Consider the following 115,343-nt stretch of genomic DNA (forward strand, 5'->3'; position numbering starts at 1 on the left):
ATTTTTTCATCAGACATCAGTGGTATTTTGACCTCTGCTATCCCATTTGCATTCACCAGAGCTTTGTAGCTTCGGGTGTGTCGGTTGTTTTTATTGATGACCGGATCATGACCTTTGCCTGGAGCATCATCTTCCCAAAGGTGAAATTCTATTTCCTTATTGAACATGGCAATGCAGTGAGCCTGCGCAATAAGGGTATCGCGATAGCTGGCTTTATTGACATCCTTTGCTCCTCTGTTGAAAAGGATGACTTTATCTATTTTTGGAACCTTGTTACTGGTAGGAATCAGTATAAAAGTACCAACCAGTTCTTTGGTTTCAGGAAGTCCGGGTAAGATCCCCTTTTTAGTTTCATAGACTTTCATTTGAAATTCTATTCCCAGCGCTATTTCTCCAAAGTTGTAGGTTACTTTTTCACCGGTTTTGGGTTGGTTGGTGATATCTTTCCAGGCTCCGTTTTTTTGTTTTTTATAAAGATGCCATTCATATTCTCCTTTCAACCCGAATGAGAGGCCGGAAGGTTGTATTTCGTAGGGATAGGTTTTTCCTACCATAGGATTTTGATTCCCGATAATAATTCCTGTCATGGCTTAGCTGTAATAAAGTTCGTCTGTACCTTTTGTATCTTCCTTGAATTCATTAAAATCTACAACAGGATTGTAGATTTGCTGTTCCTGCGTATTCGCTTTTCCAACCTGACTTTTGCTGGTTTCACTTTTCTGGCCATGTTTGAGAATGGTGATTTTCCCTCCTGTGCTGCACATCAGTTCTGAGATCTCTGTAAGACAGCTTTTTTCCATGACTTTTACTTTCTCATAGGTTTTCTGCCATTTTCCTGCAGGAGCATAGGCACAGGGAAGATATCCGCTGGAAGTAGGCTTTAGTTTGCATTGTCCAAACGGTTGTGCTGCTGGATCCAGCTGAAGATCATCCTCCGTTACTGCCAGATAATCGGCATTTCCTTCTTCATCATTCCAGTAATGCTTTTGGTGGCTGGTTACTTTAAATTTTGGAAATTTAAAACCCTGATTACACTGCACTATTCCTTTCTGTACAATAAAATATTTTCCTTCATGAGGACTGGAACCACTGTCTTCTTTTGTATCTTTCTTTTCCTCTTTATTGGATGGTTGCTCAGTTTTTTCAGATGTTTGTTCACTGTTTTGTTGAAGCTCTTCCGTTGAATTTTCTTCACCAGAAGCTATATCCTCTGAAGGTGTTTCCTGAGAGAAGGCAGTGATATTTTGAGGTTCTGTTTCATCAGTCATGAGTTGTGGATCTTCCGGAATAAAAATGGTTTTTCCGGGAACGGGTTCCTGCGTAACATCTTCCGGCGGGCAGTGAAGATTATGATAGGTTTTTAAAATGCCTTCATTTTTCAGCTTAAACTGCCGGGCTAACGAACTGAATGTATCGCCTTTTTGTGTGACATAATTTTTCATATTATCCTTGTGTTATATTGATGTGATGTTGGTGAATAAATTCTTCTTCATGATTCAGTAAAACCGAAGCTTTCGCCTGAAGTAGATTCTTATTTTTGGTATGAGTGGTGTATTCTAATACGATGTTTCCTGATGCTGGTTCAGGTGCAGATTCTTTAAGTTGAATACCGCGCATGATCTCTTGCGAAGTGCACAATTCAATGATTTTACCATTTAAAATGGTCGAAACAGAGTCTTCCTCTATATTTTCCTGTTCAATAGTAATTTCGCATTGTACCGGAAAGGAATTCTGTACTAAATAGAAAGATTCTTTCCATTTTGTTTTCTTTTGAAACCAGTCAATTTTGGGAAATAGGGTCTGAAATAGGAGTGTACTTTGAAACTGCCTTAATAAAAACATTTCGTCGTTGATGCTCTTTTCAAACGTATCCATATAATGTTGAGAAACCTCTCCTACGTAGAATTCTTCAAGTTCTTTACGTTGTTTGGAAAAAGTATCCGTAATTCTCTTATGGTTTTCAAATCCGATTATTTTACCTTGTTCATTAACAATAAACTCAAGAGGCATAATGCTTTGCATACATGCCATAGAAAGGCTGCTTACCTTATCATCAGGTGGATTTCCGTTGGATTTGAAATCTTTCTGAAGATAATTCAGGATATATTGACCTGTATTTTTGTCTTTGCGAAGATTGAGTTCCACGGCATATTTGATGTTGACATTAGATTCGAACGGACTTTCAAAAGTTTCATCAACAGTATATATTTTAGCAAAAAAAGAATCGGATAGTTGATTGGGTAGACTATTCTTTCTTTCCTGCTCTTTTTGTTCTTTAGTTTTAAAATCTGTCGGGACAAAGATCTTTTTGACCTGATTAAGATTTTCAAACCAGACCTTATCCATTTTTTGACAATGGAAATTATGAAACAGCTTTAGCTCCTCGCCAGTCATGTCCAGCCGGGAAGCGATAGAGGTCAGCGTGTCTCCATTTCGTACCTGATATTGTAAGAAATCAATTTCCATCTAATGTGAATTATCCGATAAAGCTATTAAAAAACTCTATTTGAAATTAATTTTTGGGATTAAATTTTAAAAATTGTAGTAGAATTACGATATGAGAAAACCACCCCGTCAAAAATTCTTTGAATTTTCACCACCCCTCCAAGGGAGGGGAATATTACGTCTTCAGTTGGGATGTCTGCCAGAAGTGTAATTTTCCAATATTTTTTTAATGTAATAACAATTGTGTGGGTAAGATTATCATTCCAATGGTGTTACCCTGTAGGAATATGGGCCATCTTTATGCTGGCTCAAAATATGATGTACAATACAATAAAAATTATTGATTTATTATTACTTTTAGAGCTATAAAAAACAGCCATGAAAAATATTTTATCCGGAGTTTTCATTGTATTGATGGGTTTATGTTTCGGAAATGCTCACGGATTTACGGAACAGTCTTCTGTTTTTTTCACCACTCAAGCGAAAGATGCGGTAAAGATTAAAGAAGCATTCAATGAAAAGGATACTACCAAAGTGGAAAATTTAAAAGACCGTTTGAAACCTATTCAGGCTAATTTTAAAAGAATCAATTCAATCACGAAATGGACTTCCGTTGAAAAAAGAAGTATTGAAGGTGAATCGGCAGAAGGAGGTGAAGCTGTATTTTATTACACCAATAAAAATCTGGAAAAAGTGATCGCCAGACATTATGGAGAAATGGGACAGGTATTGATAGAGTATTATCTCCTGAATGGACAATTATCTTTTGTTCTCGAGAAAGAATACAAGTATAACCGACCACTTTTCTACGATAATAAAGCAATGAAAGAGAATAATGATACGGAAGCCTTTGATTTCAATAAGTCAGAGATTATCACAACCAGGAATTACTTTGAAAATGGAAATATCATTATGATCAATAATACTACAGGACGTGGATTTAATATCAGTGCTGATTATCTGTCTGAACAGGAGAAAAATTTAACAGAGAGTTTCAAAAAGCTTCTGAAACTGGCAGAATGACATCTATTATTTCTTATCAGCTTTTATAATATTCAGTCTTTCTTCCACTTCATTAATCCTTTTTAGCCAATAATTAATTCCTTCCTGATTGGTTACTGTTTCTTTAAATGCATTGCGGTTTACTGCCCATAAGTGTGAGCTGTTTTTTTGATAATCCAGTTCGCGTTCTTTTTTATTTTCAGGTTCTGTGCGGTATCTCCAGAATACCAGTGCATGCATGTATTCTGAACGGATTTTTTCAAGATAGTTGATAATAGCCTTGCGATCCTGAGGAATATATCCGGGGCCGGAGCAGCCACACGAATGAAAAGTAATTCCAACCGTATACAAATCACGGATATGAGCCCATTGTTTATCGTCATTTTTAGGTGGCGATTTAAAGTCAAGTCCCATATTGGCCATCAGATTTCCACATTCCGGGCATTTGGCTTCCACAGAGACCCCGGTGTCCCGGTCCACATCTTTCAAATGGCGGCGTTTGAATGTTTTCTGGCAGTTGAAACAGGCATAATGACCTTTGTAAACCATCATGGAGTATCGGCACATATTAAAATCTTAATCTTTGGTTAAAAGTTATTTTTTATTTGTTTTTTTCCTCTTCATTAAAATTGATTCCCATCAGGCTGCTGGCACTTCTCGGATCGTATACCGACCATATATTTCCCCAGGGAAATTTGAAGGTGCAGCTTGGGTAAGGAATTTTCTTTTTTTGGGTGGGCGGCATTTCCAGAATCCTGGTGAGAAATGTATTATTCCGGTGGAAAACTCTCATTTCTTTTTCTTCTGTCCAATCATTCCAGTCTTTTGCATCAGTCTTTTCCCAGGTGCTCATATGGATGATATCCAGATGATCTCCGAAAAAACACAAACTGAAAGATACCTGATAGCCTGCTATTTCTATACTCTTAAAATAATACCAAAAATACCCGGTTTTTACATCCCACATATTATGGTACATTTTTTTATAAAAATCAGTCTGTTTCAGCTGATCAAATTTCATTCCCTTGTACAGTCTGGTAGTAAAGGTTTCCAGGTCTATAACTCCATTTTCACTGTTAATCAGCATGTCCCAAAAAATTGAAGCTATAAATATACCCGTTTTTTCTTTACAGACGACGAATAATATTTATAGCTTTCAGTAGAAATAGAAATATCGGTGTGTTATTTTGGGCTATGGGTTTGAAATTATTAATGTAGATGGGATATCAGAAAGCCAGAGACTTTTGGTATCGATCAGATTTTTCCAGCTTTTGCTGCTGATCAGCATCAGATCCTGAGAGTTCAGGAATTCTTTCTCAATCTTTTTCTCATTATACAGCGTAATATGATTAGGAGCAACCTGTTCTATACTTCTGATCAATTCTTTCACCTCAATATTATTTCGGATCTGTCCGGCAGCATCCAGAATAATAATCTGAGAATTATTGTTATTGATCAGCCTTTTAGCATATTCAAGAAGGTAAAAATCACTCAGATTAAAGATGGGAACAAATACTTTATCTGCCGCTTTAAAATCTTTTTCTACCAAAATTCCCACAGGAATATTGGTTTTGTCCAGAATCTGAAGGGTGAAATCGTCAAAAGGAGAATTGTTGAATATATTTCCTTTGCCTTTTACCGTATTGAGAAGCTTTTCAGGATTGATAATTTTGGTTGTAAAACCCAGTAATCGTCCTAATAAACTTCCCTCATACATGGATTTTCCAAGCATGATCAGGAGTAGGTCATAATGTCCTTTATTGGTAATGCTGGCAAGATCACTTTCAATATCGGTAGAGGCTTTGAATAGGGTAGTCACCTCTAGATTAAGGTCATGAGAAGTTTCAATCACGTTCTGAAACTGGGAGTCTTCATATTCATTGATATCATAGGCATGCATTTCATCTACCGGAGCAATGTTCATCGCAGTGATGCTTTTATTGCCGTTCATTTTATGAGTAAAATTGTGGGCCAGTTTTAAGAGAGTACTTCCGGATTCCGGTTTATCAAAAGAGAGAAGAACTCTGTATTTGGAATCATTTTCGTGAGTGGGTTCGTCCTGATTTTTTTTAGATTTAAATATAAAATTAATGAAGTCTAGGGCAGGACCTGTCATGAAGGTGGTGAAAAGTGCCATGATCACAAGCATTGCAAAGATTTCAGGACTTAAAACCCCAAGGTCATATCCGATGTTCAGAACAATAAGTTCCATAAGCCCTCTGGTATTCATCAGAGCTCCGATCGTTAAGCTTTCTTTCCAGTTAATGCCTACAAATCTGGCTGTGAGTGCACTTCCCGCAAACTTTCCGAGAACAGCGGTCAGAATAATAAATCCGGCTGTCATCCATAAATGGCTGTCATTCAGAAGCCCGATTTGTGTACGAAGTCCTGTAAATACAAAGAACAACGGAAGTAAAAGTACCAAAGCCACATCTTCTACTTTATCAATAAAAAGCGTACGGAATTTTGTATTCTCAGGCATAATAGCTCCCGCCATAAAGGCACCGAATAACGCGTGAATACCAATTACCTCAGTAGCATATGCCGATAAAATCAGAGTCAGAAAGAAAATAGCAACCATTGGTTTGCTGATTGTATTTTTCCCTGCCTGAAGGTCTCCGATTCTTTTCAGGAATGGTCTGACAATTTTTATCATTAAAAATACATAGGCAATAGCCATAATGATCACATAGATAGAGCTTGTGAAAGAGCCTGCTTTTACAATAGCAATTACAGCAGCAAGAATACACCATGCCGTAATATCATCGGCTGCAGCACAGGTGATAACAATGGTTCCAAGCTTGGTTTTCTGAAGGTTTCTCTCCTGTACAATTCTCGCCAATACCGGAAAGGCTGTAATACTCATAGAAATCGCTATGAATAAAGCGAAGGAAGTAAACTGAATGCCTTCCGGTGCAAATTCCTGATAAACAAAATAAGAGAGTCCTATTCCCAAAGCGAAAGGAATAATAATACTAGCATGGCTGATCACCACGGCATCATGAGCTTTTTTTCTTAATACACTCAGGTCCAGCTCCATTCCTACGATGTACATAAACAAGATAAGACCTATCTGACTCAGAAACTGAAGGTTGCCTAATGATTCTTTTGGGAAAAGAAAAGCGGAAAACTCAGGGAAGTACATTCCCACTAATGATGGTCCCAACACAATACCTGCAATCATTTCTCCAATGACCGTAGGCTGTTTTATTTTCATACAAATCCATCCGAAAAGTCTTGCCGTCATAATAATGGTGACAATTTGTGCCAATAGTAAGGCAAGGGGATGGTGAAGATTGGTTTTGAATGATTCCAGGAAATTTTCCCAGGTAGAGCCGCTGCTGGTATTAGCAACAATATTTTCTTTTACTTCCAATGTCTGTCCTTCGATAATGAAATAATACATCAGACACGAAAAAACAGCGATGGTAGTAATGTAGAAAATTAAATTTTTGTATTTCCCCAAATTCATGATTCCAATATTTTATGCAAAGTTGATAAGAATATAGTTATGTTAAATACTCTTTTTTTTAAAATGTAATGAATGTTCTAAAAAATGTAATAAAATCTATTTGAATGAATAGCCGAGTCCAAATCCTATTTTCCAGCTGCCGTTCTGATCTGCTGTTTTGGTATTATAGTAAGCCGGAATCTGGAAGGCTATTTTTTTATATACTACTGTGAGACCAGCTCCCAGTGTTGGCATAATTGGGCTGTTTTTAGTTCCGGAAGAGTGATCTTCTTTAATTCTCAGGGAAGGAAGCATTCCCAATATAAATTTTACATTTTTGTGAGTAAGGTTTATGTTAGGTCCTGTAAAGTTGAGGTAAGCACCATGATCTACATATCCGGCTACTGCAATTCCGTCAAAAATGAAACCTTCAATTTGGAAGAGGTTTCCTGGGAGAAACACAAGCCGGATATGAGAAGTCCTACAGCATAGAAACAATTTTTCATTATAAAATCAATTAATTCTATGCAAAAATAAAGGGATTGAATACTGAAAAAGGGGGAGTTGTAATGAAGAGCTTATATTCTGTAACGAAACCGGAAAGATTTGAAAAAGACTTATTTTCCGAATAACTCCATCAGAGAGTTTTTATAGGCATCACCAATCTGAAGCTTTAGAAAAGTATTGTCTTCCGAAGGAATGGTGGTAATAATTTCGTTGGTTGAAAATACTTTAATGCAAGAAAGCGCAATGATCTCTTTTTTGTTGACCTGGGCAAAATCTTTTGCAGGAAGCATTTCCAGAAGGTTTTTAAAATTCAGGTTTTTTAAAACGATCGTAGTTCCGTCGCTGAGAATGATATCTTTATCCCTGCTGTCGATCTCAGAGGTTTTGATATAAGAAATCTGTTCTGTGAATATAACCGTTTTCCCAATATTGGTATTCCACTCGATAAAAGTCTTTTTAGGGTTATTTTCTACCAGTTCTTTAGCTTTTTCGAAGGCCTGGATCAGTCTTTCTTTTTTGATGGGTTTCCTTACATAATCCACCACATTCAAATCGAAAGCTTCTGCAGCATATTCTTTATAAGCCGTTGTAAAGATGATTTTTTTGGAACCTGAAATAATCTCAGCCACCTGCAGGCCTGTCATTCCGGGCATTTCAATATCCAGAATACATAAATTGCAGTCGAGACTGTCTATTTCGTTCAGAAAAACTTTAGGATCATTGAAGGCTTTTACCACTTCTACATTGTCAATCTGCTCACATAGAAGTTTTAGATAACTGATGGCCAGTAATTCATCATCCAGAATAACGCATTTTATCATAGAATTCTCCTAAATTGATTTTTAATTCTGCCGTAAAGATTCCGTTTTTTGAACTTCTTTCCAGCTGGTAATACGTACTATAGATCATTTTAAGCCTTTGGTCAAAAGACTGGCTTCCGAATCCGCTTTTCTCCTTTTCCAGAATGTTTTTCAGTGAAGCTTTATTGCTCACTTTCATGGTGAAAATCCCATTTTCAAGCTCCATATAAATAGAAATAAAAGAATCCTGAGCCAGGAAATCCGTATGCTTGAATGCATTTTCTATAAGATCCACAGAAATCAGCGGAGCAAATACTTTTTCCTCATACAATGCATCAGATTTATTAATCTTTGATTTGATTCTGAAGTCAAAAAGTGGATTGATCTTGATTTTATTGATCTCAATAAGGCTTAAAGCAAAATTGAGCTCTTCTTTCGGGCTTACATATTTGTTGTTGCTTTCGTACAAAATATAATCAAGTACATTCGCCAGTTTATCCAGAGACATATACGTCTGATAGGCATGAGATTGCACTGAATTAAGAATATTTTTAAACAAATGCGGATTCAGCTTTGTTCCGATATGTTCCAGACGAACCTCATTCAGGCGCTGTTCAATAAGCTTGTTAGTCTCTGATAATTTGGTGTTTCTCTGTTTCAGCTTCTGATTCTGGCTGAAGAGATAAATGCTGGTGGTGAGAAACAGGAAAATGGCAAAAACTCCGATGAATATCAGATAATCATGAATCATGTAGTAATTGCCTTCCATAGCTTTTTTTTGAAAACTATTTAAGTTTCTTAAGACCGTTTACCGTTACGATTTCTTCACATTTTTCAAAAGTGATCTCGTAAGACGGATTTTTTTCAGGGTAGGTGATAACATAATCCGGGCAAGGTTTCTTTTGTGCATGGCTGCGGTCAAAATCTACTTTTCCGTTGGTAATGATGCTGTCTTTTATAAATTTCTCATCAATCTTGTAGGCTGTCATTGTATTTTTAGCCTCTTCAGAATATTTGAATTCTTTGGAAAGACTTTCAGCAATCACGCGGCTGTTCGGTAAATAACCGCTGCAGCTTGCTCCTTTTTTGTTTAAAATAAAAAATACGATTAAAAGCCCCGGAACGAAGCCTATTGCATAAAATTTCAGTTTCTTCATTAGAAAATTAAAAGATTGATATCGTGGTACGTAAGTCCGAAACGGTCGCAGATGATCTTCTTGGTATGTCTTCCTTTGTACATATATAAGCTCTGTTTCATTTCGTTTTTGCGGATCAGCATATTTTCAAAGCCGCCCTCTTCATCATAATTTAAAATATAGGAAAGGAAGAAATTAGAGATTGCCTTGGTTGTCGTTCTTGGCATTCTTGAAGTAAGGTTCGGAAGTCCGCAGTGGATGACACCGTGTTTGATGACATAAGGATCTTCCATGGTAGTGAGTTCTGAGGTTTCAATCACTTTGCCATTATCTATGGTGATATCAATAATCACACTGCCTTTTTTCATTTTCATGACCATATCTTCTGTAACGATAGGCGTCATATTCAGTCTTGGAAGTGCTCCGATCACTACATCAGCACGTCTTAAACTTTTGCTGAGTTCTTTAGGATCAATAATGGAAGTCGGTACACGGCTGTCCACAATGGTATGAAGTCTTCTCAGCTTGGATAAAGAATTATCAAAAACCTTTACGCTGGCTCCTAAACCTATTGCTGCCTTTGTAGCAAATTCACCTACAATACCGGCACCCAGGACAACTACTTCTGCAGGTCTTACTCCTGTAATCCCTCCAAGCATGAGCCCATTTGATAAGGCTAATAATTCCGAAGCGTATAAAATAGAAACGGTTCCTGCAATTTCCCCAATTAGTCTTACCAAAGCCAGCTGTTTGTATTCATCAACGATAAATTCAAAAGCGATGGCATTTATTTTTTTCTCTGCAAGCTTTAAGAAATATTCCTTGTCTCTAAGATTGATCTGAAGTGCTGAAACCAGATACGTATTAGGTTTCATATACTCTATTTCATCTTCTGTAGGAGGATTTACCTTCAGAATAAGATCCTGCCCGAAAGCTTCTTTAGGATCATTTGTGATCTTTGCTCCAGATTCGGAATATTGTAAATCTGTAAAGAATGAACCTTCTCCGGCTCCTGCTTCAATAATGATCTCATGGCCATGCTCTACCAATACCTGCACGGCATCGGGAGTAATGCAGGTTCTTCTCTCGTTGAGACAGGTTTCTTTAGGAATTCCAATACTGAACTGTTTTCCTTTCTTTATAACCTCCAATTTTTCCTCTTTCGGCATTAATTCTTCTTCTGTGAAAGGAGTAAAAATATTTGTACTCATCCTTAAATTAAATTATGTCTTACAGATTGTTTTTTACACTCAATTAATGAGCAAAGATACATAATATTTAATCGAATGAAATTTCTCTGTTTTCACCCGTATTCACAATACTCATTGTGTGGTAGTTAAGCCCATAAAGCTCTTCTTCATACACTTCCGGCCATTCAATAATGCATAAAAAAGAATTGTCCAGGTATTCTTCAATCCCGATATCATAGACTTCTTCAATGTTTTTTAAGCGGTAAAGATCAAAATGATAGACTTTCCCTTTTTCTGTATTGTATTCATTCACAATGGAGTAAGTAGGAGAGTTCACTTCATCTTTGCTGCCCATATTTTTAAGCAAAAATTGAGTAAATGTCGTTTTCCCTGCTCCCAGATTTCCTTTTAATAAAAGAATATTATGTTGTAATTGAGGAATGATGCTGTCAACAACTTCCTGCCAGTCTTCGATTGTATGTATAGTGTAATTCATTATCTCTTTAAATTTTTAGAATATAAATTATAAAAATGTTCAGTCCTGTTTTTTGCTCTTTCAGAACTTCTATAACGATTGTTTTTAACTGGATTTTCGTATAAAGCTAATATTTCAGCTATCTCCATTGGCTGTAAATCTTTAACTTCTTTATTAAATAATGATTTGGAAACATTTTCAATCCCTTTTCTATTTTCTAAAAAGTCAAAATTACGGAAATTAAAATTCAGGCAATCTTTCTGGCTGTAAGAATGTTCAATATATCTGGCTATAAGAAATTGATCGAAAGAAGATTTATTTTGATACCCTAATCTAGGAAAAATGTTGGAAGCCATCTGATTACAGGGACATTCTTTTTTTTGAGAATTTTGATTTATGATAGCATTTCCTAGAAAAATCCAGGAATTTTGGAGTAACGAGTTTGGATAAACGATATTATAAAAGGTATTGAAATTTTCTGGTAGTTTATTACTGCTTCTAACAGACCATGTAATTAATCTTTTATCAATTGTATTTAAAATATATCTGCCACCTAATTCTACATATAAGACAAATGAAAAGATAACAATAATTATAAATAACAAGATTTTTTTTAGATACTTCATAAGATAAATCATTGTTCAAAAATAATCAATGAATATGATTTATAAATAAAATCTTAGCATAATCAAAAATTTAACCTCTACCTTCTAGTGTCTAAAATTTCTATAAAATTACTTAATTTTACAGCATGATTTCCAAACAGACCATTGATAAGATATTCTCCACGATTCGCGTTGAAGAGATTGTGGGTGAATACGTGCAGTTGAAAAGAGCAGGGTCTAACTATAAAGGACTCAGTCCGTTTCATGAAGAAAAGTCTCCAAGTTTTGTTGTTTCACCAAGCAAACAGATATGGAAGGACTTTTCAACAGGAAAAGGTGGTACAGCCATTTCTTTCCTGATGGAAATTGAGAACTTTACTTATCCTGAGGCACTTCGCCACGCCGCAAAAAAGTACGGGATTGAAATTGAAGAGGATCTCCGTGAAATTTCTGAAGAAGCGAAAAATGCTCAGACAGAAAAAGATCTTTTATATAAGATTCATGAGGTTGCGAATACCTATTTTCAGGAGATTCTGTGGGATGATCATGAGGGTAGAAGTATAGGGCTTTCTTATTTCAAAGAAAGAGAGCTTAAGGATGATATTATTAAGAAATTCCAACTGGGATATTCTCCGGAAAAGAAAAACGCATTTACAGCTTATGCACTTGAAAAAGGATACACCAAAGAAATTCTTGAAAAATCCGGACTTTCCATTTTCCCAGAAAATACTCCGGCTGGTGTTGACCGTTTCAGAGAAAGGGTAATTTTCCCGATTCACAGTTTTTCCGGCAGGGTTTTAGGTTTTGGAGCAAGGATTCTGAAGAATAATGTCAAAACAGCGAAATATCTCAATTCGCCTGAAACAGAGATCTATCATAAATCCAATGTTCTTTATGGATTAAACCAAAGTAAACAGGCTATTTCAAGAAAGAATGGCTGTCTTTTAGTGGAAGGATATATGGACGTAATTTCACTTCATATGTCTGGGATTGAAAATGTTGTCGCAAGTTCCGGAACGTCTCTGACTACAGAGCAGATTAAACTGATTAAGAGGCTTACGGAAAACGTAACCATTCTTTTTGATGGTGATAATGCCGGTATCAAAGCTAGTTTCCGAAGTATCGATATGCTTTTAACGGAAGGAATGAACATTCGTGTTCTGCTTTTCCCTGATGGAGATGACCCGGATTCCTTTGCCAGAAAACATCCGCAGGAATATGTTGAAAAATATATCGAAAATGAAGCGATGGATTTCATCGACTTTAAAGCGGAAATTCTGCTAAAAGATATCGGAAACGATCCTATTAAAAAGGCGGAAGCCATAAGGGATATTGTAAAATCGGTTTCCTTTGTACAGAATGCCCTGAAAAGAGAGGTTTATCTTAAAGAAGTTTCCAATAAATTCGGGCTTTCCGAGCAGAGTCTTTTCAATGAACTGGATGTTCAGAAGCAGATTACGCAGAATCAGACGCATCATGTTCAGCAGCAGCAGCAGAAGGAAAAAGCAGCAGCTCCAAAGATGGAAGTTGTTCCTTTGGATAAGGAGAAAGAAGATCCTTTCCTGTATGATGTGTTGTTTATGGAGAGCAAGCTTGTAGATCATATGCTGATGTTCGGGGATATTGTTCTGAAAAGAAAAAATGAACAGGGAGAAGAATATCATATCACTGTTATTGAAGAAATTCTTCATCATTTTGAAGAAGAACAGTATATATTTTTAGTGAAAGAAAATGAGATCATTATCAGCCAGGTGAGGGAAGGTATTCAAAAGGATGAACTTAGAAGTGGAAACTTTTTTGTATCTTTTATGGACGAAGAAATTACGACAAAGGTTGTAGATGCTTTAATTCCGTTGGATGATCTTGAAAACTGGGCTTCCAGAAATATTTATCCTCCCAATTACGGTGATAAAGTGGCTGATCAGATCAAAGGAGATGTTCTTTTACACAAATACAGATATATTGATTACTTAATCAAAGAAACCGCCAAAGAGCTTGATCAGTACAGCAGTACGGATGAAATGAAATATTATGAGCTGATCAAAAAGATTACGCTGTTAAAGCAGGCTTCTATGCGATTGAGCAATATTATCGAATATTCGCCTATCAAAGGAATCTATGTAGATCGTAAGAGATAATTTAAAGTCAGATTTTTTGGTATTCTGTGACAAAAAGTCCTATAAAATTTTAGGAATAAATATTGTAATTTAAACTTCGAGAATATTGTAAAAATAATACATAATAGAAATATGGACATTAAAAAAGAATTCAGAGATTTCTCTGTAAAGCACTTAGGAAACAACGGTTTGGTTACCGATCAGTATATGGGAATGTATGGCCCAACGAATCTTACTCCGTACATCATGGAAGAAAGAAGATTAAACGTTGCTCAAATGGACGTTTTCTCCCGTCTGATGATGGACAGAATTATCTTTCTTGGAACAGGTATTGATGATCAGGTAGCAAATATCGTTACGGCTCAGCTTTTATTCTTAGAAAGTGCAGATCCGTCAAAAGATATTCAGATTTATATCAACTCTCCTGGTGGTAGTGTATATGCCGGATTAGGTATTTATGACACCATGCAGATTATCAAACCGGATGTAGCAACAATCTGTACAGGTATGGCTGCTTCAATGGGAGCTGTATTATTGGTTGCCGGAGAAAAAGGAAAACGTTCTGCACTTAAGCATTCAAGAGTGATGATTCACCAGCCTTCAGGAGGTGCTCAAGGGGTTGCTTCTGATATGGAGATCAACTTGAGAGAGATGTTAAAATTGAAGCAGGAGCTTTATGAAATCATCGGTCATCACTCAGGACAAACATATGAGTGGGTAGAAAAATCTTCTGACAGAGATTACTGGATGACTTCTGAAGAAGCTAAAGGCTACGGAATGGTAGACGAGGTTTTACAAAGATCTACAGAGAAGAAATAATTTATTCTTTAGGAATATTTAGAAAAGAACATATCATAAGATGTGTTCTTTTTTTATTTTTGAGGATTAAAAAAACAAAATATGAAAGAATTTATGTTTTATATCCGCAATGCAGGGGATGCGAAAATGGCTCTTTCTGCAGATGAACATCTGGCATTTATAAAAAAATGCGAGTCCTATATTGAACGGCTCAAAAATGAAAACCTGCTTGTTGCAGCACAGCCCATCATTCGTGAAGGCTTTATACTTTCCAAAAACACTGGTGGCTGGATCAAAGTTCCTGTAGATCCCCATAATGAAGTTCAGGTGGGATATTATCATATTCGTGCTAACAATATTGATGAGGCGATTGAAATTGCAAAAGAGAATCCAGAGTTTGAATATGTTCCTTCTGCAACCATCGAAATCCGGCCGATTAAAATGAAAGAAGAAAAAACCAATTTTATTTATCCTTCAAATAATGGGTGATGATTATTTTGGCTTAAGATCAATAGAATTACATCATTCTATCAATTTTTTATACAATAAAATTTGCTTAGATTCCTTCGGAATGACACAATTACAATGATGGCTTTCCCATACAGTTTTTCATTCCGTAGGAATCCAGCCATATTTATCTATAGAATATACACTTCTTGCAGCTTCCTTTCCGGATTTTCATTGGTACTCTGGTTTTATTGTTAAGAAACAATTATTATTACATTCAAGATCAGTTTACAATCAATTGATACATTCGCAGCCATAAAATAGCATATGAAAAAATTACTATGGTCTGTTGGAGTACTGGCAGTATTGGCTTCATGTAAAAGTGATGATGATACCACAATGATAAACCAGGATATTAATTATTCCAAACTCCCTCAGGAATTTCCGTTTACAAAATTAGCTACGATAAATGGAGTGGATGTTATCAACGGAGGTTTTGGATCTGGAGCTGCTGCTCATCCTACAAGAAAAGGTGAGTTTTATGTCATTACAGACAGGGGGCCTAATACTGACTTTCAGAATGGAAAAAAATTCCTTGCTCCTAACTTTACTCCAACCATTATGCATTTTAAAATCAATGCTGAAGGGAATGTAGAAGTAATCAAATATATTAAGCTTAAAAATCCATCCGGGCAGCCTATTACAGGACTTCCAAACCCTATCGGAATGGGTAGTACCGGAGAAATTGCTTATGATGCTTCCGGAAATGTTTTAGGCACTGATAACTATGGTCTAGACAGCGAAAGTATTGTTGCCGCTGCTGACGGTACATTCTGGGTTTCTGATGAATATGGTCCGCACATTGTGCATTACAGTGCAGATGGAGTAGAAATGGAGAGAATAAGCCCGATTGGCGTAAATACAGGACCAAGAAAATTACCTGCTGTTTTGGCGAAAAGAAGAGCCAACAGAGGAATGGAAGGACTTTGCATTACTCCTGATGGAAGAACGCTGGTGGGAACAATCCAGTCGATGATGCTTGTTCCAAGCAAAGCTTTGGCAACCAATACTACTTTAACGAGAATTGTGACATTTGATATTATTACAGGGCAGACCAAACAATTTTTGTACAAACAGGATGGTGGAGCTTCTGACTCAGTTTGTGATATTACTGCACTAAGTAATAATGAATTCTTAGTAATCGAAAGAGACGGAAATTTTGGTTCTCAGGGTGGTATCAAGAAAGTGTACAGAATCAATCTGAGCAATGCTACAGATGTAAATGGAGCTGATATCACAGCTGTTGACGGAATGAAAATTAATGGAAAAGCATTAGAACAGTGTTCATGGGATGAAATTACCAATGCAGGAATAAAGGCTGTTACCAAAACATTAGCCGTAGATCTGGTTGCAAAACTGGGTTATGAACACGATAAATTTGAAGGAATTGTTTATTTAGGAAATAATAAACTGGCTGTTTTCAATGATGATGACTTTGGCATAGTGGATGATGGAAACGGAAACCCGAAAGCGAAGATTTTACCTAAAACAGGTAAAGTAGACAAAGGAACAATGTATGTAGTCGATATTCAATAATTAGATTTTTTTACAATTTTAAACGATAAATCTTCGTTTGAAAATTATTCTGGAAACCTTGAAATGAACTTCGTGTCAAGCGATTTCTTTCAAGGTTTTTTTGCTTTATATCACAATTTTCATCGACAAACTTCTAATTTATTGGATGAATTTTGGAATGAATTTTGGCTTAAATGCTATGTATGTTAATGGATTGTTGTTTTTTATGTATTTGATAATCAATTTATTTAAAAATAGGCAAGTAGATGTTTGGTTATTATAATCTGATGGTTTATGATTAATTTTATTTAATTTTTTAGTTTAAAACAGTATGTATAGCAGTGAGTGCATACATATGAAAAATAATTCAATATATGGTGAGATTTTTTATTTTCTTTTTCCCTTTATTTCTTCTTTCCCAGCAAAAAATAACTCAACAGGGTATTGACCTTAAATTGAAAAAGGCGGAAACCCTTATTTGTAAGGGAGAAACAGATGCCTATATCAGGTTGAGCCTTTCTATTTTGGAAGATTCCAAATCTGTTGATTATCCAAGAGGTAAAGCTGTCGCCTATTATAACTTAGCTACCGGTTATAATTTGAAGGATAGTTATAACAAAAGTAATCAGTACTTAAAATTAATGGAATCTGAGCTTAAAAATACACACGAAGATGACCAGGAGATTGCAATGAATATATTGTACAGCAACAACTATTATGGCATCAAAATGTATGATGAAGCATTGAAAAAGCTCAGGAAAAATTTAATACTGGTTAAAAATGTAAAAATAGATTCCAACAGAAGTTATATCAAGAGCCTGACACTCATTAGTATGGGCAAAAATTATTATAAAAAGGGTAGGCATGACTCTGCTACTTATTACGATAAAAAGGCCATAGAGGAATTGAAAACCCAGAAAAAGCTGAATTCAATTTTTGGAACCAATTTAAAAATAACACTATTAAATCTGGCGGAAGTAAAGTTTTCAGAAAATAAAATAGATTCTACAGAATTGTATTTAAAGTCTGCACAGGCTATGCCAGTAAGATTAGGCAATCGTGAATATCAGACATTTAAAATCTCAGGGCAAATTCATGATGTAAGAAAAGAATATGATTCGGCAATTGCAGATTATCAAAAAGCTATAGAACTTGCAGGGAAGTCAAAGGCTGTCAAAAACATGTCAGAATTATACAATTTGATCTCTCAAACCTATGAAAAAGCTGGGAGAATGGATGCCCGTGATGAGTATTTGTCCAAATATAACATCCTTAACGATAGTTTAAAGATCGTAGAATCAGAGAATTTAGAGACTACAGTAGGACTTCTTATTGAAGAAAAGCAAAAAATTTTAAAGAGTAGAAATAACTTTTTATGGTTCGGTATTCTTATAGGAATTGTATTTGTGATAGGTTCTTTTTTGTTCATTCTCTTCAGAATACGTAAAAAAAATGAAATTTTGGAAATAAAAGAAAAGGAATCTAAAGTATTAAATCAAAGGTTGAATCTTGCTTTTGAAGAAATCATACAATTAGCTAAAAATAATGATTCTGAATTTTATACCCGCTTCGAAGAAGTTTATCCCACATTTTTTCCAAAATTACTGAGAATAGAACCAGAGTTACAGAGAAGTGAATTGAAGTTCTGTGCCTTATTATTTCTGAATTTTTCTACTAAAGATATTGCTGCTTATACTTTTGTACAACCACAATCTGTACAAACCCGAAAAAACAGGATGAGAAAAAGACTGAATATTCCTTCTGATCAGGATATCTATACCTGGATGAAAAGTATTGCTGAGAAATAATTCTTCAAGGATATTTCATAATACACCAGAGGCGGCATCGAAGATACTGGTGCGCTTGAAATCAAATGAAAACCCTTGAAACGAGTTTCGTGTAATAACGGCTTGTTTCAGGGGTTTTCTATTTTGTTACATTTCGTATTTACGGTTCAAAATTGCAAATTCCCTCATTGAATTTCTTAAATGTCGGAAAGATGTCGGAACAAATCTGGCTGTAATTTTTTTAGAATTGGCTCGTAATATATGAAACACAATTTATTTAACCAAATTTTAACATGTGACAATTTGTCCGATTGTGGAAATTTTCGTATCTTTGCACTCCTCAAAAAGCTTGGGGTAATACTAACATTTAATCCAAATAATTTATGTTAAAGACAAAATTTTTTGTCAGACACAAGTCTGGCGAAGTAATTACGCCTATTTATGTGCGTGTAAGCAATGGTCGAGCGTTCGACCTAAAAGTAGCAACCAAAGAAACCTGTATTGCTTCCCGTTGGGATGATGAAAACGGAATGATGAAAGAGAGATTTTTCGTTGAGCAAAAAGGTAAATTGGTTGAGAAAAGAGACGGTAAAACAAGGGCTTTATTTCTTGAAAGTAAAGAAGTGAATGAAAGGCTTCAAGACTTGGCTAAAAAGATTGATAAAGCCTTTAAGGAAGCTGAAGAAGTAGAATTTAATACAGAATGGTTGAAAACCGTAATTAATCCTCCTGTTGTAGTAGAAAATACCGTTCCAGATGATTTTGTGTCATTCTGTCCTGTATTTATTGAGCAAAAGAAGCATGAAATCTCCAAAGGTTACACTATTAAAGTTAACTGTTTGAAAAGGATTATTAAGGAATTTTTGAAGCATAGCAAAAAGAAGACTTTAAAATTCAGCGAAATTAATTTGAAATTCAAACTTGAATTTGATAAGTACTGCTATGAAGTAATGGGGTATTCTGTTAATTATACTTCAACTAATCTAAGGCTACTACGTATCATTGCTTATCAAGCCGAAAGAAACGGAATTAAACTACATTCCCAAATTAAGCTAGTTAAATCAAAAGAAGAAAAAACAATCTTTCAAATTTTAACTCCGGCGGAATTAAAAGCAATTGAAAATCATGTTTTTGAAGATGTGGACTTAGACAATGTCCGCGATTGGTTGCTAATCTCAGTTTTCAGTGGTCAACGCATATCGGATTTCATGAGATTTAACGTAGAAATGCTTACTAAAGAAGAGCTTGAAAATGAGCAAGAGGGTTATTTCTTGAACTTTATTCAAGATAAAACTGGGCATATCTTACATTTACCTGTTCACCCAAAGATATTGGAGATACTCAATAAAAGAGGTTTTAGATTTCCTCCGAAATATGATGAAGACAAGTACAATAAATTGGTGAAAACAGTTTGTAAAGATGCTGGGATTACTGAAATGTGCTACGGTGGCATTGAAAAAAATAGACGAAAAGTCTTTGCAAACTATCCCAAACATGAGCTTATTACAAGCCATATTGGAAGAAGAAGTTTTGCAAGTAATAATTATGGTAAAATTCCAACCCCTTTATTAATGGTGGCGACTGCACACAAATCTGAAAGTATGTTTTTAAGATACATTGGAAAGGTGGATAATCAGCAATCACACGCATTAGCCAGTTATTTTTTTAATTAATATAATTTAACAATATGAATAAACTATTAGAAAACCCGCTTTTAAAGCACGATTTACTCTCAATTGACAGGTTTGTGTGCAGGTTCGGAAATATTGGATTTTTACACCCCAAAACGAGCTTAAAAATGACATTTTTTGACTGTAAAGAAGAAATGGAAATCTCGGAAGAAGAATATGACGGGAATAATCCCTTTCATATGTACTTTGTCAATTATGATAAGATACTTCCAATTTTTGACTTCGGGATGTTTTATAATGCGATCATGCCTATATTTTCGGATTTGTCACATGGCTTCAGACAAGAATTGAGAGATTATTTACTAACTATTAACGATTTAACCACAAAACGACAAGTTGCCTATGAAATAAAACTACATTTTATTAGTATCGGTGAGATTTTATCATCACTTGAAAACCTTAACCCAATCCAAAAAGAGGTTGTTGATCATTTTATATCTCAATACAAACAAGAAATTGAGAATCTGGATAAACTATGCGTATTATATTTTGAATCATTTTCAGGCGATTCTGGCGTGTCAAATGATAAAATACTACAATCTATCATTGAAAGGATTTTAGCTGAAAAAACGGCTGATTTGACGGCTAAAATTAAGGCTATGGAGGAAAGAATGCTACCTGAACTTTTATCAATCAAAGAAGCGCAAGAGTTCTTAGGGGTGAGTGATACAACATTTTGGAGAATGAGAAAGTCGGCTGGTATTCCAGAATATATGCTCGGAGCGCAAACCTACTTTAAAATGTCTGAAATTGTAGACTGTCTTGTACGTACGAATTAATTTACCTCTAAAGTAGGATTCTTCTGTCTTACTGAAAATAAACACCTAAAAATTTTATTGGAAGATTTTAAGCATTGGCAACGCCTGTGCCGGTTGTTGCTTTTGCTTGAAGTCAATTATTAACCTTTCCTCATTTCATTAGACTTGGGGAGTAAATTATTTTTATGAAAAAGAAAACTAAAACAAAGAAATCAAAAAAAGCTCTACAAGTTAGAGCTAGACTAAAAAATATAGGCTTGATACCCTCGTCTATCAAAAATTATGTTGATGCAATGGTCAAGGCTTATCCTCCAAAATTCAAATATAAATGCAGAGTAGAGTTTTTCTACTATATTATTATAACCATTATCAAAGGGCAAAATACTTTTAAAAACAAACCGTCAGCTAACGCTCCCGTACCCTTAAATGCTGCGATTTTAAAAGGTATTATCTCCAATTATGAAGAGTATTTAAGATGGCTTGTTGAAATGGATGTTATTTTCTTGGCTGTAAATCATTCTGCTGGACATCATTCAAACAAATATTGCTTCACAGATTTTATTTTAATGTCCTTTGAAAAAGTACCTGAACTTGAAAAAGTTGAAATGAAAAGATTAGAATCCGATAGCGTAATTGTTGAGAAGTCGATTGAGGATTCTGATATTTATAAAGAAAATAATCACCTTTTAAAATGGTTTAATGATAAATTGGAGATAGATTTTGACGGTGCGTTGAGTTTTATTGATGATTATATCAATGAAAACTACACTTATGTAAGTGGAGATTATAGAATTTATGGTATTGAACCTGAAAAAGTTGCCTGTAAACGAATGCATTGGATTAATCACATTTCAAAACTTCATCATAAAGTTTTCACTGCAAGTAGAAATGAGAAAAGTGATTTTAGATTGCACACAGTCTTAACGAACTTCAAGAAAATATTTAAGCCTTTCGTAACGTATGACAGCAAAAAATTGGTTGCATTTGATTTGAAAAATTCACAACCGTATTTTCTAGTCTATCTCATATCTAATCTGATTAGTTCTAGGAGTAGGTATGTAGATAGATTATGTAGAAAGGTATATGGAATTAGACTATGTACCTTTATGTTGCCGATTTTGAAAGAAACCCACTCTAGTAAGGAGTTTACAGAGGAATTTTTTCAAATTGAAAAATGGGTGCTTGAGGGTACATTATATGAGAATTTAGCATTGGCTTTAGAACCTCAAAAATCATTTACAGGTAAGTTTTACATTCCTAATGTATTCATAAAAGAATTGAAAAGAAAAGAGTGGACTGTATTTGATACGGAAAGAGAACTTATGAAATCCGTTTTCATAAAAACCCTTTTCTGTAAGAATGTAAAGGAAGATTCTGAACACGAATATTATTACCAAAAGTTAAGAGCGAAATTTCCTCAATTTATAAGAGTCCTTGAGATATTAAAAGAAGATAATCATAAGAACTTATCGAGACTTCTTCAAAATATAGAATCTCACTGTATCATTGATTATGTGACTAAAAAGATTGCAAAATATTATCCAGAAATGCCACTTTTTACGATTCACGACAGCATTTGTACAACTATTGATTTTGAAGCGGTTTTAGGTGAGCTTATGGTGCGATATGTTGAAGAATTTACAGGATTTGTGCCAAAAGTAGCTAAAGAAAGTTGGGGTGTCTAACTCTTGCGCCGGAGCAGAAACATTACTAAATACTAAATAAAAGATATGAGACAAAAATATATTGTAGATAAAAAAGCCGTACAAGACTTTGAAAATGAGATAGGGTTTACCATAGAATCAGATTATACAATTGTGTTGTTTGACAAGAAAGACGGTTCTGTGATGGGGGAGGTGTATAATGTGTTTGGAAACTGCTTGGAGTTAGACTTTAATCCAGAGTATGATATACAGCCCCAACATATTGAAACATTTTTACAAAAATTCTTAGAAAATGAAAATGATGTTGTGTGGAATAATCATATAACACATTTGTCGAATCTTAATATAATTGACGACAGTCACTCTAAATGGAAAGAGAGAACGGCATATATTTATTTGAATTAGTTACAATTTTTCGAAATTAACACACATAGCCAAATTTTTGAATTGGCTATAAAATAAAAATGATTGGCTTTACCTGCCTGTGGTAGAACCAATCATTTTATTTATCCTCAAGTACCAGTAAGAATTGTTTGTCAAATATTTGATAATCATATCTAATTAGAAGGATATTCAATATATAATCTCTATTATTGAATTTGCTTTTGTAGCTTTACAGCTATACTAAAAATAAAAGTGGTAGTAATAAGATTATTTTTTTTCATTTATTGAGCTTTATCTATTGACGTCGCATCACTAGTAATTAAAGGGAAATTAGGATGTTGAATATAAATCTTACCTTTCCCGTCAGAAAAATTGAATTCTATTTCGGATATTCTTTGTTCGTAAGAATTAGTTTCTTCATCGTATGTTAAAACTTTATATTTTAATTTACAATTACTAACATCAATAAAATCACAACTCAAAGTTTTAATGATTTTAAATCTAATAAATAATTCATCTTTATCTTTTTTCCTGATTTTTAAATCTATAAAGTCTCCTATAATCTCATATTTAATAGGAACATACCAATCATCAAGACTATATGCAAAATAAGATACTTCATTAGGGCAGTCTTTTTTTTCAGTTTGACAAAAGTATAATTGACACAAAAAGAATGTTATAATAATTAAATTTTTATTCATAATAAAAGCCCTATTTAATCAACTTTTTAAAAAGCCACCAATTTATGAAACCTAAAAGTATAGTGACCAAAATAAATAAAATATTTGGACTGAAATTATCAAAAACTAAAATCGTAATTAAGTACACTATTATTGCATAAGTAATATGAAGCCATATTTTATTGCCTACAGTTTTAACAAAAATATATAAAAGTAGGAAAATCCATATGTAAGCAATAAGCATAAATATCATAAAATCATAAATCAACATCACCTTTATTAGATCCAACTTCGTATAGAAAGTAGACCTCATATCTAAGTTAATTAATTTGTAGGCTTTTGCATCATGCTCAGCATTAAATATAGTTCCTAGTGAAAATTGTAAAATATTCTTCAGTCCTATAGATATATATGTAATTCCTATAAGTTTTAAAATATTAATAATGAAAAATTTAAATTGCTTTAACATATAATATTAATTACAACCCAATGAACTAATGGGTAATTTACCTTTAACATAATCTTTAATCTTGCTATATTTCGGTCTGTATTTTACAGGAGTTACTATGCTTGCTTGTCCGCCATTATCTTCTACATGTTTTTTTAATTTTTCTTGCATGTCTTCCCACAAATTATCTGCACCACTAAAGGCAGCATATTCTATTAAGTGATTTAAAATTGCTTCTTTATCAGAATAGTTACGAGAAACTCTATCAACACCTCTAGTATAAATTGTAATAGAACCATCATTTGGATTGGTATAATAACTAAAAGCTCTATTTCCAGCTACAGGATGTATGCCATCATGATACCAATCAAGCGGAGCTTTCACTGTTGAAAAAATCCACGTATTTGAAGAAAAGCCCGAACAAACAACTGTTCCATCATCTGCTGGAATTTTTATATGAATTAAGGCACCTAAAGGATTTGATGAGTTCCATAAAGCTTTATCATTAATTCCATAATAATTATCAACGATTGGTGTGAACTTTTCTGCAAATAGATTAATATTCTTTCTGAAAAATTGGAAAAACTCTTCGGGAGTATATTTTTGAGTCGTTCCCGGTTTATTTGGCATGCTAGAAATTTTCACAGGAAACAAATCCATATTCAGTCTTGCCCCAAGAGCATCATCTAAATCTGTAATTTTCCAGTTATCATAATAGCTTGTTTGGTTTTTAATATTTTGTATTTTATCTTTTACTGACTGCGGAGCAGAATGATTAGCAACTGATGACCAATCATCTAATTGGCTTAATTGTGCACAATTTATATCTAACAATAAATTGGGATTCTGTTTCACAGCATTATCTAAGTCTATTATTCTATTAAAAATTTGCTCAGGATTTACAGTATCTGGATTCTGTTCCAAAAAATTATATGCATAAGTTAGCATTGGTTGAAAGTCTCCCCAAGTAATTGCATTATTTTGTTTGAATTGTAAAGCCCATTTGATTAAATCTTGAGATAACTGGCTGCTATTAAAATCATAAAACTTTTTTAAGCCATCATAAAATTCAGTATTGGCTGTATCATAAAGAACAGATTTCAAATCTACTGGAAGTCTTTTAACGTAAAAAAAGAATGTACTAAGAGTTGGAATTGTCGGAGTATCCGTACCACCTCCTAAGCCTGTAGTAGGCCCCATATCACCACCTCCTGGTGAGCCATCAATTCCTAGGCTTGTATCTGCTGTACAAACTAATGCTACCATTGTGATGTGTTGAGCTGCATAACCTCCTTTATTTTGCCAATTGCACTCTCCCCAACTACTTTCATTACCTTGGTGATGCTCTCCTGTATAGCAAGAGAAATACATATCTACAGTTTTATAAGAACATGATTCTGCTCCTCCCATACTTCTATTAGAAACTATCCCACCATATGTTCCTTTTGCAAGTTCAATAGCAGTGGCTTTTCCTGCCGTTTTCACTCCTTTTCCTGAAAGCAGATCTTGTTTTTCCTGCGGTGTAAAATTATACGTTACCAAAAGTTCTTTATAACTACCATCTGGCAAGTTAGATAACACCAGATTTTCTAAAGGTGCACTTTCAGGTGAGTTTTCTCTTACCAGATTAAATGTGTAAGTATGAAAATTAGTCCCATATTCAATATACGTCACATTGTCTGTGTCAATAGAGATCCCATTAGCATAATCAACTGCTTTGCCTGATACATTGGTTTTAATTTCTGTTAGATTGTTTTGAGCCTTTTGTAATTCAGTTTTAAGAACTAGTTTGTGTTTACTTTGTTCTAAACGAATTGTTTTGGATGTTGGTCTAAATTGACCACTGTTATTGTAAGTTTCTTGCTCTGTCGACAGTTCATTCCTACAGGAATATAACAAGACCATAATAGTTACCAAAGAGAGTAACCTCGCAATAAATTTGTTTTTCATTATATGTGTTAAATTTAAAAGTTATTTAGTTTTCTAGGCGACAAAGATATAAAAATCATCAAATCACTTAATACGGGAAGCCATATTTTGTTTAATAATGCAAATATATATTGTCAAAGCGACAAAACGTGTCGCATTATTTTTAGTTTTTACTATTTAGCTTTTTCTTTGTTAAAATATTTTTCAGTCTTTTGGTAATAAATTTTAAACCTAGCAAAGTGTAATAAGTAAAGCCTATGTACAAGATAATTAACAGGAATAGAGTCAGGGATGAAAACATATCATCCCAGATACTATATATCTTGTATTCAAATGGAGGAATGCAACCTCTTTGAAACTCCGATATCATTTTGCAACATCAAAAGGGTTTTCGTTTGCCTTCATGAACACGCTCCCCATGCGCTTATACTTGAGATTTTTACCTTTTACACACAAATCATAAAGTCCGTTTCCTTTCTGTTCTGAAATGCGCAAGAAAACAATGTCACTTTCGTTGCAGTCATTATCTATTGCAACGTGTTTTCTAAGGTCAGAAATAGTTGCGTCTACTTTTTTCAAAAAAGATTGGATTTTCTTATCCGGTGCAGGTTCTTGATAGTTTGCGGGTAAATCACACTTTTTGTCTTTTTGTGTTTCCTGTGCGAAATAAATTGTTGGCAACGCCAATACAACTGTAAATAGTAATTTTTTCATTGTAATTATTTTTGATTGTTAATAGTTGTTGAATTGTTGCTCTTAGAAAATAATCTTTTATAGATGTAAATAAGTAAGAGAATAATGAGTGGGAGAATTACATATATGATATATTCCTGATGATCGTAATAGCCCCAAAGTCCAATAAATCCGTCATAAACATAACTTCCCTTGTAAGTTTTATAGCTGAAGCTATGGAAAGGGTAAAAATGAGATGCAGGTGAATAATTGGTATCACATAAAGGGCAGGAAATGTAATCAGGAGTGAATAGATAATATTCTTCATAGATTACAATTCCTTCACCTCTCAAAGTATTTGTGTACATTGGATGCCAATTTGTGAGATAGCTTACATATCCGATAGTATTGAATATAATCCAGAAGAATAAGAATTTTTGTTGTTTGATGCTTAGTATCATTGTTTCTATTTTGTTTGATTTTGGGCAACAAAAAAAGCAGATGGACTATTCCAAATGCTTATCTTGAAAGGTCGGCAAAAACCCAGAACAATAAAACAAATAGATAGCCACACCTGCCATATAGCAAGTGTGCCAACTTTGTTTTTGCTTATTGTTCTTATATAAGTTTGCCGTTTATCAAGAAAGCAATTAAAAGTTTACACTTTTTTCGTTATGTCATCTAAATAGCTGATAGCTTTTTAGATAAATTTTTCTATATCAATAATTAAACCGTTTTTAAATTCATTATTTGCAAAAATGATGAAAAAATCTGAGATTCATAAATGATTTTGATAAATTCTTTATACATTACTTTTTAATTTAAGGTAGACTTATTTAGGTGAGTTTTTCTATAAATCTATTGCTTATGGTATAGTCTTAATTATTGTATCAATATCAGTAATCATGAATCTGAGCATATCCCAATCTTTTAATTTTGTGTTTTTATTATATACATCCTTTCTTATGCTTAATAAGAAATTAGCAAATTTTTTCATAGTTTGGTTTGGGTTGTCAGATGATTCTCCGCTATAAAACCCTTGCATCATTTCATTATATGCATTTACCATTTCGTCTGAGCCAAAAGTAATAAGATTAAATCCTGCCTTTCTATAATCAACTGAGGTAATCTCATCAAGAGCCTTGTCTTTCATCTTTTGATTTTCTTTTGCTGCAAAAAGAGTTATAAATGGATTTAAGATTTTGTTATATGTTTCAATTCTTTTTTCTAAAGCTCTATCTTCAATAGCTTTTAATTCTTCTTTTTGAGTTTTAAGGAACCAGCTAATTAAACCTCCTATAAAAACTAGTACAGGCGCTCCAAGAGCAGTGATTAGAGTAAGAGTATTTTGATCGTTCATACAAATAAATGTTAAAGTTATATATTTTGTAGTAAGTTTTAACTGCGTAAGTATAATGAAAAAGCTCAATTCATCCTATGGGGTTTTCCACATATTTTATAATTTTTTGAAAATTATTCAAATTCTTTTTATATGTCTCGATAGAGTACCCATAGTAGTCTTAGGGGGAGGGGGTAAGGCGAGTTTTTGATAGTACCCCCACCTGTTGAAAGCCGGGCAAAAGTTTTTGGGAGGTGTAAAAATCTCAACACTTTTTTTGAACATTTTTAGACTGTAATCTAAAGTTATAACAGATGTTAAGAGATCTTTTACGGATTCAAAATATTGTTGCTATTTCATTGAATATCACCCTATTTTTGTAACATTTGGCACAGTTTTCGACTACTATAAACCAACAAAAAACCCCGTCAATACTATCAATATTGAACGGGGAAGTGTAAAAAATTCTAACGCTAATTAAAACTTATCTACAATGGCAAAGTTACAAAATTGTTTGGAGGACTTCCAAATCTATGTTGGTACTTACAGTAAGTACAATTCAGGGAGCATTTATGGCTCATGGCTTAAATTATCAGATTATTCAAATTATGACGAGCTTTTACAGGCTATGCAGGATCTTCACCAAGACGAAGACGAACCAGAGATCATGTTTCAGGATTATGAATGTTCGGAGTTCTTTATCAAACAAAAGCTAATTAGCGAATGTCATCTTTCAGTAAACATTTATGAGATAGCCGAAGAGATTAATAATTCAGATTATGATTTTGAGGTTATAGAAGCCTATGCAGATTGCATGAGTTATTATCATGAGGACATAAGCAACCTACTAGACAGCCTTTCAGATTCTTATTATGGTGAGTATGATTCAGACGAAGATTTTGCCCAGACTACTTTAGAACAGGAGGGTTCAATTCCTGAAAACTTGCCCTCTTACATATACATTGATTGAGAAGCAACAGCCAGACATTTGATGTATGATTATATGAGTTCTAACGGGTATTACTTCCGAAACTAGCTACAATAACAATCTTTGCACCTTGTTTAAATGCAGGGTGCTTTATAACATTTTACAATTATGAAAGCGAGATATATAAGAGTTTCAACAGGGGCACAGAACACGGCAAGACAGGAAGAGAGACAAGCGCAGGGCGAAAGAGTATTTATTGATGTTGTTAGCGGTTCTACTCCTTTTAAGGATAGAGAACAGGGAAAGGAACTGATAAGAGCTATTGAGAATAACGAAATTAATTATGTTTCGGTGAGTTCTATTGACAGGTTAGGACGTAATCTCTATGACATACTAACAACTCTGGAATTTTTCAAAGAAAAGGGCGTTATTCTCAAAGTAGATAATCTCGGAATAGAAAGCCTGATTAAGGGTAAAGAGAATCAAGCATTCAAACTTATTATTTCTGTCATGGCTAACATCGCAGAATTAGAGCGAGAAACCATTTTAGAGCGTCAAAGAGAGGGGATTGCGCTCGCAAAGGCGAAAGGTATTTACAAAGGACGAGAGAAAGGTTCTACGGAGAGCATGGAAGATTTCCTTTTTAAGTATAAAGAAGTAATTAAGAGCCTAAAGAAAGGAAATTCTATCAGAGATACGGCTAAAATTTGTTCGGTCAGTATTGGAACTGTTCAGAAAGTCAAAAATAATATATGATGTAACGAGGGTAGATCACTCCAAGAAAATAAAACTATCACTATCTACAAATCAGAAAGCAGGTAAAAAGATCTGTTTTTACTATGGGGGTGCTAGGTAGTTGCTTTTATTATTCTATATAGTTAATATGGTCCTCTATTTAGCTATCTGTTGATCTTTCAAAATAATAACATTTCGCATTTTTTAAGGTTTTGAACAACCACAAAAAGAGTATCGTTTTTGTCTTTCGGGCATGGTATTTGTATCCCTGCAACAGAGATCATTGAAAGGGGTTTGAGTTTTGATTGTCGGAAATATGTCGGAAAGTTTTCACAAAATAAAATCGCAATGCACGATGAACAAGCACATTACGATTTTAAAAGACGGCATCGAAGATGCCGCCTCTGGTGTATTTATTTGTTTTGATCTTAGTTGAAACCCTCAATAATCTTAGAGAAATCCTCCAATTTCAAAGCAGCTCCTCCAATAAGACCTCCATCAATATCTGGCTGAGAGAAGATTTCCTTAGCATTGTCCGGCTTCACAGAACCTCCGTAAAGAATAGAAATTTCATCCGCTACTTCCTGACCGTATTTAGCAGCAATGATGCTTCTAATATGCGCATGGATTTCCTGAGCCTGCTCAGGTGTTGCTGTTTCTCCCGTTCCAATAGCCCAAACAGGTTCGTAAGCAATCACTACTTTTTTGATCTCTTCAGCAGAAAGCGTGAAAAGAGCTACTTCAGTCTGATTTTTTACCACTTCAAAATGTTGTCCTGCTTTTCTCTGTTCAAGAGTTTCTCCGTTACAATAAACAGGGATAAGACCTTTGTCAAGCGCTAATTTAATTTTTCTGTTACAGTGAGAATCTGTTTCACCGTGGTATTGTCTTCTTTCAGAGTGCCCGATTAAAGATCCGGTAGCATCAATAGATTCCAGCATATCTGCAGAAATCTCACCAGTATATGCACCACTTTCATGCTCACTCATATCCTGAGAAAATACTCCAATTTCATCCTTTTCAAAGATGTCTTTTGCCATCATTAAATACAATGAAGGCGGAGCAATCCAAACCTCACAATTGGTAGCATTGTTATTTTTATAGCTTAGTAACTGAATCATCAATTGTTGTGCATCAATTACATTTTTGTTCATTTTCCAGTTTCCTGCAACTATTTTTCTTCTCATAAGATTTATATATAGATTTATTTAAATTTAAATTCGGTTAGTGCTTATAATCCCCAAAGATTTTTCAGCAGAACGTAGAATGTATGTTCCTCTTCAGTTACTTTATTATCAGCTTTGATCAGTGATTTTGCAAACTGAACAAACTTTACACGCTCATCCTCTGTAGAGTCTTCGTGGAAACATCTTGCATGGAATTCAAAATGATCTTTCCATTCTTCAGGCTGCAGAAGAGCCAGTGTTTCAAGCTCATTATCAAGATTCATTCTGAAGGGAAATTCATCCGCCATGTATTGCTGTACCAGCATTCCTTCCTCGGGAGCAAACTCTCCGTCCACTGAAGAAAGAATCATTAATAAGTGATAACCGGCGATTGATTTATTTGATTTTTGCATGAGTTGTTGTATGTTTAAGTTTAGTGTTTAAATTTTATAATTGATAATTGGATACAAATATTTCTCGTAACCACATCATTTATAATTCATCATTCATCATTTATAATTAATTAACGTAGTCTTTTGCAGGCTGTTTGTCTATAATTTTTCCTTTTTCAAGAATCAGTACAAATGGGTTGCTTCTCGCTATGGTTTTGATAGCCGTTGCATCCATCATTGCATTTTTAATCGTTTTAAAAGTATTTGGATACGTAGAAATTCCATAGATAAGTGCTCCTTTCTGAGTATTTACTTTCGCTTCCACTTTCTGAAGAAGATCAGCGGGAACATCTTTTGGGTGATAAGAGAATACCAAAACAGCTTTTGGAGCATTGATAATCTCATTCGTAATCTCCATTCCGGTTGTGTCCTCAATCTTAAATTTCACAATTTCAGATTTGTATCCTTCTTTAGTAAGCACAGATTCATTTTTCCCCTCTTCAATTTTCCATGGAGAACCCTCTGCCCAGTATTCTGTTTTTTTGATATAATCATCTTGATTTACTTTTACAACAGCTCCTGTTTTCTGATTTTTCAGAGCATAGAAAGTCTTATATTCAGAAGGATTTTTCTCAATTTTTCCTTTTTCAGCTTTAATATCTGTTCCTATTTTATAATCACGGAAATCAATGATGGGTTCATGCATAATTCCCTGTGCCATCACGTAGATCATTCCCAAAGAAAATACAGCTAAAAGAATGTATTTAAATGTGTTGGAAGACTCTTTCTGAGTAATTCCATACGCATCTTTTTTACGGAAATCTTTTCTGTATAAGACAAAAAGAATAATCAATCCTATCAGAAGCACAACATCTTTAAGGAAGCTTTGCCAAGGCGTAAATTTGATGGCATCTCCAAAACATCCACAATCTGTTACCACATTGAAATAAGCAGAGTAGAACGTAAGGAATCCAAAGAAAACACAAAGCGCAATTAATATGGATAAGGTAAATTTAAGCTTTAATTTAAGCAGCAGCATAAATCCTAAGAAAAGCTCCAGCACGACTACGATAATCGAAAACAGCAGAGCAAACTTTTCTAAAAATGGCATATTGAAAACCGGAGGAGCAAAATATTCTTCCATTTTGAAAGAAAAACCTACCAGATCCACGGCTTTCACAAAGCCTGAAAGGATAAAAATAACAGCAATAATAAAGCGTAATAAACCTTTGAGCATATTAAATAGTTTTAGGTTGGAATTGATTTTCTTTTTCCGAGAACTTGATCAGACAGAAGACCGCATAATTCAGCATATCGAAATAGTTGGCATCAAGCCCTTCCGAAACGATAGTTTGTCCCTGATTATCTTCAATCTGCTTAGTTCTTAATACTTTCTGATAAATAAGATCCGTAATCGAAGAGATTCTCATGTCTCTCCATGCCTCACCATAATCATGATTTTTTCTTTCCATCAAAGCCTTTGCTTCATTAGCATATTTGTCATACAGACCTAAAATTTCTTCTTTATTTTCGTTGAAATCATTGGAAAGCCCTTTCTCCAACTGAATAAGTCCAATGATCGAGTAGTTCACAATGGCGATAAATTCATCTTCTTCACTTTCATCCACCATCTTTTTATCAGTCATCTGCAGCGTACGGATTCTGTTCACTTTAATATAAATCTGATCTGTAATGGAGCTTGGTCGTAAAACCCTCCATGCTGCACCATAATCCTGCAATTTTTTACCGAAAAGATCACGGCACTGACTGATAATTTTCTCGAACTGTACTGATGTTTTTAGCATAAATTTTCTTAATCTTCCAAATATACGAATTCGGTTTTAGATTTTTGAATTTGTGAAGCTGAGTTTGTGTGTCTGAAGGTAGTGGAGTGTGAGAGTAAGAGGGTTTTAGGGTTAGAGAGTTAGTGAGTGGGAATTTTTCGGGTTTGTGAGGACGAGATTTGAAATTATTTGGGGTAGGAGTGTTTAAAAGTGCAGGAGTTTAATTCATAATTCATAATTTCCAGACTTTACTTCTCATTAAAAACACATAAATCACTAATTTTGCACTATAGAAATCAGTTATCAATCATCATCCAACTCATGCTCTCCAATCCTCCAACTTTCCAACCCTCAGACTCTCCAACCTATTCAATCAATTGCAATGGTCGTTTAATACAACTAGACACTCCAAAGATCATGGGAATCCTCAATATGACGCCGGATTCTTTCTCTGACGGTGGGAAATTTAATAATGAAAAATCAGCATTGAAACACGCTGAAAAACTATTGAAGGATGGGGCTGAAATATTGGATATTGGTCCCCAGTCTACACGTCCCAATGCCGAATTCTTAAGAGCTGATGAAGAAGTAAACAGAATCGGAAATCTCATTTCTCTGATCAAAAAAGAATTCCCGGAAGCGTTGGTTTCTCTTGATACTTTTTATGCAGAAACAGTGAAATTCGGATTTAGCGAAGGAATTGATCTGATCAATGATATCTCAGGAGGTCAATATGATCCTGAAATGTTTGCTGCTGCAGCTGAGACTAAGCTTCCTTACATCCTTATGCATGTAAATCCTTCCTACCAAACCATGCACGATAAAATAAAATTCGATGATATTACGCTGGAAGTGAATCAATATTTTGCTAAAAAAACAAAAGAACTTTTAGAAAAAGGGGTGAATGATATCATTCTTGATCCCGGATTTGGTTTCGGAAAAACTGTCGAAGATCAGATGAAAATGATCCATGAAGTTGAGTACCTCGGATTCGAAAAATTTCCCCTTTTGATAGGGATTTCCAGGAAGTCATTTATCTATAAACCACTTGGGAAATCACCCTTGGATATCAATGAAGAAACACAAAAACTTCACACGAAAGTACTGGAACAGGGAGCGAAGATTTTGAGGGTGCATGATGTGGCTTCAGCAAAGGAAACGTTGACTCATTTTTTACGAAAAAAATAAAAAGTGTAAAAAAAACTTGTGAGTAATTAAAAAGTTTATACATTTGCAATATGAATTTTACGAATCAGAAAAATATTATTGTCATTTCTATTATCGCTGTTGTCATTAGCAACAGTAAAGAAACGGCATTTTAAATAGATTTAAATTTAAATTATATATAAAACCGTTTCAAATTATGAAACGGTTTTTTTGTTTTAATTTTATAGTACAAGAATATGTATCAGTTAGTATCAGTAATTATTATCGTCATTATTATTCCCTTGCGTCTGTGAGAAGGAAAGTGTATGACTGTACATATATTGAGCCCTCTCACACTGTGAGAGGGCTTTTTTTATTCCCAATTTTAATTTTTTTTAAACCAATATAAAATGTATTACAACGACGAGACGACGATCTACTTTGACGGAAAATTTATGAAAGCGAAAGATGCAGGAACAGATCTGTATGGACAATCACTTCATTATGGCTATTCTGTTTTTGAAGGAATTAAATCCTACAGCACAGATCAGGGAACCAAAATCTTCAAAGCAAAGGAACATTATGAAAGATTGAAAAGATCAGCAGAACTGATGCATATTCCTTTCGATTATTCTGTTGAACAGCTTACAGATCTTACTTATGAACTTCTGGAACGCAACGGTTTTACAGATGCTTATATCCGTCCGTTGGTCACGTGTTCGCCTAATATGTCACTTTCAAAAGGACAAAAATCTTATCTGTCACTTCTTGCCTGGGAATGGAATAACGGGTATCTGGCAGACAAAATGAAAATTATGACTTCCCCTTTTCAACGTCCTAATCCTAAAGCATTCAAGGTGGAAGCTAAAGTAGGAGGGCATTATGTAAACTCAATACTGGCGTGTCAGGATGCTAAAGACAAAGGGTATGATGAAGCGCTGGTTCTGGATGAAAACGGAAACGTTGCTGAAAGTTCAGGTGCCAATGTTTTCTATGAAAAAGATGGGGTTTTATATACTCCGGGCAAAGGAAGTATCCTTCCGGGAATTACAAGACAAACCGTTTTTGAGATCTGCGAAAAGCTTGATATCCCGGTAAAAGAAACCTTTTTCAAGCCTGAAGAAATGAGAGGGGCAGATGCAGGCTTTTTCTGTGGTACAGCAGCTGAAATTGTTGCACTGAATTCACTTGATGATGTTCCTTTTGCCAAAGACTGGGAAGGTACAGCAAGTGAAAGAATACAACAGGCGTATTTGAAATTAGTAAGAGTTCTGTCATTGTAAATTTTTAATATTTAAATGGTTGACTATCAGTTAAATGATTCTATTTTCTTAATCGTTGAATATTGTAGATTTAGGAAAATCGAAAATGAAAAGAATATTACAAAATGTAGTTTTGGGTCAAAATTTAGTAAAGAACTCCATTTTAAGAAGAGGAAAAGAATAGAAAATGCAGGAAAAATATGTTAAATAAATATTCAAAAACATTCACGCAGAACAGTGAGCAACCCGCAGCCAAGGCAATGTTGTACGGGATAGGATTTACAGAAGAAGATATGCACAAGGCTCAGGTCGGAATTGCCAGTATGGGTTATGACGGAAATACCTGTAATATGCATTTGAATGATCTGGCTCAGGTAGTAAAAAAGGGAACATGGAATCATGGATTAGCCGGATTGATTTTTAACACTATCGGAGTAAGTGACGGAATGAGCAACGGAACAGATGGAATGCGCTATTCCTTGGTAAGCCGTGATGTAATTGCAGACAGTATCGAAGCCATCTGCGGAGCGCAATACTACGATGGATTGATCGCATTGCCAGGATGTGACAAAAATATGCCGGGAACTATTATTGCGATGGGAAGACTGGACAGACCATCCATCATGGTGTATGGAGGGACAATTGCTCCAGGCTGCTACAAAGGAGAACAGCTTAATATCGTTTCTGCCTTCGAAGCGTTGGGTAAAAAAATTGCAGGCGAAATCACTGAAGAAGACTTTGATGGAGTTGTAAAGAATTCATGCCCGGGAGCAGGCGCATGCGGTGGAATGTATACTGCCAATACAATGGCTTCTGCTATCGAAGCACTAGGAATGAGTCTTCCATATTCTTCTTCCAATCCGGCTTTAAGCAAAGAAAAGCAGGAAGAATGTCTTGAGGCAGGAAAATACCTGAAAATATTATTGGAAAAAGATATTAAGCCTTCGGATATCATGACCCGCAAAGCTTTTGAAAATGCTCTTCGAATGATTGTTATTCTTGGAGGAAGTACCAATGCAGTTTTGCATTTTATAGCCATGGCAAAAAGTGTCGGAGTACCGCTTACTCAGGATGATTTCCAGAAGATGAGTGATAAAACTCCGGTGCTGGCAGACCTGAAACCAAGCGGAAAATATCTGATGCAGGATCTGTATGAACATGGAGGAATACCATCTGTAATGAAATACCTTTTAAACCAGGGATTATTACATGGTGATTGCTTAACAGTAACCGGAAAGACATTAGCTGAGAATTTAGAAAATGTTCCTGATCTGGATTTTAATACTCAAAAAATTATAAAACCATTGTCAGAACCTGTAAAAGCTACCGGACACCTGAGAATATTATACGGAAATCTTGCTGAAAAAGGAAGTGTAGCCAAGATCACAGGGAAGGAAGGAGAACGTTTTGTAGGAAAAGCCCGGGTATTTGATGGCGAAAAAAATCTGATCAGAGGAATTCAGGATGGAACTGTTCAGCATGGTGATGTCATTGTCATCCGTCACGAAGGCCCGAAAGGAGCTCCCGGAATGCCGGAAATGCTGAAACCTACCAGTGCATTGATAGGAGCAGGTTTGGGAAGCAGTGTTGCTTTAATTACAGATGGAAGATTTAGCGGAGGAACCCATGGTTTTGTAGTAGGACATATCACTCCGGAAGCGCACGAAGGAGGTCTGATAGCTTTTGTAAACGATAATGACCTGATTGAAATTGATGCCGTAAATAACACCATACAGCTCAAAGTCTCAGAAGAAGAAATAGAAAGAAGAAAGAAAGGATGGCAAAAACCACCTCTTAAAGTACAGAAAGGATTGCTTTATAAATATGCATTAACAGTATCATCAGCGGCAGAAGGCTGTGTAACAGACGAAATCACTCAATAAAAAATATGGAAAACCTGAATATATCAACAGAAATACAACTGAGCGGAAGCCGGATCATTCTTGAAGCCTTTCTTCAGGAAGGGGTGAAAACCGTTTTCGGATATCCGGGAGGTGCTATTATCCCTATTTATGATGCCCTTTACGACTATAAGGAGAACCTGAAACATATATTGGTACGCCACGAGCAGGCGGCAGTACATGCAGCACAGGGCTTAGCAAGAGTCTCAGGAGAAGTCGGGGTTGTATTGGCAACCAGTGGTCCCGGAGCTACCAATCTTGTAACCGGTTTGGCAGATGCGCTATTGGATAATACTCCTTTGGTATGTATTACAGGGCAGGTTTTTGAACACCTTCTGGGAACAGATGCCTTTCAGGAAATAGATGTAATGAATGTCACAAGTCCTGTTACCAAATGGAATTATCAGGTGACCGATGCCAATGAACTTCCCGAAGTATTAGCGAAAGCATTTTACATTGCAAAATCCGGCCGCCCTGGCCCTGTATTGATTGATGTGACCAAAAATGCCCAGCTGCAGTCTGTTGCTTATAAAGGATATTCACCATGTAATTCATTGAGGAGCTATAAACCGGATCCAGATCCATGTCTGGAAAATATTGAAAAAGCTGCAGAGCTGATCAATAATGCAGAAAGACCATTCATCATTGCAGGGCAGGGGATTATGCTGGGGAAAGCCGAAAAAGAATTTTTACAGCTTGCAGAAAAATCAGGAATTCCGGTAGCTTGGACGGTTTTAGGAATGAGTGCTATTCCCACAAACCATCCTCAAGCTGTAGGAATGGTAGGAATGCACGGAAATTATGGCCCGAATATATTAACCAACGAATGCGATGTTTTAGTAGCTGTCGGGATGAGGTTCGATGACCGTGTGACCGGAAGACTGGATCAATATGCAAAACAGGCCAGAATTATTCACCTGGATATTGATAACGCTGAGATCAATAAAAATGTAAAAGTAGACGTTCCGGTTCTTGGGAACTGCAAACATACTCTTCCTCTTCTTACGGAAAGGATTGCAAAAAGAGAACATCATGACTGGCATGAAAGATTCAAAAAATGTCATGAAGTTGAAACTATCAAGCTGATCAATACAGAGCTTTATCCTGAAGAAGGTGAGATTACCATGGGAGAAGTTATCCGTTACCTGAATGAAATGACAAAAGGTGAGGCGGTAATTGTAACAGATGTGGGACAACACCAGATGGCAACATGCCGTTACTCTCATTTCAAACATTCCCGAACCAATGTCACAAGTGGAGGTTTAGGTACAATGGGATTCTGTCTTCCCGCAGCAATAGGTGCATATTATGCAGAAACCAATTACCCTGTTATTGCGGTGATGGGGGATGGCGGTGCTCAGATGAATATTCAGGAACTGGGAACCATTATGCAGTACCATCCGGAAGTGAAGATTTTAATTCTGAATAATTGCTATCTGGGAATGGTAAGGCAATGGCAGGAGCTGTTTCACGAAGAAAGATATTCCTCAGTAGATATCCAGAGTCCGGATTTTGTTCAGGTGGCAAAGGGATACAATATTTCAGGAAAGAAAGTCTCCGAGAGAGAAGACCTGAAATGGGCTCTTCGTGAAATGCTGGATCACAAAGGATCTTTTCTCCTTGAAGTAATGACTGGAAAAGAGCACAATGTATTTCCGATGATCCCTCAGGGAAAAAGTGTTTCGGAGATTGTATTAAATAATAAAGCTTAAAAATAAAAAAGATGAAAACAGATCATAAAGAATACACCATAACGGCGTATACAGAAGATTATTTAGGATTGATCAGCCGCATCAATGCTATATTTTCAAGAAGAAGAATTTCTATGGTAACCTTCAATGTAGGGCCTTCAGAAATAGAAAAAGTAAAAAAGTTTGTTATCGTAATCAGAGAAACAGAAGATTCTGTTCAAAAGATCAGCAGACAAATGGAAAAGCAGGTAGACGTTCTGGAAGTACATTATCACAGAACTCCATACCTGACGGCAGTAGAATATGCTAGCTAAGCACAAAAATTAAACATCATAATCAAATCAATAATAAATAAAATCAAAAAAAATGGCAAAATTGAATTTTGGAGGAGTAGAAGAGAACGTAGTAACTAGAGAAGAATTTCCGTTGGAAAAAGCTCAGGAAGCATTAAAAAATGAAGTCGTAGCTGTAATTGGATATGGGGTACAGGGACCGGGACAGGCTTTAAACCAGAAAGATAACGGAATCAATGTTATTGTAGGGCAGAGAAAAAACTCCAAATCATGGGATAAAGCAGTAGCAGACGGATTTGTACCGGGAGAAACCTTATTCGAAATCGAAGAAGCATTAGAAAAAGGAACCATTATCTGCTATCTTTTGAGTGATGCCGCACAGATAGAATACTGGCCAAAAGTAAAACAGCATCTTACTCCAGGAAAAGCATTGTACTTTTCTCATGGTTTTGGAATCACATTCAGCGAACGTACAGGAATTGTCCCTCCAGCTGATGTAGACGTATTTTTGGTTGCCCCAAAAGGTTCAGGAACATCATTGAGAAGAATGTTTTTGCAGGACAGAGGTTTGAACAGCAGTTTTGCCGTTTATCAGGATGCAACAGGAAAAGCCAGAGAAAGGGTAACTGCATTAGGAATCGCGATCGGAAGTGGATATCTTTTTGAAACCGATTTTAAAAAAGAAGTATACAGCGATCTTGCTGGCGAGCGTGGAACATTGATGGGAGCTGTACAAGGAATATTTGCTGCTCAGTATGATGTATTGAGGAAAAATGGCCACAGCCCTTCCGAAGCTTTTAACGAAACCGTAGAAGAGCTGACCCAGTCATTAATGCCTTTAGTAGCAGAAAACGGAATGGACTGGATGTATGCCAACTGTAGCACCACTGCTCAAAGAGGAGCTTTAGACTGGTGGAAGCGTTTCAGAGATGCTACTTCGCCTTTGTTTGAAGAATTGTATGACAATGTAGCGAAAGGAAATGAAGCACAACGTTCGATCGACAGCAACAGCAAACCGGATTATCGTGAAAAATTGGAAGCCGAACTTACTGAGCTGAGAGAAAGCGAAATGTGGAAAGCTGGTAAGACGGTGCGAAGCCTGAGACCAGAAAACAATTAATGACTAAACAGATGATGAGAGAGGGAGTAAGTTCTTCCGTTTTAGAGAATGTCTATAAAGCAGAGGAACGATTAAGAAATGTAGTGGTAAAAACACCTTTGGCTGTCAATAATAATCTGTCAGCTATTTATGAGTCGAATATTTATTTTAAAAGAGAAGACCTTCAAAGGGTGAGATCCTATAAAATACGAGGAGCCTATAATAAGATGGCCACCATGTCTGAGGAAGAACTTTCAAAAGGGGTTGTTTGTGCCAGTGCCGGAAATCATGCGCAAGGCGTTGCTTTTGCGTGTCAGACAATGAAGGTCAAAGGAACTATTTTCATGCCTTTGCCTACACCCGGACAAAAGCTTGAACAAGTAAAGATGTTCGGAGGAGAATACATAGATGTTATCCTTTTCGGAGATACTTTTGATGCGGCGAAAGATGCAGCGATGAGGTTTTTGGAAGATCATAACAGTGTATTTATCCATCCATTTGATGATCCTGCTATTATTGAAGGGCAGGCGACAACGGCACTCGAAATTCTGGAACAGTCAGAAGGCATGGTAGATTATCTTTTTGTTCCGATAGGTGGTGGTGGGCTGGCAGCAGGAGTCTGTACGGTATTTCAGTATTTGTCCCCACAAACAAAAATTATTGGTGTAGAGCCCTCCGCAGCAGCAAGCATGAAAAAAGCCCTTGAAAAAGGAAAACCAGTTCTTCTTGAAAAGATAAGCCGTTTTGTAGATGGAGCAGCGGTACAGCAAGTAGGAGACCTCACTTTCGAACGCTGTAAAAATATCCTGTACGATATGGCTACAGTAGATGAAGGACTTGTCTGTGAAACCATATTATCACTGTATAATAAAGATGCTATCGTGGTAGAACCCGCGGGAGCGCTTTCAGTGGCAGCTTTGGACCGATACAGAGAGGAAATAAAAGGTAAAAATGTAGTGTGTATTATCAGTGGTAGTAACAATGATATTACCCGTATGGAAGAGATCAAGGAAAAAGCGTTGCTTTATGCAGGGTTAAAACATTATTTCCTGGTCAGATTTCCACAGCGTCCCGGAGCATTGAAAACCTTTGTGATAGATGTACTGGGTCCTGATGATGATATTACTTATTTTGAGTACACCCAAAAAAATTCAAAAGAAAAGGGAATTGCAGTCGTAGGAATTGCTTTGAAGCAAAACAAAGATTTCACTCCTTTGATCGATAAGATGAAACAATATGATTTCTTTGTCAACTATTTGAACAATGATCCTTCTCTGATGAATTTGCTTATTTAAAATTTTTTAAACCATTAAGGATGATTAAGTTTTTAAGAATAATTAAGCAGAAAGCTTCATTCAACAGGGTTGAATCTTAACTTTCCTTAAATCCTGAATTTATCTTAATGGCTCCAAATCATATAATCATATCCAATATTAAATTATTTCGTTTTAAAAACAGATTCTAAAAACACAATGATGAAAAGAGCTTCACAATCTGTGAAGCTCTTTATTTTTCGACAATAATGATTAATTAAAAATATTTTTTTGAACGATTAAGGATGATTAAGCTTTTAAGAATAGTGAAGGGAAATATCTTTCGATATTTATTAAGCAAAATGCTTCATTCAAATTTATTTGAATCTTAACTTTCCTTAAATTCTAAACTCTTCTTAATGGTTCAATTCTTTTTCCTTACAAGTTATCTTTCAAGCGAAAAATTTGAAATTACTTTCGGACGCTCAGTTTCATTAGCAACTTTCCAGGATGTTCTGTACATCCATTCCGTCATTTTATACAGCTTTTTGTAATTGATATTTTCAGATTCATCCTGTGGTGTATGATATTGGTCGTGCAGTACACTGGTGAAGAATATCGAAGGAATTCCAATTTTCGCATATGGAAGATGGTCACTTCTGAAATAGAAATACTCAGTATGGCTTGGAGAATCCCAATCTTTCAGATATTTGAATTTTGTACTTTCATTATTGGCATCTTCAGCCATTTTTACAAGCTCTTCAGAATTTTTGTGAGGAGCATTTCCTCCTAATAAAGCCGCTTCATTATTATCATTTCTACCGATCATATCACCGTTCAGAACGGCTACAATTTTCTCTTTCGGAACTACAGGATGGGCTGCATGCCATCTTGAACCCAGCAAACCTCTTTCTTCAGCCCCATGGAAAACAAACAGAATACTTCTTTTTCCCGGCTGTTTTTTATATGCTCTGGCCATAGCCAACATGGCAACACAGGTACTTGCATTATCATCAGCACCGTTGTAGATGGTGTCGTTTTTTACAGGATGTCTGATCCCGTCATGATCCTGATGCCCGCTCAGCAAAACATATTCGTTTTTAAGCACAGGATCTGTACCTTCTATTTTTCCGATAATATTAACGGATGGATATTTGTAGGTTTCAGTGATCAGGTTCAGAGAAGCTTTGGGATTGTTTTTTACCCAGCCTGCATTTTCTCTTTTGATCCACAAAACAGGAATATTATTCGTGATTTTTTCTCTTAATCCTTCTACACCATAGCTTCCTCTTGTCATTTGAGGCAGTACTTCTACCCAGCTTTTTTCAGAGGTATCATCGGTAATGAAAATAATGGCTTTCGCTCCCAACTGAAAAGCTTTATCGTAATATTTATTTCTTACAAAACCAGGATATCTTCTTATAAAAAGGGTCATATCCTTAGAAATATTTTTGTCAGAAGCGTTTACGGCAAGTACTTTTCCTTTGATATTCAGTTTGGCAAGATCTTCTGGCTCTGCGTTTCCGGCATACACTATTTCTGCATCTACAGAAGCATTGACAGGTTCAGCAACTAAAAAATCTTTCCATAGTTTCAGATTTGTATCTCCAACTTTTAGGCTGCTTTGCGGGATTACCTGATGTCTGTACATGTCAAAAAACTGGAAAAAAGTTCCGTTATCTCCGGCGGGTTTCATTCCTGCTTCTTTGGCTTTGTCAGCCAGCCACATAGAAACTTTCAATTCACCCAGCGTTCCGGCTTCACGTCCCCAGAACTGGTCTGCAGCAAGCTGGTACATATCGGTACGAAGATCTGCTTCTTTGATGGCGGAAACCAATGGTTTTTTATAATTCTGTGCACCTGCAATAGCAAATAAGAAGAGCCCAAGCAGAGAAAAAACATAATTTTTATTCATAAGAACACTTAATTGAAGTTAGCCAATTTCTCCGAAAATTGTTTTGAAAATTCCTTTCTGTCTTCTTCCAGTTTGTCCTGTTTAGAAGGTAAAATATAAGTGAAAAGTATTTTGTCTTCATTGTCTAAAAAGATAATTTCCTTTTCATTTCCATCAATCATCTGTGAGAAAATTTCCCACATCGGAGTGTCTTTTAATTTTAATAATTCAAAAAACTGTTCTGCTTTGATTTCGATTTTCTGCATGTTCTTTTTATATATTATCGGTGAATATTTCTGAATTTTGATTCAAAAATAAAGATTTTGTATTTTTCAGGGTATTAAAACTCAAGAAACTTAAGCTTAAACTGGATGGCAAAATTTTCTCTGAAATGCGGAGTCGCATAATAACCCACTCTGTAGAATAAGCCCAGATTAAAATAACTGGAAAGGAAATTGTTCCATTCCAAACCTACTTCCTGATACAGGTGATCCAGTTTTCTGAACTTAAACTGATGATATTCCGGATGTTTCATATCTCCGATAGTCCCTCTTAAGACGAAATCAAAGCTGGAAACATTATGCCCGAAACTCTTGAAATACCATGGCAGTTTGTGTGTAAAGTAATACGCTACGAATCTGTCATTATAGTATTTTCCACCCTCCAGAGTAGCAAACCCAAGGTAAGAAGTAAGGTTAAAATTAAAGTCTTTACCAGGAGAGGCCAATCCGTTCATCGTAAAGTTTTTCCAGATAGGAGCTCCGCCCAGAACAGCACCTCCATACAATCTGAAACCGGTAGTCCCGATCGGTGTTTTGAAATTATGAACAAACAGTGCATCAAAACGGGAGTAATTAAAATCTCCCTGCAGCATTTTGTAACTTTGTTCATAATTAAAATAGAGCTCAGGATATCTCTGGTCAATCAGAGATTTTCCCTGTGGAGTCATAATATTGGTGGAATTCGGAGAATATTTTAAGGTGAAAAGCGTATTGAAATTTCGATAGGAAGTTCCTCTGTCTCTGAACTGATAATCAAACTCTGCTTGTTCTGTATTTCTTCTTACAGCAAGGGCAAGGGTAAGACCGTTTGTGACATCGTTCAGATAAGATAATGACATTCCTTTAAAGTGAAAATATTTGTCATTGTTTAGATTATTCCCAAAGTTCATCGTTCTCATTTTGAAATTCCAAAACTTGCGGTTGAATTCCCCAGAGGCGGTTACATCATCATACACCTCAAATCTGAAAATTGAGTTTTTTTCCAGTGTGGTTTTCATGTCAAGCCCCATTCCGTATTTCCATTTTCTGTCCTTCACTCCATAGGCAAAGTAGTAATCAGGTGAAAAATAAGGGTTAAAATTTTCATTCAGTTTGGCTTTTAAACCTAATCTGAAACCTTCATAGGAGTTATAATTGACAACTTCATCTACGGCAAAGTCTACAGATCCTACTCTGATCTGTCCGTTCAGTAATCCCGATAAAATCTGTGCTTTGGTATCAATTTTATATTTTTTACCTAAACTGTCGATCGTTTTATAGGTATTTTTTTCCCTGTCGGTAAGAGGTTCTGTTCTGTATTGATCCAGAGAATGCCCATCAATATTTTTTACAGAAAAAGTGTAGCCTTTGAAATCTTTGGGGTTCTCTTCAATAGGGGCTTCGAAATCAAAATATTTTGAAGTGAGGAAAGCATAGGTGCCAAAGCTTTTTTTGTCTTTCTTATCGTCAGGATGTACTTTGTCATCCATGGCCATTTTACCCATTTTAAGCTTGGTTTTCTCATGGGCGAGGAACCATTTGTTATTGTAAAAGACCCAGGTACTGGTGATAATTCCTTCGTTTTTATTTTTACTGAAATTTTCAATTTTTTTGACTCCGTAAGTCTCGGTATCTACATAAATAGCACCATTATACTTACGTTTTCTGTCCAGTTTTTTGTAATTCACTTCTCGGAAACGGATCACAAAGTTTTTTCTTCCGTCCAGAGTAACGGTGTCTGAAAGGAAAAATCTGTACAATCCTCTGTTTTCTGGCTTCAACTGCTCCGGAACAACATCCCTGTTACTCTGTTGAAGTGCGATCATTTCATAGATGGGCTGCTTCAGGCCGGAAATTCTGTTATCCAGAATATTGATCTTTTCCCCATATTTTTTGGAATATAAAAACTCTTGGGCTCTTTCCCAAAGAAAGAGTTTGCTTTTTGAAAATATTTTTCTTGCAGTGATGTTGTTCAGGGAGTCTTTTTCTCTTTTTTTCTTGAAAATATTGAGATCATTGAAATACTGATTAAACTGAGAAAGACTGTCTTCATCAATATCCAAAGATATTTTTTCATAGGATTTGTAGGAATAGGAGCCTAAGCTTTTTGGAGAATTTTCGTTAAATAATTTATTTACTTTTCTAAGAATTTCTAACGCTCTCGGATCACTTTTATCTTCAATGACTACCGCTTCAATATTAGTAGTAGCTGATGTTTTTTTGAGCAAAGAAACCTCCATACTGCTTTCTACGGTAATGTTTTCTTTCTGGTAAGAATCAGCATCAATATCAATATTCTTGCATCCTGTTTTGAATTCAAGAACCCCCTGTTCATTGGTATACCCGATGATTGCATTGTCACACGACACTTTAGCATTAAAAACAGGCTTTTGACTGGCGTCATCCACAACCTTAATTTTTGATTGCGAATACCCCAAAAAGCTAATCAGAAAAAATAATAACAGTAATTCCCTTTTCATGTAAAAAAACTAGGTCAAAATTAATGATATTTATTCTTGTAAAAAAGTTTTTAACAGAGTATAACATTGATTTAATCTAATGTTTTCATGGACTTCCCTCTGATCAAATTAAATAACAAAGCCCCTCAGATAGTCTTTTTGACTTTTCATTACATTTCGAATAAAAAAACTCCTGAACAGATGATTTTCAGGAGTTTTAATTATTTGTATAAGAATTGCTTATCGATCGTCCAGAGCTTTCATAAACTCAATGATATCATCTATTTCTTTGTCTGTAAGCTGTAACGGTGCATCAGAAAGGGTCTGGTTTTCTACTTTAAATCCAAAAGCCTTTCCTCCGCCTTTGTTATAGAAATTCATCACTTCTTTCAGTGTTTTGTACCCTCCGTTGTGCATATAAGGAGCTGTTTTATTACTATTTCTAAGGGTTGGTGTTTTGAAGGAATGCTGTAATGAAGGAACTGTTTCATGAAACTTTCCTCTTCCCAGATCATTGTCAAATACTCTGTTTTCTGCATTCACAGCCACTCCCAATATTTCCTGTTCGGTTTTCTTGAAATTCGGCGGAACAGTACCATTGAATAAAGGAACGAAATGGCAAATTGCACATTGGGCTTTTCCAACAAAAAGATTAAAACCACGTTTTTGATTTTCTGTCATTGCCGATTTATTTCCTCTCATGTATTCATCAAAATCAGAATTAAATTTTGCGAGAGAACGGATATAGGTTGCCAGTACATTCTGCAGCTGCCAAACCTCAGTTTTTTGAGAATGGTAGATCTTTTTGAATGCTGCCTGATAGTTTTTATCCTGATTGATTTTGGCCAAAATCACATTCAGATCACCATGCATTTCTTCTTTATTAGAGATTACATCAGAGCTTTGTCCTTCCAGATCGTCTTTTCTCATATCCCAAAACTGACCATGCTGATATCCTGCGTAGTTGAGAGAAGGTGTATTTCTTGCCAGTTCAGAATTTTCAAGGGACATCGCTTTAGCAAGCCCATCTGTAAATGCTTTCTCCGGAATATGACAGGTTGCACAGCTTCTGTTATTGCTGTTGGATAGGATTTTGTCATTAAAAAGCTGATGTCCAAGAGCCGCCTTTTCTTCCGAATATGCATATTCTTTTCCGGGAGTGAAAGCGTTAGGATTAAAAGCATTTTTAGTGAAAAAAGTAGCTGCATTTTTGTTTAAAGCAGTCGTTACTTCAACATCCGGAATGTTCTCCTGATCTTTAAAATCAAGCATCAAAGCTGTTAACTTATTCAGGTGATTCGGTATAAAATTGACGTAATCAAATGTATTTTTGTCTGTGTTTTTCTTGAGAACTTCAATGGCTGAATTGATTTCTGTTACAATACTTTTTAAGGCTTTGTCTTTCGAACGATCAGTGGAAATCTGTTCCAGAGTTTCTTTTATTCCTTCCAGAGAAGATGGCATTTCCTGTAAAAACATTCCAGAAACAGGGGTGTCAAAACCAGAAATCCCCAAGCTGGAAATTCTGAATGCTTCCTGTCTCAACGCATCAAAAACCTGATCTTTACTGATGGTAATAACCTGAAAGTTGGTTTCTATAGTATTGCTTTTATTGATGAGTTTATTGAGCATTCTCGTGACTTCCTCTTTATTCCCTTTATCATATGGGTAGAACATTTCTTCCAAAACCTGAAGTCCTTCGGGTTCTATTTCTGTATGTTCATCCATTTCAATTTCAGGAAGAGCAGGCCCGTTGATAAATCTTGCGGAGTTGGGAAGGAAGTATTCTACCGCCCATTCAATTTTTTTATAGGTTTTTCTGATGTCCTGAAATTTTTCCTGAAGAAGTTTTTCATCAGAATTATTAGAAACCAGGGTTTTAAGTTCGTTAATTTGTTTTTCAAAATCAGCATTGGTTTTGAAAATCCTGTTTTTTACAGAACCAAGATCTTCATATACGGGCGGCTGCTTATCATTTTTACAGTAATAAAGGGTGAAAAGTGCCGCTGCAGCGTATAAGATAAGAAGTGTCGGGTATTTTGAAAGTTTATGCATAGGTATGAAAAAGTATCAACAGAGATTCTCTATTGATACTTTAATTTGATATGAAGGAATTAAAACTATTTTTCTACGTTTCTGATAATTACAATCTGCCCACCTTCTTTATTGGTGTTGATTCCGGAACCGTCAGGGTTTTTGAATTTATCCAGCTGCCATGTGTGAGAGTGGATATTCACAGAGAAGGTATTTGGAATTCCGATGATGTCTGAAATATCAACCATTGCTCCGAATTCCCATGAACCGAATTTCTGGAGATCTCCGGATTGGTTGTAAGCGGTCTGCCATGCAGAATCACTTCTGTTGTGCTTCATGTTCAGCCATGGCTTGTATTGTTTTGTAGCGATATTCAGCTGCCAGATATAAGAATCGTGGTTGGCATTTTTGTAATAAGAATCTCCGTCTTCCTGGATGTATACAAAATTTTCAGTTACACATAGGTTATCAGGATTGATAAGATTGTTTCCTGGATTAGAATCTCCTTCAGCTACAACTTCTAATTTTCCTGTCAGCATATTATTAGTATTCAAGACAAGCTTGTATACTCTTCCCCACATTGTTAATCCAGCCTTTGGATTCACACCGTCAGAAGATTCTCCGGTAGCGGTAAAGTAAATTTCTCTTCCTTTTCCTGCTCCTTTTCTGTAATCTACATCTTCCACTCTTGAAAAACGGATAGCGTTGTTGTCAATGTTTTTCTGATTGATCTGAGCTCCTGTAAGGTTCTTAGCATTCGGAATTTCTACGAATTCTACATCGTAGCTGCTTCCTTTTGTCATATCCGTTTCAGTATAATTGTTGTTCGTTCTTTTTAAAGAATATAATTTACCGTTATCCAGATCTCCCTGTGTATCGGCTACATACATGATCAGCTGTCCTGCAGACTGATGAGAAGAAGAGTAAGACTGGTCTTCACCAATGATAATATAAGATTTTCCGTTAGAAACATCTTTAGGAAGCGGAACTGCATTTTCCATGGAAGCCTTTCCTAAAGCTGGCTTTACTCTTGTTTTGTCTGATGCCTGAGAAGCTGGTGCCAAAGGATTCAAAGCGTGAACCATACTTTCTTCACCAGATTCACCTGCTGTAAGGAATGCACTGAAACCATGAGTTTCAGGTGTTGCCAGTGTAGCAGAGCATAATCTTGTCATCCCTCCGGTTCCGTTTAAGATATATTCTCCTTTTACAGGCTTAAATGTTTTGTCTAAATACACTCTGGATACCGATTGTTTGATCTCATGGTTGGTGATCATCAGATAACCATCAGAGTTGGGATCTTTCATTATTCCCATTCCGTCCGGCTGGCCTCCGAAAACGAAATCTGGAGAACCAGAAAGAACATCAGAACTGGAGATAAGGGTGGTAATATTTAAATTTTCAAAACCAGGCATTCCAAAAACGAAAGCAGGCTCTTTAGAAAAATTTTCAATCTTTATTTTGTCATTGACAGGGGTATTGGAATCCCCGTTATTGTCATCGTTACAACCTTGAAAAACAATGGCTGCAATGAATAGAGCTCCAATAGTTTGGTTAATTTTCATAATTATATTTTTTGAATTTCGATTAAGGCAAAACTAATGGTCTGGTGTTAACTATGTTTTACGAGGACAAAACAATTAGTTTAATATTAGGTAATGATTTGTTAAGATAAGGTCAATAATTAGAATGGATATAAATAGAGAGACTTTGATGAAAATGTTCGTAATAAGAATAATATATTATAACGCAGTGTACGCAAAGTTTTTATTTTCTGCTTTTTTCGTTTGCAAAGGCGTTACACTCAGCTATGAAATAATTGCTTTTTTTTGCTAAATGAAATGCCTTTACGAACGAAAATATTTATGATAACATGAGTTTTTTGCGATCCTTAGCGGTTAAATAAAACATATATCTTTTTAATCCCCACGGATTTCACGAATTACACAGAGGTTTGAGGGGAAGTATGATTATTACGTACGCTTAGTCCGATCAATGAAGTTGATTCCATTCTTTGCCTCCCGAAATTATAAAGTATTATAGAAAAGACTTTGCGTTAAAGAACATAATATATGGCAAAAATAACCCCGGCTGTCTCGATTCCGAGACAGCCGGGGCTAAAATTTATAATAGAAGTTTCTATTTTAGATATTCAACGCTTTTTGGTAAGCATTTTCTAAACCTTCAAGGTTTTTACCTCCAGCCGTTGCAAAGCCAGGGTTTCCACCACCACCACCTTGAATTTCTTTAGCAAGGTCTTTTACGATAGCTCCAGCCTGGTAATCTGCTGCAAGATCATCAGAAACTCCAACAGTAATCATTGGTTTTCCGTCTGCATCAGAAAGAATAATCGTTACTGAAGTCGGAATTTCTCTCTTCAACTGGAATACGATATCTTTTACAGAACCTGCATCCAGAGAGGTTTTCTTTACAAGAAGCTGCTTGTTGCCTTTCTGCTCATAAGCATTCTTCCATTCTCCGATTTCTCCTTTTGCTTTTTCCTTTTTAAGGGCGTCTACTTCAGCCTTCAATGAAGTATTTTCTTCGATCAGTTTTTCGATAGATCTTACCACATCTTTAGACTTTAATAATTGAGAAAGTTCAATGATCTGTTTTTCAAGATTGTTGAAATATTCTTCAGATTTGTCTCCTGAAATAGCCTCAATCCTTCTGATTCCCGCAGCAGCAGAACCTTCAGAAGTGATTTTGAAATGACCAATTTCGCTGGTGTTTTTTACGTGAGTTCCCCCGCAAAGTTCTTTTGAACTTCCGAACTGGATCATTCTCACACTGTCACCATATTTTTCACCAAACAAAGCCATTGCTCCTTTTTCCAGAGCTTCCTGAATCGGAATATTTCTGAATTCCTGTAAAGCAATACTTTCTTTGATCTTTTTATTTACTTTTTCCTCAATTAATGCCAATTCTTCCTCAGTCATTTTGTTGAAATGAGAGAAGTCGAAACGTAGATAATCCGGACCTACATAAGAACCTTTCTGCTCTACGTGAGTTCCTAAAACATCTCTTAGAGCTTCATGCAGAAGGTGAGTTACAGAGTGATTTGCCTGAGAATTTTTTCTCTCAGAAGCGTTTACTTTAGCATAGAAAATAGCTCCTGCATCTTTCGGAAGACCATTGATCAACGAAATAATCAATCCGTTTTCTTTTTTAGTTTCCAACACTTCGAAGCTTTCAACAGCATTTTCAAGAACACCTTTGTCTCCAACCTGTCCACCTCCTTCAGGATAGAAAGGAGAGCTGCTTAATACTACCTGATAAAATTCTCCGTCTTTGTTTTCTACTTTTCTATATCTTGTAATGTATGTTTCAGACTCAGTCTGGTCGTAACCTACAAATGTTTCAGGCTTAGATTCAAGATTTACCCAGTCATATACTTTCTGAGCAGAATCTGCTTTTGAACGAAGTTTCTGTTTCTCCATTTCAGCTTTGAAACCTTCTTCATCAATCGTTAACCCTTTTTCTTCAGCAATAATTCTTGTTAAATCATCAGGGAAACCATACGTATCATACAACTCAAAAACTTCTTCGCTAGGTAATACTTTCTGATTATCTGCAATAGTCTGCTGGATCAGCTTTTCTACTCTGATCAGACCGTTTTCAATTGTTTTTAAGAATGAATCTTCTTCACTTTTGATGACTTCAGAAACCAGTTTTCCTTGTTTTTCAAGTTCCGGGAAGAAAGCTCCCATTTGTTCCTGTAGCACAGCAACCAACTTGTAAAGGAAAGGTTCTTTCATATCCAGGAATCGGTAAGAATAAGAAATTCCTCTTCTTAAAATTCTTCTGATAACATAACCGGCTCCTCCGTTGGATGGCAATTGTCCGTCTGCAATGGCAAAGGAAACCGCTCTGATGTGGTCTACCACAACACGGATCGCAATATCTTTTTCGTTTTCTAAAATTCCGGCATATTTTTTACCTGAAAGTTCCTCAACTTTAGCAATAAGCGGAGTGAAAACATCAGTATCATAGTTGGAAGACTTCCCTTGAAGTGCCATACAAAGACGTTCAAAGCCCATTCCCGTATCTACGTGCTGAGCAGGAAGTTTTTCTAAAGATTTATCTGCCTTTCTGTTGAATTCCATGAAAACCAGGTTCCATACTTCCACTACTTGTGGGTGATCATTATTCACCAATTCAAGTCCAGAAACCTTAGCTTTCTCTTCCGGTGTTCTCAAGTCAACATGGATTTCTGAACACGGTCCGCATGGTCCGCTTTCACCCATTTCCCAGAAGTTATCTTTTTTATTTCCGTTGATAATTCTATCCTCTGAAATGTGTGACTTCCAGAAGTCATAAGCATCCTGGTCTCTGTCCAGATTTTCTGAAGCATCACCTTCAAAAATAGTTACGTATAAATTTTCTTTCGGAATTCCGTATACTTCAGTCAGTAATTCCCAGGCAAAAGCAATAGCCTCTTTTTTGAAGTAATCCCCGAAAGACCAGTTTCCTAACATCTCGAACATGGTATGGTGGTAAGTATCTCTACCTACATCATCCAAATCATTGTGCTTCCCTGAAACTCTCAGACACTTTTGGGTATCGGCAATTCTAGGGGCGGTAGGCGTTTTGTAGCCAAGGAAGAAATCCTTGAACTGCGTCATTCCGGAGTTGGAAAACATAAGGGTAGGGTCGTCTTTCAGCACAATAGGAGCTGAAGGAACGATCAAGTGCTCCTTACTTTTAAAATAATCTAAAAATTTTTGACGTATCTCTTGTGATGTCATAGTATTGCTTTTGCTTTTTTAATATCAAATTTTTGATAAGATGCAAATTTAAGATTTTTAAGCGATTTGTAATAATTTTATGCTATGTTTTGAATGGTGAAGGATTTGCTTAATGGATGTGTGGTAAACCTATAAGGTTTGAAGTGGCTGTAATCAATAATAATCTTCCTAATTTTGCAATTTCCGTTTAACTTACTACCTTCGTTGTGATCTGAAATAAGACAAAAAATCCTTCCAATGACAAAAGATGAAGAACTGAAAAGCTGGATAGAACGATATTCAGGACCGCTTTTGAAACGGGCACTGTATGTACTTTCAAATAAAGAAGACGCGCAGGATGTTGTTCAGGAAGTTTTTCTCTCTGCTTATTCCGCTTATGATTCTTTTGAAGGGAAAAGTCAGGCGCTTACGTGGCTGATGGCTATTCTGAATAGAAAAGTCGCAGATTTTTACCGGAAAAAATATAAATCAGAACCCAATATCAGATTGGATCATTTTTTTGATGAAACCGGATCATGGAAAAATAATGATGTTTTAAACGACTGGAATGTATCGGGTGAAGGTGATGAACTTTTAGACAGTGCAGAATTTAATAAAACCTTAGAGGAATGTATTGAGGAATTACCCTCCAAATGGAAGATCCTGCTTAAGATGTATTATATTGAAGAAAAAAAAGCACCGGAAATAAGTCAGGAATTAGATGTTTCTACGACTAATCTTTGGAAGATTTTGCAAAGAAGCCGTATGCAGCTCAGAGAATGTCTGGAGTTTAACTGGTTTTCAAAATCATAAGTGAAATGATAAGAAGAATACTACATATATTATTTTTACCATGCAGTGAAGCTACTTTACTGATGGAAAAGAGAAATGCCAAATCCATTTCTTCCAAAGAAAACAGGATGCTAAGCATGCATCTAATGATCTGTAAATGGTGCAGAATGTACAATGAAAAGCTGGCACTTCTGGATAAAGTGTTTAAAAAGACATTTTCTGAACAAAAAACTGAAATAAATGAATCTGAAATTCAGGACTTTAAAGATAAAATGATCGATAAATTGAATTTCTGAGAAAAATTCTGTCAGGATTTTAAAAAGCTTCCGACTATACTTTTGAAAACAATAAAGTATTAATTAAAATTTAAAAAAAATGGTCGGAACAGTACAGGAATCTAAAAATCTATTATCCCGAATCGGATATTACATTTCGCTTTTTGGAGCAGCGCTTATTTTGCTGTGGATCGGTATCTTCAAGTTTACCCCTACAGAAGCAGCAGCAATAAAACCTTTGGTAGAAAACCATTTCTTAACTTTTTTCGTATATAAAATTATAAGCGTCCAGGCAGTGTCAAATCTTATCGGAACGATAGAAATTATCATTGCATTACTCCTGATATTTAGTGCGAAATTTGCTGTATTGAAAAAGTATGCAGGCATAGGAATGATAGTAACTTTTCTGGTGACATTAAGCTATTTATTTACAACACCAGGGATATGGAAAATAGTAGATGGAGTGCCTGTGACAAATTTCTTTATTTTAAAAGATATTCTGCTTTTAGGATTTGGATTCATGATCGTTCAAAATAATAAGTAATGAATAAAAAGGTAAAAATGAAAAATATATTTATTGTACTCGGAATCATTCTGGGTATAGCAGTCTTTGCTGCGGGATCCGGGCTTTTCAAAAAAAATAAGCCTAATGTAGTGGAAATAAAAAAAGAAAATGAGAAAATTATGGATAACAAAAACGTTAGAGAGATTTATTTTGCAGGTGGATGTTTCTGGGGGACAGAACATTTTTTTCAACAAATTCGTGGTGTGGTAGGAACAGAAGTGGGCTATGCCAACGGAAATACCCAAAATCCTACTTATGAGGAGGTAGTAAGCCATACAACAGGTTTTGCAGAAACCGTAAAAGTGAAATATGATCCGGAACAGGTGGATCTGAAACTGTTGATTGATCTGTATTTTAAAACAATCGATCCTACCAGTAAAGATCAGCAGGGGAATGACAGAGGAAACCAGTACAGAACAGGAATCTATTTTACCAATAAAACAGATGAGGCTTTGGTTAAAGATGAAGTCCAGAAACTGGCAAAAAATTATAGCAAACCATTACTCGTAGAAACTATTCCATTGAAAAATTTCTACAAGGCAGAGGATTATCATCAGGATTATTTGGATAAAAACCCAGGCGGATACTGCCATATTGAACCGGGACTTTTTGAAATGGCCAAAAAAGCAAATCCGCTTCCAAAGCCAACGTATCAAAAACAGGATAAAAAGGTTTTAAAAGAAAAACTTTCTGCAGAACAATATAATGTAACTCAGGAAAACGGTACAGAAAGACCTTTCCAAAATGAATACTGGAACGAAACCCGTGAAGGAATCTATGTAGATATTACAACAGGAGAACCTTTGTTTATCTCTACAGATAAATTTGAATCCGGCTGTGGATGGCCAAGTTTCTCAAAACCTATTACAAAAGGGTTAATTGATGAGAAAATGGACCGTACCCACGGGATGACCAGAGTAGAAGTAAGAAGTAAAACCGGTGATGCCCACTTAGGACATGTCTTCACAGACGGGCCGGAAGATAAAGGAGGACTCCGTTACTGTATCAACAGTGCTTCTCTGAAATTTATTCCAAAAGCAGAAATGGAAAGTAAAGGATACGGAAAATATCTTCCGTTGTTAGATAAAAAGTAATATGGCAGCCTTTTTATTTTGAATTAATGGTGTAATTGAAATTTCATTTCAACCTTACCAATCTCTTTTTCTCAGAATCCAGTACGATCCAAATATGAAAATAGCACACCACACCAGGCAAGCGATAAGACTTTCTGTAGGGTAGTGGAATTCATATTTTATGCCCATACTTTTAGCCATATTTAATCTCATCATCGGATTAGGAATAAGATTAGACATACTTTCCAATGGTAAAAGATGGGTGATGAAAAAGTCATTCTGAAGAACTTCATTTCTTTGCGGCCCCTGCATTCCTTTTACTTTTGAGAACACTTCAATAGTTGTTAAAATTGCCTCACCAATCCATAAAACAAAAAGAGCAAGAAATACAAATACAGATTTTCTCAGCAAAATGGAAAGGAACATCAAGAAACAGAAGAATGTAAATAATTTTACCAGATAATTTCCAATAAAGAAGATTTCAGCAAAAACCTTTGTAGATTCTGTTGTATTGGAGTATTGATATCCCAGAAACAAAGTAATTCCCAATACAATGGCCGTTGAAACAATGGTGAAAATACTTATTGTCAGTAGTTTTGAAGTGATGAATTCTTTTCTGCTCAATCCATCAATCGTATTCTGCTTGAACATTCGGTTGCTGAATTCCTGCGAAATGGAGAAAACAATAATCAGTCCCAGGAAAATCTTCAACAAAGCCACAATCCATGTGGTAAAATTCCAGATTTCCGGGAAATTATAAATCCCCTGTTCTTTTAAGTTAATCGTTCCTCCAAAAACATCAAAATCAACCAACCCGACGAAAAGCAAAGCAATAAGAATGGCGAAATAGAGTATCGTAAAAACCTTAAACGGCTTGTAGTTCAGGTTTTTGTAGTATTCCAGTTTTAATAATTTTATCATGACTAATTGGTGTTTTTTACAAGTTCAAGGAATTGAGATTCAAGAGATAATTTTTTCTTGGTCAAGTGGGACAAATAAATCCCTTTCTCTGCCAGTTTCTGATTCATTGCCGAAGCCGAAATAGAAGCATCATCACGGATCTGAGCTTTGATAAGATCTCCTTCCTGATTGATAGAAGTGAACCATTGAAGCTCATTCAGAGCATTTAAAAGTAATGTGTTATTATCAGCTTTCAGTTCAAAATATCCATTGTTGGAAGTCATTTCATCCACTCGTCCGCAATAAATAGAATTTCCTTCTTTCAGTACAATCACATGGCTGCATATTTTTTCAATTTCATCCAAAAGGTGGCTTGCAATGATAATCGTGATTCCCTGCTTGGCAATATCGCTGATGATTTCTCGGATCTGAATAATTCCTTCAGGGTCCAATCCGTTGGTTGGCTCATCTAATATCATCACTTCAGGATTATTCAACATCGCTGAAGCTATGGCAAGACGCTGTTTCATTCCCAAAGAAAAGGTTTTGAAAGTATCTTTTCTCCTTTCATAAAGATTTACGGTTTTCAAAACTTCGTCAATCCTTGAATACGGAGTTTTTTTAATTTCTGCAACAATCTTAAGATTGGTTTCTGCACTTAAATAAGGATAAAAGTTGGGCTGTTCGATAATGGCTCCAATCTTTTTTAAAGTTTCCGGATCTGTTCCTTTTTTACCAAACCAAAACCAATCTCCGCTGGTAGGGTTGATTGTTGAAAGCAGCATCCCGAAAGTCGTGGATTTTCCGCTTCCATTGGGACCCAAAAGCCCATAAACATTTCCTCTTTCGACATCAAAAGAAATATTGTTGACCACAACTCTTTTGAATTTCTTCGTCAAATTTTTTACTGATAAAATCTTTTCCATGTAATTTGTTTTACATAGTAGTAGTCTATATAAATTAGATAATGTTACAGAATTATCATAAATCAATATTAATTTATTGGTAAATACATTAAATTTGATAGAATTAATCATCACTTATGAAGCTAATTGAACTGGCAGAAGAATTGAATGTATCTGCAGAAGCCATAAAACAGTTTATACAGGATTTTGATCTTGAATTGGTAGACTGTGTCAGTACGAATTTTGAAGTAAAAGAAGATTTTGAAAAATTTGCCCGAGAAAATGTAGACTTTTTAAGGTTATATGAAAAAGATCTGGACAAAAATAAAACATTGGAGCAGATTGCCAAAGTCATCAACCAGCCTAAAGACAAGGTAGAAAAGGTGATTAAAGATAATAATCTCAATATTTTTGATAACGGTTTTTTCAAATCCTCCATATCAAGTTATGGAATTGATAATAAACTCGGAGGAAACTATAAGTTTGTCTATGATTATTTCGGGAGCAAAACCAGCCTCCAGCAAAGAGATTTTATAGGATATAGAGACCTTTTCTTCTATACATCTACAGTTCTGGAACCCTTCCTTAATCCGCAGCAGATCAAAGATTGGGGGATCAACAAGCCTGCAGGAATTATTCTCTATGGTCCTCCGGGAAGCGGTAAGATATTTTGGGCCAATAAAATTGCTGAAATCATTGGCTATCAGTTTAAAGAAGTTAAAAAACATTATTTAGGAACTTCATTGATTGACGGAAATGAAATCAATTTCAGTGATTTTCTGTTGAACATGATGAAGGAAAATAAAATGCTGCTCTTCATGGACGATTTTGATGAAATTATGATGCAGAGAAAAGCAGAAACAGATGTTGCTTCCTGTAATCTTGAAGCCCAGGAGCTTATTCTCCATTATATCGGAAAATTTGAAAAAGAAGGAGTTTTAATGGTTGGCTCTGCCAACTCCGTTTCAGAAATCGACGAAGAAATTCTTGCTCCGGGAAGGTTTGATGTGATGATCCCTATCTTTCCGCCCAATGCTTCGGAGCGTTCAGAAATTATTCTATATGCCATGACCAGAGGATTGGAAGAAGATTCTTTACTCTACAAAATACTTAAAAACAATAAAGCAGATAAAGTTCCTTTCTGGCATGAAATAGCTTCAAAGATGAAAGCATTCAGCAATACCATGCTGATCGATTTTACGCAAAGCTTAAAGAAAAGAATTAAAAATCTATATCAGAGAACCAGAAATGAAAAGCTGAAGATAGATCAGACTCTTTTGAGCGGAGCTTTAAGAGATGCTGGTTCCAAACTTACTGAAGAATATCTTGATCAGATAGCGAGATTTCTTGCCGATGCCATTATCAATAATTTTGATGATTTTAAGTTCAGGATTCAGGCATTGAAAAGCGAACTGGAAACCTACAGAGTTGTTGAAGAACCGCAGAGAGCCATCGGATTTCAGCATAATGATGAAGGAGATAAAGGGTAGACCGTTTAAAGTTCAAGGTTTAATGTCTAAGGTTTAAGGTTTTACAAAAATTATTCATCACTCATCACTTATTATTCATGAACAGCATCTGGGAACTGGACACTTTCTACAGAAAAAGAGATATTATCATTATTGGTGCCGGATTTTCCGGGCTGTGGACGGCAATATCTATTAAAGAGAAATATCCTGAAAAATCTGTTCTGATTATTGAGCGGAATGCTATTCCATTAGGCGCTTCAACGAGAAATGCTGGTTTTGCCTGTTTCGGAAGCCTTACCGAAGTTATTGCCGATTCGCAGAAAATGGGCTGGGAAAAAACACTGGAACTCGTTAAAATGAGATTTGATGGTCTTCAGAAAATCCAGCATTATTTTAAAAATGATGACATTGATTTTGAACTCAGCGGAGGTTATGAAATTATAAATAATAAAGAATCTTTAGCCCAAATTGATACAGTTAATGAAAAACTGAGAGTAATAACCGGGCTTGATCAAACCTACACGTTGAGACAAGAAAAAATACAGGAATTCGGGTTAGGAAAATCTAAATTCCTGATTGAAAATCCCTATGAAGGAAGTCTGCATTCAGGAAAGCTTCTGCAAAAATTGCTGGAAAAATGCCACGAACTAAAAGTTGAGTTTTTATTCGGAACAGAGGTTGAAAAAATTGATGAGACAGAAGAAAACACTGAGGTTTACCTTTCTGCAGATCTTTCTGTAAAAGCAGATCAACTCATCTATTGTACTAATGCATTCACGTCAAAGTTTCTGGAAAAAGAGATGATTATTCCCGCCCGCGGACAGGTTCTATTGACAGAACCCATTGTTGGATTACAACTTAAAGGAACCTTTCATTATGATGAAGGCTACTATTATTTTAGAAACTTAGGGAACAGAGTACTGCTGGGTGGCGGAAGAAATCAGGATTTTAAAACAGAAGAAACAACAACCTTTGAAACAACAGAATTCCTGCAGAATCATTTGGAAAACTTTTTAAAAGAAGTTATACTTCCCAACAATGAATTTAAAATTGCCCTCCGCTGGTCAGGAATTATGGCTATGGGTGAAGAAAAGTCTCCTATTGTAAAACAACTTTCGGAAAGGCAGTTTTGTGCGGTAAGACTTTCAGGAATGGGAGTTGCTTTAGCTCCGAAGATTGGTGAAATGGTAGCAGAAATGATTTGATAAATTATAAAACTAAATTGATATCTTAATCTAAGGTTTTACGAATAAACTGGAATAAAACAGTATGAGTAGTTATAAATATACAGTATGGTTTTCTATATTAACAATTCCTCTTGGTTTTCTTGCGATCCTTGCAGGAGGTGGAGGCCACGGGACTTATTTTCCTTTATTAGCTATCTTTCCGTTTAGTTTACTGGGAACTTTTTTTAATGAAGAAATACCTCTGTTTGTAGGAATCATACAATTACCTGTTTATGGTTTTTTAATGGATAAATTTGGAACAAAAAAAGCTCTTCCTGTTATTATTGCAATACATGTTATAGGTATGTGTACTGTTTTTACGCTGAAAAGAGACTATTTTTTTAGTTAATTATTTTTCCACGAGTTAGAACCTGTACTCAAATCCTGTAACTCGTAACCCGAACCCCTGAAAACTCAGAACTCAAAACGCTCCACTCTAAAAGAATTCCTTATTTTTGCAAAAAAGAAACATTCGTGATAAACAACGACCAGATAAAAGACGTTCAATCCAGAATTGAAGACTTACACAGATACCTTCAGATTGAAAAAAAGAAGATTGAAATTGCCAATGATGATGAAAAAACTGCAGCCCCTGAATTTTGGGATAATCCCAAAACCGCCGAGGCATTTTTAAAACAGCTTCGATCCAAGAAAAAATGGGTGGAAAGCTATGATGAAATTCAGACACAGTTTGAAGATCTGCAGGTTTTAGCTGATTTTGCCAAAGAAGATCCGGATTCTGAAAAAGAACTCGATGAAACATTCCCGCAACTGGTAGAAAAAATTGAAGACCTGGAATTCAAAAATATGCTTTCCAACGAAGGAGATGAGCTTTCTGCAGTGCTGCAGATTACAGCAGGAGCAGGAGGAACAGAAAGTTGCGACTGGGCAGCTATGCTGATGAGAATGTATACGATGTGGGCAGATAAACAAGGCTATAAAATCCGTGAACTGAACTTTCAGGAAGGCGATGTAGCCGGTGTGAAGACCGTAACTCTTGAAATTGAAGGAGAATTTGCTTTTGGATATTTAAGAGGAGAAAACGGAGTGCACAGGCTGGTAAGAATTTCCCCTTTTGACAGTAATGCAAAACGTCATACAAGCTTTGTTTCAGTATATGTCTATCCTTTGGTAGATGATACCATTGAGATCAATATCAATCCTGCCGATATCAGTTTCGAAACCATGAGATCTTCCGGAGCAGGAGGGCAGAACGTAAACAAGGTAGAAACTGCTGTACGTCTTCGCCACGCACCAACGGGAATTATTATTGAAAACTCAGAATCCCGTTCTCAGCTTCAGAATAAAGAAAAAGCAATGCAGCTCCTTCGCTCAAGACTATACGAAATGGAATTGGAAGAGCGTATGAAAGCAAGAAACGAGATAGAAGCCAACAAAATGAAGATCGAGTGGGGAAGCCAGATCAGAAACTATGTAATGCACCCGTACAAACTGGTAAAAGATGTACGTTCCGGTCATGAAACTTCAGATGTAGATGCATTAATGAACGGAAATCTTACCCCTTTCTTAAAAGCATTCTTAATGGCCGATGGGACGGCAGTTTCCGATGATGATCTTGAATTATAAAAATCATGTTTGAATTTTAGTTAAAATCTTATAATTAATTTTTGTTTCAGACATTTTAAACTTACTTTTGTTGTTCATCGATATTTATGGAAGATTTCAATAGCTGGAAGGATTTATTAAACCCGGAATTTTATATTAAAATGGGAGGGTTTTGGCTGATTTTGTTTATTGTTTTTGCTGAAACAGGTCTTTTTGTAGGATTTTTCCTACCTGGAGATTCTCTTTTATTCGTTTCAGGAATTTATGCCGTTGAAATCATCAAAGAGACTTTTGGTTCTACAGGAAGTGATTTCTTAGATACCACAATATTAGCTTCAGGGGTGGCTCTTGCAGCTGTTATAGGAAATGAAGTAGGATACTATTTTGGAAGAAAAGCCGGACCTGCCTTATATAAAAGACCGGATTCAATGCTTTTCAAGAAGAAGTACCTTTATCAGGCTCACGATTTCTTTGAAAAACACGGTGCATTAGCTGTTATTATGGCAAGATTCTTACCGGTTGTAAGAACTTTTACACCCATTGTTGCAGGTATTGTAAAGATGGATAAAAAAGAGTTTTTAAGAGATAATGTTATTGGTGCTGTTTTATGGTCATTCATTTTGATCTTTGCAGGACATTACCTGGACAAGCTTTTTATGGAGCAGTTTGGAATCAACTTAAAACAAAAGCTGGAATACATCATTATCGTCATTGTATTGGTAACTACACTTCCGGTTATCTTCAAGTTTGTTTTTGGAAAAAAAGAAGATCTTTCTAAAAAATATGAAGATCAGGACTTTGAATAAATAAGAAATTCAATCAAAAATATAGAGCCGTCTAATAGTGAGATGGCTTTTTTATTACTTATAAATGAAGCTTTTTGATTATAAAAAAATGACAAAGAGAGTTTTTAAACGCAAATATTAATTTCTATTGAGTATTATTTTAAGATAGCAAAGGTAGAAATCAATGAAATTGATTCTTTCTAAGCGGATGTATATTCATGAGCTTCATCAGTGACAAAGTCACTTCTCTTTACCCCCTTAAAAATGAAACGTTCGAATTATTTATCCTTTTGAGTTAAATAAAATAAAATCTGATAGGAATTTTTACTTTTTAATCCATTCCAGAATATTCGGATAGATAATGCTGTCTCTTTTTCTTTTACTGAAAAATCTTGGGGCATGCCCGGCACCTTTCATAAAAATGAATTTATGTGGAACTTTCATCTGGGTAAGCGCTGAGTCCATAGCAATTCCCTGATGCTGGTTGACCAGAACATCATTGTTTCCCTGAAATAGGAGAGTAGGAACATTTGTAATATTGGCAATAGGACTCGCTTCTTTAAAGTTTTCAGATATATTTTTCCGGTCAAATTTAGTCCCAACTACCTTTTGAAAAGTAGGAGAAGTATATTTGGAATAAAAAGATTTCAGATATTCAGAACTGAAAAAATCTGTAGGTCCGCTTAAAGAAATAATTTTCTTGATCTGTTCAGGATGATGATACCCGTAAAGAAGAGATAAATGTCCACCGGCACTTTCGCCCAGAAGAATATAATTGTTGGGTTGAAGCTCTGCTTTTTCTGCTAAAGAATTAAATTTTTCAATGGCCAGAGCAATATCCTCAAGTTGTTGTTTGTAAGTGATTTTTTCCTTTGTAGAAACCAATCTATAATTCATATTAATGCTTGGAATCTTGTTTTCAAAGAGCATTTTCTGAACCTGAATCATATGTTCCTTTTTTCCTAAAGTCCATGCTCCGCCATGAACGATAAGAACTACAGGAGTATCTTCAGCATAATCTTTGGGAAGAAAGACATCCATTTTCTGTCTTTTGTGCTCGCCGTATTTCAAATTATAAATTTTCTGCTGCCCTCCGGGACCTACCCAAACTCTGAATTTCGTATTACAGGACTGCAGGAGAAAACCAATGCATCCCATGACGAAAAAATGATACCGGAGAATGAACTTTTTCATTAATTAAATTTACGAAAAATTCTATTGATTATAAAGTGAAAAAGTTTTAATTAAAGCTTTTCCGCTGTTTTTGATGACAGTCCTTTTTTGATGGTAATAACGCCTTTTTCACCTTCTTTGAAAATAAAAGAAATCTCGGTGTCATCATCCGGAAGGAAAAATGCATCTTCTTTTTCAGCTAACATTCTTACCTTTGGATCTTTGTTGTTTTGAATAAAAAGCTGACCGTTTTCGTACAGAATATGAATAACACGATCATCGGAAAGCTGATAATCACCTGCATATTTTTTTAGCACATCAGGATTCAATATTACTTCTTTCTTAGGTTGAGGAAGAGTGTATGGTTGATCTAAAAGAGCTGCTAAAATGGTGTTTCCAGCTTTTTCCAGCTTCTTACTCGTAATATTGTTTAAGAGGATGATGCAAAGATCTTCATCAGGAAGCATGGCAAAATAACTTGTAGAACCCTCTATGTTTCCGCCATGGTTAATGAGTTTTTTCCCGTAAAGATCATCAATAAACCAACCATAGGCGTAACCGCTCAAATAGGGAGTAGTAGCTTTTTTAAATGCTTCTTTGGAAATAATTTTATAATCTCTCAATCCTAAATAATAATTGTAAAGGTCTTCTGCAGTACTGTAGATTTGTCCTGCAGGACCGGTTAATGTAGAATTCCAAACCTGTGTTTTTTCCTGTTTTGTCTTTGAAATATAAGAATAAGGAATCGTTTTGTAAGGACTTTTCAGAGCCCTATAGTTAAAGCCGGTGTGAGTCATCTTTAGAGGATCTAAGATGGTTTTCCTTACAGCATCCTCATAAGAAAGTCCTGTTATTTTTTCAATGATAACGCCCAATAAAATATACCCCGAATTGGTATACGAAAATTGAGTGCCCGGCTCAAAATCCAGTGGTTCATTTTTAAAAAAAGAAAGCTCTTTACTTTTGGCTATAGATTTTCCGGTGTGAAGAAGGTTGAAATACTCTTTATTTCGCAGTACTTCATAAATTCCCGAAGTGTGGGTAAGAAGGTGCTCAATCGTAATTTCATTGCCTCTCGGATAATCCGGAATAAACTTTGAGATAGGATCTTTAAAAGAAAGTTTTCCTTCTTCACTTAGTTTTACAATAACCAGAGCCGTGAATGATTTGGTTAAGGAAGCAATCTGATACACACTTTTATCCTGATTGGGAATTTTTTTTTCTGCATCTTGCCAGCCATATGATCTTTCGAAAATATTTTTATTCTGATAGTGAATCAAAGCTGTTCCGTTAAACTTATTAATTCCAACAAATGCTTTTATAATGCTGTCAATTTCCTGTTTTTTCTTTTCCTGATTGATGTTATTGGGATTAGTCTGAGCCTTGAAAGTGGAGCAGAATGTACAGAACAGGCAGAATAAACATTGTAAGATTAAAATATGAAATTGAGGTCGCATAGTATCAGGTTTTAAAAACGGTTATAATTACAGGTTTTCAGCGTAACGGCTCAAAGAATTATTGTATCTGGGCAAATGTTTTGATATTGCTTTTAATGTTAAAGATAGAGCCTCGTTGTGCTCTCCTGCTGAAGAAAGAGACAGTGCTAAAAAAGAATCTACAGCATCATTCAGTTCATCAGAATAGTTGGCTTTTTCTTCCCTTAAAATTTGGATGCTTTCATCTATTTTTCCATTATTTCTTAAGGTACTTGCCAGCTGAATTCTTGCTCTTCTCCTCCGTAAACCAGTTAATCCCTTATCCAATGCGGATCTGTACAAAGGTTCTGCTTCCTTTTCATGTCCGGTGGAGTCAAAAGCGCAGGCTCTTTCAAAATCAGCAATGGACTGTGAATCTGCATCAGTAAGTAATTCTACATGATCTTTGATCTGCTGAATAAACGCATCATTGCTTATTGTTTCCAGTTTCAGCCATATATTTTGCAATTGGGTTTCCCAGTTTTCATTCATTGATTAGATTTTGAACAAAGATATAAAATATTGAAAGTGAAGCATTGCTTTACTATTCTTATAATTTTCAAAATTATTGTCAGATTATGAATCCAAAAACGGAATTAAATATTTATTTTTGCTGGACTTAACAAAGATTAAAAAAAAATTAAAATATGGCATCAGGCTTTTTTGCTATTTTGGATGATATTGCAGCATTGATGGATGATGTAGCAGTAACCAGTAAAGTTGCTACTCAAAAGACAGCAGGGATTTTAGGAGACGACCTGGCTGTAAATGCAGAAAAAGCCACGGGCTTTCTTTCTTCAAGGGAAATTCCGGTTCTGTGGGCCATTACCAAAGGATCATTTATCAATAAACTGATTATTCTTCCTATCGTTTTTTTACTTAATTGGCTGTATGCTCCGGCTATTAATTATGTATTGATCCTTGGAGGATTCTATCTGGCTTTTGAAGGCGTTGAAAAAGTAATAGAATTTCTTTTTCACCGTGACAAAAAAGGGCATGAAGTTATAGAGGAAATTGAAGAAGACGAAAAAAGTTCTGAAGAAATTGAAAAAGAGAAAGTGAAATCGGCAATTACAACTGATTTTATTTTATCAATCGAGATCGTTATTATTGCTTTAGGAACCGTATTGGAAGAAAGTCATCCTTTCATTACACAGATTTTAGTAACGAGCTTGGTTGCATTTATCGCTACTGTTGGAGTTTATGGAATTGTAGCTTTGATCGTAAGAATGGATGATGCAGGGTTTAAATTAATAAAGAAAAGTAACGATAAAGGTTTTTTCGGGAGGCTTGGACATCTATTAGTGAAAGCTTTGCCTATTGTTATTAAAATATTAGGAGTCGTAGGAACAATTGCTTTAATAATGGTTGCTGGTGGAATTTTTCTGCATAGGATTGAATTTTTCCATGGAATACTTCCAACTTGGCCAGATGTTGTGAAAGAGCTTACACTTGGTGTTGTTGGCGGATTGTTAGCGGTTGCCGTATTTACTTTAGGAAAAGGAATCTATTCTTTAGCAACAAAAAAATAAACAGAATTAGAATTAAATAACCAGAAAAATCCTGTACCCGAAAGAGTGCAGGATTTTTTATGATCAGGTTTAAGATGATTTAAAACTTTAAAACCTTGAACGTTAAACAAAAAAAGAGACTTTTTACAAGTCTCTTTTTTATATTAATTGAATAAATCTTTTACTTTATCAAAAAAAGTTTTTTCCTTTCCAGATGGTTCTGCTACCATTTCTCCGCTGGACATCTGCTTTTCAAAGAAGTCTTTCTGGTCTTTAGTAAGCTTCTGTGGTGTCCATACATTGATGTGGATGAACATGTCTCCTTTACCATAACTGTCGATGCTTGGAAGTCCTTTTCCTGCTAATCTTAAGATCTTTCCGGACTGAGTTCCCGGATCAACGGTAATTTTCACTTTTCCACCTACCGTAGGAATTTCTTTCTTAGTTCCTAAAGCCGCTTCAGCAAATGAAACGTACAGTTCCTGGTGAAGATTGTCGCCTTCTCTCTTGATTACCTGATCTATTTCCTCTTCAATAATAACTAACAAGTCTCCTGGAATTCCTCCAAATGGGGCGTCATTTCCTTTTCCTCTTACATTAAGCTGGATACCGTCTCTTGCTCCTGCCGGAATGTTGATCGTGATTTCCTCTTCATCTTTAATAAGACCTTGTGCATTAGCTCCCGCAGGAATTTTGTCAGCAACTTTTCCAATTCCCTGACAAGTACTACAAGTTGTCTGAGTCTGCATTTGACCAAACATGGTATTCATTACTTTTAACTGAACACCGGAACCGTTACAGGTAGGACATGTTTTTGAAGTGGCACCTTCTGCCATCTTCATTTTTTTAACTTTGATGGTTTTCTGAGTGCCGTTTACCATTTCCTCAAGGTTCAGCTTGATTCTGATTCTTAAATTAGAACCTTTCACCTGCTGACGGCCTCCGCCGCCACCTCCGAATCCTCCGAAACCACCACCGAAAATATCTCCAAATTGGCTGAAAATATCTTCCATGTTCATTCCGCCTCCGAAGCCTCCGCCTCCGAAACCACCGTTTCCACCTACTCCGGCATGACCGAACTGGTCGTATCTAGCACGTTTCTGATCATCGCTTAAAACTTCGTAAGCTTCAGCAGCTTCTTTGAATTTTTCTTCAGCCTCTTTATCCCCTGGATTTTTATCCGGGTGGAATTTGATGGCCATTTTACGGTATGCTTTTTTTATTTCGTCGGCAGAGGCAGATTTGCTGATCTCAAGAACCTCGTAATAATCTCTTTTTGACATGACAATTTTATAATTGATTATTGATAAATGATAAAAGATATTATAAAGTTAATAAGTGAAATATTCATCTATTATCACTCATCATTTATCATTTATGAATTTTAATTTCCTGTTACTACTTTTGCAAAACGGATTACTTTATCGCCTAAAGTATATCCCGTTTCAATAACGTCTACGATTTTTCCTTTCAAATCTTCCGATGGGGAAGGGATCTGAGTAATCGCCTCATGGAAATCAACATCAAAGCTGTCACCAGCCTTTACTTCCATTGTTTTTAAGCCTTTTTCGGTAAGTTTATTTTTGAATTTCTGATAGATCAGTTCTACACCTTGCAGGTCAGCCGGATTTCCATTTTTAGCGATTTCTTTCAATGCTCTTTCAAAATCATCTAAAACCCCTAACATTGAAACCATCATCTCCTGGTTGGCGTACTGGAAGAATTCCATCTTCTCCTTAGTCGTTCTTTTTTTATAGTTTTCGAATTCTGCATACAATCTGATGTAACGGTCTTTTTCTTCTGCCAAAAGTTCCTCTGGAGAAGGAGTAGCTGTCACATTGTCCTGAGACGTTGCGTCATTCTGAACATTGTTTTCTTCCTGATTATTGATGCTTTCTTCGTTAATATCCTGGTTTTCCATAATTCAATATTTATTTAATGATTGTTTGACAAAGAGCCTGCCAAATCTAAAATCAGGACATTAAGGCAGAAATAGAATGAAGAGATTTATGAATGATGAATGATGAATGTGTCAATCCGCTGCGCTTGTGAATTTTGAAAAGTGTAAGTTTAATAATTCACTTTGTGAAACAAAAATTGACTATTGACCTTTCACTTGATAAAGGCAAATAGTCAATTTTAAAACTATAATAGTATGTATGTTATTCTCCTGTAAACGTTTGATAGAGTAGATACAGGTTTAAAACAATGATAATAATGGAAATAATCCAAACACAGACTTTAAGAAATGGTTTGTTGACAAACTCACCCATTTTGGCTTTATCATTGGTAAACATCACCAATGGAACAACAGCAAAACTAAGCTGCATTGATAAAATAACCTGGCTTAAAACCAATAATTCGGTTGTTCCCTGCTCGCCATAAAGAATAGCAACTATCAGTGCCGGAATTACGGCAATAAGTCTTGTGATCAGTCTTCTCAACCATGGTTTTAATCTGATATTCAAAAAACCTTCCATGACAATTTGCCCTGCAAGAGTTCCTGTTAATGTAGAGTTTTGTCCGGATGCTAATAAAGCAATGGCAAACGCAATACTTGCCATGGAAGCACCTAAGATGGGAGTCAGCATTTTATAGGCATCATGAATGTCCGCCACATGTTCGTTCCCTGTAGTATGGAACGTAGCGGCCGCCAGAATAAGGATTGCCGCATTGATGAAGAAAGCCAGCATTAATGAAGCTGTACTGTCTATAGTTGCAAATTTTATCGCTTCTTTTTTCCCTTCCGTATCACGCGTGTAATCTCTGGTCTGTACAATACTGCTGTGCAGATATAAGTTATGTGGCATCACCGTAGCCCCTAAAATCCCTATAGCAATATAAAGCATGGCAGGATTCTGAATGATTTCCTTTTGTGGAACCAAACCTCCCAATATCTCATTAAAAGCGGGTTGCGAAATGATAATTTCATATACGAAACATGCTAAAATAATAAATATAAGTCCCCCTACAATACTTTCAATCCATCGGAAACCTTTGGACTGAAGTAAGAGAATAATTAAAACATCTACTGTTGTAATCACGATTCCCCAGGTCAGAGGGATGTGAAATAGGAGATTTAATGCAATGGCAGAACCAATGACCTCGGCGAGATCACAGGCGGCAATGGCTATCTCACAGAATATCCACAGAATAAAATTGGTTGTAGGACTGAAGTGGTCTCTACATGCTTGTGCAAGATCTCTTTCTGCAACTACTCCCAGTTTCACAGACAGGTGCTGTAAAACCATTGCGAAAATATTGGAGATAAGAATCACCGATAGCAGGGTATACCCGAACTGAGCTCCTCCTGCAATATCAGTAGCCCAGTTTCCCGGATCCATATATCCTACGGCAATCATCAGACCCGGTCCTGCAAATGCAAGATATTTCCTCCAGAAATTGGCATTTTTAGGGACTTTGATTGATGAATAAACCTCTGATAAGGAATGAGTTGTTTTATCTTTACGCCAGGCGCTTTTTATATTGAAATTCATAAATGTTAGAAATGACTAACAAATTTAATTAAATAAATGTAAACAGAAAGAATTAAGGCATAAAAAAATCCCGGAAATCAATTTCCGGGATCTAATTTTTATTAAGTCTAAAGATTATTTCGCAAATCTGATAGACATCTTTCTGTCAGCAGCTCTTTCAGCATCAGAAGCTTTTGCATCTACTTTAGCAAATTGACTTCCGTAACCGTCAGCAGCAATTACCTGTGTACCAACTCCAGCTTTAGCTAAAGCAGCTTTGATGAATTCAGCTCTTGCTTTTGATAGTTTTACGTTAGAAGCTTCGTTTCCTGTTTTATCAGTGTAACCTCCAACTTTGATTTTTGCATCAGGGAAAGCTTTAAGGATAGCCACTAAGTTATCCAATTGTCCTTGTGAACCTGCTTCAAGCTCAGTAGAACTTCCCATTTTGAAGTTTACGTGGTCAAAATCGTACCACTTATCTTTCAATGCAGAATCATCAGCCGCATTTTTGTAACCGCCAGATTTCAGGAATGAAATCATCTGATCCTCCATACCACCTTTGTAACCTTTTAACATTACTCCGTTAAGGTCAATGTTTTCATCGGTTTTAGCAGCAGCTGGAGCAGCTGTTGTTGTAGTTGTAGCAGCAGTATCTGTAGTAGAACTTGTAGATGCTGAGTTAGACGTAGTGGTTGTAGTAGTGGTCGTCTGTTTTTTCTCGCACTGTTTCCATAAGAAATAGGCGGCTGCTATCAATAATAAAAGCGGAAGCAACCATTTCCAGATTGAACCTCCGCCTTGATTATCGTTGTTGTTATTAAATTGTTCTCTTATTTCCCTTGCTCCTTCAGAAACATTTTCTCTAGCTGTAGCTACACCTTCTGCGATGTTATCTTTAGCTGTAGAAGTTACCGAAGAAACAGTTTCTTTTGCCTGGCCAAACCAGTTTTCAGCTCCTAATCCAAAGGATGCCAAAGAAAGACCTGCCGGCAATAATGAAGAAATAATACCTTTCTGATCGTTCAGTAAGCTGGAAATACCTGAAGCACCCAAATTATTGTCTGCTGCATATTTTCCTACTGTACCTGCCGTAGCTCCAGTCACCAGGTTTAACAAAGAACCTGCAGTAGTATTGCTGACTCCTGAAAAACTAGCAATGGAACTAACTAATCCACTTACTTTATCTCCAAAAATTGAAGATAACAAAGTAGAAATAATAGGATTGTTAGACGCTCCGCCTAATAAATTTCCTAAAATTCCACTTGAAGAGGCTTGTGTAATAGCATCCACAACGCCAGGCTTATCTGCACTATTGGCTAATCCACCTACCACAGCAGGTAATAATCCGCCAATTGCTTTAGAAATACCGGATTCACTTTCTCCAAACTGCGATGCAGCCTGTGAAACTAAAGCGGGACCTAATTGTCCTTTAATTAAATCAATGACATTTAAAGACATAATAAATAAATTTTTTTGATTAATGTTGACATAAATTTAAACAAAAATCTCTCCAAACGTCATTTTTTTTTGAATATTTCTTTAAATTTTAATGATTTTATTCTAAATAATTAAAATTTTTAATAAGCTTTTGCGAATAATACACGTCTCTTAGAAGGTTTTCCGGAAATCAAAGAAATTCCTTCTTCTACATCATTATCCAGAGGAATACATCTGATAGTTGCCTTCGTTTCGTCCTTAATTTGTTCTTCTTCTTCAGCTGTTCCATCCCAGTGAGCATAGATGAAACCACCTTTCTCTTCCAGAACTTTTTTGAATTCTTCATAAGTATCCACTTTGGTGATATTATTTTTTCTGAATTCAAAAGCTTTGTTATAGATATCCTGCTGAATAGTTTTCAATAAATCTTCGATATAAGAATCCAGCCCTTCAATAGAACGAACTTCTTTTGTAAGATTATCTCTTCTTGCAATTTCTACAGATTTGTTTTCCAGGTCTCTTGGTCCCATTGCAATTCTTACAGGAACTCCCTTCAATTCGTATTCTGCAAATTTCCAGCCTGGTTTGTTCTGAGTATCATTATCGAACTTCACAGAAATACCTTTTGCTTTCAGTTTAGCCTGAATATCCAAAGCCACTTCACTGATTTGCTCTAGCTGCTCTTCTCCTTTAAAGATCGGAACAATTACTACCTGAATAGGTGCTAAAGTAGGAGGTAATACCAATCCAAAATCATCAGAGTGCGTCATAATCAATGCTCCCATCAAACGGGTTGATGTACCCCATGAGGTAGCCCATGCATGTTCAATTTTTCCTTCTTTGTTGGTGAATTTTACATCAAATGCTTTTGCGAAATTCTGTCCTAAGAAGTGAGATGTTCCTGCCTGTAAAGCTTTTCCATCCTGCATTAATGCTTCTATACAATAGGTTTCATCAGCTCCAGCAAATCTTTCAGATGGAGTTTTCAATCCCTGAATTACCGGCATTGCCATAAAGTTTTCTGCAAAATCTGCATATACTTTATTCATTTTTTCTGCTTCTTCAATCGCTTCATCTTTTGTCGCATGAGCAGTGTGACCTTCCTGCCATAAGAATTCTGCCGTTCTTAAGAAAAGACGTGTTCTCATCTCCCAACGAACAACATTCGCCCATTGGTTGATCAATATCGGTAGGTCTCTGTAAGACTGAATCCAGTTTTTGTAGGTATTCCAGATAATAGCTTCTGAAGTAGGACGAACGATAAGTTCTTCTTCCAGTTTTGCATCCGGGTCAACAATAAGTTTTGATGGATTGTCCGGATCGGTTTTTAATCTGTAGTGGGTAACAACAGCGCATTCTTTTGCAAAACCTTCTGCATTCTTTTCCTCTGCCTCAAACAAGCTCTTGGGCACAAAAAGCGGGAAGTATGCGTTAACGTGACCTGTTTCCTTGAACTTTTTATCCATTTCATCACGCATTTTTTCCCAGATCGCATAGCCATACGGTTTGATCACCATACATCCACGCACGCCTGAGTTTTCAGCTAAATCAGCTTTTACAACCAGCTCATTATACCATTTGCTGTAATCTTCGCTTCTTGAGGTTAATTTTGCCATTATTTTTTTTAATTTTTTTAACTTTTGTACATTATTGTTATCTAAAAATAAAAATCTATTTTTGATAGATTTTTTTACCAGTGTTTGGTACATTTTTGGTACAGATTGCAAATATAATTTAAATTAAAAATTTTTACGTTATCATGAAAAGAAATATACATAAAAATTTGCTTGGTCTGCTAAGATCCAAAGGGATATTGGCTATATCGGGCGGATTATTACTTGTGTCTTGTGGTGCTCAGATGGGAGGGTATAGCGAGACAGACGGGGTGTATTACGACCCCAATAAGGATACGCTACCTGAAGGAGTTATCATTAATGATAGCGGAAACAGAGTAGGAGAATATTATGACTACTATCAGGATTCCAATGTGATTGAAAATGCACAGGCGAATTCCAGAGAGCAGCAAAACAGATATAATGACTGGGGTAATACTAATACCAACTGGAATACCAATGCTACAGATTCAGACTGGGGACTTTATGCAGGTTCTCAAACTAACTACTATGACAACTCGTGGGGATGGGGATCTCCTTGGGGATGGTATGGAGGTTACAGCCCGTATTGGGGTTGGGGTATGAACCGTGGCTGGGGCTGGGGTGCTAGCCTATCCTGGGGTTGGGGCGGATCATTCGGCTGGGGCTGGGGAGGCTCTTACGGATGGGGAAGTCCATACTGGGGATATGGTTATGGAGGGTATTATGATCCATTCTGGGGTGGCTACGGAAACCCTTACTGGGGATATGGAGGAGGCTACTGGGGTGGTGGATACTACAACAGACCTGTTTACAGAAGAAGCGGTATCAGTGGAGGAGGATTCCAGAATACTGGGGTAGCAAATGCTGTATACAGAACGAATACCAATAATTCAGGTTTCAGAAATAGTAATGGAAATGGCGGATTCAGAAACACCAATAACGGCGGCTTCAGAGATTCCAATTCAAATGGTGGTTTCAGAAACAGTAATGGTGGCTTCAGAGATAGCAACTCAGGAGGATTCAGAAACGGTAATTCAGGCGGATTCAGAAATACACAATCCAATGGCGGATTCCGTAATTCTGCACCGCAAACAAGACCTAACTATAATTATCAACAATCACAGCCGAGATATAATAACAATAATGGAGGCTTCAGATCTAATGATTCCGGAGGCTTCAGATCTAGCGGAGGTTTCAACGGCGGTGGAGGCGGCGGCTTCAGAGGTGGTTCTTCTGGCGGTGGCGGCGGAATGAGATCCGGCGGCGGCAGAGGTGGCTTTAGATAATTGTTCAAACTAATAAACTATTAAAAAATAATGTTAAAAAAATCTTTAGTATTAATGAGTATTTCTGCAGCATTTTATGCGCAGGCTCAGGATGTTTCTGTGATAAGAAATACTGTGGATGTTTACTCAAGTACTCCTATGGTGGGATCAGCTAAATTTAATGCAATGGCTGGATCAAATGGTGCGCTAGGTGGTGATGCAAACTCTTTGCTTACGAACCCGGCAGGTTTAGGGGTTGCTATTTCAGGAGAGGTTTCAGGAACTTTATCTATTTTAGGAAATAAAAACAGCAGTTCTTTGGCTGGATCTACGATGGATTACAGCAAAACTAAGGGAGACCTTGGAAATGCAGGAGGGATCATCGCTTTTCCTCTGATGACAGAAACTAAATGGAAATTTATCAATATCGGTATTAATTTTTCCAATCAGCAGCTTGATAATGTAATTCAGTCGCCAGGAAATAATAATATCGTATATGCTTTTGATAAAGCTGATATCACGAAAGACGCTGCAATGGCAGGTCACATGTATGAAAGATACGGGAATTTATCAAAAATGAGCTTTGGGGTAGGTGCTAATTATAACCATAACTTATATTTAGGAGCAGGTTTTAATTTTTTCAATGCTTCATTGGATCAATATGATACTTTATTTTACCGAAATCTAACCAATAATTCTACTGAAGGATTCAGTAAGCAGGACACTCCTTATTCAGAAAGATCTTCAGGTTTCTCTGCTTCATTAGGGGTAATCGGAAAGATAAGTCCGAATTTCAGATTGGGAGCATCTCTTGAAACGCCTACATTCTGGAATATAGACAGAAATTATTATTTCTATAATGATCCTACTTACGGAGATGATATGGGTGCTGAAAACAGAAAGTTCACTTCACCGCTTAAAGCGACAGTGAGTGCTGCATTTGTAGCAAGCAAAAACTTCTCATTGAACGTAGACTATACCCTTGGACTTACAAAACCTGACTATAAAGTTTATGGAGGTGCAGAAAGAGAGTTGAATGATTTCTTTAAAGAAAACTACAAAAATCTTTCAGAAGTAAGAGTAGGAGCTGAGTACAGAGTACAGCAATTCAGATTGAGAGGTGGTTATTCTTACCAGTCAAGTCCTTTTGATGCGCTTACGATCAGTAGATTTAATGATGCGGGAAGTGTGGGAGATCAGTCTTACAGCAACCTGATATTAAGTGACAGAAATACACTTTCATTTGGTATCGGATATGATTTCAAATCATTCTATATAGATGCATCTTATCAGAATATCTCATCTAAATATGCTAATCCTTTCATGAGAGGATACATGGGAGATAATTTTGATTCATCTTATTATTCTTCGAATAAAATCTTCGAAAGTGATTCTTACGCCGTAAGTGATGTAAAAAGCAACAGAAATAACTTCTTCCTTACAGTAGGATGGAAGTTCTAAGCTTATAAAACATTACGCTATATACATAAAAAAGCTCCGGATTCCGGAGCTTTTTGTTTTTTAATCTGGATTCTGCACCAGATTCGGCTGGATCTGAATCTGCTGTTCAGGAATATATTCTACCACTCTGTTATGGGTATAAGGTACTGTATAAAAGGCATTGCTTCCGCTTAAATGGGTGCCCGGATATTGTCTGTCGAGATCAAGTTTGTTTCTAAAGACATCGTATCTTCTATGTCCTTCAAAAGCCATTTCTAACCTTCTTTCCTGTAGAACTGCATCCAGAGTAGTCTGTCCTGCAGGTACTGAATTATATACAGGTATTCCGGCTCTTGTTCTGATGGTATTTACATCTGCGAGTGCTGAAGCGGTATTCCCTTTTTTGGCATTGGCTTCGGCCCTGTTCAGATATATTTCGGCCAGTCTTATAACAACCGGAGACCACAATTGTGGAACACCTTCCTGTAAGGAGCATTTTAAAACATAAAATTTAGGATATCCGTTTCTTTTATCCATATCATTATCCAGGTAAACGTAAGTTTTTCCACCGGCTGCGTTAACAAAATAATAGTTTGTTTTATTGGGTGTTACTTCAGATTGTACCTGATAATTGATATTATTCATGGTAAAATACGTATTTCCATTCTGTTGGAAGGTCTTTTGGAATTGATAATTGTAGGTTGCGGTACCTGATGAACTGGTTCCTTGTTGTACCCAATATGCAACAGGAACTGCCGGACTGCTGTATTTTGGAGAAATAAACTTCAGCCTTGCATCCTGAGGATTCTGATTGATAAGGTCCAGATAAGAGGAAGAAGCGTACATTTCACCCCAGCCCACATTCTGTATGGTGGCATACATAGAGCCTATAGTATACCAGCCATCGCTATAGTCTCCATCTTTATTATATTTAAATGCAAAAATGGTTTCTGTGTTGGTTTCGGGAGTTTTGGTGGCATAAGCAGGTAATTCTGTTTTAGACAGAAGCATATATTTCCCGGAATTGATGACCTTATCTGCATACTCTATAGCTTTATCATTGTTTTCCATGTATAGATAGACTCTGGAAAGTAAAGCCTGCGCTGCCTCTTTGGATGCATATATGTTGTCTTTATTCAAGGTCATCAGTTGTTCTGCTTTCAGAAGATCTTTGACCACTTGATTGTATACTTCTCCCACAGTGGCTCTGCCAGGCAAATCGTTGACGTCGTCAGATAGTTTTAAGGGGACTCCAGAATTGGCTGTTCCTTGATTGTATGGCCTTCCAAATACATTAACCATAGAAAAGTATACATAAGCTCGTAAGAAATAATTTTCACCTATGAGCTGATCTGTTTCTGTGTCTTTTCCTTCGGCAACCTTTGATATCACCCTGTTACACCCAATAATAGCCTTGTATCCGGAGTTCCAGATGGTATTGGTGCGGCCATTGTTTTTAATACTTTTGTAATTATAATAGTAAAAGAATGAATCGGTGGTAGTTCCGCTGATATCTATATTATCTCCTCCATATTCACTGATTCTGTATAGGTTGTTGTAAAAGCCACCGCCATCAGCATCACCTTTAAGTAATGCATAATTTCCTAAGGTTATAGTTTTCAGTCCTGTTGCGTCTGAGAGAATAACCTCAGATTCCATTGAATCATAAGGTGAACGGTCTATGTTACATGCCGTTAATGATATTATGAGAATGGGAATAAGTATTTTTTTCATAATAATTTTTTTTAAAAAGAAAGGTTTAAACCTAAAGAAAATCTTCTCGGAATAGGGTAGATAGCTCCTGCATTACCAGAATAGGCACTTTGATTATCTGCATTACCAACTTCCGGATCCACTCCGGAAAATTTGGTGATGGTAAATAAATTTTCACCCATAATATAAATATTCGCTGATTTTATTTTCATCTTTTCTGTTAGAGATGATGGAAAATTATATCCTATTCTCAGGGATCTTAGCTTGACAAAGCTAGCATCCTCAAGATAACGTGATGAAGGTTTATTTGTTAATGAATTATTATTGTATACAGCAGCCGGATGTGTTGCAATATCTCCCGGTTTCTCCCATCTTGTCCATCCATCTTTTAAAGCCATCTGGTTATAGTAAGGATAGGCACCATCTGAATCAAACAATTCTCTGTATGAGTTATATACTTGCCCACCTTGTGAGAAATAAAGATTCGCGGCAAGATAGAAATTTTTGATATTCAGATTAGTGCTTACAGAGCCGTAATAATCTGGTGTAGCAGCTCCTACCACCTGTACGGTAGCCAGGTTGTATTTTGAGGTTGCACTTCTGCTTCCGTCCGGATTAATTACCTCCCATTGTCCTTCACCATTGTCCGGATTTACACCCAGCCACTTTCTCATATAGAAAGAAGTAACATCATACCCCTGTATGGCTACATGATAATTGTCTAATACCTGTGTACTATTGTTTCGGGTAGAAAGTACACTGTTTTTATAGGTGCTGATATTGAATCCCAGATCCCAGCTGATATCTTTTGAACGGATAATGGAATAATTTACATTGAATTCCCAGCCTTTGTTTTTGACGTCACCTATATTCAGGTACTGTTTGTCAACACCTGTCAGTGATGGTAGAGGTACAAGCACCAGTAAATCTTTCGTTTTATTATTAAAATAATCAATATTTAAAGTCAGTCTGTTATTAAAAGCCCTGATATCTGTACCGATATTATTCTGATAGATAGATTCCCAGGTTAGTCCAGCGTTTCCGAGCTGGAACCATGTTGCTCCTATCTGTCCGTTATATTTCTCTGTAAGTCTGTATAGATCCTGCCATCCGTAATCAGGACTGGGTGTATTTCCCACAAGTCCTCGGCTTGCTCGTAACTTCCATTCATTAATTGGTTTTACGTTGAAAAAACTTTCTTTATGAATATTCCATCCTACACTATACGCATAGAATAAACCATTTCTTTTGTTGGCACCGAATGCAGAAGATGATTCGCTTCTTAAGGATCCCTGGATAAAATATTTTTTATCATATACATACTCGGTATTAAAGAGGAGAGCATTATAGGCGCGGTCAAACTTTCTCCCTGTTGGCTTTTGTCCTGTGGTTGCTCCGGTATTAAAAACATCTGTACCAGGTACCACACCATAAACACCTGCACGTGATTCTTTATAGAATCTGTCAGTATATTCATACGCTGCTAATGCATTGATGTTATGATTTCCAAAATCCTTATCAAACCTCAGCATCTGGTTGAAAAATTTGCTAATATCTTTTTGATAATTTTCTGTTAGCTGTCCTTTATTACTTGTTCCGCTGATCGATCTGGGATCAGTATAGTACATGTCATCATAGTTTTTGTAGGTAACATTGTTTGTACTGATGAATTTGAGATAATCGGTAAACTTGATTTCAGCATCTAGATTTCCAATAAGGTCCAGCTGATTGCTTTTGCCATAGTTCCATTGAAGGTCATAGAGGTAATTGCTGTGATCCCGTCCGTACCAATCACCTGTGTAATTCTCATCAACCCTAATCAGGTTTCCATTGGCATCTCTGGGGTTATCCCACGGCATATTAAGGTACATTTCATAAAGGGAAGCCTGTGTATCTTTTCTCGTGGTATATGATAAACTGACTTTAGGTTTCAGGATCAACCATGGTTTTATGGTCTGTTCATGGTTGATTCTGAAGGAGAGCCTGTTAAATTCATCTCCTTTAACAGTTCCGGTTTCATTATAATAATTTCCTGAAATATAGGTTTTGGAATTGTTTGATCCGCCTCTGAAATCAATAGTGTAATTTTGTACAACCCCTGTTTGCGTACCGTCTTTTAGCCAGTTGTAGCCATCGTTTCTAAGTGTTTCGGGAATTGCCGGAGCTCCTTTTAATGAGGTGAAATAATCATACAGCTGCGTTCCGTTCATAAGTTTGAAGCGCCCGTTATTAAACATATTAAAAGAATTAGTAAGAGAGGCACTTAATGTTCCTTTTCCAGAATTTCCAGATTTGGTAAACACCTGTACAATACCATTTGCCGCTTTGGAGCCATACAAGGCTGTAGAAGCAGCATCTTTTAAGATGTTAATACTTTCAATCTGATTGGGATCCAGGTTGGGAGCATAGGGCATTACTACACCATCCACCACCCAAAGAGCATTACTGGGGCCATTAATAGTGGAAGTACCCCTGATTTTTACAGTAGCTACAGAACCTGCAGAACCTCCACCAGGTAAGATCTGAACCCCGGCAGCTTTTCCCTGCAGAAGACCGGATACACTGGAAGTGTTGGAATCCTGGAGTTTTTTGTCAGAAATAACAGAAACGGCAGCTGTAAGGCTGGATTTTTTCTGGGTCTTGTAACCGATAATTACAATATCATCAATCTTTTTTTCTTCTAAAGAATCTGTTTTTTTCGTTGTCTGGGCCGCTATAAAGCCGGTCATAAAAAAAAAACAGACTGATGTTGCTAAGCTATTTTGTTTTTTCATACATTTTTTAAGTACTGTTGGTATGGCTAATGTACAAAAAACAATGTATTGTTGTTATTATAGTGTTAAAAAATATTAAACAATATATTTTTTTTATTTTACAATGTAAATATTTAATTTTTGTTTATTTTTTTGTGTAAAATATTTTTTAAAAAACAAATTTTAACTTATTTGTCTGAAATATTATAAGTACAAATTAACGAGAATAGTGGTAGAAAACATATATTATTAATACAAAAAAGCTACGGAATCTGTAGCTTTTTTGTATTTTAATGAGAATGAGCAGCAGGGTGTTGATGGAAAACATGCATCATCAATGCAAGTGAAACTCCTAAAACAACGAGTCCAATCTTTACCCAGTCTATATTGTGATTTTTATTGCTTTCAAAGATGATCACGGATGAAATGTGAAGGAATATTCCTCCTACAATAGCCAGAAAATAAGGCTGAAGATCAGGATTGAAATAGTTTCCTAACAACATTCCCATGGGAGAGGCCAGTGCAAATAAGGCTACAATGAGAATAGAGGGGTAGGATGAAGAACTTTTAGATTCTCCTTTTCTGTTAAATAAGAATGCTCCCAGAATAAATGAAATGGGAAGATTGTGAAATACAATTCCCCACAGGTAAGGTGACATCTCATGTGTTTCATTGGCAAGAGGAATTCCTTCAATGAAAGCATGGATGAATAAACCTACCATTAAAGCAGCAGGAAGAATATTATGTTCGCTATGATGGTGGAAGTGTCCGTGTTCGAAACCTTTGGTAAGCGCTTCCAGAATCATCTGAAGAAGAACTCCTCCGATCACGAATATCCCAAGATTATTGCTTCCGGCAGAGGTATAAACCTGCGGAAAGACTTCATTAAGACAGATCGTAATCAAAAAACCGGCACTTAATATCAGTAGATTTTTAGCCAGTTTTTCTTTTTTACCAAAGTGTTTTCCCAGGAATACGCCTGTTACGACACTTAAAATCAGTAAAAGTACTGTTGTCATTATTTTTTCTTAAATAAATTGATGCAACGCGGGGAATTTTCTTTTTTAAATTCATTCAACTGATAATCTCCCCAGATTTTTATTCTTTCAAAACCACATTCAGAAGCATAATTATGGATGGCTTCCAATGTGTGAAGCTTTACCTTTTCAAAGAAATGAAACGGCTTACCGTCGGCTTCAAAACGGATATCTTTGATGATGTGTCTGCCTTCAATCTTCTTCAGAATCTTAAAATCAATATCACCACGGGTTATTGTGGTTTCCGGAACCAAAGTATTTATTACAAATTCTTCGTTCAGATAATCCAGTACAAAATATCCTCCGGGCTTCAGAGCGTTGTATACAGACTGAAACACTTTTTTATCATCGCTTTCATTATCAAAATACCCAAAACTTGTAAATAAGTTGAAAACAGCATCCATAGGATCTGCATCAATTGGGTGTCTCATGTCATGAACTTCGAAAATCAAGGTTTGATTTTCAAATTGTTTGTCAGATTCAATACTTTGTCTTGAAAGGTCAAGCCCCAAAACATCATACCCTAATTTATTAAGAAAAACCGAGTGTCTTCCTTTTCCACAGGCAAGATCTATGATTTTCGACTGGGGCGGCAGCTGAAGGTCCGCAGTGAGCTTTGTAATGAAGTTTTCTGCTTCAGTATAGTCTCTGTTGCTATAAAGCAAATGATAATAAGGGGTATCAAACCAAGATTCAAACCATTCCATAATGCAAAAATAACTAAATTTGTGCGGTTAAAAGCAAAGTATTTTACAACATTAAGAGATTGAAAAATTCAATTGGACAAGAAGTTGGATAGCTAATCTTTTAATTTTTAAATCTTTAAATCTTTTAATTCATACTTATGGATACAGAAAATATTAAAATACAGATAAAGACATTCTTCGGATTGGAGCAGATTCTGGCGGAAGAAATCAAAAAACTGGGGGGAAGAAATGTTGAAATTAAAAACAGAGCAGTAAATTGTGAAGGAGATCTTGGTTTTCTTTATAAAATCAATTACTCTGCGAGAACAGCATTGAAAATTCTGGTACCTATTCATGAATTCAAGGCTTTTAATCAGCATCAGTTCTATGACAGACTGTTCAAATTTGAATGGGAAAACTTTATGGATGTTGAGCAGTCTTTCTCTATTGATGCCACTGTAAACTCTGAAACATTCAAACATTCTCAGTTTGTGACTTTAAAAATGAAGGATGCCATCGTGGATTATTTTCAGGAGAAATTCAAAAGACGTCCGAATGTAGAAACGAGAAATCCGGATATCAAATTCCATCTTCATATTGACAGAGAGTTGGTAATGATTTCAATGGACTCTTCCGGTGATCCTTTATTTAAGAGAGGATACAGAAGAGAACAGGGAGAAGCACCTATCAATGAAGTATTAGCAAGTGGTATGCTTCAGCTTGCGGGCTGGGACGGAAAAGGAAATTTCCTTGATCCGATGTGCGGTTCCGGAACATTATTGATTGAAGCAGCAATGATTGCGATGGATCTTCCGGCTCAGATTTTCAGAAAGAGATTCGGGTTCCAGAACTGGAATAACTATGATGCGGACTTGTTTTCTAAAATCAAGGAATTCAGAATTAACAGAGTGAGACAGTTTGATGGAAAAATTGTTGGTTATGATATTGATGGAAAAATGCTGAATGCTGCAAGAATGAATGTAGAGGCAGCGGAAATGGAAGACGTTATCGAAATTAAAAAACAGAACTTCTTTGAATCTAAAAAAGAGCTTTTCCCATTATTAATGGTATTCAACCCTCCATACGATGAGAGAATTTCCATTAATGATGATGATTTCTACAAGAAAATAGGAGATACCTTTAAAACGCATTATCCAAATACCTTGGCTTGGCTGATTTCTTCCGATTTGGAAGCAGTGAAGAAAATCGGATTACGTCCTTCAAGAAAGATCAAACTTTTCAACGGAAAGCTGGAAACAAGATTCTTGCAGTACGAAATGTATGAAGGAACGAAGAAGGTTCATAAATTAGAAGATAATAAATAGCAAGAAAAATTGTTAGGAGATTTTTTTGATCTTTTAGATACCCTATTTAGTGTATCCGGGTTGTTTCAGTCTGGTTCGGGATCATCGAGTTCCAGCTCTGACAGAAAGAGCCTGAATTATGATGAGAAACCTCAAAAGAAAGAATCTAAGAGATCAAAATACTTCACAGAGAAAGTAAGTGCCATAGCTTTGGTATTGGCAACATTTTCTTTTTTTATTGTTTTTAAAGATCCTTTGCCTGCACAAAATTATACACAAACTTTAGTGGTAGCTTCTTTAATAGGAACTGGTATTTCACTTATAGTGTTTTTTATTTTGCACGTTTTGGAACTTTATTATTTTAAAACTCTGTTTAAACTGATTCTTTTCAGCTGCTCAGTGATTGTTTTTTTAATTTCTACAGTATTATATATCTACTTTAGGTCGGGATTTTTTATATAATAGGACAAAATAGTATGAAGGAACGAAGAAGGTTCATAAATTGGAAGATAATAAATAATAACCTCTGAGATTAGAAATGTCCTGGAATTTTTTTGACATATTTGATGTAATTTTTGATTTACTAGATCTGTTTGGTTCTGGATCAAAATCGTCACGGTCATCACAGTCAAAACCTGAAAGAAAAGCATTAAATCATAATGTAATATCTCAAAAGAAGGAACCAAAAGATTTAGATACTTTAAAGAAAAAATAACTTCAGAAGTTATTAAAATCACAAAAAAATAGGTTGTACCAACGAGTGTACAACCTATTTTTTTTATCTTGCCAGTGAAGGTGCAAAACCATACTGTTTTTTAAAGGCATGTGAAAAATGCGAAAAATCCTCAAAACCCACTTCCAGAAAAACATCGGAAGGCCTTTTATTCTTTTCCGATAAATGATAATAGGCCAGTTCAAGACGCTTTTGAGTAAGCCAACGCTGTGGAGTCGTTTGAAAAATCCTTCTGAAATCACGATTAAAGGTAGATAAACTTCTTCCTGTCAGATACCCGAAGCGTTCCAATGGCATATTGAACATATAATTCTTCTCCATAAAGTTAATCAGATCTACTTTTCCCGGTTCATCAAAATCTGCAAGTAAAGTATCGATATCCGGATCAATCTCTCTTAAAATACTGATGGCTTCAGTAATCTTTAAATGAGCAATATTTTCAGGAAGCGGACCTTTAATCTCAAAATAAGGAATGAGAGAAGCAAGGCAGCTGTTCAGAAGCGGATGGCTGCTGAAGCTGTGAATGGTGGACTCTCTCTGTCTATCTTTCCTTTTATAATCAATGGAGCTGTAAAAATCTTTCAGACGTTGTGTGGTAAGATGCATTACTACCGCCTTATGAGGAAGTCCGTCTTTAGGATAATTGATGATTGTAGCAAGATGATTTCTCGGGATCAGAAAAATATCTCCAGCCTTGAACAGATAGGTTTTATCTGCCTGAATAATTTTAGTTTCTCCCGATATGAACCATACCAGCATGTGATATTCAAAAACCGTTTCCGTTTTGAACAGCTTGTCGTCATAACTGGAAATTTTGATATCCGGTGTGAGGTATTGTATCTGAAAGTCCATTGTCAAAAGTTTTTCATTACAAATGTATTTAAAAAACAGTTATTTGGTATCAAACCTAAATCCCAGCATTTCTTCGCTTAGTTTCCATAAACGCGCAGCATTATTTTTGTCAACAGAGTAGGGTTGTACTCCTCGAATAGTGGCCGGTTCATCAAATCTGTGCTCAATTTGTCCTCTGTCTATTTCTGCAATATCGCAGTTTTCACAATAAACTCCGCCTATTTCATTGAGTTGAGGGCTTACAGCACACCAGACTGTTGTAGCAGCTCCTTGTGGAATGGTTTTTAATCGTGCCTCCACTTCAGGCTTGATATTTCCGTTTTCATCGTGGGTTCCGAGTTGTTTATAAAGCTCAATAGGTTCTTCTCTGCCCAGATCTGTTCCATAGACAGACCCTGGATGAAGGGAATAAGCCCTGATATTGAATTCTTTTCCTCTTTCATCAAGTTCCACAGAAAATAGATTACAGGCTGTTTTGGATTGACCGTATCCGGAAAGGGTGTCATAATCTCTCGTCTCAAAATTGGGATCTTCAAAATTAAAAGGAGCCATCTGGTGCCCATAAGAAGAAACACTGATAACCCTTGCTCCATTTGCTTTTTTCAGAGCTAGCCATAGTTTTGACGTAAGATGAAATTGTCCAAGGTAGTTTGTAGCTAGTTGAGATTCAAAACCTCTGCTGTCTCTGCGAAGTGGAACCCACATGATTCCTGCATTATTAATCAGAATATCCAGACTTTTACCAGATGAGATAAATCTTTCTGCAAAAGCATCAATAGAATCAGGATCCATCAAATCCATTTTTTCAAGTTCAAAATTATCAAGTCCTGTAAGGTTTTTTCCTGCTTTTTCAATATCTCTTGCGGGAATAATAACATGGGCTCCGGCTGAGGTGAGGACTTTTGTAGTTTCAAGACCGATTCCTGCGTAACCACCGGTTATGATCACCGTTTTTCCGGTAAGATCAATTCCTTGAATGATTTCCTGGGCTGTCGAATAGACATTAAATCCAGATTGAACAGGCTGCTGCAATGAGCTGATAATTGGTTCCATTTTGTTGTTGGTTTAAATTTCTATAGCAAAATTAGGAGAGATTTATGGTGTTTATTTTGTTTAAAATGTCAAATAACTTGGCTCAAAATTTCATCGATAATTTCTTTTGATTAAGACGAATACAGTTCAACATCATTAATTTCTCTGAATAAGCTGTTAAACTGTTTGTAGGTTGTTCAGCGAATAAGTAATTTTGAAAAATTTTCAATTTGAAACCTACTATTTCCATTGTCGTTGCCATTTACAACCGAAAAGACGAACTTTTTGAGTTGCTGACTTCTCTTACCCAGCAGACAGATAAGGAGTTCGAGATCATTATCGTAGATGATGGCTCCTTGATTGATTTAAAACCGACCATCAAAAATTTTGATGAAATTCTGGATATCAAATATTTCAGAAAAGATAATTCAGGACCGGGGCTGACGAGAAATTATGGAGCAGCAAGAGCAGCTAATGAATGGCTGGTGTTTGTAGACAGTGATGTCATTGTTGAAAAAGATTATATTGAACATATTAAAAATGATATTCTGACCATCCCTTGTGATGCGTTTGGAGGGGCAGATAAAGCTCACAAAGGATTCAATCTGATGCAGAAGGCTATTTCCTATTCCATGACTTCTGTTTTTACTACCGGAGGAATCAGGGGAAGCAAAAAAGCGGTTTCAAAATTTCAGCCCAGAAGTTTTAATATGGGTGTGAAAAAGGCTGTTTTTGAAAAAGTAGGTGGATTTTCCGAAATGAGAATAGGCGAGGATCCGGATCTTTCCATGACTCTTTGGGAAAATGGTTTTACCACTGCTTTTTTTGATGATATTGCCGTATACCATAAACGTAGAGTTGATTTTGGGAAATTCTCCAAACAAGTCTATCAGTTTGGTTGCGCAAGGCCAATCCTTAACCAGAGGCATCCTAATTATGTGAAGATTTCTTTTGCTTTTCCTACCTTATTTATGTTAGGGTATCTGATGGGTTTTCTGGAATATTTTATGATGGGAAGAGGAATCATCCTTTCTTTCTATGGATTGTATACCTTTTTAGTATTGTTCCATGCTTTATTAGTGACTAAAAATATCAGTATTGCCGGTATGGCGGTTATTTCTACTTATATTCAGATGTTTTCTTACGGATATGGTTTCTTAAAATCCTGGATTTTGCTGAATGTTTTCAGAATGAAGCCTGAAGATGCTTTTCCGCATCATTATTATAAGAAGTAACAGAGATAATTGTCTGCGAAAGAAAATTCAATAGGAATGGGCTTTAGCCCATTTATCAAATAAATAACATCTTCCAACGGCTTTAGCCCAAACTTATAAAAGGCTATACAGAGCGATTGTTATTCCGCAGGAATCTAAACGGTTGGAGTTGTAAAATAAGAAAATAAAAAAAGGCTGTTTCATACGAAACAGCCTTTTTACAATAATAAATTTAGGATATAGAAATGTTTTCATGGTGGTTAAGAACGCCTACTTTCAGCATGCACTCCTTCATTTTATGGTAAGTTCTTTTGATGTCGTGGTCAAGGCCGATGGAGAATCTGATCAGTCCGTCTGAAATACCTATGGAAGCTCTTTCTTCTTCAGGAATCTCAGATGAGGTAGATTTTCCTGAGCATGAGAATAGGGTTTTATAGAATCCTAAGCTTACTGCAAGGTAACCCAGGTTTTCTGTCTGCATCAGTTCCATCAGTTCGTTTGCTTTTTCTGTTGTTCCGGCATCCAGAGTCAGTAGTCCTCCGTATCCGTATTCTTCATGAATCATGCTTTTCATTAATTCATGGTTTTTATGAGATGGCAATCCGGGATAAGATATCTTTAATCCGTCTTTTTCAAATCTCTCAGCCAGATACATGGCATTGTGGCTATGCTGTTTGATTCGGATATGTAATGTTCTCAGATTCTTTAAAATGCTTGATGATCTTAAGCTGTCCATAGTTGGTCCAAGAAGCATACATGCTCCGGAATTGACATTCTTAGTATCATCAATAAATTCCTGCGTTGCACAATATACTCCTCCTACCGTATCACTGCTACCGTTGATGAACTTCGTCAAACTATGAATCACAACATCGGCCCCAAATGATATCGGAGAGATAGAAAGAGGAGAGAAGGTATTGTCTACAATCAGTTTCAGGTTGTGTTTTTTACAGATTTCAGAAAGTTTTCTAAGGTCAGCGACTTCAAGAAGCGGATTGCTTACGCTTTCACAATAGATTACTTTGGTATTAGGAGTGATTGCTTTTTCTATAGACTCAAAATTGTTGATATCAACAAAGCTCGTTGACACATTGAATTGAGGGAAGAAGTTTTTAAGAAAAGCATAAGTTCCTCCGTAGATCGTTCTGCTTGAAATAATATGGTCACCACTTTTGCACACCTGCATCAAAACGGAAGTGATGGCTCCCATTCCGGATGCTGTAACGTTGGCAGATTCTGTATTTTCCAGCTTGGCAAGAGCCTGAGCCAGATAAAGATTCATCGGGGATGAATGTCTGGAATACAGGTAGCATCCCTCCGCATTTCCTTCGAAAGTATCAAACATAGTCTTTGCAGAAAGGAATGTATAGGTAGAGCTGTCTGAGATAGAGGGATTCACTCCTCCGAATTCACCAAAATACTGAAGATCCTGGATCTCGTTGGCTGCGTTAAAGTTTTCCATAAATATTGTTTTTATTTTATTGTCCCAATTTGCATTAATTTGCTAATTATTACAATAGAAATTTGAATTTATAGAATATAAAACTGTAAAATATTGTTTATTTAGAAAAAATAATTAGTATCTTCGAAAATATTAAATTTTTACCAAAAAAATATCTAATGGAACTTGACGAAACTGATAAGAAACTCCTGTCTTTTTTGCAGGAAGACTGCAAACAAACGACCAAAGAGCTGTCCGGTAAGCTTGGATTATCTGTTACAGCTGTTTATGAGCGTGTGAAAAAGCTTGAAAATGCAGGCGTCATTTCAAAATATGTAGCCTTGCTGGACAGGAGTAAAGTTAAGAAAAATTTTATTGTCCTGTGTCATGTGAAACTAAGCCAGCACAAGAAGGAATTTGTACTGCAGTTTGAAAAAGAAGTGATGGATCTTCAGGAGGTTACAGAATGCTTCCATGTGAGCGGTGACTATGATTATATCCTTAAAATAGGGGTGAAAGATATTGAAGACTACCGCAGTTTTATGTTGACGAAATTGACGACGCTTCAGCACATCGCAAGTACGCACAGCTCATTTATGATTTCTGAAGTGAAAAACACAACGGCGATTGTATTATAGAATATTAATATTTTCTTGTTTAAATTGAAAGGAGATTAATGCTTATTCATCTCCTTTGGTTATTTTATCAATGAAATAGTGAAGTCTTTTGATTTCTGTTCTGCCTTTGTTTTTGTCATTCAGAAAGCAGGTGGTTACGATAACCATTTTTAAATCAGGAATCACACAGATAAGCTGACCGCCATATCCTGTGGCTACTAAAGCCTGATGTCCGTTGGTTTTTCTTCGCCACCAATAATAACCATATCCGTTGGCATCCGGCATTACATCCCATGAATCCAGCTTTACCTGTTCAGAAGTAGATTCCTGAATCCATTTTGAAGAGACGATCTGTTTGCCGCTAAATTTTCCGTTATTCAGGATCATAGTACCGAATTTCAATAGATCTTCAGGTTTCATAAAAAGCTCTGAACCTGCAAAGTTTCTATCCATTGAATCCGTATCCCATCGGGGAATATTCATTTTTAAAGGTCTAAAAAGATTTTCTGCAGCAAATTGTTTCAGATTGGTCTTTACAATTTTTGCCAAAGCAGCCCCAAAAAGATGGCTTTCACCGCTGTTATAATTAAAAACTGTTCCCGGATATTCTTCAAAAGGCAGATCCAGTACAAATTTTACAGGATCACCGGAAAAAGACATCGCTGTTGAAATTTTTGAATTTTCAACCCAGTCAAAACCACCCTGCATGGTCAGTAGATTTTTTAATGTTAATGTATTTCTGATTGAATCATGAGTTACTTTTCCTTCAATGTTGGAAATATTTTTAAATCTGCTTCTTGAAATGTTGTATTCCGGAAGAATTTTTAAAACCGGAGTGTTGAGATTGGGAAGTATGTTTTTATCTTGTGCAATACCTGCCAGCACAGACACGATACTTTTGGTAACAGATTTTATGCTGAAGATGGTTTCTTTATTGGCTCCATGGAAGTACTGCTCATAAATTAGCTTATTGTTTTGCGATACAATGAAAGATCCCAGAGATGGAATGCTGTCATTAATTTCTTTAGTGAATTTCTCTGTAAATTCCTTCGGTAATTCTTTGTTGAAGGCTGCCTGTGACTTCACTTTGGTGCAGAATAGGGTAAGACAAAGTATTGTCAAAGCCTGCAGAAGTTGCTTAGATCTCATTGTTTAAAAAAGAAGGGATAAATGATTAGCTGATGAACAAGTAGAAGCTAAATCAATTCGGATGGATTAACATAGCTTATGCTTTCAATGCCTCTAAATTATGAAAAACAATGAACTTTTAAAATATATTTTATCGGATATTTTAAATTTTTTTAATGATTCTTAAATTCATTTTTTGCTTAAATTGATACCTTAGGAATTACACCAACACTCCATGTTTAGAAGCAATAGGATCCGGAAGATCTGTTTCTCCGCTCATCTGAAGAAGATCTATTTCAATCGTTCTGCAGATAGAAAGCATGGGAACGTCAAACATCAATCCTGCGAAAGGATTTTCAGAATAATCTCCTACCAGTTCCATAATGATGTAAATCCATCCGATGATGATACAGAACGGAATAGAGGTCCAGATTCCCCAGTCTCCCAATTTTGCAAATTCGTTGACTAATCCCAACGGGAGCAGCATAATAAACAGAATATTAAAAACAAAAGCTGTACTGGCAAACTGTCTTGGAGAAGGGAACTTCTTAATTCTTTCTGCCTGTCCCTGGAAATTGTAGAATTCATTCAGAGCGTTCTGAAGCTGAGTCTGGTTGAATTCTGTAATGGCTCCTATGTTTTTAAGCTCATTGATATCTTTTGCCTGTTGAGCAGTCAGGTAGGTGGCAAAATTTTTATAATCATTCTTAAGATCATATTCTTCCTCCGAAAGATATTTGTGCAGGAAAATAGGGGCTCTTCCATAATCCGGAAATCCTGCCTTGATTAGTCTGTTTCTTCTCAGGTTGATATTCCCGAATTTATTATTTTCCGTACTGATATGCTCCCATTCTGTAGGAACCAAAAGCTGTTCACGGAAAGTATACAACCATGCAATATGACGGTAAACAATTCTTTTTTTACGGTCTTCAAGATCAAAAACGCCAATTTTTTCATTTTTGGTATCAAAAGCATAGACCATTGATGCAAATGAACGGCTGGAATTCACAATTCCACCCCATATTTTTCTGGCTTCCCAAAGTCTGTCATAAGCCTGGTTGTTTTTGAAACCCACAAGGAAAGCCTCTGCTGTACCAATCAGTGCAACAGGAACCCATGGAATTGTCATCCAATGCCAGTTGAAGAAATAAAAGAAAACAGCAATCAGGGTACACCAGATTGAGATTAAAATAAGATGTACACCGGCTAGATTGAGGACTTGTTTATAATTGACGTATTTGGTTGTGATCATAAAGAAGGATGTGTTTTGCGTGTATAGACAAAATAAATACCAAACTGTGATTAATTTTGTTTTGTAATGCCTGTTAGATAATGGGTAATCGGGTTTTATTGGTTTATAATGATCTAGAATTGAGATTGATAATCTTACATAAAAGTAGTGAAAAAATTGCATAAAAAAACCTCTAAAATTTTTTAGAGGTTTTAATTTTATATAAAATTAATATTTCAGCATTTCTTCAATCTTACTGCTGAGCTTTTCAGCATTGGGAAGCATTTCTTTTTCCAGAACCAGATTGATAGGGACAGCAGGTACATCCAGAGATCCCATTGTTTCTACAGGTGCGTCAAGATACTTGAAGCAGTTTTTGGAAATACGGTGTGCGAAAGCTTCTGCAAAAGAGTTGTTAAGCTGTTCTTCGGTTAGAACGATACACTTTCCGTGTGCTTTTACTCTTTCGAAAACAAGTTCTTCATCCAGAGGAATCAATGTTCTTAAGTCAATTACCTCAACTCTTCCATTGAAATTCTTGGCTGCTTCTTTCGCCCAGTAAACCCCCATTCCGTAAGTTACAACCAATAATGTTCTGCCTTTTTCAGTTTCGTCCTTATTAGCTTCAATGATTACTTTCCCTTTTCCAAACGGAAGAACATAGTCTTCAGCTGGTTCTATCGTTTTAGCATCTTCAGTTCCCGGAACTTTACTCCAGTACAATCCTTTGTGTTCCAGCATTACTACCGGGTTCGGGTCATAATAAGCTGCTTTTAACAACCCTTTAAAATCGGCAGCATTACTTGGATATGCTATTTTAATTCCTTTGATGTTGGCTAAGATACTTTCAACACTTCCACTGTGGTAAGGGCCACCACCGCCGTATGCTCCGATTGGAACACGGATGATGTTGCTTACAGGGAATTTTCCACCACTCAAATAACTTGATTTTGAGATCTCTGTAATGAGCTGGTTGATTCCCGGATAAATATAGTCAGCAAACTGAACTTCAACGATTGGTTTTAATCCAACAGCACTCATCCCAGCTGTAGATCCTATGATATAAGCTTCTTGAATTGCTGTATTGAATACTCTTTTGCTTCCGAATTTTTTTCCTAAAGTAACTGTTTCACGGAAAACCCCACCAATTCTTTCTCCAACATCCTGCCCGTAAAGAAGAGCTTCAGGGTGCTTCCACATCAATTCCTGTATCGCGTGGATGGCAGCATCTACCATTACAATTTTTTCTCCGTTGGCAGGTTCACGTGTTCCTGTTTCCTCTGTAATAGGAGTGGGAGCAAAAACGTGCTGCATTACGGTTTCAGGCTTCGGGTCTTCTGCGTTTTTAGCTTTTTCAAAAGCTTCTTCGGCTTCAAGGCGTGCCTTTTTAGTAATTTGCTTTAAAAGATCCTCATCAACACCTGCTTCCAGCAAGTATTTTCTAAGGATTTCTCCCGGATCTTTAGCTCTATGTTTGGTTAAATCTTCTTCGTCTCTATAGAATTCTCTTCTTACTCCGGAAGTATGATGACCAATTAATACAGTCTTTGCACAAACAACTAAAGGTTTTCTTTCTGTTCTTACAAAATCTACAGCTTTTTTCATAGCTTCGAAACTTTCCACGAAATCAGTCCCGTCTACTCTCATTCTGCTTAATCCGGTGAATCCTGCTACAAAATCATAAGCGTCGCAGGTTCTTGCTTCATCCTTGGTTACGGAAATTCCCCATTCGTTATCCTGAACCAGGAAAATAATAGGAAGCTGGTGTAATGCCGCAAACTGTAATGCCTCACTTACTTCACCTTCAGTAACAGAGTTATCTCCAAGGCTGCACACGACAACAGGATTATTTTCAAATTCCTGAAGATTAAAATCCTGAATATACTTTATTCCCTGTGCTACCCCTGTAGTAGGGATAGTCTGCATTCCGGTTGCGGAGCTTTGGTGAACAATTTTAGGTTTGTTTTCATCCCTGCTTGAAGGGTGGGAGTAATAAGATCTTCCTCCTGAAAAAGGATCATCAGCTTTAGCCAGTAATTGAAGCATTAGTTGATAAGGCTCAAAACCGATTCCCAGAAGAATACTTTCATCTCTGTAATAAGGAGAAACCCAGTCTTCTTTCTTCAGCTGATAGGCTGTTGCAAGCTGAATAGCTTCGTGGCCTCTTGATGTGCTATGAACATATTTACAGACATTTCTGTTTTCTTCGTAAATATCGGCCATGGCTTTGGCCAGCATCATATGATTATACGCTTTGAGTAATATATCCTGAGAAACTTTTTCGTGAAGTGCATTTTCCATAGGAAGCAAATATACACAAAAAAACAAAATACTAACAACTGTTAGTATTTTGTAGAAAATCTTTGTAGATATAGGTTATTCCTTGATCACTTTTTTAGAAATAACATCTTTGTCTGTTTTTACTTCAATAATGTAAATTCCCTTTGTGTAAGCAGATAAATCGATCTGTTCTTTGTCATTATTGATGGTACCGCTTTGTAATTTTTTACCGGTAAGATCATATACATTGAATGTAGATTTTTTAGGAGCTTTCAGAATGTTTGTAATATCCTTTGTAATAGTAGGGGAAATAGCAAGGTTATTAAGAGGATTGGAAATATCTTTAGTTCCTAATAGTTCAGTAAATCCTGTTACGATCACAGAGTAGTTTTGAGGAGCAGTTCCGCCTGTGTTATTTTTCAGGATGCCTTTGTTGGTGATCTCTATTTTATAAGTTCTTCCTGCAACCGGAGCATCTACTACCACCTGTTCTACGTTGTCTACTACATTGTCTCCTTTTGTAGCAGGAGTCATTGGATTATTAGCATCTAGTTTCCATGGATAGTATACCGTATTGGTAGTGGTATCCGTAATTTTCAGGTCCAGATCATTAACTAGCTTCGAATTTCTGTTGTTGTAAATGTCACTCCATTGATTCGTAAAGTTGGTGAACTCAGGATCTATCCATGATATAGTTACTTTTAAAGGCTCAGAGCCTGATGCTTTTACTGTTTTTACATTAGCAACTCCACTGGTTAAGGTTTCATCATTAAAAATAATACTGTTGTTGGATTTTCCTACCAGTAGCTCAGCTCCTTTTTTAGCATCAATAAATCCCCATCCGAATTGTGGGTCAGGACCTATATTGCCTGCTTCTTTTGCAGAATGTACCATTAGCGTTTTGGCTGATGCAGCATTTAATAGGCTTCCTCCAAAAAGCTGTTTGTTAATCTGAGTCCAAAGTCCCACAATACCAGTTACTACAGGAGCGGAATAAGAAGTACCGTCTCCGATATCTATTTTACTGCCTCCAATGGCATTATTGTCTGTCCATGCACTGGCAACATCTGTTCCCACAGCAGTAATATCCGGCTTGATACCTCCGTCATCTCTTGGCCCTGCGCTGCTGTAAACGGAATGGACAACATCTGATGAAGCGGTATATCTTCCGTCATTGGTGGTAATTCTATCTGCTGCTGCTACAACAATGATATTTTTCCCTAAAGAACCAATTCCTATACAGTCATATCCTTGTGCACAATTGCTTTGTGGTAGTGTATCTGTTGGGGCAAATTCAACCAAATTACCACTATTGTCTCTGTAATATTTTTTATAAGTACTTGTGGCGGCACTAGGTCCTTCGCCAAATGAGTTTCCGGCAGATTTTACAATGATGTATGAAGGATTGTTGTATACAATCTGGTCATAATCACGATCATTGGTGTGGTAAGTTCCCTGAGCATCAAAAGAGGTGTTTGGGCTGGCGAAAGCTCCATTCCAAACCCATGAAGGTTCATTATTGATCAGCTGAGGATCTGCCCATCCCTGGTTGCTTCCATAAGAATGATTAGAAATATTAGGCTGGGCTGTAACAATTTTTTGAAATACAGTCTTTTGTGTTGTTTCTCCATCCAGTATAGACGTTCCGAAAGCATAAGCGTCAATGGTAGAATTAGGTGCAATACCTTTGAAGTTAACCTGTCTGGTTGTTCCATTCGTAAATGTTACCGTATAAGGATAGTCTTTAGCACCTATAAAGCTGGATACAGCTGTGGCATGATCGCCGTAATTAACGGTACTGCTTTCTTTATTTGTTATTCTGTTAGGAAGGTTGTTGAAAAATACATGGCCTGCAAATACTCTTGCTACTCCTGAAGAAGTACTCCCGTCAAAAATGGTAAACTTAATGCCTTCTCCATTGAAAGATCCTGTTAAACCTGTAATCGTTCCTCCCTGTAAAAAATCAGAATTGGAATTTTTAATTTGATCACCATCATGCGCCTGCATAAAATAAGGCCTGTTATCTGGTAAAAAACCTGCCAGGGTGGCTCTTTGTAATTCAATCTGTTTTAAAGTTTCAGGGCTTCTGTCAGTACCAAATCTCTTAGATACGTAGGTGTCAAACTTGCTGTTGTTTTCTATTCTCTGCCGTTCAAACTGTCTGTTTAATTCTTCATTGTTTTGTGCACTTAATAGTGAAACCACAAAAGAACTGATTAAAAGTAATTGTTTCTTCATTTTAGGTAGTAAATTGTTAAAAAGTATGATTGATCAAAATTATGTAAAATTTTAATAGACAGTTGTTTTTCAGTATATAACTCTAATTTTTTAATATAATTTTAATTTAACTTAAAAAAAATAGAGTTATTCTTAAATAATTTCTATTTTGTCTGTTTTGAGTATTATTGATTCTTTGTATCGTAGACATGAAACAATTATTGGAAAAAATGAAGTAACTTTACATTCTCTTTTATAAAAAAGTTAGAACATTATATGTATTTAATTTTTGACACAGAAACAACCGGTTTACCAAAAAATTTCAACGCTCCGCTTTCAGACTCGGATAACTGGCCAAGAATGGTTCAGATTGCTTGGCAAGTGCACGATGATGATGGAAATTTGATTGAAAACCAGGATTATATAATAAAACCTGAAGGGTATGATATTCCCTTCAACGCAGCACGTATTCACGGAATTACAACAAAGATTGCTAATGAAGAAGGACGGGATCTGCAGGAGATTCTTGAAGAATTTTCTAAAGTCCTTGAAAGAGTAAGAGTGGTTTCCGGACATAATGTAGAATTCGACTATAATATTGTAGGAGCAGAATTTTTCAGAAAAAACCTGAAAGATAACCTACAGGAAAAGCCCAAAGCAGATACCATGATTTTGGGAACCGATTTCTGTCAGCTTGGTGGAGGTCGTGGAGGAAGATTTAAACCTCCGAAACTTGAAGAACTTTATGAAAAACTATATGGGAACAAATTTGATGAAGCCCATAATGCTGCTGCCGACGTAAATGCTACTGCCAGAGCTTTCTTTGAAATGGTAAGAATTGGTGTAGTACCTGCTGATACCTTAAAGATTTCAGAAGATCAGCTTGCTTATTTCAGAAGCCTGTATCCGGATCCGATAAAGCCTTTCAATATTGTTATCAGAAGGCAGGTTGCTGATTTTCATAATAAAAAGAAGCAACAGGATTTTGGAAGTATTGATGAAATTGATTTAGGTAAATATTTCAATTTTGATAACCATAGTGTCTTCTCTACACTTACGGCTACTTCTAGTATCAATGATTTGATTAAAAAAGCTTCTGATGAAAATTTCCCGGCTGTCGGTATGGTGGATCTAGGAAATATGATGGGAGCTTTTAAGTTCGTTTCAGCAGTGGAAGGAGCTAATGGTGACAGAGCGAAGAAATATAAAGAATATTTAGCAAAAAAACAGGAAGCAGAAGAAAAGGGAACAGAATTCAATGAAGTGGAACCTGTTTCCGAACCGCTTATCCCGGTTGTAGGCTGCGAATTTTATATTTCAGATCGTTATGAGCAAAAGCAATTTACCAAAGATGATCCGGACAGGAGAACGCAGGTAGTGCTTTTAGCAAAAGACTTTAACGGATATAAAAACCTGGCCAAACTTTCCAGTATCGGTTTCCTCAAGGGATTCTATTTTGGAGTTCCAAGGATAAGCCGTGAATTGATTGCTCAATATAAAGAAGGGGTTATTGCTTTGACTTCCGGAATTATGGGGGATATTCCTGATGCCATCTTAAATACCGGTGAACAAAAAGGGGAAGAGCTATTCAAATGGTGGAAAGATACCTTTGAAGACGATTTTTATGTACAGATTCAGAATCATAAGCTGCCTGAAGAAGAGCACTTGAATGAGGTTTTGCTGTATCTGGCAGATAAATATAATGTTAAAATTTTAGCTCAGAACGAGACTTTTTACACCAATAAAGATGATTCTAACATCCAGGATATTGTAAGCTGTATCAAAGATGGTGAAAAGCTCACAACACCTGTTGGAAAAGGATTTGGTAAAAGAAGAGGATTAGCTACAGGAGAATATTACATCAAAAATTCTGATGAAATCAAAGAAGCTTTTTTAGCCTATCCCGATGCTTTTGATGCCTATGAAGAATTCACCGCAAAGTTTAAACCTTATACCTTAAAAAGAGACGTTCTTCTTCCAAAGTTTGATATCCCGGAAGAATTTATCCATGCAGAAGATGAGGTAGACGGCGGAAAAAGAGGAGAGATGGCTTATCTTACCTATCTTACCTTTGAAGGAGCGAAAAGAAGATATGTCGATTCAGGGCTTATGAGTGAAATTTCTGCTGAAATTAAAGAACGTCTGGATTTTGAGCTTGAAGTAATTGCCAATACCGGTTATCCGGGATACTTCCTTATTGTACAGGATTTCTGTAATGAAGCCCGTAATATGGGGGTTTGGGTTGGTCCCGGCCGTGGTTCTGCTGCAGGTTCTGCTGTGGCTTATTGTACCGGAATTACCAATGTAGATCCAATCAAGTATGATCTCCTTTTTGAGCGATTCCTGAATCCGGAAAGGGTTTCCATGCCTGATATTGATATTGACTTTGATGATGAAGGACGAGATAAAATCATCAAATGGGTAGTTGAAAAATATGGTAAAAATCAGGTAGCGCAGATTATTACCTACTCAGTTTTAGGGGGGAAATCTGCGATTAAAGATGCGGGAAGGGTTTTGGATGTTCCAATTCCTGATACAAACAATATTGCTAAATTGATTCCTCCAAGTCCAGGGATGAATATTGCGAAAGCTTTAGCAAAATATGATAAATTAAAACCCGAAGAACAGATGCTTGTTGACGAGATGAGATATGTTCTTGACAGTCCTGATGATGCCCGACACGGAGTTTTGGCAAGTGCTAAAAAGATGGAAGGCTGTATCAGAAATACCGGAATTCACGCCTGTGGTGTAATCATTACGCCGGAAGATGTGAGTAACCTGGTTCCGGTGACTATTGCAGCGAAAGATGCAGATATCTTAGTATCGCAGTTTGATAACTCCGTTGCAGAAAGTGCAGGTCTTTTGAAGATGGACTTTCTGGGGTTGAGAACTTTAACTATCATTAAAGATGCGTTGAAGCTCGTAAAAGCAAGGTACGGACTGGATATTGATCCAGATAATATTCCGCTGGATGATGCTAAAACCTATCAGCTGTTTAAAGAAGGAAGAACGGTAGGGATTTTCCAGTACGAAAGTCCCGGAATGCAAAAGTACATGAGGGAGCTTAAACCTACGGTTTTTGCCGATCTTATTGCTATGAATGCCTTGTACCGTCCGGGCCCTATTAAATATATTCCAAATTTCATCAATAGGAAACACGGAATTGAAGAGATCGTTTACGACTTACCGGAAACAGAAGAATATTTAAAGGAAACATACGGGATTACCGTTTATCAGGAGCAGGTAATGCTTTTGTCTCAGAAATTGGCCAATTTTACGAAAGGTGAAGCCGATACTTTGAGAAAAGCAATGGGTAAAAAGCAGATTGATGTTCTGAATAAAATGTACCCTAAATTCATCGAAGGAGGTAGAAAAAACAACCTGAATGAAGAAAGGTTAGAGAAAATATGGAATGACTGGAAGGCCTTTGCTGAATATGCTTTCAACAAATCTCACTCAACGTGTTATGCATTCATTGCTTATCAGACCGCATATCTAAAGGCGAATTATCCTGCCGAATATATGGCGAGCGTAATGAGTAATAACATTAATAATACGGATTCAATTACCATGTTCATGGAGGATTGTAAAAGTATGGGCGTAGATGTATTAGGGCCGGATGTGAATGAATCCGAATACAAATTCTCGGTAAATGAAAAAGGGCAGATCCGTTTCGGACTGGGAGCAATCAAAGGAATTGGTGAAGGACCGAGTGAGGGAATTACAAGAGAAAGAAGAAACGGAAGATTCAAAAATATTTACGATTTCTTTGAAAGGATTCTGCCTTCACAAATGAATAAAAGAGTAGCGGAAAGTTTGGTTTTGGCTGGAGGTTTTGATGAATTGGATTCTTTCCACAGAGGTCAGTATTTTGATATCGATATGGCTGGAAGAACGAATCTGGAAAGATTGATCAGGTACGGACAAAGCTTTCAGGAGAGTAAAAACGAGATGGAACATTCTCTGTTTGCTGATTTTGCGGAAGAAGTTCAGATTGAGCAGCCGAAATTGGCTCCTTGCCCGGAATGGCCAAACATGCATAAACTTAATAAAGAAAAAGAAACGATAGGGTTTTACCTTTCTGCACATCCTCTGGATGAATTTAAATATCAATATCAGTTTATGCAGGGGCAGCTTTCTAAAAAGGCAGTATTGGAGAAGGATGAGGAAAAAATAGTTGCTGATGAAGCTCCTATCCTGGAAAAAGATTCCGTAGATGAGGTTGCAGATCTTGTAGAAATTGTTTCAGATGATGTTGTGGCTGGTGAAGAAGAAGAGATTATAGAAGAGGTTACAAAAAAAGCTGAACCGAAAGGTGTTTTTCATTTTTTGAATCTGGATGAAGTTGATGCCTATAAAGAACAGGCTTTTGCAAATAAGCAGGAAGAATTATTTGAAGAGAAGAAGAAAGACTGGAAAACGTTGCAAAAAGAAAGAGAAAATGGCGGCGGTGGGAAAGAGTATACAGTGGCAGGCTTGATTACGGAGTATGTAGTGAAAGATGGTTTTAGAAGTGGTGAGAAAGTAGCTTTTGTTACCTTGGAAGATTATTCGGGATCCTATTCATTCAGGTTGGGAGATCGGGATTATATGAGATTGAAGGAGAAGCTGGAGGTTCAGAGATTTGTTATTTTCAAAATAAAATTTGCTCAGGTCAAGGATGGAAGAGTCTTTGTGAATGTAAATGATGTGATAGAACTTCAGGAAGCATTTGAAAGGTTTGCAAAAAGCATATCTTTGGTAATGGATGTGATGGATGTAAGACCGGAAGATCTAGACTTTTTCAGAACGATCCTTGATAGAAATAAGGGAAATCAAAAGTTGAAATTCTTTATCAAAAACCTGGAAGATGATTCTCATATTGAAGTGCAGTCAATGAAACATTCGGTAGATTTGAATGGAGATTTGATTAAAGAAATTCAATTATTGAATAAATATGAATTCTATTTGAATTAAAATATAATATATTATTTAAAACAGAGTGGCTTAGGTCGCTCTTTTTTTGTTTACATATTGAGGATATTGATGAAAAATTATAAATAGCTTTTTATGTTAAATAGAAAATTTTTCTGAAGTCTATTTTAATTGTGTAGTAATTTAATATTTTGATTATCAATTATTTGACATTTTTCATCGTATTGCGAAATAAATATTAAAATTAAATAAACGTTTGATTTTATTGTGTTTTAATACTGTTTTTAATTGTTTTTATTTAGTATTTTATGATAATTTTTAATATTTCTATTAATAATTGAATTTATATTTATATTTTTACTGCCCTAACTTTTTATTATTACTATTTATGAAGAGATTATTACTTTCGTGCCTGACCGCATTTTATTATTGTGTGTCTGCGCAGGTGGGGCCACCTCAGCTTGCCACCCCGAACACAAGTAACGGATATGGCTTTGCTCAGTCTTCCGGTACTTATACACCATTATCTGCAGGGAGGACAATATGGCAGTCTGGTGCAACAATAGGAACTGATTTAGTCTCAGGAGCTATTCCTTTGCCAGGCTCTTTTACTTTTAATAACCAGAAATATAATTCTGTTTATATCAGTAACAATGGCTTTATTACATTTGGGGTTCCCGCTTCCAGTTCTACTTACACGGGTTTATCTTCCGATATTTCACCAACTACTTACGAAGGAGCTTTTGCTGGCTTTGCTGTCAACCTACGCCATGCCAATACTACAACGTCTGAGATTGCCTATGAAACGGTTGGTTCGAAATTTATTGTGCAATATACAGATGTACAGGGTAACTCTGCTTCTTCAGCACAGCTTCTTAATTTTCAAATTCAATTAGATCTTACAGCAAAGACAGTTGCTATTGTATATGGAAACTGTGTTTCCGGAACTGCAACTCTTACTGGACAGGTAGGGATAAGAGGATCGGAAAGTTCCGATGTAAATAATTTAACAGGGACAAACTGGAGTTCTCTTGCTGTAGGAAGTTCAAACAGCTCTACAGCGACTCTGGGAACTACAAACGGTACAACAGTTCCTGCCTCTGGACTTACATTTACTTACACTCCGGGAGCATGGCAAACCCCTCCCGTAGCATATGCTTCATTACCTTTTACAGAGAGCTTTAGTGCCTGGGAAAATGGTAATTCAACCTCAGATCTGCCAAGTGCCAGCTATTGGAGAACATGGCCGGCGAGAGGAGATAATTCCTGGAGACAGAGCGATATTGCAACATCCGGATTTACTTCGGCTTCAGGGTGGTCCAGCACTAGTGGATCTGCTACAGTTGCTACCCCTGCAGTAGCCCCAGCAGCCCGGTTTCATTCTTACAACTGTCAGTATGCTTCAGGATATATGGACTTGTACGTCAATCTTTCCTCAGGTACAGGAAACAGATACTTAAGTTTTGATTATATCAATCCTTCCGGAACAGATGTTTTAAAAATTCAGATTTCTACTGACGGAGGAAATACATTTACAGATGTGGGTTCTGCTCTAGGTGTTGCAGCATCATGGACTTCTAACTTTTTAGATTTAGGATCATCCAGTCCTAATGCAATTGTGAGATTCTTAGCAAAAGGAGATAATGGAAGTGACGATATCTATGTAGATAACGTTAAGATTTCCGCTATTACAATTCCGGACTGTACAGTAATTACAGCACCTGCTAATGCAGCAACAGGAATATCTGTAACACCAAATATCAAATGGAATGCTACAGCGGGAGCAACTTCTTACAAACTAAGCGTAGGAACTACACCAGGGGGTACAAATGTGATGAACGCAGTAGATGTAGGAAATGTGTTGACGTATACACTTCCGGCAGCAAGTCAGTTATTGTATAACACTACATATTATGCAACGGTACAGCCATCCAATAGCAACGGTACAGCTAGTGCATGTAATCCAATATCATTCGTTACTAAAAATATCGGCTGCCCTTCCGTTACTGCGCCATCATCATCTGCAACAGGCGTTTCTGTAACACCTACAATCACTTGGGGAGCGGTAACAGATGCTACCGGATATAAACTTTCTATTGGTACTACAACTGGTGGAACTGATGTGATGAATAATGTTGATTTAGGAAATGTTTTAACTTATACACTTTCTACTCCATTAAGCAATTCAACAAAATATTACTATACAGTTAACGCTTATACATCAACAAGTAACTCTGCTTCATGTACAGAGCGTAATTTTACAACAGTTTGTAGCGCAGAAAATGCCCCAACGGTACCGCAAAGCTTCACTGCATTTACTCCAACATGCTGGTCAGTGGCCAAAGGAGATGTTACAGCTTCATCTACTTTAACATACGGATCAAGTAAATGGGCTTCTGAGGCCGGTTTTGCCAATGCAGGATCTAATGCAGCTGTAAGAATCAATTTATATGGAGCCAATACCGGAGATTGGCTGATTTCTCAACCGATTAATCTTGGAGCTACCCCAGGTATGTTTAGAATGAAGTATAAAATGGCTGTTACCAGCTATTTGGGAACTACTTCACAAACAACTTTAGGTACTCATCAGGTTAGAATTATTGTCTCAACAGATGGTGGTACTACATGGAGTAATACAAACATTATAAAAACTTATACGGGAGCAGCAAGTTATTCTAGTACAGGGCAGGCAGAAACAATAAACCTTGCAGGATATTCAGGGAATGTTAAAATTGCTTTTGTTGCAACAACAAGCTCCAATACTCCGGATATAGACTTCCACGTTGACGACTTTGTAGTAGAAGCTATACCAACTTGTCTGGAACCTGTTTCTCCTGTAGTGGCTAACCCTACAGTTTCTACAGCAGATCTATCCTGGACAGCTCCTGCTACACCGCCAGCTAACGGTTATGAATATTATTACAGTACAAGCAGTACTGCTCCTACTTCCGCTACAGCAGCTAGTGGAACAAGCAATACTGTTTCAGCTCCTTTATCCGGGCTGGCTTCGAGCAGTACTTATTATGTTTGGGTAAGATCTGTTTGTGGTTCTAACGATAAAAGCGCTTGGGCTGGACCGGCTGTTTTCAATACACTTTGTGGTACAGTGATGGCTCCTTTTGCCCAGAATTTTGATAACGGAGTAGCGCCAAACTGCTGGAACAGTATAAATCCTACAGCAACGATTACAGATGCTAATCTTTTCTGGAAGTTTTCAGGAAGTGCAGATTACGGTGCTAATACAGCTAATAATGGAAGAGCAGCCGGTACTTATGCATGGGTAGATGCAAGTTCACCATATTCAGGAGCAGGTGCCAATACTGTTCAATTGATTACGCCTTCAGTAAATTTAACTGGATTAACTGCACCTATGGTTTCTTTTGATTGGTTTAAAAATCATTCTATGTCAACTTCTACTACAGTCTCACCTTCTACTTATGATAATAATAAACTTACTGTAGAGGTAAACGACGGAAATGGCTGGGTTGCTATATTTAGTGATAATACGAACTTAAATCAGTGGAGAACAGTGGCTATTCCTTTAGCAGCTTCTTATATCGGGGCTACTATTCAGGTGAGATTTACTGTTGATAAAAATGTGAGTGGTAACGGATATTTCTATGATGATGTTCTTTTAGATAATGTTGAGGTAAAGCAAAATCCTAACTTGGCAACTTCTGAAACTGCAGTAAAAGAGAATAAGATTAATGTATATCCTAATCCGTTTACTGATACGTTAACAATCTCTGATATATCAAAAGTACAATCTGTTTCTATCATTGATGTTTCCGGAAGATTGGTTAAAACTATTGAAAAACCTTCATCTGCTCTTCAACTGAGAGACCTTAAAGAAGGATTGTATTTAGTAGTATTAAATATGAAAGACGGTTCTAAACAAACGGTTAAAGCAATTAAGAAATAAAAAAATCTTAAGAAAATATGAACTGGAGACTACTCAAACTGAGTAGTCTCTTTTTTGTAGTATAAATTACCTATTATCAAAAGAAAAGCTTAATACGTTGTGATATAATAATAAAAGTATTTTTTTTGTTGATGATTTTTAACTAGATTTGAGTTACTAATAATATATTGCATGAAAAATATTTTACTTGTTGGTTTCTTAATGACTGGCTTTTTATCCTCCGCACAAACTTATTGTACGCCTGCATTTGCTAGTGGGTGCAGTGGGGGGGATGTGATCGATACTTTTAAAATTCCGGGTGCCGGATTTGATCATCAGAATACAGGTTGTTCTGTTGATGCGTATGGAGATTTTACTTCTATGACAATCAACCTGAATGCTGGGTTAAACTATGATTTTACTGTTAAACATGATTACAGTGATCAGAATATACGCATTTGGATCGATTTTAATAATGACGGAACTTTTGATGATACTGCGCCGGAGCTTGTAGCTTCTGCAAGCAGTGATTTCGTAGGTGGTGCCAATATTACTGCCGGACAGATAACTATCCCTTCTACAGTTACTCCGGGTACCTATAGAATGAGAGTAGGAGACAGATTCTCCAGTGAGCCTATTCCTTGTAATGTTGATGGGTATGGAGAAGCTCATGATTATACAGTAGTGATTGGAGCGGTTCCAACCTGTTTTGCTCCAACTGCTTTAACGGTGTCTGGAATTGCTACCAATACAGCTCAGATTTCATGGACTGCCCCGGCTGCTGCTCCAGCTAACGGTTATGAGTATTATTATTCAACCTCCAGTACATTTCCTACAGCTGCTACAGTAGTTTCTGGAACAAGTACTACGCTGAATGCCAACCTGCCTTCTACACTTACACCGGCTACCGTTTATTATGTTTGGGTACGTTCTGCATGTAGTGCATCTGACAAAAGTGCATGGTCTCCGGCAGCAACATTTATGACATCTTGCGTTTCAGTAGGGGTGCCATATGCATTGGATTTTGAAAGTGTAACAACTCCTGATCTTCCGGCTTGTACTTCAGTAGTTAATGATGGTTCCGGAAATATGTGGCAGACAGGTGATCTTGATGCCCAGGGATTTACGGGGAATGTTCTTCAATATTCATACGATTATGCCAATAATGCCAATACCTGGTTCTTCACCAATGGAATTAATCTTACTGCAGGTGTTGCCTACAGAATTAAATATAAATATGCAAATGCAGAAGGATTTGTATATGAAGAAAAATTAAAAGTAGCATATGGAACTTCAGCGACAGGTGCGGGGATGACCAATACCTTAGCAGATCATCCAAGTGTTGTTACAAGTACGGCAACAAGCGCTTTTGTGAACTTTACGCCATCTACTACAGGAGTGTATTATTTTGGATTTCAGGCATACTCTGATGCTAATATGAATCAATTATACGTTGATGATATTAATATAGATGTAGCTCCTTCTTGTAGTGAGCCTACAGCTGTAGCTGCTTCCAATGTTACAGCAAGTGGAGCTACAGTTTCATGGACAGCTGCAACGCCAGTACCAGCAAACGGATATGATATTTATTACAGTACAACCAATACAGCACCTACAGCAACAAGTACTCCTAATTTTACAGGAGTTACGGCAACTACCTATAATATTCCTAGTTTAGCACCTGCTACTGCTTATTACGTTTGGGTGAGGTCAGCGTGTAGTGCCTCCAGTACAAGTGTGTGGAGTACTAACACTACGTTTACCACTCTTTGTACAAGTGCTGGTTTACCTTATACTGTTGACTTTGAAAATGTTTCTACGCCGGCTCTTCCTGGTTGTACAGCAGCTGTGAATGCAGGATCTGGAAATAATTGGGAAACAGCGGATCCGCCTTCAGATAGCCAAGGGTTTACTACCAATGTATTGAGATACCATTATAATTCTTCTAACCCTGCCGATGCATGGTTCTTTACTCAAGGATTGAACCTGACAGCAGGAGTACAGTATACGATCAGTTATAAGTATGGAAATAATTCATCTACCTATGCAGAAAAATTAAAAGTAGCGTACGGAACTTCGCCAGTTGCATCAGCTATGACAAGTTCAGTGGCAGATTATCCAGCAATCAACGATGAAATGGCCCATACAGAAACGATCACCTTTACCGTTCCTACAACAGGAGTGTATTACTTTGGATTTAATGCCTATTCAGATGCGGATCAATACAATCTGTATGTTGATGATATTAGTGTTAACAATGCAAACCTGGCAGTCTCTGAAGTTTCTGCAACGAAAAGCGGTATCAAAGTATATCCTAATCCATTTACGGATGTATTGAATATTTCTGATGTTAAAAACGTTAAAAATGTATCTGTAACAGATGCTTCAGGAAGGCTAGTGAAGACTATTGCAAACCCTGAGTCTGTGATCCATTTAAGAGATTTAATGCAAGGTATTTATTTGGTCACTTTAGAAATGAAAGATGGTTCTAAACAGACTATCAAAGCCATTAAGAAATAATTTATCATTTAAATAAAAAGAAAGAGACGGGTCATTGATGATCCGTCTTTTTTGTGAAGTACATATTTATTTTGGGAATTAATGGTTCAAAAAAAGATGAGCGAAATACTTCACTCATCTTTTTATTTTATCCTATGACCTTTATTCAATATAAACTTTACTCATTATTTATTAGGTACCGGTTGTATTTCTCCCTTATTGAGAAGGTCAAAAACGGTAGGGAAGAACATTGCTAATATAAAGTAAACAATGATCATCAGTACGATGAGTGCAAAAAGAATAATCACTAAACTATTTGGTCTGTTTTTCTTTTGTGGTTCCATGATTTTGATGTATTTGGTGAATAAATTTTACTTATACCTAATATCAAGCTAATTTCTTGCCACATTTCTTGCAGTACCTTGCATCGTCATCAATATCGTCATTCCCACAACGTTCACATACTAATTCCATGTTTTGTCTCTTATTTCTCATTTCTGCAGTCACAATACCAGTAGGAACCGCGATAATGGAGTAACCAGCAAGCATCAAAACGACAGCGAAAAATTTTCCTAAAGGCGTAATAGGGGATACATCACCATATCCTACGGTGGTTACAGTAACTACTGCCCAATAGATAGATTGTGGTATGGTTTCAAAACCAGGTCTCCCACCTTCCACCATAAACATAAGTGATCCTACAATAACCGAGAAAATAATCAGAAACAGAAGGAAAATATAAATTTTTCTCGAACTGTTTTTCAAAGCCCTTACAATAAGATAGCCATCATTCATAAAATCCAGCAAATTGAAAATTCTGAAGATTCTCAGCATTCTCAGCATTCTGAAAATCAGGAAATACTTAGTGATAGGGAAGAAAAAGCTGAGGAAAAAAGGAACCAAAGCGAGAAAGTCTATAACCCCGAAAAAGCTGAAAATATAACTCTTTTTATTTTTTACCACGGCGATCCGCATAGAATATTCCACGGTAAAGAAAATGGAGATGATCCATTCCAGGATCAGAAAAGTATAATGAAATCTTTTGTCAAGCTGAGGTACACTTTCCATCATGATGATAGCGGTACTTGCAAGAATTAAGGACAGTAATATAATATCGAACAGTTTCCCGAGCCTTGTATCGGCACGGTAGATGATTCGGTAAAGGTATCTTTTCCAAAGGCTGTCTTCAGGAATAAGATTGTGTTCTCTTTCCATTGATATAGGATTATTTCAGGCTTAAGTTAGCCATTTTTATAAAGTGTAAGGTAAAGATATGACTGTTGAAAGAATTCTACAACTATTAAAATATTCTTTGGATTTTTAGTAAAATTAATATCTTCGCTGTAACTGTAAAATATAACTTAATGAAGCTAAAAACTGTAATTGCAAAGATTGAAGAGGAAATAAGTATCAGACAGGCAGAAGATTTTGATAATGTAGGACTTTTGTGTGGGGTTTATGACCGTGATGTATCCGGTATTCTGGTCTGTCATGATGCGTTGGAAAATGTTGTAGATGAGGCTATTGAGAGAAACTGCAATCTGATTGTATGTTTTCATCCTATTATATTTTCCGGCCTAAAATCTTTAACAGGGAAAAACTATGTAGAAAGAGCCGTTTTAAAAGCAATTGAAAATAAAGTGGCCATTTATGCTATTCACACAGCGTTTGATAATGATTTTTTTGGAGTAAATCATGGGATATGCAGCCAGTTGGGATTAAAGAATATGAAAATTCTTCAGCCTAAAGAAAATAATTTAAAACAACTTACAGTTTTTGTTCCCAAAGAATACTCAGAAAAAGTAAAAGAAGCTATGTTTTCAGCAGGAGCGGGGAATATAGGGTTTTATGACGAATGCAGTTTTACAGTGAACGGAAACGGGACATTCAGACCTACAGAAGGTTCAAATCCATTTTCAGGACAACAGGGAATTCGTGAAAATGCAGATGAAGATATGATCTCCGTAATCTTTGAAGGGTTTAAACAGGGGCAGATTGTAGGAGCTATGAAAGCCGCTCATCCTTATGAAGAAGTGGCTCATCAGGTTTATAGTCTGGATAATAAAAACCATCATGCTGGGCTAGGAATGTATGGTGATCTGGAAGAGGAGATGGATGAAAAAGATTTCCTTGGTTTTGTAAAAGAAAAATTTGGCCTTGAAGTGATAAAACATTCTTCCTTTAATAATAAAAAAATCAAAAGAGTAGGAGTTCTTGGTGGTTCCGGAGCCAGCGGTATTCGATCTGCAGCAGCCAAGAAATGTGATGCTTATCTTACCGGAGATCTTAAATATCACGACTATTTTTTAGCAGAGTCTAAAATGCTGATCTGTGATATAGGACATTATGAGTCTGAACAATTTGTTGCTCAACAATTATTTGAAATTTTGTCACAAAAATTTAGTACATTTGCAATTTCAAAATCTATTGAAAAAACAAACCCAGTAAATTATTTCATTTAAATATGGCAAAAACCAACGATATTTCAGTTGAAGAAAAATTAAGAGCTTTATACGATTTACAGATCATTGATTCAAGATTGGATGAAATCCGAAATACTAGAGGAGAATTGCCAATTGAAGTTGAAGATCTTGAAATCGAGATTGAAGGTCTTGAAAAAAGAGCTGAAAAATTTCATGCTGATATCAAAGATCAGGACGATCAGATTAAAACAAAGCATGAAGTTATTAACCATGCTAAAACTTTAATTGAGAAATACAAATCTCAGCAGGATAATGTAAGAAACAATAAAGAGTTTGAAGCATTAGGAAAAGAAATGGAATTCCAGGATCTGGAAATTCAGCTTGCTGAAAAAAGAATTAAAGAATTCGGAGTTAAAATCGCTCACAAAAATGAAACTTTAAGCGAACTTACTTCAAAGATCGACGATTTGAAAAATCACCTGAAATTCAAGAAAGAAGAATTGGATGGTTTGATCTCTGAAACTCAGAAAGAAGAAGAATACCTGATTGAGCAGTCTAAAGAATATGCAGGTAAAATTGATGAGAGATTACTGGCTTCTTACAACAGAATCAGAACAAACTCTATCAATGGTCTTGCTGTAGTAGGGTTGGAAAGAGGAGCTCCAAAAGGATCTTTCTTCACTATTCCTCCTCAAAAGCAAATGGAAATTGCTCAGAGAAAGAAAATCATTATTGACGAACACTCTGGAAAAATTCTTGTAGACGACGAGTTGGTAATGGAAGAAAACGAAAGAATGAAATCTGTAATTAAATTCTAATTATTGGTTTTACAACATACAAAAGCTGTTTCAGAAATGAAACAGCTTTTTTTGTGTATCAATAGAAACGGACTGGCCATCCTGAGCATAACCTGAAAGGTTACGAATGTCAGTTCAAGAAAAGAGCCCATTTAATCTTTTAGCAGATGTAATTTTTTACGGTGTCCTTGTCATTCCGAATCTCTACACAATCTTTTAATCTGTTATAGATTCTTGTGGAATGACACAAAGTTGCAGGTAGTCATAACGGTTGAAATAACCAATGGGAAATCATCAATAGAAATGGGCTTTAGCCCGTTCGTTTATCAAAATAAAATTTAGCCAAAATCTATAAAAAAACCGCTTCATTTTGAAGCGGTTGATATTTTTTAATCCTGATGATCATACATCTTATTGTATAAAGCAATAAACTTCTCTTTTACCGCTTTTCTTTTCAGTTTTAATGTTGGAGTAAGCAATCCGCTTTCAATGCTCCATACTTCAGGAGTAAGCTCAATTTTTTTGATTTTCTCCCAGTTTCCAAGGTGTTCGTTAATGCCCTCGATTTCTTTTTCAATTCTTTGCTTCAGTTCAGTGCTTTTTGCAATCTCTTCCGGTGTAGAACCGATATTCAGATTGTTTCTTAAAGCCCAGTTTTTAGCAAATTCAAAATCTGGCTGTACCAAAGCACATGGCATCTTCTCACCATCGCCTACTACCATAATCTGTTCAATGAATTTGGAAGCTTTTGCTAAGTTTTCAATAGTCTGAGGAGCAATATATTTTCCGCCGGATGTCTTGAACATTTCTTTCTTACGGTCAGTGATCTGTAAAAATCCGTCACCATCAATATGCCCAATATCTCCCGTTTTGAAGAAACCATCTTCAGTAAAGGCTTCTTTTGTCATTTCTTCATTCTGGAAATATCCTTTGAATACTGATGGCCCTTTTACGGTAATTTCACCATCTTCCTGAATCTTAACCTTTAAATTATCCAATGGAATTCCTACGGTTCCCACTTTCATTTTATCAAAGCTGTTTACGGAAATTACAGGGGATGTTTCTGTTAAACCATATCCTTCCAAAATAGGAATACCAGCATTTTGGAACATCAGGTTAAGTCTTGTAGACAAGGCAGCTGATCCTGAAACCAAAGTTACGATTTCACCACCTAAACCTTCTCTCCATTTAGAAAATACCAATTTATCGGCAATCATTTCCTGAAGTCCGGATGGCTTGGAGATTACTTTCTTTTTACTGATTAAGTTCAAAGCCCAGAAGAAGATTTTTGATTTTAATCCTCCGGCTGAAGATCCTGTATTATAGATTTTATCATATACCTTTTCTACCAGTCTTGGTACTACAGTCATATAATGAGGCTTCACTTCTTTTACGTTTTCACCCATTTTCTCAATGCTTTCGGCGAAATAAAGAGAGAAACCGTTGTATTGATAAAGATAAAACAGCATTCTTTCAAAAATATGGCAGATAGGAAGGAAACTTAAAGCCCTTGCATCTTTATAATCGAAGCCTCTCTTTTTCGGAATCCTTGGAATAGCTCCCAAAATATTAGATACAATATTATTATGCGTAAGCATTACTCCTTTAGGTCTTCCCGTAGTTCCGGAAGTGTAAATAATAGTGGCAAGATCTTCAGTATTGATCGCATTGGAAAGGTCATCCACTTCAATTTGTGTAGATTCATCTTTACCCAGATCCAGAATTTCTCTCCAGTTGGCTGCCCCACTGATATTATCAAAAGTAAAAATTCCCTGTAAACTTGGGATATTATGCTTTACTTTCATCACCTTACTCAATAGCTCCTTATCAGAAACAAAACAGTACTGAATTTCAGCATTATTGAAGATAAATTCATAATCTTCAGGAGAAATACTTGGATAAACCGGTACAGAAACGACCCCGATCTGAGAAAGTCCAAAATCCATAATGGCCCATTCTGTACGGGAATTGGTTGTAATCAAAGCGATTTTATCACCTGGTTTTATACCAAGCTTCAATAATCCTCTGGATATCTTATTTCCCTCATTAATAAACTCCTGGGTAGAAGTTTTTTTCCACTCACCCTGATACTTGGTTACAAACATATCCGTTTTAGGATATTTTTCTAAAGCATAGTGCGGAATATCGAATAATCTCTTGATCGTCATGATTTTTTACGTAATTTATAAAGAAACTTAAATATAAGCATTTTTTTTAATTGGAAACATCTGCATGCAATAATTAGAAATAAGTTAAATGCTAACCATAATATATAGAATCAAAAAGGAGGCCGGAAGCCCTGAAAAAGGGATTTTATATTTTAAATTGATCTTTCGGGAATGGTTATTTTTTCTAATAAATCTAATATTGTTTTTATATCTTATCACTCCCAATCCCAAAACGCGCACTCATTCTCATTAAACCTCCCTCAACTTCCTTTTTCTGTACCTTTTTTCGGCTTTCAATTTAATTTTTTCAGATTTCGTTAAAAAGTGTAAATTTACGGCTATCTAATTATTTTTTTTATGGACTTTAATTTATCGGAAGAACAGCTGATGATTCAGCAGGCAGCAAGAGATTTTGCACAAAACGAACTATTACCAGGGGTGATTGAAAGAGACCGTGACCAGAAATTCCCTGCAGAACAGGTGAAGAAAATGGGAGAAATGGGACTTTTAGGAATGATGGTAGATCCAAAATACGGCGGTGCAGGTATGGACAGCGTTTCTTACGTGCTGGCGATGGAGGAAATTGCAAAAATAGATGCTTCTGCAGCTGTTGTAATGTCTGTAAACAATTCATTGGTTTGTGCCGGTCTTGAAAAATTTGCTTCTGAAGAGCAAAAAGTAAAATATCTTACTCCACTGGCAAGCGGGCAGGTGATCGGAGCATTTGCATTATCTGAGCCGGAAGCTGGTTCTGATGCTACTTCTCAGAAAACAACTGCTGAAGACAAAGGAGATTACTATCTTTTAAATGGGATCAAAAACTGGATCACCAATGGTGGAACAGCTACTTATTATATCGTAATTGCACAGACAGATCCTGAGAAAAAACATAAAGGAATCAATGCTTTCATCGTAGAAAGAGGATGGGAAGGTTTTGAAATCGGACTGAAAGAAGACAAATTAGGAATCAGAGGAAGTGATACACACTCTTTGATCTTTAACAATGTAAAAGTTCCAAAAGAAAACAGAATTGGTGAAGACGGATTCGGATTCAACTTTGCAATGGCTGTATTGAACGGAGGAAGAATCGGTATTGCTTCTCAGGCTTTAGGAATTGCTTCAGGGGCTTACGAACTGGCCTTGAAATATGCTAAAACAAGAAAAGCTTTCAAAACTGAAATTATCAACCACCAGGCTATTGCGTTCAAATTAGCTGATATGGCTACTCAGATTACAGCAGCAAGAATGCTTTGCTTCAAAGCAGCATGTGAAAAAGATGCTGGAAAAGATATCTCTGAAAGTGGAGCTATGGCAAAATTATACTCTTCTCAGGTAGCAATGGATACTACTATTGAAGCAGTACAGATCCACGGTGGATACGGATATGTGAAAGAATACCACGTAGAAAGATTAATGAGAGATGCAAAAATCACTCAGATCTACGAAGGAACTTCAGAAATTCAGAAAATCGTGATCTCAAGAAGTATCGCAAAATAACATTTTATAAAACACACTACCTATGAAAAAATCTTTGTGGATCATCCTCGGTGTTGTACTGCTGTTACTGGGCGTATTTGTCTGGTACAAGTATTATTTCGTTTTTGGAGAAGGCGTAAAATCCGGATACCTGAACTATGCAATGAAAAAAGGCTATGTCTTCAAAACCTATGAAGGTAAGCTGATTCAGGAAGGCTTCGGAAGCGGAAAAACAGGAACTATTACAAGCTATGAGTTTGAATTTTCTGTAGATGACCCTGAAGTTTTCAAACAACTGGAAACCAACAGCGGAAAAACGTTTGATCTGCATTACAAAGAATACAATGGTGCTCTTCCGTGGAGAGGAAATACCAAGTTTATCGTAGATAAAGTAGTGAATATGAAATAAAAACAAATAAGGCTCTCAATTTGAGGGCCTTATTTTACACCAAATCACAAAATATTAATATATGAAATAAAAATTTCCAAACTTATTTTGAACCTTGTCTTACAACAAAGATTCCTTACATTTTGCTTATACTTAAAGTTAAGAGGAATTTTTCTAATAAGCAAGTTCTTTTTTTAAACTTAGATAAAATTAAGTATAAGAATTGAACTTCAATTCTAAACCTCATTAAAAAAATATTAAAAATCCACCCCTGAGGATGGATTTGAATCTAGTGAGAATCGTTATTAGGAATGTTTGTGTTCTTCTTTTTATAAAAATAATATCCTATACCTGCAATCAGGAATAATGGCCATAAAGGAAGGATAAACAGGAATATAGAAGTTATCACGTCCCAGCCGGATTCAATGGCAGCTAGCGATTTTCCACCGAAAGTTTTTGGTTCTGTTTTTGTTTTCGCTTGATCACTGATGTTAACTGTAATTGTACAAATGGTATTGTCTGTATAGTTTCGTCCTGAAACCTGAATATCTTTCGTATCAATATCTCCTACATTATCGTTGATTGCATTCATTAAACCATCAAAATGCTGGATGGGAACTTTAATATCAAGGCTGTATACTTTTTGATCATCTCCATGAGGTCTTGCAGATTCTACATAAGAGA

At 36.3% G+C, this 115,343-nt stretch carries 94 protein-coding genes (1 of these 94 running past the window's edge); 41 read left to right on the forward strand and 53 right to left on the reverse strand.

The genetic code is table 11. From position 1 onward, the window contains the following. The 3 genes from CQ046_RS11825 to CQ046_RS11835 form a co-directional block, all read right to left on the reverse strand. Positions 1–587 (reverse strand): hypothetical protein (locus tag CQ046_RS11825; protein WP_133166629.1); only part of this gene is annotated, 587 nt, incomplete at its 3' end. Positions 588–590: 3 nt separating this feature from the next. Beyond that, a complete protein-coding gene (locus CQ046_RS11830) occupies positions 591–1,442 on the reverse strand; it encodes a PAAR-like protein (RefSeq protein ID WP_105702443.1) in 852 nt (283 codons plus the stop codon). A gap of 1 nt (position 1,443) precedes the next feature. Next, on the reverse strand, positions 1,444–2,466 hold the full coding sequence (locus CQ046_RS11835; RefSeq protein WP_105702444.1) for a hypothetical protein: 1,023 nt from the start codon (positions 2,464–2,466) through the stop codon (positions 1,444–1,446). A gap of 357 nt (positions 2,467–2,823) precedes the next feature. Between CQ046_RS11835 and CQ046_RS11840 the strand changes: the two genes are divergently transcribed. Further along, a complete protein-coding gene (locus CQ046_RS11840; protein ID WP_105702445.1) occupies positions 2,824–3,468 on the forward strand; it encodes a hypothetical protein in 645 nt (214 codons plus the stop codon). A gap of 6 nt (positions 3,469–3,474) precedes the next feature. Here the strand turns inward: CQ046_RS11840 and CQ046_RS11845 are convergent, their stop codons facing one another. The 10 genes from CQ046_RS11845 to CQ046_RS11890 form a co-directional block, all read right to left on the reverse strand. Then, positions 3,475–3,999, reverse strand: a complete 525-nt coding sequence (locus CQ046_RS11845) for a hypothetical protein (RefSeq protein ID WP_317047011.1) — start codon at positions 3,997–3,999, stop codon at positions 3,475–3,477. A gap of 49 nt (positions 4,000–4,048) precedes the next feature. Then, entirely contained in the window at positions 4,049–4,534 is a 486-nt protein-coding gene (locus CQ046_RS11850; protein WP_105702447.1) for a hypothetical protein, read from the reverse strand. A gap of 105 nt (positions 4,535–4,639) precedes the next feature. Further along, positions 4,640–6,919: a cation:proton antiporter gene (locus CQ046_RS11855; RefSeq protein ID WP_228406934.1), complete on the reverse strand. Its 2,280-nt coding sequence runs from the start codon at positions 6,917–6,919 to the stop codon at positions 4,640–4,642. 96 nt (positions 6,920–7,015) lie between these two features. Then, positions 7,016–7,360: a hypothetical protein gene (locus tag CQ046_RS11860; RefSeq protein WP_228406935.1), complete on the reverse strand. Its 345-nt coding sequence runs from the start codon at positions 7,358–7,360 to the stop codon at positions 7,016–7,018. 155 nt (positions 7,361–7,515) lie between these two features. Continuing rightward, positions 7,516–8,226 carry a LytR/AlgR family response regulator transcription factor gene (locus CQ046_RS11865; RefSeq protein WP_105702448.1) on the reverse strand — a complete coding sequence of 237 codons (711 nt, stop codon included), beginning with the start codon at positions 8,224–8,226 and terminating at the stop codon, positions 7,516–7,518. Further along, positions 8,201–8,974: a histidine kinase gene (locus tag CQ046_RS11870; RefSeq protein WP_105702449.1), complete on the reverse strand. Its 774-nt coding sequence runs from the start codon at positions 8,972–8,974 to the stop codon at positions 8,201–8,203. Before CQ046_RS11870 ends, CQ046_RS11865 begins: the two co-directional genes overlap by 26 nt. A 16-nt stretch (positions 8,975–8,990) precedes the next feature. Beyond that, positions 8,991–9,362 (reverse strand): DUF4258 domain-containing protein, encoded by a 372-nt coding sequence (locus CQ046_RS11875; RefSeq protein WP_105702450.1) that lies wholly within the window; start codon positions 9,360–9,362, stop codon positions 8,991–8,993. After that, positions 9,362–10,552, reverse strand: a complete 1,191-nt coding sequence (locus CQ046_RS11880) for an alanine dehydrogenase (RefSeq protein WP_105702451.1) — start codon at positions 10,550–10,552, stop codon at positions 9,362–9,364. The genes CQ046_RS11875 and CQ046_RS11880 overlap by 1 nt, the downstream gene beginning before the upstream one ends. Before the next feature lie 67 nt (positions 10,553–10,619). Then, a complete protein-coding gene (gene tsaE / locus CQ046_RS11885) occupies positions 10,620–11,027 on the reverse strand; it encodes a tRNA (adenosine(37)-N6)-threonylcarbamoyltransferase complex ATPase subunit type 1 TsaE (protein ID WP_105702452.1) in 408 nt (135 codons plus the stop codon). After that, on the reverse strand, positions 11,027–11,632 hold the full coding sequence (locus tag CQ046_RS11890; RefSeq protein ID WP_165790508.1) for a transglycosylase domain-containing protein: 606 nt from the start codon (positions 11,630–11,632) through the stop codon (positions 11,027–11,029). Before CQ046_RS11890 ends, tsaE begins: the two co-directional genes overlap by 1 nt. Positions 11,633–11,757: 125 nt before the next feature. Between CQ046_RS11890 and dnaG the strand changes: the two genes are divergently transcribed. From dnaG to CQ046_RS11935, 9 genes are all read left to right on the forward strand, one after another. Next, positions 11,758–13,749, forward strand: a complete 1,992-nt coding sequence (gene dnaG / locus CQ046_RS11895) for a DNA primase (RefSeq protein WP_105702454.1) — start codon at positions 11,758–11,760, stop codon at positions 13,747–13,749. Positions 13,750–13,860: 111 nt separating this feature from the next. Beyond that, a complete protein-coding gene (gene clpP, locus CQ046_RS11900) occupies positions 13,861–14,547 on the forward strand; it encodes an ATP-dependent Clp endopeptidase proteolytic subunit ClpP (protein ID WP_027373257.1) in 687 nt (228 codons plus the stop codon). 81 nt (positions 14,548–14,628) lie between these two features. After that, positions 14,629–15,015 carry a YciI family protein gene (locus CQ046_RS11905; RefSeq protein ID WP_105702455.1) on the forward strand — a complete coding sequence of 129 codons (387 nt, stop codon included), beginning with the start codon at positions 14,629–14,631 and terminating at the stop codon, positions 15,013–15,015. Between the two features lie 285 nt (positions 15,016–15,300). After that, positions 15,301–16,569, forward strand: a complete 1,269-nt coding sequence (locus CQ046_RS11910; RefSeq protein ID WP_105702456.1) for an esterase-like activity of phytase family protein — start codon at positions 15,301–15,303, stop codon at positions 16,567–16,569. A 353-nt stretch (positions 16,570–16,922) separates the two neighbouring features. Next, positions 16,923–18,356 carry a tetratricopeptide repeat protein gene (locus CQ046_RS11915; protein ID WP_105702457.1) on the forward strand — a complete coding sequence of 478 codons (1,434 nt, stop codon included), beginning with the start codon at positions 16,923–16,925 and terminating at the stop codon, positions 18,354–18,356. A 362-nt stretch (positions 18,357–18,718) separates the two neighbouring features. Beyond that, positions 18,719–20,008: a phage integrase SAM-like domain-containing protein gene (locus tag CQ046_RS11920; protein WP_105702458.1), complete on the forward strand. Its 1,290-nt coding sequence runs from the start codon at positions 18,719–18,721 to the stop codon at positions 20,006–20,008. 14 nt (positions 20,009–20,022) lie between these two features. Beyond that, positions 20,023–20,805 carry a helix-turn-helix domain-containing protein gene (locus CQ046_RS11925; protein WP_105702459.1) on the forward strand — a complete coding sequence of 261 codons (783 nt, stop codon included), beginning with the start codon at positions 20,023–20,025 and terminating at the stop codon, positions 20,803–20,805. Positions 20,806–20,969: 164 nt separating this feature from the next. Further along, positions 20,970–22,469: a hypothetical protein gene (locus CQ046_RS11930; protein WP_105702460.1), complete on the forward strand. Its 1,500-nt coding sequence runs from the start codon at positions 20,970–20,972 to the stop codon at positions 22,467–22,469. A 45-nt stretch (positions 22,470–22,514) separates the two neighbouring features. After that, entirely contained in the window at positions 22,515–22,853 is a 339-nt protein-coding gene (locus CQ046_RS11935; RefSeq protein ID WP_105702461.1) for a hypothetical protein, read from the forward strand. A 260-nt stretch (positions 22,854–23,113) separates the two neighbouring features. Here CQ046_RS11935 and CQ046_RS11940 read toward each other — a convergent pair whose 3' ends face one another. The 5 genes from CQ046_RS11940 to CQ046_RS11965 all read right to left on the reverse strand — a co-directional run bounded on the left by CQ046_RS11940 (position 23,114) and on the right by CQ046_RS11965 (position 27,921). Next, positions 23,114–23,533, reverse strand: a complete 420-nt coding sequence (locus tag CQ046_RS11940; RefSeq protein ID WP_105702462.1) for a hypothetical protein — start codon at positions 23,531–23,533, stop codon at positions 23,114–23,116. 454 nt (positions 23,534–23,987) lie between these two features. Then, complete coding sequence (locus CQ046_RS11950; protein WP_123906613.1) at positions 23,988–25,910, reverse strand: hypothetical protein; 1,923 nt, start codon at positions 25,908–25,910, stop codon at positions 23,988–23,990. Positions 25,911–26,255: 345 nt separating this feature from the next. Further along, positions 26,256–26,603 (reverse strand): hypothetical protein, encoded by a 348-nt coding sequence (locus tag CQ046_RS11955; protein ID WP_105702465.1) that lies wholly within the window; start codon positions 26,601–26,603, stop codon positions 26,256–26,258. A gap of 5 nt (positions 26,604–26,608) precedes the next feature. Continuing rightward, positions 26,609–27,022 carry a hypothetical protein gene (locus CQ046_RS11960; protein ID WP_105702466.1) on the reverse strand — a complete coding sequence of 138 codons (414 nt, stop codon included), beginning with the start codon at positions 27,020–27,022 and terminating at the stop codon, positions 26,609–26,611. A gap of 404 nt (positions 27,023–27,426) precedes the next feature. Then, positions 27,427–27,921 (reverse strand): hypothetical protein, encoded by a 495-nt coding sequence (locus CQ046_RS11965; RefSeq protein ID WP_072922115.1) that lies wholly within the window; start codon positions 27,919–27,921, stop codon positions 27,427–27,429. Positions 27,922–28,414: 493 nt separating this feature from the next. Here CQ046_RS11965 and CQ046_RS11970 point away from each other — a divergent pair, with 493 nt between their 5' ends. Together CQ046_RS11970 and CQ046_RS11975 are read left to right on the forward strand one after the other, a co-directional pair. Then, positions 28,415–28,870, forward strand: a complete 456-nt coding sequence (locus tag CQ046_RS11970; RefSeq protein WP_228406936.1) for an antirestriction protein ArdA — start codon at positions 28,415–28,417, stop codon at positions 28,868–28,870. A gap of 126 nt (positions 28,871–28,996) precedes the next feature. Continuing rightward, entirely contained in the window at positions 28,997–29,584 is a 588-nt protein-coding gene (locus CQ046_RS11975) for a recombinase family protein (protein WP_105702467.1), read from the forward strand. A gap of 407 nt (positions 29,585–29,991) precedes the next feature. On the opposite strand, the gene tpiA is transcribed toward CQ046_RS11975, so the two are convergent. The 4 genes from tpiA to CQ046_RS11995 all read right to left on the reverse strand — a co-directional run bounded on the left by tpiA (position 29,992) and on the right by CQ046_RS11995 (position 32,926). Then, positions 29,992–30,750, reverse strand: coding sequence for a triose-phosphate isomerase (gene tpiA, locus CQ046_RS11980; RefSeq protein ID WP_105702468.1), 759 nt, complete (start codon positions 30,748–30,750; stop codon positions 29,992–29,994). Positions 30,751–30,794: 44 nt separating this feature from the next. Then, positions 30,795–31,142 (reverse strand): TerB family tellurite resistance protein, encoded by a 348-nt coding sequence (locus CQ046_RS11985; protein ID WP_034692300.1) that lies wholly within the window; start codon positions 31,140–31,142, stop codon positions 30,795–30,797. 106 nt (positions 31,143–31,248) lie between these two features. After that, positions 31,249–32,358 carry a BT_3928 family protein gene (locus tag CQ046_RS11990; protein ID WP_105702469.1) on the reverse strand — a complete coding sequence of 370 codons (1,110 nt, stop codon included), beginning with the start codon at positions 32,356–32,358 and terminating at the stop codon, positions 31,249–31,251. A gap of 1 nt (position 32,359) precedes the next feature. Next, entirely contained in the window at positions 32,360–32,926 is a 567-nt protein-coding gene (locus CQ046_RS11995) for a DUF1599 domain-containing protein (protein WP_105702470.1), read from the reverse strand. A 396-nt stretch (positions 32,927–33,322) separates the two neighbouring features. Between CQ046_RS11995 and folP the strand changes: the two genes are divergently transcribed. The 7 genes from folP (at position 33,323) to ilvA (ending at position 41,592) form a co-directional block, all read left to right on the forward strand. Continuing rightward, positions 33,323–34,093, forward strand: coding sequence for a dihydropteroate synthase (gene folP, locus CQ046_RS12000; protein WP_105702471.1), 771 nt, complete (start codon positions 33,323–33,325; stop codon positions 34,091–34,093). A 368-nt stretch (positions 34,094–34,461) separates the two neighbouring features. Beyond that, the gene (gene ilvE / locus CQ046_RS12005) at positions 34,462–35,334 is read left to right on the forward strand and encodes a branched-chain-amino-acid transaminase (RefSeq protein WP_105702472.1); all 873 of its coding nucleotides are present in this window, start codon (positions 34,462–34,464) and stop codon (positions 35,332–35,334) included. A gap of 179 nt (positions 35,335–35,513) precedes the next feature. After that, positions 35,514–37,196, forward strand: coding sequence for a dihydroxy-acid dehydratase (ilvD, locus tag CQ046_RS12010; RefSeq protein ID WP_105702473.1), 1,683 nt, complete (start codon positions 35,514–35,516; stop codon positions 37,194–37,196). Positions 37,197–37,201: 5 nt separating this feature from the next. Further along, complete coding sequence (gene ilvB, locus CQ046_RS12015; RefSeq protein WP_105702474.1) at positions 37,202–38,926, forward strand: biosynthetic-type acetolactate synthase large subunit; 1,725 nt, start codon at positions 37,202–37,204, stop codon at positions 38,924–38,926. 11 nt (positions 38,927–38,937) lie between these two features. Next, the gene (locus tag CQ046_RS12020) at positions 38,938–39,219 is read left to right on the forward strand and encodes a hypothetical protein (protein ID WP_105702475.1); all 282 of its coding nucleotides are present in this window, start codon (positions 38,938–38,940) and stop codon (positions 39,217–39,219) included. A 52-nt stretch (positions 39,220–39,271) separates the two neighbouring features. Further along, positions 39,272–40,318, forward strand: coding sequence for a ketol-acid reductoisomerase (gene ilvC / locus CQ046_RS12025; RefSeq protein WP_105702476.1), 1,047 nt, complete (start codon positions 39,272–39,274; stop codon positions 40,316–40,318). Next, complete coding sequence (gene ilvA / locus CQ046_RS12030; RefSeq protein ID WP_228406937.1) at positions 40,318–41,592, forward strand: threonine ammonia-lyase; 1,275 nt, start codon at positions 40,318–40,320, stop codon at positions 41,590–41,592. The genes ilvC and ilvA overlap by 1 nt, the downstream gene beginning before the upstream one ends. Positions 41,593–41,995: 403 nt before the next feature. Here ilvA and CQ046_RS12035 read toward each other — a convergent pair whose 3' ends face one another. The 6 genes from CQ046_RS12035 to alaS form a co-directional block, all read right to left on the reverse strand. After that, on the reverse strand, positions 41,996–43,465 hold the full coding sequence (locus tag CQ046_RS12035) for a M20/M25/M40 family metallo-hydrolase (RefSeq protein ID WP_105702477.1): 1,470 nt from the start codon (positions 43,463–43,465) through the stop codon (positions 41,996–41,998). 8 nt (positions 43,466–43,473) lie between these two features. Continuing rightward, complete coding sequence (locus tag CQ046_RS12040) at positions 43,474–43,710, reverse strand: hypothetical protein (RefSeq protein ID WP_105702478.1); 237 nt, start codon at positions 43,708–43,710, stop codon at positions 43,474–43,476. Between the two features lie 74 nt (positions 43,711–43,784). Continuing rightward, positions 43,785–46,112: a hypothetical protein gene (locus CQ046_RS12045; RefSeq protein WP_228406938.1), complete on the reverse strand. Its 2,328-nt coding sequence runs from the start codon at positions 46,110–46,112 to the stop codon at positions 43,785–43,787. 291 nt (positions 46,113–46,403) lie between these two features. Further along, complete coding sequence (locus tag CQ046_RS12050) at positions 46,404–48,218, reverse strand: cytochrome-c peroxidase (RefSeq protein ID WP_105702480.1); 1,815 nt, start codon at positions 48,216–48,218, stop codon at positions 46,404–46,406. Between the two features lie 65 nt (positions 48,219–48,283). After that, complete coding sequence (locus tag CQ046_RS12055) at positions 48,284–49,762, reverse strand: alkaline phosphatase PhoX (RefSeq protein ID WP_105702481.1); 1,479 nt, start codon at positions 49,760–49,762, stop codon at positions 48,284–48,286. 579 nt (positions 49,763–50,341) lie between these two features. After that, positions 50,342–52,945 carry an alanine--tRNA ligase gene (gene alaS / locus CQ046_RS12060; RefSeq protein ID WP_105702482.1) on the reverse strand — a complete coding sequence of 868 codons (2,604 nt, stop codon included), beginning with the start codon at positions 52,943–52,945 and terminating at the stop codon, positions 50,342–50,344. 237 nt (positions 52,946–53,182) lie between these two features. Here alaS and CQ046_RS12065 point away from each other — a divergent pair, with 237 nt between their 5' ends. The 4 genes from CQ046_RS12065 (at position 53,183) to msrB (ending at position 55,650) form a co-directional block, all read left to right on the forward strand. Beyond that, positions 53,183–53,737 carry a sigma-70 family RNA polymerase sigma factor gene (locus tag CQ046_RS12065; protein WP_105702483.1) on the forward strand — a complete coding sequence of 185 codons (555 nt, stop codon included), beginning with the start codon at positions 53,183–53,185 and terminating at the stop codon, positions 53,735–53,737. A 5-nt stretch (positions 53,738–53,742) separates the two neighbouring features. Then, positions 53,743–54,012 carry a hypothetical protein gene (locus CQ046_RS12070; RefSeq protein ID WP_105702484.1) on the forward strand — a complete coding sequence of 90 codons (270 nt, stop codon included), beginning with the start codon at positions 53,743–53,745 and terminating at the stop codon, positions 54,010–54,012. A 79-nt stretch (positions 54,013–54,091) separates the two neighbouring features. Next, a complete protein-coding gene (locus CQ046_RS12075) occupies positions 54,092–54,535 on the forward strand; it encodes a DUF417 family protein (RefSeq protein ID WP_105702485.1) in 444 nt (147 codons plus the stop codon). Between the two features lie 17 nt (positions 54,536–54,552). Next, on the forward strand, positions 54,553–55,650 hold the full coding sequence (gene msrB, locus CQ046_RS12080) for a peptide-methionine (R)-S-oxide reductase MsrB (RefSeq protein ID WP_105702538.1): 1,098 nt from the start codon (positions 54,553–54,555) through the stop codon (positions 55,648–55,650). Between the two features lie 54 nt (positions 55,651–55,704). Here msrB and CQ046_RS12085 read toward each other — a convergent pair whose 3' ends face one another. Further along, complete coding sequence (locus tag CQ046_RS12085) at positions 55,705–56,550, reverse strand: ABC transporter permease (RefSeq protein ID WP_105702486.1); 846 nt, start codon at positions 56,548–56,550, stop codon at positions 55,705–55,707. A gap of 2 nt (positions 56,551–56,552) precedes the next feature. After that, positions 56,553–57,455: an ABC transporter ATP-binding protein gene (locus CQ046_RS12090; RefSeq protein WP_105702487.1), complete on the reverse strand. Its 903-nt coding sequence runs from the start codon at positions 57,453–57,455 to the stop codon at positions 56,553–56,555. Positions 57,456–57,571: 116 nt separating this feature from the next. Between CQ046_RS12090 and CQ046_RS12095 the strand changes: the two genes are divergently transcribed. From CQ046_RS12095 to CQ046_RS12115, 5 genes are all read left to right on the forward strand, one after another. Then, on the forward strand, positions 57,572–58,924 hold the full coding sequence (locus CQ046_RS12095) for an AAA family ATPase (protein WP_105702488.1): 1,353 nt from the start codon (positions 57,572–57,574) through the stop codon (positions 58,922–58,924). A gap of 77 nt (positions 58,925–59,001) precedes the next feature. After that, complete coding sequence (locus CQ046_RS12100) at positions 59,002–60,108, forward strand: NAD(P)/FAD-dependent oxidoreductase (RefSeq protein WP_105702489.1); 1,107 nt, start codon at positions 59,002–59,004, stop codon at positions 60,106–60,108. A 64-nt stretch (positions 60,109–60,172) separates the two neighbouring features. Next, positions 60,173–60,478, forward strand: a complete 306-nt coding sequence (locus CQ046_RS12105) for a hypothetical protein (protein WP_105702490.1) — start codon at positions 60,173–60,175, stop codon at positions 60,476–60,478. Positions 60,479–60,603: 125 nt separating this feature from the next. Continuing rightward, positions 60,604–61,716 carry a peptide chain release factor 2 gene (prfB, locus tag CQ046_RS12110; protein ID WP_105702491.1) on the forward strand — a complete coding sequence of 371 codons (1,113 nt, stop codon included), beginning with the start codon at positions 60,604–60,606 and terminating at the stop codon, positions 61,714–61,716. Between the two features lie 86 nt (positions 61,717–61,802). Continuing rightward, positions 61,803–62,501, forward strand: a complete 699-nt coding sequence (locus tag CQ046_RS12115; protein ID WP_105702492.1) for a DedA family protein — start codon at positions 61,803–61,805, stop codon at positions 62,499–62,501. A gap of 303 nt (positions 62,502–62,804) precedes the next feature. Here CQ046_RS12115 and CQ046_RS12120 read toward each other — a convergent pair whose 3' ends face one another. The 3 genes from CQ046_RS12120 to CQ046_RS12130 are packed head-to-tail and all read right to left on the reverse strand — an operon-like array spanning position 62,805 to position 65,620. Next, positions 62,805–63,674 carry an alpha/beta hydrolase gene (locus tag CQ046_RS12120; protein WP_105702493.1) on the reverse strand — a complete coding sequence of 290 codons (870 nt, stop codon included), beginning with the start codon at positions 63,672–63,674 and terminating at the stop codon, positions 62,805–62,807. A 50-nt stretch (positions 63,675–63,724) separates the two neighbouring features. Then, complete coding sequence (locus tag CQ046_RS12125; RefSeq protein ID WP_105702494.1) at positions 63,725–65,110, reverse strand: serine hydrolase; 1,386 nt, start codon at positions 65,108–65,110, stop codon at positions 63,725–63,727. A gap of 27 nt (positions 65,111–65,137) precedes the next feature. Beyond that, entirely contained in the window at positions 65,138–65,620 is a 483-nt protein-coding gene (locus tag CQ046_RS12130) for a tetratricopeptide repeat protein (RefSeq protein ID WP_105702495.1), read from the reverse strand. Between the two features lie 155 nt (positions 65,621–65,775). Between CQ046_RS12130 and CQ046_RS12135 the strand changes: the two genes are divergently transcribed. Then, a complete protein-coding gene (locus CQ046_RS12135; protein ID WP_105702496.1) occupies positions 65,776–66,660 on the forward strand; it encodes a DUF808 family protein in 885 nt (294 codons plus the stop codon). A gap of 143 nt (positions 66,661–66,803) precedes the next feature. On the opposite strand, the gene dnaJ is transcribed toward CQ046_RS12135, so the two are convergent. The 5 genes from dnaJ to proS all read right to left on the reverse strand — a co-directional run bounded on the left by dnaJ (position 66,804) and on the right by proS (position 73,171). Beyond that, a complete protein-coding gene (gene dnaJ, locus CQ046_RS12140; protein ID WP_034695254.1) occupies positions 66,804–67,922 on the reverse strand; it encodes a molecular chaperone DnaJ in 1,119 nt (372 codons plus the stop codon). A 101-nt stretch (positions 67,923–68,023) separates the two neighbouring features. Further along, on the reverse strand, positions 68,024–68,563 hold the full coding sequence (locus CQ046_RS12145) for a nucleotide exchange factor GrpE (protein ID WP_410493684.1): 540 nt from the start codon (positions 68,561–68,563) through the stop codon (positions 68,024–68,026). Between the two features lie 238 nt (positions 68,564–68,801). Further along, positions 68,802–70,136 (reverse strand): Nramp family divalent metal transporter, encoded by a 1,335-nt coding sequence (locus CQ046_RS12150; protein ID WP_105702498.1) that lies wholly within the window; start codon positions 70,134–70,136, stop codon positions 68,802–68,804. Between the two features lie 114 nt (positions 70,137–70,250). Continuing rightward, positions 70,251–71,576: an OmpA family protein gene (locus CQ046_RS12155; protein WP_105702499.1), complete on the reverse strand. Its 1,326-nt coding sequence runs from the start codon at positions 71,574–71,576 to the stop codon at positions 70,251–70,253. Between the two features lie 119 nt (positions 71,577–71,695). Continuing rightward, a complete protein-coding gene (gene proS, locus CQ046_RS12160; protein ID WP_105702539.1) occupies positions 71,696–73,171 on the reverse strand; it encodes a proline--tRNA ligase in 1,476 nt (491 codons plus the stop codon). A gap of 143 nt (positions 73,172–73,314) precedes the next feature. Here proS and CQ046_RS23560 point away from each other — a divergent pair, with 143 nt between their 5' ends. Further along, complete coding sequence (locus CQ046_RS23560; RefSeq protein WP_105702500.1) at positions 73,315–74,436, forward strand: prolyl-tRNA synthetase; 1,122 nt, start codon at positions 73,315–73,317, stop codon at positions 74,434–74,436. A gap of 54 nt (positions 74,437–74,490) precedes the next feature. After that, the gene (locus CQ046_RS12170; protein ID WP_228406939.1) at positions 74,491–75,876 is read left to right on the forward strand and encodes an OmpP1/FadL family transporter; all 1,386 of its coding nucleotides are present in this window, start codon (positions 74,491–74,493) and stop codon (positions 75,874–75,876) included. A 60-nt stretch (positions 75,877–75,936) separates the two neighbouring features. Here the strand turns inward: CQ046_RS12170 and CQ046_RS12175 are convergent, their stop codons facing one another. The 4 genes from CQ046_RS12175 to CQ046_RS12190 form a co-directional block, all read right to left on the reverse strand. Further along, positions 75,937–77,589, reverse strand: coding sequence for a RagB/SusD family nutrient uptake outer membrane protein (locus tag CQ046_RS12175; RefSeq protein ID WP_105702502.1), 1,653 nt, complete (start codon positions 77,587–77,589; stop codon positions 75,937–75,939). Positions 77,590–77,600: 11 nt separating this feature from the next. Continuing rightward, positions 77,601–80,342 (reverse strand): SusC/RagA family TonB-linked outer membrane protein, encoded by a 2,742-nt coding sequence (locus CQ046_RS12180; RefSeq protein ID WP_105702503.1) that lies wholly within the window; start codon positions 80,340–80,342, stop codon positions 77,601–77,603. Positions 80,343–80,611: 269 nt separating this feature from the next. After that, positions 80,612–81,340, reverse strand: coding sequence for a ZIP family metal transporter (locus CQ046_RS12185; protein ID WP_105702504.1), 729 nt, complete (start codon positions 81,338–81,340; stop codon positions 80,612–80,614). Then, positions 81,340–82,065, reverse strand: coding sequence for a class I SAM-dependent DNA methyltransferase (locus CQ046_RS12190; RefSeq protein WP_105702505.1), 726 nt, complete (start codon positions 82,063–82,065; stop codon positions 81,340–81,342). The genes CQ046_RS12185 and CQ046_RS12190 overlap by 1 nt, the downstream gene beginning before the upstream one ends. Positions 82,066–82,202: 137 nt before the next feature. Here CQ046_RS12190 and CQ046_RS12195 point away from each other — a divergent pair, with 137 nt between their 5' ends. After that, positions 82,203–83,369 (forward strand): class I SAM-dependent RNA methyltransferase, encoded by a 1,167-nt coding sequence (locus CQ046_RS12195; RefSeq protein WP_105702506.1) that lies wholly within the window; start codon positions 82,203–82,205, stop codon positions 83,367–83,369. A gap of 757 nt (positions 83,370–84,126) precedes the next feature. Here the strand turns inward: CQ046_RS12195 and CQ046_RS12205 are convergent. Both CQ046_RS12205 and CQ046_RS12210 read right to left on the reverse strand, forming a co-directional pair. Continuing rightward, positions 84,127–84,933, reverse strand: a complete 807-nt coding sequence (locus CQ046_RS12205; protein WP_105702507.1) for a helix-turn-helix domain-containing protein — start codon at positions 84,931–84,933, stop codon at positions 84,127–84,129. 39 nt (positions 84,934–84,972) lie between these two features. Further along, positions 84,973–85,986 carry an SDR family NAD(P)-dependent oxidoreductase gene (locus CQ046_RS12210; protein WP_105702508.1) on the reverse strand — a complete coding sequence of 338 codons (1,014 nt, stop codon included), beginning with the start codon at positions 85,984–85,986 and terminating at the stop codon, positions 84,973–84,975. A 209-nt stretch (positions 85,987–86,195) separates the two neighbouring features. Between CQ046_RS12210 and CQ046_RS12215 the strand changes: the two genes are divergently transcribed. Beyond that, positions 86,196–87,200: a glycosyltransferase gene (locus CQ046_RS12215; RefSeq protein WP_105702509.1), complete on the forward strand. Its 1,005-nt coding sequence runs from the start codon at positions 86,196–86,198 to the stop codon at positions 87,198–87,200. Positions 87,201–87,411: 211 nt separating this feature from the next. Here CQ046_RS12215 and CQ046_RS12220 read toward each other — a convergent pair whose 3' ends face one another. After that, the gene (locus tag CQ046_RS12220; protein WP_105702510.1) at positions 87,412–88,641 is read right to left on the reverse strand and encodes an aminotransferase class I/II-fold pyridoxal phosphate-dependent enzyme; all 1,230 of its coding nucleotides are present in this window, start codon (positions 88,639–88,641) and stop codon (positions 87,412–87,414) included. A 158-nt stretch (positions 88,642–88,799) separates the two neighbouring features. Between CQ046_RS12220 and CQ046_RS12225 the strand changes: the two genes are divergently transcribed. Then, a complete protein-coding gene (locus tag CQ046_RS12225; protein WP_105702511.1) occupies positions 88,800–89,258 on the forward strand; it encodes an Lrp/AsnC family transcriptional regulator in 459 nt (152 codons plus the stop codon). A gap of 42 nt (positions 89,259–89,300) precedes the next feature. Here the strand turns inward: CQ046_RS12225 and CQ046_RS12230 are convergent, their stop codons facing one another. The 4 genes from CQ046_RS12230 to CQ046_RS12245 all read right to left on the reverse strand — a co-directional run bounded on the left by CQ046_RS12230 (position 89,301) and on the right by CQ046_RS12245 (position 96,114). Then, entirely contained in the window at positions 89,301–90,386 is a 1,086-nt protein-coding gene (locus CQ046_RS12230; RefSeq protein WP_105702512.1) for a serine hydrolase domain-containing protein, read from the reverse strand. 199 nt (positions 90,387–90,585) lie between these two features. Further along, positions 90,586–91,617, reverse strand: a complete 1,032-nt coding sequence (locus tag CQ046_RS12235; RefSeq protein WP_105702513.1) for a bestrophin family protein — start codon at positions 91,615–91,617, stop codon at positions 90,586–90,588. Between the two features lie 207 nt (positions 91,618–91,824). Next, entirely contained in the window at positions 91,825–93,897 is a 2,073-nt protein-coding gene (locus tag CQ046_RS12240) for a thiamine pyrophosphate-dependent enzyme (RefSeq protein WP_105702514.1), read from the reverse strand. 75 nt (positions 93,898–93,972) lie between these two features. Next, a complete protein-coding gene (locus CQ046_RS12245) occupies positions 93,973–96,114 on the reverse strand; it encodes a S8 family peptidase (protein ID WP_105702515.1) in 2,142 nt (713 codons plus the stop codon). A 255-nt stretch (positions 96,115–96,369) separates the two neighbouring features. On the opposite strand from CQ046_RS12245, the gene dnaE reads away from it, so the two are divergent. The 3 genes from dnaE to CQ046_RS12260 all read left to right on the forward strand — a co-directional run bounded on the left by dnaE (position 96,370) and on the right by CQ046_RS12260 (position 107,428). Next, positions 96,370–101,049, forward strand: a complete 4,680-nt coding sequence (gene dnaE, locus CQ046_RS12250; RefSeq protein ID WP_105702516.1) for a DNA polymerase III subunit alpha — start codon at positions 96,370–96,372, stop codon at positions 101,047–101,049. Between the two features lie 346 nt (positions 101,050–101,395). Further along, positions 101,396–104,929, forward strand: a complete 3,534-nt coding sequence (locus CQ046_RS12255) for a T9SS type A sorting domain-containing protein (protein WP_105702517.1) — start codon at positions 101,396–101,398, stop codon at positions 104,927–104,929. A gap of 171 nt (positions 104,930–105,100) precedes the next feature. Then, positions 105,101–107,428 carry a GEVED domain-containing protein gene (locus CQ046_RS12260; RefSeq protein WP_105702518.1) on the forward strand — a complete coding sequence of 776 codons (2,328 nt, stop codon included), beginning with the start codon at positions 105,101–105,103 and terminating at the stop codon, positions 107,426–107,428. A gap of 164 nt (positions 107,429–107,592) precedes the next feature. Here CQ046_RS12260 and CQ046_RS23565 read toward each other — a convergent pair whose 3' ends face one another. Continuing rightward, on the reverse strand, positions 107,593–107,751 hold the full coding sequence (locus tag CQ046_RS23565; protein WP_165790509.1) for a hypothetical protein: 159 nt from the start codon (positions 107,749–107,751) through the stop codon (positions 107,593–107,595). A gap of 43 nt (positions 107,752–107,794) precedes the next feature. After that, positions 107,795–108,622 (reverse strand): ion transporter, encoded by an 828-nt coding sequence (locus CQ046_RS12265; protein ID WP_105702519.1) that lies wholly within the window; start codon positions 108,620–108,622, stop codon positions 107,795–107,797. Between the two features lie 149 nt (positions 108,623–108,771). Here CQ046_RS12265 and CQ046_RS12270 point away from each other — a divergent pair, with 149 nt between their 5' ends. Then, the gene (locus tag CQ046_RS12270; RefSeq protein WP_105702520.1) at positions 108,772–109,869 is read left to right on the forward strand and encodes a Nif3-like dinuclear metal center hexameric protein; all 1,098 of its coding nucleotides are present in this window, start codon (positions 108,772–108,774) and stop codon (positions 109,867–109,869) included. A 2-nt stretch (positions 109,870–109,871) separates the two neighbouring features. Then, entirely contained in the window at positions 109,872–110,648 is a 777-nt protein-coding gene (locus tag CQ046_RS12275; protein ID WP_105702521.1) for a zinc ribbon domain-containing protein, read from the forward strand. A gap of 368 nt (positions 110,649–111,016) precedes the next feature. Here CQ046_RS12275 and CQ046_RS12280 read toward each other — a convergent pair whose 3' ends face one another. After that, positions 111,017–112,795: an AMP-dependent synthetase/ligase gene (locus tag CQ046_RS12280; protein WP_105702522.1), complete on the reverse strand. Its 1,779-nt coding sequence runs from the start codon at positions 112,793–112,795 to the stop codon at positions 111,017–111,019. Between the two features lie 357 nt (positions 112,796–113,152). Between CQ046_RS12280 and CQ046_RS12285 the strand changes: the two genes are divergently transcribed. After that, positions 113,153–114,292: an acyl-CoA dehydrogenase gene (locus CQ046_RS12285; RefSeq protein ID WP_105702523.1), complete on the forward strand. Its 1,140-nt coding sequence runs from the start codon at positions 113,153–113,155 to the stop codon at positions 114,290–114,292. 22 nt (positions 114,293–114,314) lie between these two features. Beyond that, positions 114,315–114,680: a hypothetical protein gene (locus CQ046_RS12290; protein ID WP_105702524.1), complete on the forward strand. Its 366-nt coding sequence runs from the start codon at positions 114,315–114,317 to the stop codon at positions 114,678–114,680. A gap of 268 nt (positions 114,681–114,948) precedes the next feature. Here the strand turns inward: CQ046_RS12290 and CQ046_RS12295 are convergent, their stop codons facing one another. Continuing rightward, on the reverse strand, positions 114,949–115,343 hold the 3' end of the coding sequence (locus CQ046_RS12295) for a DUF4349 domain-containing protein (RefSeq protein ID WP_105702525.1). It continues 550 nt past the right edge of the window; 395 of the gene's 945 nt are visible here — the last part of the coding sequence; its start codon lies beyond the right edge, outside the window — the gene reads right to left on this strand; the stop codon is at positions 114,949–114,951.

Source organism: Chryseobacterium sp. MYb7, assembly GCF_002979455.1.
Taxonomy (GTDB): Bacteria; Bacteroidota; Bacteroidia; order Flavobacteriales; family Weeksellaceae; genus Chryseobacterium.

Bases quoted from the DNA above. Each gene is read 5' to 3' on its own strand.
- CQ046_RS12280 (WP_105702522.1), bottom strand. From the start codon at position 112,795: ATGACGATCAAGAGATTATTCGATATTCCGCACTATGCTTTAGAAAAA.
- CQ046_RS12070 (WP_105702484.1), top strand. From the start codon at position 53,743: ATGATAAGAAGAATACTACATATATTATTTTTACCATGCAGTGAAGCT.
- tsaE (WP_105702452.1), bottom strand. From the start codon at position 11,027: ATGAATTACACTATACATACAATCGAAGACTGGCAGGAAGTTGTTGAC.
- CQ046_RS12195 (WP_105702506.1), top strand. From the start codon at position 82,203: ATGGATACAGAAAATATTAAAATACAGATAAAGACATTCTTCGGATTG.
- CQ046_RS11840 (WP_105702445.1), top strand. From the start codon at position 2,824: ATGAAAAATATTTTATCCGGAGTTTTCATTGTATTGATGGGTTTATGT.
- CQ046_RS11935 (WP_105702461.1), top strand. From the start codon at position 22,515: ATGAGACAAAAATATATTGTAGATAAAAAAGCCGTACAAGACTTTGAA.
- msrB (WP_105702538.1), top strand. From the start codon at position 54,553: ATGAAAAATATATTTATTGTACTCGGAATCATTCTGGGTATAGCAGTC.
- CQ046_RS11940 (WP_105702462.1), bottom strand. From the start codon at position 23,533: ATGAATAAAAATTTAATTATTATAACATTCTTTTTGTGTCAATTATAC.
- CQ046_RS11855 (WP_228406934.1), bottom strand. From the start codon at position 6,919: ATGAATTTGGGGAAATACAAAAATTTAATTTTCTACATTACTACCATC.
- CQ046_RS12190 (WP_105702505.1), bottom strand. From the start codon at position 82,065: ATGGAATGGTTTGAATCTTGGTTTGATACCCCTTATTATCATTTGCTT.
- CQ046_RS12095 (WP_105702488.1), top strand. From the start codon at position 57,572: ATGAAGCTAATTGAACTGGCAGAAGAATTGAATGTATCTGCAGAAGCC.
- CQ046_RS12085 (WP_105702486.1), bottom strand. From the start codon at position 56,550: ATGATAAAATTATTAAAACTGGAATACTACAAAAACCTGAACTACAAG.
- CQ046_RS11975 (WP_105702467.1), top strand. From the start codon at position 28,997: ATGAAAGCGAGATATATAAGAGTTTCAACAGGGGCACAGAACACGGCA.
- CQ046_RS11835 (WP_105702444.1), bottom strand. From the start codon at position 2,466: ATGGAAATTGATTTCTTACAATATCAGGTACGAAATGGAGACACGCTG.
- CQ046_RS12260 (WP_105702518.1), top strand. From the start codon at position 105,101: ATGAAAAATATTTTACTTGTTGGTTTCTTAATGACTGGCTTTTTATCC.
- CQ046_RS11930 (WP_105702460.1), top strand. From the start codon at position 20,970: ATGAAAAAGAAAACTAAAACAAAGAAATCAAAAAAAGCTCTACAAGTT.
- CQ046_RS12225 (WP_105702511.1), top strand. From the start codon at position 88,800: ATGGAACTTGACGAAACTGATAAGAAACTCCTGTCTTTTTTGCAGGAA.
- CQ046_RS12035 (WP_105702477.1), bottom strand. From the start codon at position 43,465: ATGAATAAAAATTATGTTTTTTCTCTGCTTGGGCTCTTCTTATTTGCT.
- CQ046_RS12265 (WP_105702519.1), bottom strand. From the start codon at position 108,622: ATGGAAAGAGAACACAATCTTATTCCTGAAGACAGCCTTTGGAAAAGA.
- CQ046_RS12100 (WP_105702489.1), top strand. From the start codon at position 59,002: ATGAACAGCATCTGGGAACTGGACACTTTCTACAGAAAAAGAGATATT.
- CQ046_RS11985 (WP_034692300.1), bottom strand. From the start codon at position 31,142: ATGCAAAAATCAAATAAATCAATCGCCGGTTATCACTTATTAATGATT.
- ilvD (WP_105702473.1), top strand. From the start codon at position 35,514: ATGTTAAATAAATATTCAAAAACATTCACGCAGAACAGTGAGCAACCC.
- alaS (WP_105702482.1), bottom strand. From the start codon at position 52,945: ATGACATCACAAGAGATACGTCAAAAATTTTTAGATTATTTTAAAAGT.
- CQ046_RS12245 (WP_105702515.1), bottom strand. From the start codon at position 96,114: ATGAAGAAACAATTACTTTTAATCAGTTCTTTTGTGGTTTCACTATTA.
- CQ046_RS11965 (WP_072922115.1), bottom strand. From the start codon at position 27,921: ATGAACGATCAAAATACTCTTACTCTAATCACTGCTCTTGGAGCGCCT.
- CQ046_RS11905 (WP_105702455.1), top strand. From the start codon at position 14,629: ATGAAAGAATTTATGTTTTATATCCGCAATGCAGGGGATGCGAAAATG.
- CQ046_RS12090 (WP_105702487.1), bottom strand. From the start codon at position 57,455: ATGGAAAAGATTTTATCAGTAAAAAATTTGACGAAGAAATTCAAAAGA.
- CQ046_RS12240 (WP_105702514.1), bottom strand. From the start codon at position 93,897: ATGGAAAATGCACTTCACGAAAAAGTTTCTCAGGATATATTACTCAAA.
- CQ046_RS23565 (WP_165790509.1), bottom strand. From the start codon at position 107,751: ATGGAACCACAAAAGAAAAACAGACCAAATAGTTTAGTGATTATTCTT.
- dnaJ (WP_034695254.1), bottom strand. From the start codon at position 67,922: ATGTCAAAAAGAGATTATTACGAGGTTCTTGAGATCAGCAAATCTGCC.
- CQ046_RS12235 (WP_105702513.1), bottom strand. From the start codon at position 91,617: ATGATCACAACCAAATACGTCAATTATAAACAAGTCCTCAATCTAGCC.
- CQ046_RS12150 (WP_105702498.1), bottom strand. From the start codon at position 70,136: ATGAATTTCAATATAAAAAGCGCCTGGCGTAAAGATAAAACAACTCAT.
- CQ046_RS23560 (WP_105702500.1), top strand. From the start codon at position 73,315: ATGAAAAGAAATATACATAAAAATTTGCTTGGTCTGCTAAGATCCAAA.
- ilvB (WP_105702474.1), top strand. From the start codon at position 37,202: ATGGAAAACCTGAATATATCAACAGAAATACAACTGAGCGGAAGCCGG.
- CQ046_RS11870 (WP_105702449.1), bottom strand. From the start codon at position 8,974: ATGGAAGGCAATTACTACATGATTCATGATTATCTGATATTCATCGGA.
- CQ046_RS11850 (WP_105702447.1), bottom strand. From the start codon at position 4,534: ATGCTGATTAACAGTGAAAATGGAGTTATAGACCTGGAAACCTTTACT.
- CQ046_RS11950 (WP_123906613.1), bottom strand. From the start codon at position 25,910: ATGAAAAACAAATTTATTGCGAGGTTACTCTCTTTGGTAACTATTATG.
- CQ046_RS11910 (WP_105702456.1), top strand. From the start codon at position 15,301: ATGAAAAAATTACTATGGTCTGTTGGAGTACTGGCAGTATTGGCTTCA.
- CQ046_RS12270 (WP_105702520.1), top strand. From the start codon at position 108,772: ATGAAGCTAAAAACTGTAATTGCAAAGATTGAAGAGGAAATAAGTATC.
- CQ046_RS12050 (WP_105702480.1), bottom strand. From the start codon at position 48,218: ATGCATAAACTTTCAAAATACCCGACACTTCTTATCTTATACGCTGCA.
- CQ046_RS11865 (WP_105702448.1), bottom strand. From the start codon at position 8,226: ATGATAAAATGCGTTATTCTGGATGATGAATTACTGGCCATCAGTTAT.
- CQ046_RS12255 (WP_105702517.1), top strand. From the start codon at position 101,396: ATGAAGAGATTATTACTTTCGTGCCTGACCGCATTTTATTATTGTGTG.
- CQ046_RS12185 (WP_105702504.1), bottom strand. From the start codon at position 81,340: ATGACAACAGTACTTTTACTGATTTTAAGTGTCGTAACAGGCGTATTC.
- CQ046_RS11880 (WP_105702451.1), bottom strand. From the start codon at position 10,552: ATGAGTACAAATATTTTTACTCCTTTCACAGAAGAAGAATTAATGCCG.
- folP (WP_105702471.1), top strand. From the start codon at position 33,323: ATGGGAATCCTCAATATGACGCCGGATTCTTTCTCTGACGGTGGGAAA.
- CQ046_RS12220 (WP_105702510.1), bottom strand. From the start codon at position 88,641: ATGGAAAACTTTAACGCAGCCAACGAGATCCAGGATCTTCAGTATTTT.
- dnaE (WP_105702516.1), top strand. From the start codon at position 96,370: ATGTATTTAATTTTTGACACAGAAACAACCGGTTTACCAAAAAATTTC.
- CQ046_RS12115 (WP_105702492.1), top strand. From the start codon at position 61,803: ATGGAAGATTTCAATAGCTGGAAGGATTTATTAAACCCGGAATTTTAT.
- CQ046_RS12175 (WP_105702502.1), bottom strand. From the start codon at position 77,589: ATGAAAAAAATACTTATTCCCATTCTCATAATATCATTAACGGCATGT.
- CQ046_RS11990 (WP_105702469.1), bottom strand. From the start codon at position 32,358: ATGCTCAAAGGTTTATTACGCTTTATTATTGCTGTTATTTTTATCCTT.
- CQ046_RS12180 (WP_105702503.1), bottom strand. From the start codon at position 80,342: ATGAAAAAACAAAATAGCTTAGCAACATCAGTCTGTTTTTTTTTTATG.
- CQ046_RS12130 (WP_105702495.1), bottom strand. From the start codon at position 65,620: ATGAATGAAAACTGGGAAACCCAATTGCAAAATATATGGCTGAAACTG.
- CQ046_RS11960 (WP_105702466.1), bottom strand. From the start codon at position 27,022: ATGATACTAAGCATCAAACAACAAAAATTCTTATTCTTCTGGATTATA.
- CQ046_RS12290 (WP_105702524.1), top strand. From the start codon at position 114,315: ATGAAAAAATCTTTGTGGATCATCCTCGGTGTTGTACTGCTGTTACTG.
- CQ046_RS11995 (WP_105702470.1), bottom strand. From the start codon at position 32,926: ATGCTAAAAACATCAGTACAGTTCGAGAAAATTATCAGTCAGTGCCGT.
- CQ046_RS11830 (WP_105702443.1), bottom strand. From the start codon at position 1,442: ATGAAAAATTATGTCACACAAAAAGGCGATACATTCAGTTCGTTAGCC.
- CQ046_RS11920 (WP_105702458.1), top strand. From the start codon at position 18,719: ATGTTAAAGACAAAATTTTTTGTCAGACACAAGTCTGGCGAAGTAATT.
- CQ046_RS11845 (WP_317047011.1), bottom strand. From the start codon at position 3,999: ATGATGGTTTACAAAGGTCATTATGCCTGTTTCAACTGCCAGAAAACA.
- CQ046_RS11875 (WP_105702450.1), bottom strand. From the start codon at position 9,362: ATGAAGAAACTGAAATTTTATGCAATAGGCTTCGTTCCGGGGCTTTTA.
- proS (WP_105702539.1), bottom strand. From the start codon at position 73,171: ATGGCAAAATTAACCTCAAGAAGCGAAGATTACAGCAAATGGTATAAT.
- CQ046_RS12230 (WP_105702512.1), bottom strand. From the start codon at position 90,386: ATGAGATCTAAGCAACTTCTGCAGGCTTTGACAATACTTTGTCTTACC.
- ilvC (WP_105702476.1), top strand. From the start codon at position 39,272: ATGGCAAAATTGAATTTTGGAGGAGTAGAAGAGAACGTAGTAACTAGA.
- CQ046_RS12020 (WP_105702475.1), top strand. From the start codon at position 38,938: ATGAAAACAGATCATAAAGAATACACCATAACGGCGTATACAGAAGAT.
- CQ046_RS12285 (WP_105702523.1), top strand. From the start codon at position 113,153: ATGGACTTTAATTTATCGGAAGAACAGCTGATGATTCAGCAGGCAGCA.
- CQ046_RS11890 (WP_165790508.1), bottom strand. From the start codon at position 11,632: ATGAAGTATCTAAAAAAAATCTTGTTATTTATAATTATTGTTATCTTT.
- CQ046_RS12105 (WP_105702490.1), top strand. From the start codon at position 60,173: ATGAGTAGTTATAAATATACAGTATGGTTTTCTATATTAACAATTCCT.
- CQ046_RS12120 (WP_105702493.1), bottom strand. From the start codon at position 63,674: ATGAAAAAGTTCATTCTCCGGTATCATTTTTTCGTCATGGGATGCATT.
- CQ046_RS12135 (WP_105702496.1), top strand. From the start codon at position 65,776: ATGGCATCAGGCTTTTTTGCTATTTTGGATGATATTGCAGCATTGATG.
- CQ046_RS11955 (WP_105702465.1), bottom strand. From the start codon at position 26,603: ATGAAAAAATTACTATTTACAGTTGTATTGGCGTTGCCAACAATTTAT.
- CQ046_RS12055 (WP_105702481.1), bottom strand. From the start codon at position 49,762: ATGAAAATTAACCAAACTATTGGAGCTCTATTCATTGCAGCCATTGTT.
- dnaG (WP_105702454.1), top strand. From the start codon at position 11,758: ATGATTTCCAAACAGACCATTGATAAGATATTCTCCACGATTCGCGTT.
- CQ046_RS11925 (WP_105702459.1), top strand. From the start codon at position 20,023: ATGAATAAACTATTAGAAAACCCGCTTTTAAAGCACGATTTACTCTCA.
- CQ046_RS12155 (WP_105702499.1), bottom strand. From the start codon at position 71,576: ATGTCTTTAAATGTCATTGATTTAATTAAAGGACAATTAGGTCCCGCT.
- CQ046_RS12205 (WP_105702507.1), bottom strand. From the start codon at position 84,933: ATGGACTTTCAGATACAATACCTCACACCGGATATCAAAATTTCCAGT.
- CQ046_RS12040 (WP_105702478.1), bottom strand. From the start codon at position 43,710: ATGCAGAAAATCGAAATCAAAGCAGAACAGTTTTTTGAATTATTAAAA.
- CQ046_RS12125 (WP_105702494.1), bottom strand. From the start codon at position 65,110: ATGCGACCTCAATTTCATATTTTAATCTTACAATGTTTATTCTGCCTG.
- ilvA (WP_228406937.1), top strand. From the start codon at position 40,318: ATGACTAAACAGATGATGAGAGAGGGAGTAAGTTCTTCCGTTTTAGAG.
- clpP (WP_027373257.1), top strand. From the start codon at position 13,861: ATGGACATTAAAAAAGAATTCAGAGATTTCTCTGTAAAGCACTTAGGA.
- CQ046_RS12075 (WP_105702485.1), top strand. From the start codon at position 54,092: ATGGTCGGAACAGTACAGGAATCTAAAAATCTATTATCCCGAATCGGA.
- CQ046_RS12065 (WP_105702483.1), top strand. From the start codon at position 53,183: ATGACAAAAGATGAAGAACTGAAAAGCTGGATAGAACGATATTCAGGA.
- CQ046_RS11915 (WP_105702457.1), top strand. From the start codon at position 16,923: ATGGTGAGATTTTTTATTTTCTTTTTCCCTTTATTTCTTCTTTCCCAG.
- ilvE (WP_105702472.1), top strand. From the start codon at position 34,462: ATGTATTACAACGACGAGACGACGATCTACTTTGACGGAAAATTTATG.
- CQ046_RS12210 (WP_105702508.1), bottom strand. From the start codon at position 85,986: ATGGAACCAATTATCAGCTCATTGCAGCAGCCTGTTCAATCTGGATTT.
- CQ046_RS12275 (WP_105702521.1), top strand. From the start codon at position 109,872: ATGGCAAAAACCAACGATATTTCAGTTGAAGAAAAATTAAGAGCTTTA.
- tpiA (WP_105702468.1), bottom strand. From the start codon at position 30,750: ATGAGAAGAAAAATAGTTGCAGGAAACTGGAAAATGAACAAAAATGTA.
- CQ046_RS12170 (WP_228406939.1), top strand. From the start codon at position 74,491: ATGAGTATTTCTGCAGCATTTTATGCGCAGGCTCAGGATGTTTCTGTG.